This is a genomic window from Arcobacter defluvii (genome assembly GCF_013201725.1).
GTDB lineage: Bacteria > Campylobacterota > Campylobacteria > Campylobacterales > Arcobacteraceae > Aliarcobacter > Aliarcobacter defluvii.
In genome coordinates, this window is sequence record NZ_CP053835.1 from 1555593 (window position 1) to 1670935 (window position 115343).

The 115343-nt window shown below is 25.5% G+C and carries 116 protein-coding genes, 4 tRNA genes and 2 pseudogenes (2 of these 122 cut by a window edge); 64 read left to right on the forward strand and 58 right to left on the reverse strand.

All coding sequences use genetic code 11. The annotated features are described in order from the left end of the window. The 6 genes in view from bamA to ADFLV_RS07915 are tightly spaced (at most 59 nt apart) and all read left to right on the forward strand, a layout consistent with a single transcriptional unit that may run on beyond the window. Window positions 1-474, forward strand: the end of a protein-coding gene (bamA, locus tag ADFLV_RS07890; RefSeq protein WP_228712397.1) for an outer membrane protein assembly factor BamA. Its footprint begins 1812 nt before the window's first position; only the last 474 of its 2286 coding nucleotides appear in the window; its start codon lies beyond the left edge, outside the window; the stop codon is at window positions 472-474. Continuing rightward, window positions 474-1547, forward strand: a complete 1074-nt coding sequence (locus ADFLV_RS07895) for a dehypoxanthine futalosine cyclase (protein WP_014474249.1) — start codon at window positions 474-476, stop codon at window positions 1545-1547. Before bamA ends, ADFLV_RS07895 begins: the two co-directional genes overlap by 1 nt. A 59-nt stretch (window positions 1548-1606) precedes the next feature. Continuing rightward, window positions 1607-2845, forward strand: coding sequence for a M16 family metallopeptidase (locus tag ADFLV_RS07900; protein WP_014474250.1), 1239 nt, complete (start codon window positions 1607-1609; stop codon window positions 2843-2845). 2 nt (window positions 2846-2847) lie between these two features. Then, window positions 2848-4149 (forward strand): glutamate--tRNA ligase, encoded by a 1302-nt coding sequence (gltX, locus tag ADFLV_RS07905; RefSeq protein ID WP_014474251.1) that lies wholly within the window; start codon window positions 2848-2850, stop codon window positions 4147-4149. Next, the gene (locus tag ADFLV_RS07910) at window positions 4146-4418 is read left to right on the forward strand and encodes a YggT family protein (protein ID WP_014474252.1); all 273 of its coding nucleotides are present in this window, start codon (window positions 4146-4148) and stop codon (window positions 4416-4418) included. The genes gltX and ADFLV_RS07910 overlap by 4 nt, the downstream gene beginning before the upstream one ends. A gap of 9 nt (window positions 4419-4427) precedes the next feature. Further along, window positions 4428-6089 carry a lytic transglycosylase domain-containing protein gene (locus ADFLV_RS07915; RefSeq protein WP_129011619.1) on the forward strand — a complete coding sequence of 554 codons (1662 nt, stop codon included), beginning with the start codon at window positions 4428-4430 and terminating at the stop codon, window positions 6087-6089. Here the strand turns inward: ADFLV_RS07915 and ADFLV_RS07920 are convergent. Then, entirely contained in the window at window positions 6058-6537 is a 480-nt protein-coding gene (locus ADFLV_RS07920; protein WP_129011620.1) for a hypothetical protein, read from the reverse strand. The two genes, ADFLV_RS07915 and ADFLV_RS07920, sit on opposite strands and share 32 nt — an antisense overlap. 142 nt (window positions 6538-6679) lie before the next feature. On the opposite strand from ADFLV_RS07920, the gene ADFLV_RS07925 reads away from it, so the two are divergent. From ADFLV_RS07925 to ADFLV_RS07950, 6 genes are read left to right on the forward strand one after another with little or no spacing between them, the layout of a single operon-like run. Next, the gene (locus tag ADFLV_RS07925; RefSeq protein WP_129011621.1) at window positions 6680-7066 is read left to right on the forward strand and encodes a PLDc N-terminal domain-containing protein; all 387 of its coding nucleotides are present in this window, start codon (window positions 6680-6682) and stop codon (window positions 7064-7066) included. Between the two features lie 40 nt (window positions 7067-7106). Continuing rightward, entirely contained in the window at window positions 7107-7604 is a 498-nt protein-coding gene (mobB, locus tag ADFLV_RS07930) for a molybdopterin-guanine dinucleotide biosynthesis protein B (protein ID WP_014474256.1), read from the forward strand. Between the two features lie 2 nt (window positions 7605-7606). Beyond that, a complete protein-coding gene (locus ADFLV_RS07935; protein WP_014474257.1) occupies window positions 7607-8449 on the forward strand; it encodes a class 1 fructose-bisphosphatase in 843 nt (280 codons plus the stop codon). Beyond that, window positions 8442-8648: a hypothetical protein gene (locus tag ADFLV_RS07940; protein ID WP_129011622.1), complete on the forward strand. Its 207-nt coding sequence runs from the start codon at window positions 8442-8444 to the stop codon at window positions 8646-8648. Before ADFLV_RS07935 ends, ADFLV_RS07940 begins: the two co-directional genes overlap by 8 nt. 14 nt (window positions 8649-8662) lie before the next feature. Further along, complete coding sequence (gene metG / locus ADFLV_RS07945; protein ID WP_129011623.1) at window positions 8663-10621, forward strand: methionine--tRNA ligase; 1959 nt, start codon at window positions 8663-8665, stop codon at window positions 10619-10621. Beyond that, the gene (locus tag ADFLV_RS07950) at window positions 10621-11619 is read left to right on the forward strand and encodes a peptidoglycan synthetase (RefSeq protein ID WP_129011624.1); all 999 of its coding nucleotides are present in this window, start codon (window positions 10621-10623) and stop codon (window positions 11617-11619) included. Before metG ends, ADFLV_RS07950 begins: the two co-directional genes overlap by 1 nt. A gap of 4 nt (window positions 11620-11623) precedes the next feature. On the opposite strand, the gene ADFLV_RS07955 is transcribed toward ADFLV_RS07950, so the two are convergent. Then, window positions 11624-12280, reverse strand: coding sequence for a S24 family peptidase (locus ADFLV_RS07955; RefSeq protein ID WP_014474261.1), 657 nt, complete (start codon window positions 12278-12280; stop codon window positions 11624-11626). Between the two features lie 329 nt (window positions 12281-12609). Here ADFLV_RS07955 and ADFLV_RS07960 point away from each other — a divergent pair, with 329 nt between their 5' ends. The 5 genes from ADFLV_RS07960 to ADFLV_RS07980 all read left to right on the forward strand — a co-directional run bounded on the left by ADFLV_RS07960 (window position 12610) and on the right by ADFLV_RS07980 (window position 18197). Beyond that, entirely contained in the window at window positions 12610-12855 is a 246-nt protein-coding gene (locus ADFLV_RS07960; protein WP_014474262.1) for an OadG family protein, read from the forward strand. Window positions 12856-12860: 5 nt separating this feature from the next. Further along, complete coding sequence (locus ADFLV_RS07965; RefSeq protein ID WP_172658773.1) at window positions 12861-14669, forward strand: biotin/lipoyl-containing protein; 1809 nt, start codon at window positions 12861-12863, stop codon at window positions 14667-14669. A gap of 14 nt (window positions 14670-14683) precedes the next feature. Further along, window positions 14684-16009: a sodium ion-translocating decarboxylase subunit beta gene (locus ADFLV_RS07970; RefSeq protein WP_014473004.1), complete on the forward strand. Its 1326-nt coding sequence runs from the start codon at window positions 14684-14686 to the stop codon at window positions 16007-16009. A 29-nt stretch (window positions 16010-16038) separates the two neighbouring features. Then, a complete protein-coding gene (pckA, locus tag ADFLV_RS07975; protein WP_014474263.1) occupies window positions 16039-17619 on the forward strand; it encodes a phosphoenolpyruvate carboxykinase (ATP) in 1581 nt (526 codons plus the stop codon). An 83-nt stretch (window positions 17620-17702) separates the two neighbouring features. Beyond that, window positions 17703-18197 carry a hypothetical protein gene (locus tag ADFLV_RS07980; protein WP_129010761.1) on the forward strand — a complete coding sequence of 165 codons (495 nt, stop codon included), beginning with the start codon at window positions 17703-17705 and terminating at the stop codon, window positions 18195-18197. A 13-nt stretch (window positions 18198-18210) separates the two neighbouring features. Here the strand turns inward: ADFLV_RS07980 and ADFLV_RS07985 are convergent, their stop codons facing one another. Further along, window positions 18211-19242, reverse strand: a complete 1032-nt coding sequence (locus ADFLV_RS07985) for a bifunctional 3,4-dihydroxy-2-butanone 4-phosphate synthase/GTP cyclohydrolase II (protein ID WP_014474265.1) — start codon at window positions 19240-19242, stop codon at window positions 18211-18213. Between the two features lie 120 nt (window positions 19243-19362). On the opposite strand from ADFLV_RS07985, the gene ADFLV_RS07990 reads away from it, so the two are divergent. Both ADFLV_RS07990 and ADFLV_RS07995 read left to right on the forward strand, forming a co-directional pair. Beyond that, window positions 19363-19437, forward strand: a tRNA-Gln gene (locus ADFLV_RS07990). A gap of 15 nt (window positions 19438-19452) precedes the next feature. Further along, a tRNA-Met gene (locus ADFLV_RS07995) sits at window positions 19453-19529 on the forward strand. 209 nt (window positions 19530-19738) lie between these two features. On the opposite strand, the gene ADFLV_RS08000 is transcribed toward ADFLV_RS07995, so the two are convergent. The 5 genes from ADFLV_RS08000 to ADFLV_RS08020 all read right to left on the reverse strand — a co-directional run bounded on the left by ADFLV_RS08000 (window position 19739) and on the right by ADFLV_RS08020 (window position 23486). Next, window positions 19739-20995, reverse strand: coding sequence for an FtsK/SpoIIIE domain-containing protein (locus ADFLV_RS08000; RefSeq protein ID WP_129010759.1), 1257 nt, complete (start codon window positions 20993-20995; stop codon window positions 19739-19741). Between the two features lies 1 nt (window position 20996). Next, on the reverse strand, window positions 20997-21260 hold the full coding sequence (locus tag ADFLV_RS08005) for a hypothetical protein (RefSeq protein WP_129010758.1): 264 nt from the start codon (window positions 21258-21260) through the stop codon (window positions 20997-20999). A gap of 16 nt (window positions 21261-21276) precedes the next feature. Further along, complete coding sequence (locus ADFLV_RS08010) at window positions 21277-22407, reverse strand: replication endonuclease (protein WP_129010756.1); 1131 nt, start codon at window positions 22405-22407, stop codon at window positions 21277-21279. Between the two features lie 82 nt (window positions 22408-22489). Next, complete coding sequence (locus ADFLV_RS08015; protein WP_129010754.1) at window positions 22490-22948, reverse strand: hypothetical protein; 459 nt, start codon at window positions 22946-22948, stop codon at window positions 22490-22492. Between the two features lie 10 nt (window positions 22949-22958). Next, a complete protein-coding gene (locus tag ADFLV_RS08020; protein WP_129010752.1) occupies window positions 22959-23486 on the reverse strand; it encodes an outer membrane beta-barrel protein in 528 nt (175 codons plus the stop codon). Window positions 23487-23586: 100 nt separating this feature from the next. Between ADFLV_RS08020 and ADFLV_RS08025 the strand changes: the two genes are divergently transcribed. After that, on the forward strand, window positions 23587-23838 hold the full coding sequence (locus ADFLV_RS08025) for a helix-turn-helix transcriptional regulator (RefSeq protein WP_129010750.1): 252 nt from the start codon (window positions 23587-23589) through the stop codon (window positions 23836-23838). Between the two features lie 18 nt (window positions 23839-23856). On the opposite strand, the gene ADFLV_RS08030 is transcribed toward ADFLV_RS08025, so the two are convergent. Beyond that, window positions 23857-25035 (reverse strand): tyrosine-type recombinase/integrase, encoded by a 1179-nt coding sequence (locus tag ADFLV_RS08030; protein ID WP_129010748.1) that lies wholly within the window; start codon window positions 25033-25035, stop codon window positions 23857-23859. A 351-nt stretch (window positions 25036-25386) separates the two neighbouring features. Between ADFLV_RS08030 and ADFLV_RS08035 the strand changes: the two genes are divergently transcribed. The 7 genes and pseudogenes from ADFLV_RS08035 to ADFLV_RS08060 all read left to right on the forward strand — a co-directional run bounded on the left by ADFLV_RS08035 (window position 25387) and on the right by ADFLV_RS08060 (window position 29733). Beyond that, a complete protein-coding gene (locus tag ADFLV_RS08035; protein ID WP_014474266.1) occupies window positions 25387-25767 on the forward strand; it encodes a TonB C-terminal domain-containing protein in 381 nt (126 codons plus the stop codon). 148 nt (window positions 25768-25915) lie between these two features. Beyond that, window positions 25916-25992: transfer RNA gene (locus ADFLV_RS08040), tRNA-Met, on the forward strand. A 112-nt stretch (window positions 25993-26104) separates the two neighbouring features. Next, window positions 26105-26257: pseudogene (locus ADFLV_RS15290) on the forward strand (DUF6538 domain-containing protein); the annotation flags it as partial. 33 nt (window positions 26258-26290) lie between these two features. Beyond that, window positions 26291-27604 carry a tyrosine-type recombinase/integrase gene (locus tag ADFLV_RS08045; protein WP_164968488.1) on the forward strand — a complete coding sequence of 438 codons (1314 nt, stop codon included), beginning with the start codon at window positions 26291-26293 and terminating at the stop codon, window positions 27602-27604. Between the two features lie 93 nt (window positions 27605-27697). After that, complete coding sequence (locus tag ADFLV_RS08050; protein ID WP_129010744.1) at window positions 27698-28897, forward strand: PDDEXK-like family protein; 1200 nt, start codon at window positions 27698-27700, stop codon at window positions 28895-28897. 12 nt (window positions 28898-28909) lie between these two features. Then, on the forward strand, window positions 28910-29302 hold the full coding sequence (locus ADFLV_RS08055) for a hypothetical protein (RefSeq protein ID WP_129010742.1): 393 nt from the start codon (window positions 28910-28912) through the stop codon (window positions 29300-29302). Between the two features lie 8 nt (window positions 29303-29310). After that, window positions 29311-29733, forward strand: a complete 423-nt coding sequence (locus ADFLV_RS08060; RefSeq protein WP_129010740.1) for a hypothetical protein — start codon at window positions 29311-29313, stop codon at window positions 29731-29733. A 17-nt stretch (window positions 29734-29750) separates the two neighbouring features. On the opposite strand, the gene ADFLV_RS08065 is transcribed toward ADFLV_RS08060, so the two are convergent. The 5 genes from ADFLV_RS08065 to ADFLV_RS08085 all read right to left on the reverse strand — a co-directional run bounded on the left by ADFLV_RS08065 (window position 29751) and on the right by ADFLV_RS08085 (window position 33279). Further along, window positions 29751-30065 (reverse strand): hypothetical protein, encoded by a 315-nt coding sequence (locus ADFLV_RS08065; RefSeq protein WP_129010738.1) that lies wholly within the window; start codon window positions 30063-30065, stop codon window positions 29751-29753. Continuing rightward, the gene (locus tag ADFLV_RS08070) at window positions 30055-30273 is read right to left on the reverse strand and encodes a hypothetical protein (RefSeq protein WP_129010736.1); all 219 of its coding nucleotides are present in this window, start codon (window positions 30271-30273) and stop codon (window positions 30055-30057) included. The genes ADFLV_RS08065 and ADFLV_RS08070 overlap by 11 nt, the downstream gene beginning before the upstream one ends. Before the next feature lie 13 nt (window positions 30274-30286). After that, entirely contained in the window at window positions 30287-30703 is a 417-nt protein-coding gene (locus tag ADFLV_RS08075; protein WP_129010734.1) for a hypothetical protein, read from the reverse strand. A 436-nt stretch (window positions 30704-31139) separates the two neighbouring features. Beyond that, a complete protein-coding gene (locus tag ADFLV_RS08080) occupies window positions 31140-32558 on the reverse strand; it encodes a transcriptional regulator (RefSeq protein WP_129010732.1) in 1419 nt (472 codons plus the stop codon). Continuing rightward, a complete protein-coding gene (locus ADFLV_RS08085) occupies window positions 32551-33279 on the reverse strand; it encodes a hypothetical protein (protein WP_129010730.1) in 729 nt (242 codons plus the stop codon). The genes ADFLV_RS08080 and ADFLV_RS08085 overlap by 8 nt, the downstream gene beginning before the upstream one ends. Before the next feature lie 624 nt (window positions 33280-33903). Here ADFLV_RS08085 and ADFLV_RS08090 point away from each other — a divergent pair. Both ADFLV_RS08090 and ADFLV_RS08095 read left to right on the forward strand, forming a co-directional pair. After that, window positions 33904-33980 (forward strand) — tRNA-Thr (locus ADFLV_RS08090). A 251-nt stretch (window positions 33981-34231) separates the two neighbouring features. Next, on the forward strand, window positions 34232-35233 hold the full coding sequence (locus ADFLV_RS08095; RefSeq protein WP_129010728.1) for an LLM class flavin-dependent oxidoreductase: 1002 nt from the start codon (window positions 34232-34234) through the stop codon (window positions 35231-35233). Window positions 35234-35267: 34 nt separating this feature from the next. Here the strand turns inward: ADFLV_RS08095 and glyS are convergent, their stop codons facing one another. Genes glyS through ribA form a run of 7 tightly spaced genes read right to left on the reverse strand, consistent with a single transcriptional unit; the run spans window position 35268 to window position 39579 of the window. After that, window positions 35268-37283, reverse strand: coding sequence for a glycine--tRNA ligase subunit beta (gene glyS, locus ADFLV_RS08100; protein ID WP_129010726.1), 2016 nt, complete (start codon window positions 37281-37283; stop codon window positions 35268-35270). Continuing rightward, window positions 37276-37434, reverse strand: a complete 159-nt coding sequence (locus tag ADFLV_RS08105; RefSeq protein ID WP_014474269.1) for a hypothetical protein — start codon at window positions 37432-37434, stop codon at window positions 37276-37278. Before ADFLV_RS08105 ends, glyS begins: the two co-directional genes overlap by 8 nt. A gap of 48 nt (window positions 37435-37482) precedes the next feature. After that, complete coding sequence (locus ADFLV_RS08110) at window positions 37483-37824, reverse strand: hypothetical protein (RefSeq protein ID WP_129010724.1); 342 nt, start codon at window positions 37822-37824, stop codon at window positions 37483-37485. A gap of 2 nt (window positions 37825-37826) precedes the next feature. Then, window positions 37827-38198, reverse strand: coding sequence for a hypothetical protein (locus tag ADFLV_RS08115; RefSeq protein ID WP_129010722.1), 372 nt, complete (start codon window positions 38196-38198; stop codon window positions 37827-37829). Window positions 38199-38207: 9 nt separating this feature from the next. After that, the gene (locus ADFLV_RS08120) at window positions 38208-38423 is read right to left on the reverse strand and encodes a PP0621 family protein (protein ID WP_129010720.1); all 216 of its coding nucleotides are present in this window, start codon (window positions 38421-38423) and stop codon (window positions 38208-38210) included. A gap of 2 nt (window positions 38424-38425) precedes the next feature. Continuing rightward, complete coding sequence (gene rsmG / locus ADFLV_RS08125; RefSeq protein WP_129010718.1) at window positions 38426-39004, reverse strand: 16S rRNA (guanine(527)-N(7))-methyltransferase RsmG; 579 nt, start codon at window positions 39002-39004, stop codon at window positions 38426-38428. Next, window positions 39004-39579, reverse strand: coding sequence for a GTP cyclohydrolase II (gene ribA, locus ADFLV_RS08130; protein WP_129010716.1), 576 nt, complete (start codon window positions 39577-39579; stop codon window positions 39004-39006). The genes rsmG and ribA overlap by 1 nt, the downstream gene beginning before the upstream one ends. 59 nt (window positions 39580-39638) lie before the next feature. Here ribA and hemB point away from each other — a divergent pair, with 59 nt between their 5' ends. From hemB to ADFLV_RS08145, 3 genes are read left to right on the forward strand one after another with little or no spacing between them, the layout of a single operon-like run. After that, a complete protein-coding gene (gene hemB, locus ADFLV_RS08135; RefSeq protein ID WP_014474275.1) occupies window positions 39639-40613 on the forward strand; it encodes a porphobilinogen synthase in 975 nt (324 codons plus the stop codon). 2 nt (window positions 40614-40615) lie between these two features. After that, window positions 40616-41830 carry a PAS domain-containing sensor histidine kinase gene (locus tag ADFLV_RS08140; RefSeq protein WP_129010714.1) on the forward strand — a complete coding sequence of 405 codons (1215 nt, stop codon included), beginning with the start codon at window positions 40616-40618 and terminating at the stop codon, window positions 41828-41830. 2 nt (window positions 41831-41832) lie between these two features. Then, window positions 41833-42510 (forward strand): response regulator transcription factor, encoded by a 678-nt coding sequence (locus ADFLV_RS08145; protein WP_129010712.1) that lies wholly within the window; start codon window positions 41833-41835, stop codon window positions 42508-42510. On the opposite strand, the gene ADFLV_RS08150 is transcribed toward ADFLV_RS08145, so the two are convergent. From ADFLV_RS08150 to ADFLV_RS08160, 3 genes are read right to left on the reverse strand one after another with little or no spacing between them, the layout of a single operon-like run. Beyond that, window positions 42487-43191 (reverse strand): anaerobic ribonucleoside-triphosphate reductase activating protein, encoded by a 705-nt coding sequence (locus ADFLV_RS08150; RefSeq protein WP_268812258.1) that lies wholly within the window; start codon window positions 43189-43191, stop codon window positions 42487-42489. The genes ADFLV_RS08145 and ADFLV_RS08150 overlap by 24 nt on opposite strands. After that, a complete protein-coding gene (gene nrdD / locus ADFLV_RS15235) occupies window positions 43142-43306 on the reverse strand; it encodes an anaerobic ribonucleoside-triphosphate reductase (RefSeq protein ID WP_129010710.1) in 165 nt (54 codons plus the stop codon). The genes ADFLV_RS08150 and nrdD overlap by 50 nt, the downstream gene beginning before the upstream one ends. Next, window positions 43284-45422, reverse strand: a complete 2139-nt coding sequence (locus tag ADFLV_RS08160; RefSeq protein ID WP_129010708.1) for a ribonucleoside triphosphate reductase — start codon at window positions 45420-45422, stop codon at window positions 43284-43286. Before ADFLV_RS08160 ends, nrdD begins: the two co-directional genes overlap by 23 nt. Before the next feature lie 211 nt (window positions 45423-45633). Here ADFLV_RS08160 and argF point away from each other — a divergent pair, with 211 nt between their 5' ends. Next, window positions 45634-46563: an ornithine carbamoyltransferase gene (gene argF, locus ADFLV_RS08165; protein ID WP_014474281.1), complete on the forward strand. Its 930-nt coding sequence runs from the start codon at window positions 45634-45636 to the stop codon at window positions 46561-46563. Further along, entirely contained in the window at window positions 46563-47930 is a 1368-nt protein-coding gene (hemN, locus tag ADFLV_RS08170) for an oxygen-independent coproporphyrinogen III oxidase (RefSeq protein WP_129010706.1), read from the forward strand. The genes argF and hemN overlap by 1 nt, the downstream gene beginning before the upstream one ends. Before the next feature lie 16 nt (window positions 47931-47946). Here the strand turns inward: hemN and ADFLV_RS08175 are convergent, their stop codons facing one another. The 8 genes from ADFLV_RS08175 to ADFLV_RS08210 are packed head-to-tail and all read right to left on the reverse strand — an operon-like array spanning window position 47947 to window position 52470. Continuing rightward, window positions 47947-48147, reverse strand: coding sequence for a PLDc N-terminal domain-containing protein (locus tag ADFLV_RS08175; RefSeq protein ID WP_129010704.1), 201 nt, complete (start codon window positions 48145-48147; stop codon window positions 47947-47949). A 2-nt stretch (window positions 48148-48149) separates the two neighbouring features. Next, the gene (locus ADFLV_RS08180) at window positions 48150-49103 is read right to left on the reverse strand and encodes a tetraacyldisaccharide 4'-kinase (RefSeq protein ID WP_129010702.1); all 954 of its coding nucleotides are present in this window, start codon (window positions 49101-49103) and stop codon (window positions 48150-48152) included. 6 nt (window positions 49104-49109) lie between these two features. After that, window positions 49110-50249 carry a DegT/DnrJ/EryC1/StrS family aminotransferase gene (locus tag ADFLV_RS08185; RefSeq protein WP_014474285.1) on the reverse strand — a complete coding sequence of 380 codons (1140 nt, stop codon included), beginning with the start codon at window positions 50247-50249 and terminating at the stop codon, window positions 49110-49112. A gap of 3 nt (window positions 50250-50252) precedes the next feature. Further along, on the reverse strand, window positions 50253-51014 hold the full coding sequence (locus ADFLV_RS08190) for an NAD+ synthase (RefSeq protein WP_014474286.1): 762 nt from the start codon (window positions 51012-51014) through the stop codon (window positions 50253-50255). 21 nt (window positions 51015-51035) lie between these two features. Then, complete coding sequence (locus ADFLV_RS08195; RefSeq protein ID WP_014474287.1) at window positions 51036-51248, reverse strand: hypothetical protein; 213 nt, start codon at window positions 51246-51248, stop codon at window positions 51036-51038. Window positions 51249-51250: 2 nt separating this feature from the next. Beyond that, complete coding sequence (locus ADFLV_RS08200) at window positions 51251-51481, reverse strand: (2Fe-2S)-binding protein (protein ID WP_129010700.1); 231 nt, start codon at window positions 51479-51481, stop codon at window positions 51251-51253. After that, a complete protein-coding gene (locus tag ADFLV_RS08205) occupies window positions 51481-51711 on the reverse strand; it encodes a (2Fe-2S)-binding protein (protein WP_014474289.1) in 231 nt (76 codons plus the stop codon). The genes ADFLV_RS08200 and ADFLV_RS08205 overlap by 1 nt, the downstream gene beginning before the upstream one ends. Before the next feature lie 3 nt (window positions 51712-51714). Then, window positions 51715-52470 carry a TerB family tellurite resistance protein gene (locus tag ADFLV_RS08210; protein WP_129010698.1) on the reverse strand — a complete coding sequence of 252 codons (756 nt, stop codon included), beginning with the start codon at window positions 52468-52470 and terminating at the stop codon, window positions 51715-51717. Between the two features lie 90 nt (window positions 52471-52560). Here ADFLV_RS08210 and tatB point away from each other — a divergent pair, with 90 nt between their 5' ends. From tatB to ADFLV_RS08230, 4 genes are read left to right on the forward strand one after another with little or no spacing between them, the layout of a single operon-like run. Further along, on the forward strand, window positions 52561-52941 hold the full coding sequence (gene tatB / locus ADFLV_RS08215) for a Sec-independent protein translocase protein TatB (RefSeq protein WP_129010696.1): 381 nt from the start codon (window positions 52561-52563) through the stop codon (window positions 52939-52941). Next, complete coding sequence (gene tatC / locus ADFLV_RS08220) at window positions 52941-53669, forward strand: twin-arginine translocase subunit TatC (protein ID WP_129010694.1); 729 nt, start codon at window positions 52941-52943, stop codon at window positions 53667-53669. The genes tatB and tatC overlap by 1 nt, the downstream gene beginning before the upstream one ends. Window positions 53670-53671: 2 nt before the next feature. Beyond that, window positions 53672-54694: a tRNA preQ1(34) S-adenosylmethionine ribosyltransferase-isomerase QueA gene (gene queA, locus ADFLV_RS08225; protein WP_129010692.1), complete on the forward strand. Its 1023-nt coding sequence runs from the start codon at window positions 53672-53674 to the stop codon at window positions 54692-54694. Window positions 54695-54703: 9 nt separating this feature from the next. Then, entirely contained in the window at window positions 54704-55444 is a 741-nt protein-coding gene (locus ADFLV_RS08230; protein ID WP_129010690.1) for a 3'-5' exonuclease, read from the forward strand. On the opposite strand, the gene ADFLV_RS08235 is transcribed toward ADFLV_RS08230, so the two are convergent. Continuing rightward, on the reverse strand, window positions 55433-56653 hold the full coding sequence (locus ADFLV_RS08235; RefSeq protein ID WP_129010764.1) for a ComEC/Rec2 family competence protein: 1221 nt from the start codon (window positions 56651-56653) through the stop codon (window positions 55433-55435). The two genes, ADFLV_RS08230 and ADFLV_RS08235, sit on opposite strands and share 12 nt — an antisense overlap. A 56-nt stretch (window positions 56654-56709) precedes the next feature. On the opposite strand from ADFLV_RS08235, the gene ADFLV_RS08240 reads away from it, so the two are divergent. Then, window positions 56710-57282, forward strand: coding sequence for a hypothetical protein (locus tag ADFLV_RS08240; protein WP_129010688.1), 573 nt, complete (start codon window positions 56710-56712; stop codon window positions 57280-57282). 4 nt (window positions 57283-57286) lie between these two features. On the opposite strand, the gene ovoA is transcribed toward ADFLV_RS08240, so the two are convergent. The 4 genes from ovoA to rraA are packed head-to-tail and all read right to left on the reverse strand — an operon-like array spanning window position 57287 to window position 62671. Continuing rightward, a complete protein-coding gene (gene ovoA, locus ADFLV_RS08245; RefSeq protein ID WP_129010686.1) occupies window positions 57287-59377 on the reverse strand; it encodes a 5-histidylcysteine sulfoxide synthase in 2091 nt (696 codons plus the stop codon). A 22-nt stretch (window positions 59378-59399) separates the two neighbouring features. After that, the gene (locus ADFLV_RS08250; RefSeq protein ID WP_129010684.1) at window positions 59400-61622 is read right to left on the reverse strand and encodes a tetratricopeptide repeat protein; all 2223 of its coding nucleotides are present in this window, start codon (window positions 61620-61622) and stop codon (window positions 59400-59402) included. Then, window positions 61623-62189, reverse strand: coding sequence for a gamma-glutamylcyclotransferase (locus ADFLV_RS08255; RefSeq protein WP_129010682.1), 567 nt, complete (start codon window positions 62187-62189; stop codon window positions 61623-61625). Window positions 62190-62191: 2 nt separating this feature from the next. Then, on the reverse strand, window positions 62192-62671 hold the full coding sequence (gene rraA, locus ADFLV_RS08260; protein ID WP_129010680.1) for a ribonuclease E activity regulator RraA: 480 nt from the start codon (window positions 62669-62671) through the stop codon (window positions 62192-62194). A 134-nt stretch (window positions 62672-62805) separates the two neighbouring features. Here rraA and ADFLV_RS08265 point away from each other — a divergent pair, with 134 nt between their 5' ends. The 3 genes from ADFLV_RS08265 to lgt all read left to right on the forward strand — a co-directional run bounded on the left by ADFLV_RS08265 (window position 62806) and on the right by lgt (window position 66021). Beyond that, on the forward strand, window positions 62806-63804 hold the full coding sequence (locus tag ADFLV_RS08265; protein WP_129010678.1) for a hypothetical protein: 999 nt from the start codon (window positions 62806-62808) through the stop codon (window positions 63802-63804). A gap of 102 nt (window positions 63805-63906) precedes the next feature. Then, window positions 63907-65205, forward strand: coding sequence for a (Fe-S)-binding protein (locus ADFLV_RS08270; RefSeq protein WP_129010676.1), 1299 nt, complete (start codon window positions 63907-63909; stop codon window positions 65203-65205). A 3-nt stretch (window positions 65206-65208) separates the two neighbouring features. Beyond that, on the forward strand, window positions 65209-66021 hold the full coding sequence (gene lgt, locus ADFLV_RS08275) for a prolipoprotein diacylglyceryl transferase (protein ID WP_014474303.1): 813 nt from the start codon (window positions 65209-65211) through the stop codon (window positions 66019-66021). A gap of 2 nt (window positions 66022-66023) precedes the next feature. Here lgt and ADFLV_RS08280 read toward each other — a convergent pair whose 3' ends face one another. The 4 genes from ADFLV_RS08280 to polA form a co-directional block, all read right to left on the reverse strand. After that, complete coding sequence (locus tag ADFLV_RS08280) at window positions 66024-66212, reverse strand: hypothetical protein (RefSeq protein ID WP_014474304.1); 189 nt, start codon at window positions 66210-66212, stop codon at window positions 66024-66026. A gap of 83 nt (window positions 66213-66295) precedes the next feature. Further along, the gene (locus tag ADFLV_RS08285) at window positions 66296-66490 is read right to left on the reverse strand and encodes a hypothetical protein (RefSeq protein WP_014474305.1); all 195 of its coding nucleotides are present in this window, start codon (window positions 66488-66490) and stop codon (window positions 66296-66298) included. 39 nt (window positions 66491-66529) lie between these two features. Beyond that, window positions 66530-67234 (reverse strand): response regulator transcription factor, encoded by a 705-nt coding sequence (locus tag ADFLV_RS08290; protein ID WP_014474306.1) that lies wholly within the window; start codon window positions 67232-67234, stop codon window positions 66530-66532. A 93-nt stretch (window positions 67235-67327) separates the two neighbouring features. Then, window positions 67328-70012 carry a DNA polymerase I gene (polA, locus tag ADFLV_RS08295; RefSeq protein ID WP_129010674.1) on the reverse strand — a complete coding sequence of 895 codons (2685 nt, stop codon included), beginning with the start codon at window positions 70010-70012 and terminating at the stop codon, window positions 67328-67330. 84 nt (window positions 70013-70096) lie between these two features. Between polA and kdsB the strand changes: the two genes are divergently transcribed. The 3 genes from kdsB (at window position 70097) to ADFLV_RS08310 (ending at window position 74211) form a co-directional block, all read left to right on the forward strand. Continuing rightward, complete coding sequence (kdsB, locus tag ADFLV_RS08300; RefSeq protein WP_129010672.1) at window positions 70097-70822, forward strand: 3-deoxy-manno-octulosonate cytidylyltransferase; 726 nt, start codon at window positions 70097-70099, stop codon at window positions 70820-70822. A 96-nt stretch (window positions 70823-70918) separates the two neighbouring features. Further along, window positions 70919-72895 carry an EAL domain-containing protein gene (locus ADFLV_RS08305; RefSeq protein ID WP_129010670.1) on the forward strand — a complete coding sequence of 659 codons (1977 nt, stop codon included), beginning with the start codon at window positions 70919-70921 and terminating at the stop codon, window positions 72893-72895. After that, window positions 72895-74211: a GGDEF domain-containing response regulator gene (locus ADFLV_RS08310; protein WP_129010668.1), complete on the forward strand. Its 1317-nt coding sequence runs from the start codon at window positions 72895-72897 to the stop codon at window positions 74209-74211. Before ADFLV_RS08305 ends, ADFLV_RS08310 begins: the two co-directional genes overlap by 1 nt. 13 nt (window positions 74212-74224) lie before the next feature. Here the strand turns inward: ADFLV_RS08310 and lptB are convergent, their stop codons facing one another. The 4 genes from lptB to ADFLV_RS08330 are packed head-to-tail and all read right to left on the reverse strand — an operon-like array spanning window position 74225 to window position 76596. After that, window positions 74225-74947: an LPS export ABC transporter ATP-binding protein gene (gene lptB, locus ADFLV_RS08315; RefSeq protein WP_014474311.1), complete on the reverse strand. Its 723-nt coding sequence runs from the start codon at window positions 74945-74947 to the stop codon at window positions 74225-74227. Next, window positions 74940-75356, reverse strand: coding sequence for a tRNA (adenosine(37)-N6)-threonylcarbamoyltransferase complex ATPase subunit type 1 TsaE (gene tsaE / locus ADFLV_RS08320; protein ID WP_129010666.1), 417 nt, complete (start codon window positions 75354-75356; stop codon window positions 74940-74942). The genes lptB and tsaE overlap by 8 nt, the downstream gene beginning before the upstream one ends. A 7-nt stretch (window positions 75357-75363) precedes the next feature. Continuing rightward, window positions 75364-76347 (reverse strand): anthranilate phosphoribosyltransferase, encoded by a 984-nt coding sequence (gene trpD, locus ADFLV_RS08325; protein WP_014474313.1) that lies wholly within the window; start codon window positions 76345-76347, stop codon window positions 75364-75366. Beyond that, on the reverse strand, window positions 76348-76596 hold the full coding sequence (locus ADFLV_RS08330; RefSeq protein WP_014474314.1) for a S4 domain-containing protein: 249 nt from the start codon (window positions 76594-76596) through the stop codon (window positions 76348-76350). Between the two features lie 199 nt (window positions 76597-76795). Here ADFLV_RS08330 and ADFLV_RS08335 point away from each other — a divergent pair, with 199 nt between their 5' ends. From ADFLV_RS08335 to ADFLV_RS08360, 6 genes are all read left to right on the forward strand, one after another. Continuing rightward, window positions 76796-78037 carry an argininosuccinate synthase gene (locus ADFLV_RS08335; RefSeq protein ID WP_129010664.1) on the forward strand — a complete coding sequence of 414 codons (1242 nt, stop codon included), beginning with the start codon at window positions 76796-76798 and terminating at the stop codon, window positions 78035-78037. 134 nt (window positions 78038-78171) lie between these two features. Beyond that, window positions 78172-79266 carry a M20 family metallopeptidase gene (locus tag ADFLV_RS08340; RefSeq protein WP_129010662.1) on the forward strand — a complete coding sequence of 365 codons (1095 nt, stop codon included), beginning with the start codon at window positions 78172-78174 and terminating at the stop codon, window positions 79264-79266. An 11-nt stretch (window positions 79267-79277) separates the two neighbouring features. Then, window positions 79278-80207: an ATP-grasp domain-containing protein gene (locus ADFLV_RS08345; RefSeq protein ID WP_014474317.1), complete on the forward strand. Its 930-nt coding sequence runs from the start codon at window positions 79278-79280 to the stop codon at window positions 80205-80207. Continuing rightward, the gene (locus ADFLV_RS08350; protein WP_014474318.1) at window positions 80204-81700 is read left to right on the forward strand and encodes a helix-hairpin-helix domain-containing protein; all 1497 of its coding nucleotides are present in this window, start codon (window positions 80204-80206) and stop codon (window positions 81698-81700) included. The genes ADFLV_RS08345 and ADFLV_RS08350 overlap by 4 nt, the downstream gene beginning before the upstream one ends. A gap of 3 nt (window positions 81701-81703) precedes the next feature. Further along, window positions 81704-84289 carry a M14 family zinc carboxypeptidase gene (locus ADFLV_RS08355; protein ID WP_129010660.1) on the forward strand — a complete coding sequence of 862 codons (2586 nt, stop codon included), beginning with the start codon at window positions 81704-81706 and terminating at the stop codon, window positions 84287-84289. A 48-nt stretch (window positions 84290-84337) separates the two neighbouring features. After that, entirely contained in the window at window positions 84338-84838 is a 501-nt protein-coding gene (locus ADFLV_RS08360) for a gamma carbonic anhydrase family protein (protein WP_129010658.1), read from the forward strand. 25 nt (window positions 84839-84863) lie between these two features. Here ADFLV_RS08360 and ADFLV_RS08365 read toward each other — a convergent pair whose 3' ends face one another. From ADFLV_RS08365 to recR, 8 genes are all read right to left on the reverse strand, one after another. Continuing rightward, window positions 84864-85514: a potassium channel family protein gene (locus ADFLV_RS08365; protein WP_129010655.1), complete on the reverse strand. Its 651-nt coding sequence runs from the start codon at window positions 85512-85514 to the stop codon at window positions 84864-84866. Beyond that, window positions 85511-86836: a TrkH family potassium uptake protein gene (locus tag ADFLV_RS08370; protein WP_172658774.1), complete on the reverse strand. Its 1326-nt coding sequence runs from the start codon at window positions 86834-86836 to the stop codon at window positions 85511-85513. Before ADFLV_RS08370 ends, ADFLV_RS08365 begins: the two co-directional genes overlap by 4 nt. 12 nt (window positions 86837-86848) lie before the next feature. Then, window positions 86849-87532 (reverse strand): response regulator, encoded by a 684-nt coding sequence (locus ADFLV_RS08375; protein WP_129010651.1) that lies wholly within the window; start codon window positions 87530-87532, stop codon window positions 86849-86851. Next, a complete protein-coding gene (locus ADFLV_RS08380) occupies window positions 87529-88560 on the reverse strand; it encodes a sensor histidine kinase (protein ID WP_041654794.1) in 1032 nt (343 codons plus the stop codon). The genes ADFLV_RS08375 and ADFLV_RS08380 overlap by 4 nt, the downstream gene beginning before the upstream one ends. Before the next feature lie 182 nt (window positions 88561-88742). Then, complete coding sequence (locus ADFLV_RS08385; protein WP_014474325.1) at window positions 88743-89669, reverse strand: dUTP diphosphatase; 927 nt, start codon at window positions 89667-89669, stop codon at window positions 88743-88745. 9 nt (window positions 89670-89678) lie between these two features. After that, a complete protein-coding gene (locus tag ADFLV_RS08390; RefSeq protein ID WP_129010649.1) occupies window positions 89679-91160 on the reverse strand; it encodes a sensor histidine kinase in 1482 nt (493 codons plus the stop codon). 8 nt (window positions 91161-91168) lie between these two features. Next, window positions 91169-91345 carry a hypothetical protein gene (locus ADFLV_RS08395; RefSeq protein WP_014474327.1) on the reverse strand — a complete coding sequence of 59 codons (177 nt, stop codon included), beginning with the start codon at window positions 91343-91345 and terminating at the stop codon, window positions 91169-91171. An 11-nt stretch (window positions 91346-91356) separates the two neighbouring features. Then, on the reverse strand, window positions 91357-91929 hold the full coding sequence (recR, locus tag ADFLV_RS08400; protein WP_129010647.1) for a recombination mediator RecR: 573 nt from the start codon (window positions 91927-91929) through the stop codon (window positions 91357-91359). Window positions 91930-92059: 130 nt separating this feature from the next. On the opposite strand from recR, the gene ADFLV_RS08405 reads away from it, so the two are divergent. The 4 genes from ADFLV_RS08405 to ADFLV_RS08420 are packed head-to-tail and all read left to right on the forward strand — an operon-like array spanning window position 92060 to window position 96429. Then, the gene (locus ADFLV_RS08405) at window positions 92060-93394 is read left to right on the forward strand and encodes an MATE family efflux transporter (RefSeq protein ID WP_014474329.1); all 1335 of its coding nucleotides are present in this window, start codon (window positions 92060-92062) and stop codon (window positions 93392-93394) included. 52 nt (window positions 93395-93446) lie between these two features. After that, window positions 93447-94565, forward strand: coding sequence for a molecular chaperone DnaJ (dnaJ, locus tag ADFLV_RS08410; protein WP_129010645.1), 1119 nt, complete (start codon window positions 93447-93449; stop codon window positions 94563-94565). A gap of 31 nt (window positions 94566-94596) precedes the next feature. Further along, entirely contained in the window at window positions 94597-95814 is a 1218-nt protein-coding gene (trpB, locus tag ADFLV_RS08415; protein WP_129010643.1) for a tryptophan synthase subunit beta, read from the forward strand. Between the two features lie 21 nt (window positions 95815-95835). Next, window positions 95836-96429, forward strand: coding sequence for a hypothetical protein (locus ADFLV_RS08420; RefSeq protein WP_014474332.1), 594 nt, complete (start codon window positions 95836-95838; stop codon window positions 96427-96429). Here ADFLV_RS08420 and ADFLV_RS08425 read toward each other — a convergent pair. Both ADFLV_RS08425 and ADFLV_RS08430 read right to left on the reverse strand, forming a co-directional pair. Continuing rightward, window positions 96426-97097 (reverse strand): hypothetical protein, encoded by a 672-nt coding sequence (locus ADFLV_RS08425; protein ID WP_129010642.1) that lies wholly within the window; start codon window positions 97095-97097, stop codon window positions 96426-96428. The genes ADFLV_RS08420 and ADFLV_RS08425 overlap by 4 nt on opposite strands. After that, on the reverse strand, window positions 97094-97915 hold the full coding sequence (locus ADFLV_RS08430) for a ferritin-like domain-containing protein (RefSeq protein WP_129010641.1): 822 nt from the start codon (window positions 97913-97915) through the stop codon (window positions 97094-97096). The genes ADFLV_RS08425 and ADFLV_RS08430 overlap by 4 nt, the downstream gene beginning before the upstream one ends. Before the next feature lie 53 nt (window positions 97916-97968). Between ADFLV_RS08430 and ADFLV_RS08435 the strand changes: the two genes are divergently transcribed. The 3 genes from ADFLV_RS08435 to ADFLV_RS08445 are packed head-to-tail and all read left to right on the forward strand — an operon-like array spanning window position 97969 to window position 100461. Beyond that, entirely contained in the window at window positions 97969-98562 is a 594-nt protein-coding gene (locus ADFLV_RS08435) for an MBL fold metallo-hydrolase (protein ID WP_014474335.1), read from the forward strand. A gap of 13 nt (window positions 98563-98575) precedes the next feature. Then, window positions 98576-99478 carry a GGDEF domain-containing protein gene (locus ADFLV_RS08440; RefSeq protein WP_014474336.1) on the forward strand — a complete coding sequence of 301 codons (903 nt, stop codon included), beginning with the start codon at window positions 98576-98578 and terminating at the stop codon, window positions 99476-99478. 8 nt (window positions 99479-99486) lie between these two features. Further along, a complete protein-coding gene (locus ADFLV_RS08445; protein ID WP_014474337.1) occupies window positions 99487-100461 on the forward strand; it encodes a GGDEF domain-containing protein in 975 nt (324 codons plus the stop codon). Between the two features lie 22 nt (window positions 100462-100483). Here the strand turns inward: ADFLV_RS08445 and cmoB are convergent, their stop codons facing one another. After that, the gene (cmoB, locus tag ADFLV_RS08450) at window positions 100484-101398 is read right to left on the reverse strand and encodes a tRNA 5-methoxyuridine(34)/uridine 5-oxyacetic acid(34) synthase CmoB (protein ID WP_014474338.1); all 915 of its coding nucleotides are present in this window, start codon (window positions 101396-101398) and stop codon (window positions 100484-100486) included. A gap of 132 nt (window positions 101399-101530) precedes the next feature. Between cmoB and ccsA the strand changes: the two genes are divergently transcribed. From ccsA to ADFLV_RS08470, 4 genes are all read left to right on the forward strand, one after another. Further along, on the forward strand, window positions 101531-104272 hold the full coding sequence (gene ccsA, locus ADFLV_RS08455) for a cytochrome c biogenesis protein CcsA (RefSeq protein WP_129010640.1): 2742 nt from the start codon (window positions 101531-101533) through the stop codon (window positions 104270-104272). A 128-nt stretch (window positions 104273-104400) separates the two neighbouring features. Further along, window positions 104401-105123 carry a response regulator transcription factor gene (locus tag ADFLV_RS08460; RefSeq protein ID WP_014474340.1) on the forward strand — a complete coding sequence of 241 codons (723 nt, stop codon included), beginning with the start codon at window positions 104401-104403 and terminating at the stop codon, window positions 105121-105123. After that, on the forward strand, window positions 105120-107933 hold the full coding sequence (locus ADFLV_RS08465; RefSeq protein ID WP_129010639.1) for a transporter substrate-binding domain-containing protein: 2814 nt from the start codon (window positions 105120-105122) through the stop codon (window positions 107931-107933). The genes ADFLV_RS08460 and ADFLV_RS08465 overlap by 4 nt, the downstream gene beginning before the upstream one ends. A 37-nt stretch (window positions 107934-107970) precedes the next feature. Further along, window positions 107971-109263, forward strand: coding sequence for a zinc-binding metallopeptidase family protein (locus ADFLV_RS08470; RefSeq protein ID WP_129010638.1), 1293 nt, complete (start codon window positions 107971-107973; stop codon window positions 109261-109263). A gap of 8 nt (window positions 109264-109271) precedes the next feature. Here ADFLV_RS08470 and ADFLV_RS08475 read toward each other — a convergent pair whose 3' ends face one another. Further along, entirely contained in the window at window positions 109272-109613 is a 342-nt protein-coding gene (locus ADFLV_RS08475; protein ID WP_014474343.1) for a hypothetical protein, read from the reverse strand. Window positions 109614-109626: 13 nt separating this feature from the next. After that, window positions 109627-110343 (reverse strand): annotated as a pseudogene (locus tag ADFLV_RS15295) (methyl-accepting chemotaxis protein); the annotation flags it as partial. Window positions 110344-111808: 1465 nt separating this feature from the next. On the opposite strand from ADFLV_RS15295, the gene ligA reads away from it, so the two are divergent. Both ligA and ADFLV_RS08490 read left to right on the forward strand, forming a co-directional pair. After that, window positions 111809-113758 (forward strand): NAD-dependent DNA ligase LigA, encoded by a 1950-nt coding sequence (gene ligA, locus ADFLV_RS08485; protein ID WP_129010636.1) that lies wholly within the window; start codon window positions 111809-111811, stop codon window positions 113756-113758. A gap of 12 nt (window positions 113759-113770) precedes the next feature. After that, on the forward strand, window positions 113771-115343 hold the 5' portion of the coding sequence (locus ADFLV_RS08490; protein ID WP_129010635.1) for a sensor histidine kinase. Its footprint extends 953 nt past the window's final position; 1573 of the gene's 2526 nt are visible here — the first part of the coding sequence; its start codon is at window positions 113771-113773; the stop codon falls past the right edge of the window.

Consider the following 115343-nt stretch of genomic DNA (forward strand, 5'->3'; position numbering starts at 1 on the left):
TATATAAAACCTAGTGCATATTTAAAATATTTCTATTCACTTGAAGATTTAACAGAACTTGATTGGGTTTTAAGATTAAAAACTCAAATGAAAATATTAATTGACAATGGGCAAATTAATCAAGGTGATTCTTTATATTTAGGAGGACCTAAAACATTAAGAGGATATAAATCTTATGCCTTTCCATCAAATGAGAAAGGATATAAAACTGAACCATATAAAAATATGTGGGCAAGTTCAGCAGAAATGAGTTTTCCATTAATTCCAAGTGCAAAAATGAGATGGGGGGTATTCTATGACTACGGTATGATAGGTCAAGATACTTTTAATGACGTAGAAAGATCAGGTGCAGGATTATTATTAGAATGGATTTCTCCAATGGGTCCATTACAGTTAATCTTTGCAAGAGCACTTGATGATGAACCAGGTGATGATACATCTTCATTTGAATTCTCATTGGGAGCAAGTTTCTAATGGTAAAAAAAATAGAAGTTGATTTAAAAAAACGACTTACAAATGAAGAAGCACTTGATTTAATAAGAAATGCTTCACTTTTAGAATTAGGAGAAATGGCAAGTAGCAAAAAAGCTGAATTGCATCCTGAAAAATTAACAACATTTATAGTTGATAGAAATATTAACTATACAAATGTTTGTTGGGTAGATTGTAAATTTTGTGCCTTTTTTAGACACGGAAAAGATGAAGATTCTTATGTTTTAAAATTTGAAGAGATTGATGAAAAAATAGAAGAGTTATTAGCTATTGGTGGAACGCAAATCCTTTTCCAAGGTGGTGTTCATCCAAAACTAAAAATCGATTATTATGAAGAGTTAGTAAATCATATTCATTCAAAATATCCACAAATCACAATTCATGGATTTTCTGCTATTGAGATTGATTTTATAGCAAGAATTTCAAAAATTTCAAAACTCGAAGTTCTAAAAAGACTACAAGCAAAAGGTTTAAGTTCAATTCCAGGAGCTGGTGCTGAAATTTTATCTGATAGAGTAAGAGATATAATTGCACCAAAAAAAATGGATACACAAGAGTGGTTAGAAGTTCATAGACTTGCCCATTCAATTGGTATGAAAACAACTGCAACTATGATGTTTGGTACAGTTGAAACTGATGAAGAGATAATCGAGCATTGGGAACATTTACGAAAACTTCAAGATGAAACAGGTGGTTTTAGAGCATTTATCATGTGGTCATTTCAAGGTCAGAATACTAAATTATTAGAAGAACACCCAGAAATCAAACCTCAATCTTCAAATAGATATTTAAGATTATTAGCTGTTTCAAGATTATATTTAGACAATTTTAGAAATATGCAAAGTTCTTGGGTAACACAAGGCTCTTATATTGGTCAGTTAGCACTTAAATTTGGTGCAAATGATTTAGGAAGTACAATGATGGAAGAAAACGTTGTAAAAGCAGCTGGTGCAGCAAATAGAATGAATCAAGATGAAATGATTAGATTGATAAAAGATATTGGTGAAAATCCAGCAAAAAGAAATACAGCTTACGAGATTTTAGAAAGGTTCTAAATCTAATGAAAATAAAATACTATTTTTTATTTATACTAGTAATTTTACAAGGAAGTTTAATGAGTGCTACAATTAAGCATATTAATATAAAAGGTGTTGAAATACCAGTAATTTTTGAAGAACAAAAAAGTTTACCAATTCTAAATCTACAACTTGTTTTTAAAAATTCTGGTTATATTCAAGATAAAAATAAAAGTGGTTTAGCTAATCTTTCTTCAAAGCTTTTAAATGAAGGAACAAAAGAGTTAGGTGCAACAAAATTTGCACAAGAACTTGATGAAAATGCAATTAGTTTAAACACTTCAAATGGGTTTGAAACATTTGTTATGGAATTATCAAGTTTAAAAGAAGAAGCATCAAAAGCCATTTTACTTTTAAATGATTTATTAAAATCACCAAATTTTACAGATGATACATTGACAAAGTTAAAAACTATTCAAGTTGGAAGTTTAAAAAGAAAAGAAAATGATTTTGATTATGTTGCACAAAATCAATTAAAATCAATTCTTTTTAAAAATACAGCTTTACAAAATCCTTCTTCTGGAACAATAGAGTCTATTTCTAAAATAGAATTAAAAGATATAGAAAATTTTTTAGATAAAACTTTATGTTTAGAGAATCTAATTATAGTTGCTGGAGGAGATTTTAGTTTAAATGAATTTGAAAATTTAATAAAACCTATTTTAGAAACTTTAAAAGTTGGAACAACTCAAGAAGCAAAAAAAGTTGATTTTATATCTAAAAAAGAGGAAAAAACTCTAATAAAAGATACAGAACAAGCTTATATTTATTTTGGAAGTTCATTTAATGTAGATTCTAAAGATGAAGAAAACTACAAAGCCAAAGTTGCATCATTTATATTAGGTGGTTCAGGTTTTGGTTCAAGATTAATGGAAGAAATTAGAGTAAAAAGAGGTTTAGCCTATAGTGCATATGGTTCAATCTCTATAAATAAATCGCACACATATTTTAATGGTTATTTACAAACTAAAAATGAAAGTGCAAACGAAGCACAAAAATTAGTTTCTCAAATTATTGCTGATTTCGTTGAAAAAGGTGTAACAAAAGAGGAATTAGAAGCGGCTAAAAACTTTTTAACAGGAAGTGAACCACTAAGAAGTGAAACTTTATCTCAAAGATTAAATAGAGCTTTTACTTTATATTATAGAGGTTTAGAGCCTGATTATTCAAAAAAAGAGCTAGAAAAAATTCAAACTTTAGAGCTAGCTGATTTAAATAAATATATAAAATCTCATAATGAGATAAATAATTTAACATTTTCAATTGTAAGGAAATAATTTTGTTAAGATTTGCCCCAAGTCCAACAGGAGATATGCATATTGGTAACCTTAGAGTTGCTATTTTTAATTATATTGTATCAAAACAATTAAATGAAGATTTAATTATTAGAATTGAAGATACAGACCTTGAGCGAAATATAGAAGGTAAAGATAAAGAAATTTTAGAAATATTAGGTCTTTTTTCTATTGAATATAAATCACTTTTTTATCAAAGTGCAAATTTAAAATATCATCAAAAAATGGCTTTACAACTAATGACTCAAAAAAAGGCATTTGCATGTTTTTGTAGTGATGATAAGCTTGATGAACTAAGAGAAGAAGCAAAAAAAGAAGGAAAACCTTTCAGATATGATGGTTTTTGTGAAAATTTATCTGATGAAACAGTTTTAAATACAAATGCTCCTTTTACAGTAAGAATTAAAAAACCAGAGCACAATATCAAATTTACAGACCTTTTAAAAGGTGATTTTGATTATGCACCATTTGATATTGATTCATTCATTATTTTAAGACAAGATAAAACTCCAACATACAACTATGCTTGTGCTGTTGATGATATGTTAATGGATATTTCTGTTGTAATTCGTGGTGAAGACCATGTTTCAAATACTCCAAAACAAATTCATGTAAGAAACTCTTTAGGATATGAAAAAGAGATAAAATATGTTCATTTACCAATTATTTTAAATGCTCAAACTGGTAAAAAAATGAGTAAAAGAGATGATGCAAGTAGCGTTAAATGGTTAATTGAACAAGGTTTTTTACCAAGTGCAATTGCTAATTATTTAGTTTTAATGGGGAATAAAACTCCAACTGAGATTTTTACACTAGAAGAAGCAATAGAATGGTTTAAAATTGAAAATGTATCAAAAAGTTCTGCAAAATTTGATATTGATAAATTAAGATTTATTAATAGAAAACATATTGAACTACTTGATGAAATGAGATTATCAAAAATTTTAGGTTTTGCTGATGCAGATATAGGAAAACTAGGAAAAATTTTCTTAGAAGAAGCTAGTACAATAAAAGAGATAAAAGAAAAAATTGAACCTATTTTTACACCTAAAAACTCTTGTGAAGGTTTTGAAGAAGAATTTTCAAAATTAAAAGAGTGTTTACAAAAAGCACCATTTTTTGAAGACTATGAAGAGTTAAAAAAATATGTGATGGAACAAACAGGATTAAAAGGTAAAAATCTATTTAAACCATTAAGATATATTTTAACAGGTGTTGATAATGGTCCAAATATTTCGGATATTTATCCTTTAGTTAAAAATTATTTAGGAGAAATCATAAAATGATTGATGCCTTATTAAACTCTATTTTTACAGTAGTTTTAACTATTATATTTTTATATAAATGGATTATCATTATTTCAGCTATCTTAAGTTGGATACGACCAGATCCTTATAATCCAATTGTTCAAATGCTTTATAGATTAACAGAACCTGCTTATGCATTTGTAAGAAGATATATCCCAACTGTAGTTGGTGGAATGGATTTAGCTCCACTTATTTTAATTTTTGCATTAATTTTTTTAGAGACATTTTTAAAAAGTTTAGCTTTTTAATACATAATTATGAAAAAACAACTTTTTAGCTTAACTGCTACTATATTATTAAATTTATCTATTAGTGCTAATGAAATTAGCACTACGGATTTCTTACAAAAAGATTTTAAAGTTACTTTAGATTGGCTTGAACAAAAACCTAAATCTTATGCAAAAGATTTTTTTATTTTACAATATCTAAATCAAGACAATTTATCTTTTGAAAATGCGAAAATTGCTTATGAAATGGGCAATGGAACAAATGCTACACTAAAAAAAGTTTTTAATGATAAATATAAAAAAACAGCTCCAATAGATTTAAAATGTTATAGAGCAACTATAGAAGAACTAAAAGATGAAGATTCAAAGTGTATAGCACTTGGTTTATCTTTGAAAGAAGCTTTACAATTATCTAAAAAAGATTTAGAATTTTTTATTAATAAACTTGACCCTTATCCTACTTTAAAATATGATTTAAAAATTATCGCATCAGATGATATTTACACTAATTTAATAAATAGTGATATAAAAAGATTTTCAAGATTCTTTTTTGACTTAGGTAGTAATTTTAGAATAAAAGTTTTAAATAAAAAGTTACCTCCTGAGTTAATAAATAAATTATCTAAAGAAAAAGATTTTGAAAGATTTTTAAGATATGTTGTTTATGATAAAAATCTTAATAATCTTCAAAAATCACTTTTTATTTTAAAAGATGATAAGAGTTTGACATCAAGTACAAATTTTTTACTTGGAATTAATGCAGTAAACAATAATGATGCAAAAATTGCATATAACTTCTTTTTTAATTCATTTAATAAAGCATACTTAAGAATTGATAAAGACAAAGCTTTATTCTGGTTATATTTAGTAACACAAAACAACTCTTTTTTACAAGAATTATCAAAAAGTTGGGATAATAATATTTATACTTTATACGCAAAAGAATTATTAGATATAAAACCAGATAACTTAATCTATACTGTTGATTTAAAAAATACAAAAAGTTCTTTTGATATTTATGATGCTTTTAAATGGATGGAAGTAGTTGAAGATACTAAAAAAAATTTAGATGATACTAAACTACAAAAATATTATGATATTTTCACAGATGAAGATACCCTCCCCCATTTAACTTTTGTTTTAGAAAGATATAATAAATATAAAACTCAATATTATATAACTCCATTTAGAAATATTATAAAAAATTATGATGTATATAAACAAGTTATGATTTATTCAATAGCAAGACAAGAGAGCCATTTCATTCCATCTTCTATATCTTTTTCTTCAGCTCAAGGAGTAATGCAGATTATGCCTTTTTTATCACTTGATATTTCAAAAAAATTAAATGAAAATTATAATATCTATGAACAATTTATTCCAAATAAAAATATTCAATATGGAAGCTTTCATTTAGATACTTTAATGAAACAATTTGACAATAATCCTTTATTTATTGCTTATGCTTATAATGGTGGAGCTGGTTATACAAGAAGCCAATTAAAAAAAGGACTTTTTAAAGAAAAAGGCAAATTTGAGCCATTTTTAAGTATGGAAATGATTTCATTTAATGAGACAAGAGAATATGGAAAAAAAGTTTTAGCTAATTATTATATTTATAATAATTATTTAAATAGTGAAAATAAAATTTCACTATCTACTATTTTTGAAAGTCTAGTATCCCCTTACTAGATTTTTCATTAGTCAATACCAATTTTAAATTATTTCCATCTATTAAATCAAATTTTACTAAATAATAATTACCCCAATTGTTTTTTAGCATTAAATCTTTAAAGTTTTCATTTTCTTTTTCAACTTTCTCTATAAAAATAGGTTCTTTACCATTTAATAAAAATTTATAACTATTATCTTTTATACTTTGTGTTTCAGCATTTGAAAAATATGTAAATACTAAAAATATTTCATTTTTTGTATCAGATAGTTTTTTATCAACTTTATTTAAATAAGTTGCCATAAAAATAACAGATACTTCTTCATCTTTTAATAAATCAGTTTTTTTTGTAAACTGAACTCCTCTTGTTTCTATATCTTTTTTTTCAAAATATCTAAATGCACTATTTTTAGGACCACATGAAATAAAAAAAAGTGAAATAAATAAAAGAAATAACATCTTATACATAACTTCTCCAAACTTTAATTGTTCACATTTTACTGTAGAAAGGCTTTAAAAAATATTTTTATTATTTTAAAGAAAAAATTTAATAAAAAATGTTATCATAAACATAAATAATAATTTTAAGTATAAAATAAAAGAATTGAAAATGAATAAAATTATAAATAAAAAAATTAAGTTAAATGGCAAGTTAAGAAGCAGTTTAAGAAAAAAATCTCCCGAAGTTACTTATTCAAATATAATAAATTCTGGATATATAGAAGTAAAAGAAAAATATAAACCCAAAATTTTATTTATTCAAATTATTTTAAATTCTTTATTATTAGCTGTTGCATTATATTTTGAAATATTATTATTTATTATTATTTTCGCGTTAAATTATATAATCATTTGGTTATATTCATTTATTTCTATAATGAAAGATACATTTAAAAAAAGAAGCAACAAATTATTTTGGATAACGCTCTTGTTATTTGTACCTTTTAGTGCTTTTGTTTATCCTGATTTTAAAAAAGTACAAATTGTTAAAGAGTAACTAAATTTAATTTAACAATCATTTAGATAAAATCCGACTTATGAATAAAAAAAGATTAGTAGTAGCCTTTTCAGGACCATCAAATAGTGGTAAAACAACAGCCATTGTAAAAGTTGCAAGTATCCTTCAAGATCAGGGTTTTAAAGTATGTATTGTAAAACACGATCCAAAAGATAAAGCAATGTTTGATAGAGAAGGAAAAGATTCCTTTAAATTTTCTCAAACAGGTGCTGATGTTGCTGTTATTAGTCCAAATAAAACAACTTTATTTAAAAAATCTACATCTACAATTGATGAATTAATAGAACTTTTTGAAGATTTTGATTATTTATTAGTTGAAGGATTAAAAACTTTAGAACTTCCTAGAATTTCAATTTTTAGAGATAGATTAGATGAGAGTTATTTTAATGTTACTGATGCAATTGCATGTGATGAAACTATTGATGAAAATGATATTCCAAACAATATTGAAAAATTAGATTTAAATAATCCAGAAGATTTAATCTCTTGGATAAATAAAAATGCAAAAAGAGTGTAAAAATGCAAGAAATAATTAAAGCAATTGAAGAATCAGCTATAAAAATAAAATATTTAATTGAAACTGGTGATACAGGGAAAAGTGAATCTGAAAATTCAACTGGTGATACTCAATTAAAACTTGATATTGAAAGTGATGAGATTATTGAAGATATTTTCAAAAAAATTCCAAGTATTAAAGCAATAGTTAGTGAAGAGCAAGAAGCAATAGTTAATTTACATGAAAATGGTAAGTATTTAATTGCTTATGATCCACTTGATGGTTCATCTTTAGTTGACGTAAATCTTTCAGTTGGTTCAATTTTTGGTATTTATGAAAATGAATTTAATGCAAAAAATATAGTTGCTTCTGTTTATGTTGTATTTGGTCCAAGAGTTGAAATGGTTGTAACTACAACTGATGTAAAAATGTATAGACTATTAAATGGTGAATTTAAATTTATTCAAAATATTAAACTAAATGAAAAAGGTAAATTAAATGCTCCTGGATCTACTCAAAACTGTTGGGCACCATTTCATAAACAATTAATTGATGATATTTTCAATGATGGTTATAGATTAAGATATTCTGGGGGTATGGTTCCAGATCTTCATCAAATATTACTAAAAGGTGGAGGATTATTCTCATATCCAGGAACAAGTGATAGACCCAAAGGGAAATTAAGACAATTATTTGAAGTTTTCCCATTTGCATTAGCTTATGAAAAAGCTGGTGGGCAAGCTGTAGATGGATTTAAAAGAGTTTTAGAAGTGCAAACTTCACATATTCATGACACAACTCCATGTTTTTTTGGTTCAAATACTGAAATAAAAAGAGTTTTAGAAGTTTATAGTAAAAATGTCTGATCACGAAGAAATTATAATTGACGAATGGGATTTAAAACTAGATAAAATGCTAGTTGAATTAAAAAATTGTCAAGAATCAAATAGTTTAAAATCTTGTACTCCTTGTAGTCAATTTTTTGAATGTGAATTAAGAAAAAGATATGTTATTGCTGTTTATGAATCGATGAATAAAGGTTCTGGCGGTGGATTTGAATTTTAAAAAAAGAGGTAAGAATGCAAGAATCTTGTAAAAATGTTTATATAACAACACCAATTTATTATGTAAATGATGTAGCGCACATTGGTCATGCATATACGACAATTATCGCTGATATGTTAGCTAGATATTCAAGACTTATGGGTAATGAGACATTTTTTCTAACAGGAACTGATGAACATGGTCAAAAAATAGCACAAAGTGCAGAAGCTAGAGGTAAAACTCCAAAAGAGTATGCAGATGAAATATCTGGTAAATTTAAAACATTATGGGATGATTTTGATATAACATATGATAAATTTATTAGAACAACAGATCTTGAACATAAAGCTGGTGTTCAAAAAGCATTTGAAACAATGTTTAATAAAGGGGATATTTACAAAGGTGAATATGAAGGTTTTTACTGTGTATCTTGTGAGACATTTTTTACTGAAAAACAATTAGTAGATGAGCAATTCTGTCCTGATTGTGGAAGACCAACTTCAATAGTAAAAGAAGAGAGTTATTTCTTTAAATTATCAAAATATGAAGAAAAACTTCTTAAATGGTATGAAGAAAATGAAGATTGTATTTTACCTAGAAGCAAAAAAAATGAAATAGTAAACTTTGTAAAAGGTGGATTAAAAGATTTATCAATTTCAAGAACTTCTTTTGATTGGGGAGTAAAACTACCTGAATCAATGAATGAACCAAAACATGTTATGTATGTTTGGTTAGATGCATTAATGAACTATATCACAGCTTTAGGATATGGAACTGACAATAAAAATATGGATTTCTGGCCTGCAAATGTTCAACTTGTAGGAAAAGATATTTTAAGATTCCATGCTATTTATTGGCCAGCATTTTTAATGTCTTTAGAATTATCTCTTCCAAAACATATTGCAGCTCATGGTTGGTGGACAAGAGATGGTGAAAAAATGTCTAAATCAAAAGGTAATGTTGTAAATCCTAAAGAAGTAGCTGATGCTTATGGACTTGATGCGTTTAGATATTTTATGTTAAGAGAAGTTCCATTTGGGCAAGATGGAGATTTTTCACAAAAAGCATTAATAGATAGAATTAACTCTGATTTAGGAAATGATTTAGGAAACTTATTAAATAGAATTTCTGGAATGAGTGGAAAATATTTTGATTATAAAGTTAGTTCAGTTGATGTTATAAAATTCCATGCAAAAGAACTTGAAGAAGTTCATTCTATTTTAGGAAGTGTTGAAAACTACTTATTTAATATGCAAATAAACAAATATCTTGAAGAAATTTGGAAAGTTTTAACAATTGCAAATAAAGCAATCAATGATTATGAACCTTGGAATTTAATGAAAGATGGAAAAACTGCTGAAGCTATGGCTTTAGTTGCACTAATCACAAACATTATGGCTAAAGTTGCCCTACTTTTAGATTCTGTAATGCCTGAAAAAATAAAATTAATTGCACAATCTTTAGGTATGAATATTAACACTGAAACTTTTAATAAACTAATAAAAAATCAAGAATTATTAGCTGATACAGTTATAACAAAAGTTGATCAACTATTCCCAAGAATTGAAGAAATTCTTTTAGAACAACCTCCTGTATCAGATGAAACAAAAGCTGAATGTGAAATAAAAAAAGTTGCAAAAGTTGAAGAAAAAAAAGAAGAAGATGATAATTTAATCACTATAGACCAATTTTTTCAAACTACTTTAAAAATTGGAACAATTGTTGAGGCAGTTGAAGTTCCAAAATCTGCAAAACTTCTAAAATTACAAGTAGATTTAGGAGAAGGAAGAAATAGACAAATTCTTGCAGGTATTAAAGAATATTATAAAGCTGAAGAATTAGTAGGAACTCAAGCATGTGTTGTTGCAAACTTAAAACCTGCAAAACTTATGGGAATGATTAGTGAAGGTATGTTAATGGCTGCTAAAGATGAAAATGGTTTATCATTATTAAGACCAGAAGCTCCTAAAAAATCTGGAACAAAAATTAGCTAGTGCAAATATCAGCTATTTTAGACATTGTTGATGGAAGTTTATTAAACTCTCCATCAATCTCTTTTATATATTCAATCAAAACAAACGTAAATAAAGTTAAAGAAGGTGATTTATTTATCACCAAAAATTTGAACGAAATTGAATTTGCTATAAAAAATGGTGCATTTGCCATAATTATTGAAGAATATCATCCTATTTTAGATAATGAAATAGCATGGATAAAGGTAAAAAATATAGATTTAAGTATTATAAAATTAATTAGATTTAAACTTGCAGTTAAAAATTTGGAAGCTTATTCTTGTGAAAAAGCAACTTATGATTTGTTAAAAATTTATTCTAATAATTTTGGTGAAAATATAAAATTAGTTCCAAATAAATTGGAAAATTTTTTCAGATATATTGATGATATAGAAGATAATGATATCATAATTTCTTCAGATAAATTAATTTTAGATAAAATTTATCCAAATAATAACCATTTTGATGAAAATAAAACTTTAGATAAAATTGATAATCTGATTGAACACTCTTTATTTGAAACCTCTTTTTCTTATAAAAACATATATTTTTCGAGACTCAAAATTTCTAGTTTATATCTAAAAAATTTTATTAAAGTTTTTAATTTTTTTGAACAAAATATTGATTTTTCAAAATTAAAATCATTTTATCATATAAAACCTCTTTTTCTTGACAGAAATCTAAATTTAATAGAATTTGGGAAAAGTGATAAATTTATCATTTGTCAAAATGAAAAAGATTTATATAAAAATGAAATATTTTATTTAAAAGAAAAATATAAATATGCAAAAACTATTTTTATTTCAACTTTTAAATTAGATTTATTAAAAGATGAAGAACAAATTATTATAAATAATTTAGAAGAATTAAAACCTATATTAAGAGAAATAAAATTTAATGCAATTTATATAATAGGTTTTAATTATAAAGATATTTATGAATATCTTTTAAAATCTGAAAAGTTTTCAACACTCTTTTAAAAGATTAATATACTAAACCAAAAGAACTGATAACTTTTCCTAAAATTTCTAAATCATTTTTATTTAAAATTTGAGAAGGATAATCTTTATTGTCAGATATAATATCAAGCTTTCCATCAACTCGTCTTTGAATTCTTTTTACAAACAATCCATGAGTAGTCGTAAAAGCATATATTCCATCTCTTGAAACATCTTTTTTTGTTTTATCAATAAATATAATATTATCACTATTTAATGTTGGTTCCATTGAATCCCCTACTACATTTATGGCATCAACATTTTTAAGATTTTCTTTCCCTCCTAACATATTTACAAAATATGTAGGTAATTCCAATGATTCATAATTATCTTCTGCTTCGTAAGCTCCACCTCCTGCACTAACAGCAACAGCTGGATAATATTTAATCCAATATTTATCAGTTGTATCAACCAATGAACCAGGATTTTGATTATATAAAAGCCAATTAATTGAGATTTTCTTTTTAGCACAAAAATTTAAAATATTTGAAAACGGTATCTTCCCTCTATTTTTCATAGTTGCGAAATTTGCTTGGCTTAAGTCAAGAGATTCTGCCACATCTTTGTCAAACACTTTTCCATTTTTACCATCTGCACTGATAATATCTTTTAATTTTTCAATAATTTCATCTACTATCAACATTAATAACTCCTTTTAACTATATATTTCAAATTATATTACAAAATGAAATATTTTTCAAGTATTTTTTTATTTTAATATAAAATTTGCAATATTTAATTAATAAGGATAAATTATGGCAAGAAAAATAAGTAAAACTAAGAATAATGTTATAAAAATTCTAAAAAAGATTGATACTTTAATATATGAATTTGGTGAAAAAATTTTATAAATATAAAAATAAAATAAAATTTACAAATTTAATAAAAATCTATTAAAAATCTAAATATTACTAAAGCAACTTTTATATATTATTACGTTGATATTAACAAGTGGTAACCATGGAGAGTAATATGGAAGTAAACTTAATCGCAGAATCAGTAAAGTTTATGTTTTTAGGGATGGGAGTAGTATTTGCATTCCTAATAATCATGATATTAGTACTAAAAGCACAAGGGATAATATTAACAAGATTTTTTCCACAAGAAGAGAAGAAAGTTGTAAATACAACACCAATAAAAAATAGTACAAATACAGAGACTGCAAAAATAGCTGCAATAGTAGCAGCTGTACAACATCATAAAAATCTAAAGGGTTAAAATATATGTCTAAAAAATATATAGATATCATGGATACAACTTTTAGAGATGGATTTCAATCTGTCTTTGGAGGAAGAGTCCTAATGAATGATTTCTTTCCGGCTGTAGAAGCTGCAAAAGAAGCAGGTATAACTCACTTTGAGTTTGGTGGAGGAGCAAGGTTCCAATCTTTATTCTTCTATCTACAAGAAAACGCATTTGAAATGATGGATAAATTTAGAGAAATCGTTGGACCAGATGCAAACTTACAAACTTTAGCAAGAGGTATCAACACAGTAATGCTAGATACTGGTTCTAGAGAATTAATCGACTTACATGCAAAAATGTTCGCAAAACATGGAACAACAACAATCAGAAACTTTGATGCATTAAATGATGTTCAAAACCTTGAATATAGTGCTGAATGTATTAAAAAATATGGATTAAATCATGAAGTAGTTGTTACACTTATGGATTTACCTCCAGGTTGTACTGGTGCTCATGATGTAGCTTTTTATGAAAAAACTTTAAGACAAATTCTAGATAGTGGCTTGCCATTTGATTCTTTATGCTTTAAAGATGCATCAGGGACAAGCTCACCTCAAAAAATTTATGAAACAATCCAAATGGCAAGAAGATTAGTGGGTAATGATACTCATATTAGACTTCATACTCATGAAACAGCAGGTGTTTCAGTTGCCTGTTATCTTGCAGCACTTGAAGCTGGAGCTGATGGTATTGATTTAGCTGCAAGTCCAGTAAGTGGGGGAACAAGCCAACCTGATATTCTTACAATGCTTCATGCAGTAAAAGGCAAGAATTATGATTTAGGTGGTTTAGAAATTGATAAAATTCTAAAATACCAAGATGTATTGGCTAATTGCTTAAAAGACTACTTTATTCCTCCTGAAGCTACTCAAGTTTCTCCTTTAATCCCATTCTCTCCAATGCCAGGTGGTGCATTAACTGCAAATACTCAAATGATGAGAGATAATGGTACTTTAGATAAATTCTCAGAAGTTATTAAAGCTATGAGAGAAGTTGTTGAAAAAGGTGGATATGGAACATCTGTAACTCCTGTTTCTCAGTTTTATTGGCAACAAGCATACGCAAATGTAATGTTTGGTCCCTGGAAACAAATTGCTCCTGGATATGGAAAAATGGTTTTAGGTTACTTTGGTAAAACACCAGTTGAGCCAGATGCAGAAGTTGTAAAACTTGCAGCTGAAAAACTAAAACTTGAACCAACAAAAGAAAATCCTTTAGATATAGCAGATAGAGATGAAAAGAAAAAAATCTCTGTTTGGAAACAAAGATTAGAAATTGAAGGAATTGAAGCAACTGAAGAAAATATCTTTATTGCTGCTGCTTGTGATGAAAAAGGAATTGCATTCTTAAAAGGTGAATCACCTTTAAATGTAAGAAAAATTGATTCAGTTTGTGAAGATAATAAAGATTGTAAATTAGGAGAGAATAAAATGGCAAATGCAAATGGAAACTATACAGTTGTAGTTGATGGTCAAAAGTTTAATGTAACAATTGCTGAAGGTAATGCAGATATTCAAGTAACTCCTGTTTCAAATACAGTAAGTTCAGCACCTGCACCAGTTTCTTCAAATGGTGGAACAGAAGTACCAGCCGCAGTAAATGGAGCAGTATGGAAAATTTTAGTAAAAGAAGGTGATAGAGTTGAAAAAGATCAACAAATCATGATTCTTGAAGCTATGAAAATGGAAATAGATATAACTGCACCAGTTTCTGGAGTTATTACTAAAATTTTAGTTGAAAATACGCAAGCTGTTGATGAAGGTCAAACATTAGCCATTATTGGTTAATGAGGAATAATTTGATGAGAAAAAATATACTTATAGCTTTTTTTCTTCTGTTTAGTGCATTTGCATTAAATAGTTTTGCTTCAACACCTAGTGTTGAAACACCAACTGAAGAGAAACAACCTTATCATTCAAAAACGATGAGTGAATTAGTTGATTCATTTTATGCAACAACTGGTATTAAAGCTTTGTTTGAACCGCAAGCTGGTGTACTAGATTCACATGGAAAAGAGATGACATTCTTTGCTCAAGGGTATGGAAGAATCATCATGATTTTCATCTGTTTCTTATTGTTCTATTTAGCAATTAAAAAAGGGTTTGAACCATTACTATTAATTCCAATTGGATTTGGTGGATTATTAGCAAATATACCAATTGCAAATATGGCAGGACATGATGGAATGCTAGGAATTATTTATAGTATGGGTATTACAAATCAATTTTTCCCATTATTAATCTTTATGGGTGTTGGAGCTATGACAGACTTTGGTCCATTATTAGCTAATCCAAAAACTGCCCTTCTAGGTGGTGCTGCACAATTTGGAATCTTTGGATCACTTGTTGGTGCAGTTTTATTATCTCAATTTGTTCCAGGGATTAACTTTTCATTAGAACAAGCTGCTGCTATTTCAATCATTGGTGGAGCTGATGGACCAACATCTATTTTCGTTGCTTCAAAACTAGCACCTGAATTACTTGGAGCTATTGCAGTTGCAGCATATTCATATATGGCATTAGTACCACTAATTCAGCCACCAATTATGAGAGCATTAACTACAGAAAAAGAGAGAAAAATAAAAATGTCTACACTTAGAAAAGTTTCTAAGTTAGAGAAAATTGTTTTTCCATTAGTAGTATTATCTTTAACATTATTAATTCTTCCAGATGCTGCACCATTAATTGGAGCATTATGCTTTGGTAATTTTGCAAGAGAATCAGGAGTTGTTGATAGACTTTCTGATACAATGCAAAACGCATTAATTAATATAGTAACAATATTTTTAGGATTAGGTGTTGGTTCAAAACTAGCATCAGAGCAATTCTTAGTAGCAGAGACTTTAGGAATTATGGCAATAGGTCTTTTAGCATTTTCTGCAGGGACTGCGATGGGTGTAATAATGGCTAAAATAATGAATTTAGTAAGTTCAAAAGAGAGTCAGATAAATCCTTTAATTGGAGCAGCTGGAGTATCTGCTGTGCCAATGGCAGCAAGGGTTGTTAGTAAAGAAGGTCAACTTTATGACAAATCGAACATTTTATTAATGCATGCGATGGGTCCTAATGTAGCTGGTGTTATTGGTTCAGCAGTTGCTGCTGGTGTCCTTTTATCGATATTTAAATAATAAAAATTAACAAGTAGGAAAGTTAAATTATGTCTGAAATTAAAGACTCATTAGGTTTAGAAAACGTTGGAATTATAAAAAGAAATTTGGATGTTGATTCATTGATTCAATTTGCTGTTGAAAATGAAGGTGCAAAAATATCTTCAACTGGTGCGTTAATGATTGATACTGGTATTTTTACAGGGAGAAGTCCTAAAGATAAATTTTTTGTAAATCAAGATCCATCAAATAAATACATTGCATGGGGAGATATTAACCACAAAGTTTCTAAAGAAGTTTATGAAGATTTATTAAAAAATTCAAAAAAACAACTAAGTAATAAAGATATTTTTGTAACAGATGTTTATTGTGGTTCATCACTTGATTCAAGAAAATCTGTTAGATTTATAACAGAAGTTGCATGGCAAGCACATTTTATTCAAAATATGTTTATTGTACCTCAAACTCAAGAAGAATTAGATAATTTTAAACCAGATTTTACAATTTATAATTCTTGTAAAACTGTTGATATGGCATATGCAAGTCATGGTTTACATTCGGAAGTTTATGTAATATTTAATGTAGAAGAAAATACAGCAATTATTGGTGGAACTTGGTATGCAGGTGAAATGAAAAAAGGTGTATTTTCAATGATGAATTATTGGCTTCCTCTAGAAGGAAAATTACCAATGCATTGTTCTGCAAATATCGGTAAAGATGGTGATACAGCTTTATTTTTTGGATTATCAGGAACAGGAAAAACAACACTTTCAACAGATCCTAATAGAGCTTTAATTGGTGATGATGAACATGGTTGGGATGATGAAGGTATCTTCAACTTTGAAGGTGGTTGTTATGCAAAAGTTATAAATCTTGATAAATCTAGTGAACCTGAAATTTTTAATGCAATTAAAAAAGGTGCTATTTTAGAAAATGTTGTAGCTGATGCAAATGGAGTTGTTGATTATACAGACGGTTCAAAAACTGAAAACACAAGAGTTTCTTATCCATTAGACCATATTCTTAATCATACTCCTGATATGAGAGGTGGTCATCCAAAAAATATAATTTTCTTATGTGCTGATGCATTTGGTGTTTTACCTCCTGTTGCAAAACTCGATAAACAACAAGCAATGTACTACTTTTTAAGTGGTTATACTGCAAAAGTTGCTGGAACAGAAAGAGGAATTACAGAACCAATTGCAACATTTTCTTCTTGTTTTGGAGAAGCATTCTTACCTTTAAATCCTACTGTTTATGCTGAACTTTTAGGTAAAAAAATAGATAAACACAATGTTAATGTATATTTAGTAAATACTGGATGGACAGGTGGTCCATATGGTGTAGGAAAAAGAATGAGTATTAAAAATACAAGAGCTTGTATTAATGCTATTTTAGATGGTTCAATTAATACTTCAGAATTTGAAACATTATCAGTATTTAACTTAGCTATTCCAAAAACATTAAAAGGAGTTGATACAGAAGTATTAAATCCTAGAAATACTTGGGAAGATAAAGTTTCTTATGATGAAACTAAAAAGAAATTAGCTTCAATGTATATAGCTAACTTTAAGAAATACTTAACTTTAGAAAGTGAATATGATTTCACAGCTGCAGGACCAGTTTTATAAGATATAATTCTCCCATAAAAAATTTTATTAGTTAAAGAGTGGTTTTTCCACTCTTTTTTTTAATATAAAAATAGGAGAATACTATGGAATTAACTGTTTTTTTAGAAAATATAAAAAAAAATCAAGAAGAAGTTGTTTATTTTTGTTGTAATCATGTTTTATCAAAAAAATTTGATATAGCTAAAGATAATTTAGATGAAATAACTCTTAAAAATTTATTTATTAATTATGAAAGCTTTACAAAATCATTAAATGATAGTGCTGGAATAATTTATAAAAAATATGAGGCAGAACTTGATGATGTCTACAAAGAGATTTGTAATCTTTTTAATGAAGATTTTGATAATGCTTATTTATTTAACTATCGGCTAACAAGAGTAAAAAATCAAGAAGCAAGACAATTTTTAGATATTGAAGATAAAGATACTCAAGAAACAGTTATTCAAAAATTTGAAGATAAAATAAATACTATTTTGGAATCAAAGTATTATAGAGAAAATAAAGAAAAATTATCAGAAAATTTAATTATTCCCCAAAAAACTTTAGAATTGATAAAATCAGTAGCAGGGATGTACTAAATAGAGTGTTTTTTTAACACTCTATTTGTATTTCTTCAATTATTTCTAAACCAAAACCTTGTAATCCAACAAAAGAGTGTTTTCCTCCACTCGTCATAAGTTTAATTTGTTTTATATTTAAAGAATTTAAAATCTGAGCCCCTATTCCATAATCTTTTTGTGATTCTTTTTTCTTCATTTCATCACTTAAAAAAATAAGAACTCCTCCTTTTGATTGTAAAAAGTTTATAGTTTTTAATATCGAGTGTAATTTTTCATCATTTAGAAATAAATTTATATCAGGTAAAATAGTATGAAATTTTATATGGCTTATTGATTTAATTTCACCAAATATTATTGCTGTATGAATATTCCCTAAATGGTCTTTAAATTCTTTTCTTATTACATTTGTTGAAAAAAAGTTTCTATTCTCACTAGAAATTTCTTCTACAAGTTTTTCATGAGATAATCTATATTCAACCAAATCTGAAATATAAATTTGTTTTAGATTATGTTTTAATGCAAAAATATCTAAATCATCTCGTCTTGCCATTGTTCCATCTTCTTTCATAATTTCACAAATAACAGCTTCACCATTTAAACCAGCTAATTTACATAAATCGATACTACCTTCTGTATGTCCTGTCCTAACTAAGACTCCTCCATCTTTTGCAATTAATGGGAAAATATGCCCTGGTCGAACTAATTCTAAAGGATTAGAAATAGGATTTGATAATATTTTTATAGTATCATCTCTTTCTTTAGCGCTAATGCCGGTGCTTGCATCTGCTGCATCTACTGAAACTGTAAATGCCGTTTCATAAGATGAAGTATTTGAGCTAACCATTGGATTTAATTGTAGTCTATTTGCTGTTTCTTTTGTAACAGATACACAAATCAAACCTTTTGCATGTGTTGCCATGAAGTTTACTTTTTCAGGAGTACTTAAAGGTGCAGCATAAACCAAATCACCTTCATTTTCTCTATCTTCATCATCTAACATAATTACCATATTACCTTTTTGAATCTCTTTTATAGCTTCTTGTACTCTTTGTATTGCATTCATATTTCTTCTTTATTAGTAAGTATTTTTTTATTAAATTATTATATCAAAAAATCCAAAATTTAATCTAAAAAGACTTGACAATAGAAGTATATTTAACTATAATTCGGACACTTAAAAGCTTGGGGTATCGCCAAGTGGTAAGGCAACGGTTTTTGGTACCGTCATTCGAAGGTTCGAATCCTTCTACCCCATCCACAAACACTATAATATCGCGGAATAGAGCAGCTAGGTAGCTCGTCGGGCTCATAACCCGAAGGTCACAGGTTCAAATCCTGTTTCCGCAACCAACCATTTTATAGGCTTTACACTCACTTTTTAACTACTTTAAGTTTTCTAAAAGATACAACAAAGATACAACAAATTTATTATAAATATAATCATTCTTTTATTTTTATACTCTTAACTAATATTTCTATATTTTTTTATTCCTGATACTTTTTATTAAATAAGATAAAAGGCAACAGAAAAATGGCAGAGCCATTTTCCCTTATGCCAACTATTTGTTAATCCAAGACCTAAAATATTTAATCATAGAATTTTGAATTTCTTGACTTAAATAAGGAGTTTGAAGTAATATCTTTTCACTTGTTAAACCATCTTTATATATTAAGCGTCCTTTTGGAAAATCAGCAACCCTTGTTCTTGTTATTTCTTCTATTTCCTCTTGTAATCCAATAGAATTATTTATGTTAAATTGACTGGAAGTTCTTAATAAAAAAGAGCCTTGTAAATTGGTTAACACATTTGTAGGTATATTTGTTGAATCTATCTTTTGACTAAATACTAATAATAAAACTTTGGAAGCTCTACCTTTTTGTCCTATTTCTATTAAATTGTTAAAAATATTTTCTTTTAATTTTTTATCATAATGGGTTGATATTGTTCCAATCTCATCAATTAAGCAAATTCTATATTTTCCACTATAAATTAAATCCCCTTTTTCTTTCATTTCAGAAAAACGCTTATTCATTTCATTTTTAAGCTCTTCAAGGAGTTTATCAACTTGTTCAAGCTTATCTGTAAAAGTTGTATTATTTAACTTATAACGGCTTAATTCTACGCCTTTAAGGTCTATAAAATCTAATTTATCTATGTAGTTGAAATTATGAACCAAAGAGAAGATAAGCATATTTAAGAAATTTGATTTTCCTGCTCCTGATTCTCCACAACAAATAGAAGAAGTTAAATCTGTTAAAGGTAAAAAATAAGCACCATTTTTTGAATGACCTAAATATAAATGTTTATCTTTTAATAGTTCTATATGCCAATTGAATTTTTTAGGAAGTTTAAATAATCTAATAGCTATCTCTTTTTTATTGTGGGCTTTAATTTCAAATTCAACTTCATTTTTATCTTCATATCCTAATAAATGAATTATCTTATCTTTTGAATCAAGATACATTTTTTTATCAATTGCTAATCTATTTTTAAAATAATAGGTATTTGTTTTTTTATCATATTTTTTAAATTTATCTAAAAATATTTTGCTCTCTTTTTGTTCATCTGCTACTCTATTGTATAAAGATAAAGAATAAGGAAGTAATATAAACCTATGATACTTTAAAAAGTATATTGTTCTCTCTATTAGAATAATTGAAGCCCCAATAATAAAATAGTATTGGTATTTTTCTATAAGTTCAGCATTAAGCACTGCTCCATTTTCAATAATATAGATTATTGAAAATAGACCCCAAATTAAAACAGCCCAAAATTTGATTATATCTTGGCTAAATAACTTGAATAAATGAAGCATTTCATTTTAACTCTTTATGAAATTTAATTTGATTAGCTTGTGAATAATATAAATTCCCATTTACTGAACTAATTAAAACAGGAATTGATACAACAGCGTCTTTTTCAAGTTTTGAAATATCACTTTCATTAGTAATTTTTACTTTTAATATTTCCATTCCTTTGCTTTCACTTTCCATTAAAAATTGAGCATATACTGTTTTCTTATTTTCATAAGATTTTTCTAATATTGATATAATTTTTCCATTAATTGTAATACTTGTCATAATTGTTTTCTCCTTTTTAATTTTGTAATTTGATAAATTTTTGTTTAGTATAAATTTCTTCATTTTTATAACTAATCCTTAAAGTTTTAATTTTGTAATACTTATCTTTTTTTTCACTTATAAGTTTTACTTTAAATATAGAACTTTTTTCTCCTACCCTTGTAATTTTTCTATCACTATTTTTTACAACAGTTTTTTCAATAGAAAAATTATCTTGAAAGAAAAGATATATTGGAAGCCCTAATTCTTGGACTTCTAAATCAATTTTTTCTTTCATTGAAACAATATTATCATCACTTTTAAAATTAATCTTATTTTTTTCAATAAATGAAACAGAATTATAAATTTTTTTATAAACCATAACATTTAAAGGTAATAATGAAGAAGTTAAAACTCTTATTTTATGAAATCTTTTCCAACCGTCTAAAACCCTTGCTTTAAATATATCACTCCCATTATTTAGGTCTTTAATAATATATTTTAATAGGTATTTTGAAGCATAATTAACATTATCTTTAAAAGCTACTTCTTCTAAATCAGTTCTATCTAATTTAAAATGTTCAACTACTCTTTTAAAAACTCCTTTTACACTATCTAAATATTCAAATGGAAAATATAAAACAAGGTGGAGGTGGGGAATCATTGTTGAATGATTTTCAACGGCTTTTATATAATATAAATCATTTTTAACATAGTTTTTAACCCTTTTATAAAAGGTTTGATAAATATTATTAAGTTCTTTATATCCATAGCTTACAGCTTCTTTTAAACTACCAAAAATAAAATCTTTGTTATCTTCAACATATAATCTACCTTTTTGAGTTGCTACACTTCTAAACGGGTGATATTTGCTTGGTAATGTTAAAGTTATAAAAACGCTACAAAACTCTTTTCTTTTTGCTAATTCTTGAATGGTTAAGGCTCTTTGTTCTGTAATTTTGGAATATTCCTTATATTTCTTTTCAAAATCATAATTTATTGATAAGGTTTCTTTTTTTGACAAGTTTATAAATTTATGATGTTCTAAATAAGATTTTTGTTTTTGCTCTTTTTCTATTGAATGTTGATAATAGAGTTTTATGTTTTCTTGAAGTTCTGCGTAGAGTTTTGAGTTGTTTTGTAGTTTTTTTGAATAGTAGCCTTTCATAATTTTCTCCTTGGTCTTTATAATATATAAGACCTTGGAGAAAAAATCGGACGGTTTTATTTTAAATTTATTAAAATTTTTATTAGTTATTACAATTCATACTTGTAGCAATCCAACCACGAGAAGTTTTAACTACTGGCATTTCACAAACACCACCATAAATTTCTAATACATAAATTAATTTTCCTTTATCTTCATAAGAATTTAGAATTTTAAATTTTTCACCAAGATATAAATTATGTGAAGGCATATAATAACTGGCAAGTTTTTCTATTGTGCTATTTGATGGTGTTATAAAAAAGTTATATATAAAATAACTAATTACTGATATTCCAATAATTGATAAACTTATCACCAAACTTTTATTAACTTTTGTTTTTTCAACTTTTGTATCTTCATTGTATGAAATTCCATCTATGTTGTTATTATCTATTTGAATTTTTTCTTCTTCTGTAAATAATTCAGGTTTACAATCTTTACAATAACCATCTTTCATAATTAAAGCACTATAAACTACACCACAACTTTTACACATTCCCATTATTTTTCCTTTATTTAAAATTGTATTTTATGCCAGAAGAAACTCTGTCATAATCATAATCACCATAATTTGAAGTCATTGAATAAGTTTTATATTCCAAATTTAAAGCAATATTATTTGTTATTCTATAATCAACTCCTGCTCCATATCCTAATCCTGCTCCGTCAATTCCTCCAATACTTTGATAAATACCTGAACCAATACCATATAATGCTAATTTATTATCAAATAACGCATAACCTAATTTAAAATCAGCACCTGCTGTATAAATGTTATCATTCTTATTTGTTGATTTATTATCAATTTTTATTTCAGAATTATCAAGTTTTCCACCAGAGAAATCAAAAGATACTCCCCAAAAAATACTATTATCAAGATATAAAGAAACACCATATCCAATTCCAATTTCTTTTGAATCAATATTTGCTGCTGTTGAACTTATACCTACTAAATGAATATCTGTTAATGTTTCTTTCGCAGATACATTACTTAATAATAATGTTGAAACACTAAAAGCAACTAATGCCAATTTTTTCATTTGCTTCCTTAAAAATAATTTTATCCCATAGGATAAAGACTTATGTATTCTATCTTAATAAGGTTTATATTTATTTTAACCCCATAGGATAAATGTAATAATGGAAATAGATTTTAGTAATAGCACAAAAGAAGAGATTGATAATTTTTATAAAGTAGTTTCAAATAATGTGAAAAATCATAGAATAGAAAAAGGATTTTCCCAAGAAAAATTAGCTCTTGATATTGGTATAAAATCTATCGCTTTTTATTCAAACTGTGAAAATAATAAATATGATAAACATTTTAATTTAGAACATTTATATAAAATTTCTAAATCTTTAAATGTTCCTCTTGAAGATTTAATTAAGTAATAATAAAAAAATCTTAAATTATTCATTATCATTATTTAGAATATGTTTATTTTTAGTTATTTCTATATAACTGATTGATTTATTCCTATTTTCTTGGTGGTTCCATAACTCTTTTACTTCATTAAGCCCATTATCAGGGGCAAATTTAGCATAACGCATTGTTGATTGTATAGTATGGTGATTTAGTAATTTTTTTACTAAATAGATACTAATGCCTTTTTGAACTAATAAAGAAGCAAAAGTATGTCTAAATGTATGAAAATATACTCTATCTAAATCAAGTGGTTCAAGATTGAAGTTAAAAAGTTCATCTAACACTCTTTTTAAAAGTCGTGGAACTTCTTGAAGTTTTTTCTTTGAATTTTCACTATATAAGATATAATCATTTTCATCATAAGAAGAACTTAATTCAGTTAATCTTTTTAATACTTCTGTATCAGCTATTAATCCTTGATAATATTCGTCATATTTAAAATCATATAATTTAACTTCGCCAGTTTTAAAATTTATATCTCTATATTTTATATTTAAAAGAGTTTCTTTTCTTGCTCCTGTATTTAAAGCTAATATTGTTAAAAGTAAAGAATTAGAATGTCCTTCAAGTTCTAATCTTGAAATAAGTTTTCCTATTTCTGTTTGGGTTAAAAATCGCGTTCTTTTATTATCATATTTTGGTAATTCTAAATGTGAGAACTCATTTCTTCCAAAATAATATCTATTTTTTAAACAATAATTTATTATTGCTCTACATAAAGCAAAAATTTTTTGAATACTTGCTGGGGCATATTCTTTTTCAATTAGTTCATATACCAGTTTATTAAGTTGCTTTTTTGTTATTTTTCTTGTTTCATTTTTAGCCCATTCTTGTATTTTTATATGTTTATCATAACGGCTAATTTCTTTTTGAATAGATTTTTTGCTTAATCCTTTATCTTCAAAATATTTATCTGCTAATTCATTAAGAGTTTTAGAAGATACTTCTATCTCACTTTCCTCTGATTTTCTTATTCTAATTTTTGTATCGTTTAATATAGCAACAGCTTTACTTTTTGTCATACCAGTAGATTTTCTACCAATAGTTTTTCTTACTGATTTACTTTTTTCATCTCTAAACGCTATGGCATAACTCTCATCACCATTCTGTAAAGATTTTACATATACACCACTATATTTTCCACCAAGAGGAACAAAACTCATAATTAAACCTTTTTTATAAAATACAACAAAAATACAACAAAATTATAAAATATTTTTTATAAGAGTAAAATTAAATAAATATTTTGTTGTTTCCTTGTATAAAATATACAGAATAAAAAAGCCTTAATATAGGCTAAAAAGGGATTTAATTGAATGAAAGTTGTATTTTTTGTTGTTTCTTTAATTCTTTAAGGTTAACCGCTTGTAGTACTCATAACCCGAAGGTCATAGGTTCAAATCCTATTTCCGCAACCAATCAAAAATTCTTTCTTTCTTTTTAATTAAACTTAAAATTTTTATTTATGGTATATAATTAGTTATAATTAAAAAATTAAAAGGATGCATTAAGTAATGAAAAAAGTTTTATTAATCATAATATGTATATATGTAGTTAGTAATTTATATGCAAGAGAAGAAAATATTAATATAAATGATCAAAGAATTTATAATAAGCTCATATCAGATCAATTATCTCAACTTAATATAAACTATAAATTATCAATTGATGTAAATATTACAATTGATGAAGATGGATATTTTTCCTATTCAATATTAAATACTTCTGATATTGAGGGTTTTAATGATAAATTAGAAAAATTTTTAGATGAACAAACAAGAAAAAAATTTCCTACTTTTAGAAATCAACCTTTTACAACAAAAATAACTTTTATTCCAGAAGACATAAATCTACCATCAAAGGATAAATTTCATAATAGATTTATAAAACAGTAAAATTTTTACTATTTTTAAGTATCTTTAAAGTTAGTATTCAATATAATTCCAAACATTGTTTTAAGGCATTAAAATTTATATTTTATTTTATAAATTTACTTCCTTTTTTCATACAACTTTAAAAATTTATTTTAGAATGATGTCTTATGTCAAGGTAGCTCAGCTGGCTAGAGCGCTGGTCTCATAAGCCGGAGGTCGAGGGTTCGAGTCCCTCTCTTGACACCATTTTAAAGCCATTTTGTAGGCTTTTCTTACTTATTAACAAATATAAATTTTCCAGTGATGTTATACTTTGTTATAGTTTTCAATTGTTCAAATTTTAATAAAAGTTTGAAGAATGAAAAATATTTATCTAAGAAATAATACTTTTTACTATCGCAAATCAATCCCAAAATCATTAAAAATCTTTTTTAAAAATAAATCCTTATATATACGAACATTAAGCACTAAATCAAGAGTTTTAGCTTTAAAATGTGCTAAACTATTAAATAATAAATTTAACGCAATTAAAGAGGTTTATTTTATGTCTTTTGATATTCATCTTATTAATAAATTAGTTGAAGAATTTCACAACACCCAATTAGAAATTACGGAGAGAGATTTATACAACACACCAAATCCAGAAGACACATTGTTTGCATTATGTTTAGAAGATACTATCGAACAACTTCAAAAAAATTATCATGATAATATTTTTGAAAAAGAAGAAATTAAACTTATTGCAAATAAGCTTAATTACAAGCCAAATAATGAAGAAATTCACGAAATAGGTAAAATACTACTAAATAGCAAAATAAATCATTTAAAAAATATAAATGATAATATAAACAAAGGTTATTACAACAAAGCAAAACCAATATTTAAAAAAGTTGTTGCTGAAATAGAAACAAAAAAAATACATAGAACTATTGAATCAACATTTGAAAAGTTTAAAAAATATCAATCAAAAATAGATAAATGGACTTTGGATACAACTCAATTAGTAGATAGAGCTTTTAATATTTTAAATTTGTATTTTAAAGATAAAGATTTGGTTGATATAAGTTTTGATGATTTAATAGATTTTAGAGATATATTGTTAGAAATACCAAATAAATTAACAATTTACAATTTTTTTAAAAATAAAGATTTAGATTTTATTCTCGAAAATAATGATGATTATGAAAAATTGGAAAATAGTACAATTAATAAATATATTATCAGAATCAATCAATACTTCAAATATATGCATAAGCTAAAATATATAACAAATGATGATTTTATTATTCCAAAATTTGATGAGAACCTAAATAAAAGAGTACCTTATACTAATGAAGAAATTGAGCTAATTAAACAACTTATTAAAAATGACACTTTAGAAAATCAATTTATTACATATATAGCTACTTATCAAGGAATGAGATTAAAGGAAATAACACAATTACAAAAAAAAGATATTATTAAAATTGGTGATATACTTTGTATTGATATAAATACAAATGAAGATAAAACAACTAAAACTAAGAAAAGTGCAAGAATAATACCTATTCATAATAAATTGTTAGAATTGGGATTTTTAGATTTTGTGAATTTAAAAGATGATAAATTATTTAATATATCAAATAAGGATTTTAGTACATATTTTAGAAAAACTTATAAAAATCAAATAAACGATGAAAAAACTTTTTATTGTTTAAGACATTCCTTCTTAGATACTTTAAAACAAAATGATTGCAAAATAGAACATTATCAATCTTTTGTTGGACATAGTCAAGGAAAAAATAGTGTTACAATGGATTATGGTAATCCATTTAATACAAAATTATTAAGTGGATTATTAGTGTTTATAGATTATTAAATAAAATATTTAAGAAAATAAAATTTTTTTGATTGACACAAGTTGGTCATTTACATATGATAAGATTTTATAAATAAAGAAGGAAATAGTGGAATGAATTATAAAAATATAGATTTTAGAAAACTAGAAAATGCTTTAATAAAGTTATATGGAAAAATAGAAATAATTGAAGAATTACAAAAACATAGAGGAGATAAGTTTAATATTTTTTCTATTTTAAAAATGGAAAGATTGGAAGTTAAAACTCATTCATCTTTTTTATATGAACTTATAAATCCAAAAGGTACACATTATCAAGATGATAAATATTTAAGAGTATTTGTATATGAAGTTTTAAAAATTGAAGATTTTGATTTTGTAAATGTAAAAGTTGGTAGAGAAACTTTAATAGATGCAAATAGAAGGATAGATTTTACTATTGAAAATGATGATTATTATGTTGCTATTGAAATGAAAATTGATGCAACAGATCAAGATAAACAATTAAGTGATTATTTTGAATATGCAAAAAAGCAAAATAAAAAGTTTCCTGAAATCTATTATTTAACTTTAGATGGTAGAAATTCCGATGAAAAAAGTGCAAAAGAAATTAAATATGAAAGAATTTCTTTTCAATCTAATATATTAAATTTTATAGAAAAATCCATAGAAAAAAGTGCGAATTTACCAATAATAAGAGAGAGTCTTATTCAATATAGAAATCTAATATTAAATATTACAAATCAAACAACACAGGAAATACAAATGGAAATAATCGAAATTATAGATACTCCAAAAATGGCGGAAGCAGCGACGAAAATGTCAAAAGGTTTAGCTTATGCTTGGGCTAAAAGAGAAGTTTTATTTTGGGAAAAATTAGAAAAAAAATTAAATGAGTATTCTAAAAGTTATAACTTAGATACAAAAGGTTGGATAGTTTCATTTTATGATGAAGATATAAAAGACAATAAATTAAATTACATTATAAATGCAAAGATAAAGAATATGTATTTTAATAAAGATGATTATTATTTTAAAATTTGTTCTTATTTTAATGATGATTTTGGATATCAAATGGAATTTGATGATAGTTCTAAAGATATAAATATTTTAGCTCAAAAAATTGGATTTAAGCCTACTACTAAATCAAGAAATTATAGTTGGATAAATTCAAATCTTAAATTAAATTTTTGTAAAGATTATGAAGAACCAACTTATGATATTTTTGATAATAATAAATTAGATGAAATTGTTGAAAATATTTTTAATGAAATAAAAAGCTATATGGATATCATTGTTAAAGAATTAAACTAAAGGTAAAACAAAATGGAAAATAAACTTGATAGTTGTATTAAAAATCTATTAGAAAATGTAGTTTCTCATAAAGATAGAAATAGTTATTTAGAAAATAGTTTAATATATAAAATTATGGAAAATCAAGAAATGTGTTCAAAAGAGAGTTTTTTTTCATATTTTGAAGAAGAGGGTGAAATTTTTGAACAAATAGTAGAAGAGATAAATTTTGAAGAGTTTCAAAATGTAAAAACTTTATTATTAAATTGTATTTCAAGTAGTGAAGAAGTATTAATTGATTTTTATGCTAATGGTTTTTTAGATGATTTGAATAAATTTAATAAAGAATCTAATATACATTTAGCAAATGTTGTTGTTAGAGATATAGATAAAATATTTTTCAATTTAATTTATCAAAAAAAATAAATCTTAATATGTTAAATGAACTTCAAATAGTAAATAATAGACTTAAAAAATTACAAGATAAACTTTTAAGTGAAGCAATTAAACTTGATAAAGAACTTTTAAAAAGAATATCAAATAAAAATGATTTTTTATTTGATTATGAAATTGAACTTACTATTTCATTTTATCTTAAAGAAGATGAGGAAAATGTTTTTTCAAGTATTGAAGAATATTTGAAAAACATATCTCTAAATAATGACCAACATATTTGGAGATGGAGTGAAAATCATAATGAATTTTTTGGTAGAAAAAATCACCCAATGAAAAATGAATATCATTGTTGGTGGTTTCATTGTTTATATGACCATAATAATTTAGAATTTGAAGATATATTAAAAATAGGAAAAATTTGGAGTGATATAAAAGTTTATTATCAATATCTTGAAGAATAATTTTTTAATAAATTTGATTAAAACTTCAACTCAAAATCAACCAAATTCATATTTTTTCTAAAGATAGATTTTTGATTTTCCAATAGTTCCAATTTCAGATCGATTTTTTCAATAAGATAAGAAGAAAGAAATTTATCTTTTTTGATAAATTTTTCTCTATCATTTTTTAGTTCATTTTGAACAATAACCAAAGCTTTAATTTCCTTTGATAGTTCATCAACAAGAGCATTATTTTTATCACATTGAATTAAATAGTCCTTTTGTAATCTAATAGCACTTAGTTGTTTACTAAGTATTATTAGATGTTTACATGGATTGATATTATATATCACTTTCTTTTTCTCTCAAAGAGTTTAAAAAATCTTGTTCCTGTAATCTTTTTTTATCCTCAAAAAATTGTAAAGTTTTTTCTAAATCTTCTAAAAATAATTGATGTTGATGTTCTTCTATTTTTTGCAAAGCTTTTAAAAATTTCTTGATATTAGTTTCATCAACTTTATAATCAAACTTTTGTAATAACTCTATAATAAGTAAAATCATTTATCTATCCTTTTTACTTGATATATAACGATTTTAAGATTTTATTAAAACCATTTGAAAAAGCTAATGTAATAAGGGTAGATATAACAATTTCTATATCTTCATTTAAAACATAATTTTCACCTAATTTTTGATTTTTCTTATAGGCTTCAAGATTTCTAATAATTAGATTTAAAGAGTATATATCATTTTTATTTTCAATATTTTCTCTTATACTTTTTACTAGGTTTATTAAAGCCAAAATTCTTTGTTTTTTGAAGAAGTCTTGATTTGAACTATCAAATATTACATTTGCTAAATGTAATAAAATTTGTTTTAATGTAGCTTTTTGTAAAGCTTCATTTAAAAAATCTTTTTTAATATAAATCATTGTTTTGTTGTTGCTTTTACAACAATATTCAATCCTATCAAGTGTTAATCTACTATCCATTTTTTAATCCTTATTTATAAATATTTGTATATAAAAAATTGTTTTTATATAGAATCTATTTTAAGTTAGATAATTGATTTAGTTCACTTTTTTTCATATTCAAAAATATTTTTGTCATACAATAAAATAGTTCATATAATTAGTTATAAATTATAATAAGTAAAATAAAATTAAAGATGTATTGATAGTTTCGCTTTCTTTCGCTTTCAAAAATAAAGTTCAATATTTTATTTAATTCATTTTTCAAACAAATTTTTAAGTCGTTATTTTTTTAGTGGTGGGTTGTCTTAGGCCCACTTCGCCATAAATGGCTAACTTAATAAATTAAGTTGTAGGTTTAGGGTTACACCCTAAAAACCCAAAGTTCGACAAACCCACAACTTTAAAAGATAACTTAATTAGGTTTACTATTTTAAAATGTGTTAATCCTTTTTAACTATCTTTCAATCTCATAAGTATTTTGTAAATTTAAATTTCTTGTATATATTTGATAATCTTTCTCAAGATTTTTATCTTTCAAATAGGATTTTAGAGTATAGTTTTCTTCTTCCAATATATCTTTTTTATCAATTAAATCTTTAATTTTTAGATTTAGCAAATCCAACTTTTTTAAATGTTCATTTAAAGATTGGTTATCCAATTTTGATTTTTCCAAATGTGATTTTAAAATAGAATTTTCATTTTTTAACTTTTCAAGTTTTTCTAATTTCAGATCAAGATTTGATACATTATAAAAATTATCAATTAGGGATTTATAAAAATCATTTATATTATTGATGTAATATTTATTATCCTTAGATTTTGAAGTGTTTTCTTTTAGATAGGTTTTGAAATAAGATTTTATTTCATTTGCATATTCTAAATCATCTTGAATAATTTCTTCTTCTTTTTGAACTTGATTTTTTAGTTCTTTGATTTTAGAATCTAATTGTCTAAATTCTTCTCTTTTACTTTGTTCTTCACTTGTAAGATTTTTGATGTTTAGAGATAACATTTTATAAATATTACTATCCTTTTCAAATTGCAATCTTAGTTCTTTTAGTTGATTTTTTTGTGAATTTAGCAAAGTATATAAATCTTTAATTTCTTGATTTTTTTGTAGCAGATCCTTTTGTAAAATCTTCAATTCTTGATTTTGTTTATTTAAAATAAAATCATTTCTTTTTTGATGTTTTAGTTTTGTTTGGAATTTTGATAATCCTCTTCTAAAATCTAATCCAACACTATTAAAAGATTTTTGTGCTAAGGTTTGTAATTGTCTATAATCCTTTTTTCTAAAATTAGAAAGGATTGCTTTCTTTTGTTCAAAGTTATAATTGTGAACAATGAAATGTGCATGGATATTGTGGTGAAGAATATTATCTTTATCAATATAGCCTTCATCTTTATGGATAGAAATTTGTAATGTATTCATTCCAAACTTAGCTTTTAAATCATTCATATATTGCTTAAAACCCTCATTTATATCAATTCCACTACTTATGTACTCTTTTGCCTTTTCTTCGCTTAAACCTACTTCAAATTCAATTAGGTGTTTTGTTTGATAATCTTTTCTATTTTCATTTTGTAATTGTTCCAATCTTAGATTTTCTAAAAAATCAAAGCTATCTTTTAAATCTTTATAATTATTAGATTTACTTTGTTTTGAATAGTAATTCTTTAAATTTTCTTCATAAGTTCCACTACTTACAATACTATATGCAAAAGTAATAGTTTCATTTCCTAAACAATTACTTTCATCAAGTAAATGGGGTAAATCTTCCCCATCTTTTTTTCTTTCAACATTGTGTTCATAACAAGAGCCTAAACTATTTTTTGAATGGCTTATTACATTTACTTGTACAAAATTACTCATTAATCAATCCTTCATTTTTTAGTTCTTTTAAGTAGATTGAAATTTGTGTATTTCCTAATTTTTCATTATTTTGTTCTAAAATGTTTTTTATAGTTTTGATAGTAATTTTTTCATTTTGTGCAACTAAATCTAAAGCATACTTTAAAACCAAAGTTTTTGAATCTTGATGTCTTTTTGCACCATTTATTTTATTAACTTCCTCTCTTGATTTTATACCTTTTTGCTCTTTATGGTCTTGGTAGTATTTTTGATTATAAGCCTTTTCAACTTTTTTTATTTGGCTCATTCTATTGTAATTTTTTTTGCACCATTTCAAAATCTTTGAAATGTATTTTTTTAGTAAATCATTACTTACTAAATTTTCATCATATAAACTAAATTCAAAATCATCAAATGATTTTTTCATTTTTTCAACATATAGTAAATATATCTCATTATTTAATTGTAAAGCCATTTTATTAATTAGTGCAAGTTCTAAAGCTATCCAATCTACTTTAGTATTTTTATACATATAAGCATAGTTTCTAATAGTTTGTTTTTGTTTTAAAGTTGGGTTTTCAATTTTAACTAATTCATCAATTTTTAATTTGAAATTATCTTTGATGATTTTGTTTTCTTTCACTTTATTTTTTATACTTATCATTGTATAAGTAGTAAGTTTTTTATATAGAAACTTTTTATGTTGAGAATATTCAACTTTTATAGTATTTAGTAAATCCATTTTTAAATCCTTTTTTTGATTAAGATACAAATAGATTTTAAGTTAAAGTTTTAGTTCAATTCGCTTTTAAACAAACTTTTTAGAGAAAGTTTTGAAATTTGTAGATGAAATTTTTAATAAGAGGAATTTCGTTTTTAAATTAAGGATATTAAAGGAAGTTAGATAACATTTACAATGTTATCGTTCTTAGTTAAATTAAAAAAATTTAATTCAACTAATCACATTTTTTTCTATTATAAGTTATATTTATCCATTTACAATAATATTCTTCAATTCATACCTTAACAAGTTTTATTTTACTTAATATAAATATTTGATAATAAGATAGATATATAAAAATATAGATACTAATGTTAAATATCCTTATTTTAAAAGCGAAAAAATAGATTTATTCATTAAAATAAAAAGAATTTGTGAATTTTTTGATGTGTTATAGTTTGTTATAGTTTTTTTTAAGTTTTACTTGCTATAATTCCACACGAATTTTTGAAAATTGTTTCAAAAGTCCTACTTTAAAGATTTCTTTAAAAGTGTTGTCCCAATGGCGTATGCTCTCATAAGCCGGAGGTCGAGAGTTCAAGTCTCTCTCTTGACACCATTTTAAAGTAAATCATACTTTTTTACGCTGGTGTAGCTCAGTTGGCTAGAGCAGCTGATTTGTAATCAGCAGGTCGGGGGTTCGACTCCCTTCACCAGCTCCATAATTCTAATTTTTTTTCTCACAATATAAGAAATCATTATAAGTTTAATTATAGATAGATTAATATGCGCGAGTATTAATTTATATAAATATTTGGAGTTTTATCTCCAAATATTTTATAAAATAGCAATTTTTTTATCAATAAAATAATTTCCTCCTCTTACTTACAAAAAGTAAAGTAATATTACTTTAAGAATGTATAAGTTAAAATTTCCTATAGAATCAAACAAAAAACTGAAGATGGAGAAAAAGATGATAGAAAAACAAATACCATTATCTGTATTAGATTTAGTTCCAATCGGTGAAGATTTTACAATAAATGAAGCTATAAAAAATAGCACTAAATTGGCTCAAGCTGTTGAAGAATTCAAATTTAATCGTTATTGGATTGCTGAACATCACAATATGAATGGAATTGCAAGTGCAGCAACATCTGTAATACTTAGTTATATTGGAGCAAATACTAAAAAAATTAGGATTGGTTCAGGTGGAATTATGTTACCAAATCATGCTCCTTTAGTTATTGCTGAACAATTTGGAACTTTAGAATCTTTATATCCAAATAGAATAGATTTGGGCTTAGGAAGAGCTCCTGGAACTGATAGAAAAACAATGTTAGTATTAAGAAAAGATATTTATAATGATGGTTCAGATTTTCCAATTATGCTAGATGAATTACAATTTTATTTATCAGATTATCAAAATAAAGATAGTATAAAAGCTGTTCCTGGATTTGGATTAGATATTCCTATTTGCTTGCTTGGATCTAGCACATTTAGTGCTCAATTAGCTGCACAAAAGGGATTGCCTTTTGCTTTTGCTTCACATTTTGCACCTGATTTAATGGAAGAAGCAATAAAAATTTATCGCTTAAATTTCAAACCTTCAAAACAATTAAAAGAGCCTTATATAATAGTTTGCATAAATGCAATTTGTGCAAATACTTTAGAAGAAGCAGAATTTCTAGCAACAACTGAACTTCAAAAATTTTTATATATTCAAAGAGGTGATAATAGATTATTACCAAAACCAACAAAAGATATGAGTAGTTTGTGGGAACCTTGGGAAGAAAGAACTATAAAAAATAAGATAAGAGAATCTATTTGGGGAACACCTGAAATTGTTAAAAATGGACTTGAAAAACTTATAAAGAGAACAAATGCAAATGAAATAATGATAAATTCATGGATTTATAATCCAGAAGATAGAATAAAGTCTTATAAACTTATTTCTGAAATTTGGGGATTAAATTAGAGATTAAAAAGTACCTAAAAAAGTACTTTTTAATTTATATTGTAATTTCTTTAATATCAGCAATTTTTCTAAATCCTTGATACACAAGACCAATTAAATTTTTTCTATTTGTTTTAATTTTTACATCTTCATGATTTACAAAAACATTATCAAAGAAATTATCAAGTTGTGGTTTTAAAGCAAATAAAGCTTCTAATTCTTCATCAAAAGTTGCATATTTTTTAAATTGAGCTTCATGGAATTTAGTATATAACTCTTTTTCTTCATTGTTTTCAAATAAATCTTCATCAATTACAAGTTTACTATTAACATCAATATCTTTAATAATATTTGCAACCCTTTTAAATGTAGCAACATACTCTTTGAAATTGTCACTTTGAACGATTGGATTTAAAGCACAAATTTTTTGAGAAATTTTGTAAATATCTGTTTCACCACCAGCAAGAACTGCTTTTAAAACAGTTGGATTAACTTCAAATATTTTAAATAATCTTTCATTAAAGAACTCTATTAAAACTTTTTTATCTAAATTTTTATAACTTGTTGATAATTCATCAATGATTTTTGATAAATCAATAGGAAGTTTATGCTCAATTGCAATTTTTACAATTCCAGCTGCTGCACGTCTAAGACCAAATGGATCTTTAGAACCTGTTGGAATTTTTCCAACACTAAATAAAGCCATTAAATTATCTAATTTATTTGATAAAGCAACAATTGATGAAAATACATTTGAAGGAAGTTCAGAATCTTCACCAGTTGGTAAATATTGCTCTTTTAAAGCAAGTGAAAGTAAGTCATTTTCATTTGCAATTTTTGCATAGTAATATCCCATAAGACCTTGAAGTTCTGTAAATTCATAAACCATCTCAGACATTAAGTCAGCTTTAGAAAGCATAACTGCTCTTTGAACTAACTCTTTTTCTTTTACATCTAAAATTTCTGCTAAATATGATGCAATTTTTGCTTCTCTTTCACATTTGTCATACATAGAACCAAGACCTTCAACAAACACAAGTTTTTTAAGACCTTCATTTGACAAACCATTTCTAATATCATTTTTATAAAAAAACATAGCATCAGCTAGTCTTGGTCTTAAAACTTTTTCATTTCCAGCAATAATATATCCAAAATCATCTGTTTTTGCATTTGATACAACAATAAAATTATTTGATAATTTTCCATCTTTATAAACTGCAAAATATCTTTGATTTTCTTTCATCGATGTTACAATTACTTCTTCTGGTAATTCTAAAAACTCAATATCAAATTTACCTATTAAAGCTGTTGGATATTCTGTAATTGCAACAACTTCTTCAAGTAATTCAGTATCAATTTCAATTTTTACATTGTGTCTTTGTTCAATATTTTTCATCTGTTCTAAGATGATTTTTCTTCTTTCATCTGGATATAAAATAACTCCATTTTTATCAAGTTTACAGAAATAATCCCCTGCAAAAGAGTAAGTAAATGGTTCATAAGAAACCATTCTATGTGCAAATGAGAAATTAGAAGACTTAACTCCAAAAAGTTCAGCATCAACTATTTCTTCCCCTAAAAGAATAGATAAACTTCTAATTGGTCTAATAAAACTATCTGTTCTACTTGCCCATCTCATAGATTTTCCAAAGTTTAAAGAAGCAACAAATTCATTTACCATTTCATTTAATAAAGTTTTTGATTCACTACCAACTACTTCTTGTTTAAAATAAAGAACTTCTCCTTTACCTAAATCAATTTTATCTAAAGCAGACACATCAACTCCACATTTTGTAGCAAAACTAATAGCAGCTCCTGTTGGAACTCCATCTTTATAAGCTATTTTAATAGGAGCTCCATATTGTTCAACAGTTGAATCTTCTTGTTTAACTTGAAATTCTCTATGCCATAATACTAATCTTCTTGGTGTATAAAAAAAGTCAAAATCACATAATAATCTATTTTTTTCTAATATATCACTCCATTTTTTTTCAATATTTGGTAATTCGTTTAAAAACGGAATTGCTGGTAATTCTTCAACACCAATCTCAATTAATAATGGTTTATTCATCTACGTTTTCCTTCTTAGAGTTATTGATTTTTTCGTTTTCTTCAATTTTATCTGTATGTTTTTTGATTTGTTGTCTATTAAAATTTATGATAAACAAAGCAACCATAATAACAAACATAATAAGTATTATTGTGTCTAATATATCTTTCACAGTTTTCCTAATTTATATCTAATAAAAGGCTAATATTCTAACTAATAATTACTTATTCTTTAGTAAATCAGCCAATGTTGAGCCTTCATTCATACCTGGCGTTTTAAAAATATCTTCTTTATTTATATGACATTTTTTACACGATGCCAAATTTTGATGTTCCATTCTATTTGATTGTATTAATTTATTTTGAGAATGACAAGCAAAACAATCTCCACCACATTCAACCATTGTAGTTGGCGTTTTTGTATGACAAGCTATACAAGAGGTTAAAATTTTATGGTGTTCTTCATTGATTGAGTTTTTTAAAGTTGCATGACAAGACATACAATCTCCACTACATGCGAATGAATGGAAATATAAAGTAAATATTAATATAAATATTTTCATGATTATAAAATCAAATCTTTATATATAACTCCATCAATTTCATTTTTTGCAATGTTTTCTAACTCATCATTTGATTTAATAATCGCTAAAATCTTAGAATCATACATATAGTTATCTGCTATTTTTTGTAGTTTTTTAGCTAACTTTTTTTCACATATTATATATTTTGCATTTAAACTATTGCAATAAATAGCCTCTTTTATACTTTTTACGACAACTGCACTTGATAATTCATTTTTAAAACAATATTTTAATAACTCTTCATTATAAAAAAATAACAAAGCTGAATTTGCTTTTGTATTTTTTATATCTTCTATAGAATTTATTAAATTCAATTCTTCAAATGGAATTAAATCATCTCCAATTATAATCATTTTAGTAACCTATTTATTTAATAAACACTCATTTGAGCAATAAAATTTACCATTACTTACAATTGCTTCTTTTTTAGAAACATATGTTTTACAAGTTGGGCACTCTACCATATCATCTGTAATCATTTCGTCTTTTTTATTTATCTCTTTTTCTCTAGTTTTTTTAAATAAAAAAACATAAACTAAAAAGGCTACTGCAATTACTAATATAACTTTTAAAACCATTATTAACCTTTTATATATAAATAGTTTCTATCTTTTCTATTTACTATTTTATAATTATTTACTTTAGCATTTTCAATCTCAACTTCTAGCATACTACCTTTGTAAAAAAGGTATGAACTATTCTCTTTTTTGATATTTTTTGTAATATCCAAAAGTAAAGAAGTATTTGTTACAGCTCTTGAAGTTATCAAATCAACTTTTAAATCTTTAACCTCTTCTACTCTATTACATAAAACAGTTAAATTATCAAGTTTTAAACTAGCTTTTACAAAGTTCAAAAAAGACACTCTTTTTATTCTTGGCTCGATTAAATAAGATTTTACATCTCTTAAAGCAATAGCAAGTATAAGTCCAGGATAACCTGCACCTGTTCCAATATCTGCAAAACTTTCATATTTATCTATAAAAGTTAAAGGATATAAAGAATCTAAAATATTTTCATTTATATCCTCTTTTGTTAATCTTCCGCTTAGATTATGAACACTTCCCCATTGCTGTAAAAGTTTTGTAAAAACTTCACAATCACTATAAAATTTTTCATCAAATTTTAAATTATTTGATTCAAGTAATTCTTTCAACATTAAAGTAAATGCCCCATTTTCTCTTTTTTTGTAGCTAAATACTCTTCATTGTATTTATTTGCTTCAATTATTGCAGGAATTCTTTCAACTATTTCTATTCCTAAGCTTTCAATATAACTTATTTTTTTAGGATTATTTGTAATCAATTTTAATTTTTTAACACCTAAATCTTCTAAAATATATCCAATAATAGAATAATCTCTTTCATCTTCTTTAAAACCTAATTCCAAATTAGCTTCTATTGTATTTCTTCCTTGGTCTTGTAAAGAATAAGCATTTACTTTGTTAAATAGACCAATATTTCTACCTTCTTGTTTGTGATAAATCACTAAACCACCATTTTTAGCTATAAAATCTAATGCTAAATTCAACTGTGCTTGACAGTCGCATTTTAGGCTTCCAAGAGCATCTCCTGTTAAACATTCTGAGTGAATTCTCACATATGGAATTTCAATTTTTTCAAAATCTTCACTCATAATGGCTAAATGTTCTTGAATATCATCTTTATATGCTTTTATTTTAAAATTTCCATGTTTTGTTGGTAATTTAGCAATATTTGACTTTTCAATATTCATTTGTATTTAAACCTTAAACTGTTAAAATCCGAAGATTATAACCAAAAGAGGTAAATAGAATGTTTAAACGATTTAGAAGATTAAGAATTAATGAAACACTAAGAAATTTAGTACAAGAAACAGTTTTAACACCTGATGATTTCATCTATCCATTATTTGTAAGAGAAGGTCAAAATATAAAAACTGAAGTTGCATCAATGCCTGGTGTTTATCAAATGAGTATTGATGAAATTTTAAAAGAGTGTGAGTATTTAGTAAGTATAAATTTAAAATCAATTATTCTTTTTGGTATTCCAGATACTAAAGATTCAGTTGGAAGTGAATGTTTATGTGGTGAAAGTATAATTGCAAGAACTATTAAAGCAATTAAAGCAAAATTCCCTCAAATGTTTATCGTAACTGATTTATGTTTTTGTGAATATACAGACCATGGACATTGTGGTATTTTAGACCCAAAAACTGGAAGTGTTGATAATGATAAAACATTAGAAATCTCTGCTCAACAAGCAGTAGTTCACGCTAAAGCTGGAGCTGATATGATTGCACCATCTGGAATGATGGATGGAATTATTACAACTTTAAGAAATGCACTTGATGAAAATGGATTTAAAAATCTTCCAATCATGGCATATTCAACAAAATTTGCAAGTGGTTATTATGGACCATTTAGAGATGTTGCTGAATCAACTCCAAGTTTTGGTGATAGAAGAACTTATCAAATGAATCCTGCTAATAGACTTGAAGCAATTGAAGAATCACTTGAAGATGAAAAAGAAGGTGCAGATATTTTGATGGTAAAACCAGCACTTGCATTTTTAGATATTGTTAGAGACATAAGAAACCAAACTAATCTTCCTTTATGTGTGTATAATGTAAGTGGTGAATATGCAATGCTTAAACATGCAGGAATTGCTGGATTAATCGACTATGAAAGAGTTATGATGGAAACAATGATTGCATTTAAAAGAGCGGGTGCAAATATAATCATCTCTTACCATGCAAAAGAGGTTTGCGAAATTTTAAGAAACAACTAAAAATGAGCACAACTTATCAAGAAGCAATTGAAAATTCAAATATTGTATCAAAAACTGATATAAATGGAATTATCACTTTTGTAAATGATGAGTTTTGCAAAATCTCTGGATACTCTTATGATGAATTAATAGGTCAAAACCATAACATCGTAAGACATCCAGAGGTACAAGCTTCAAGTTTTGAACTTTTATGGAAAACTATTTTAGATAAAAAGCCATATAAAGCAACTGTAAAAAATCTTACAAAAGATGGAAAAACTGTCTACTTAAATACTACAATAACTCCTATTTTAGATGAATTTGAAAATATTATTGAATTTATTGCTATAAGATATGATGTAACTTTTGAGGTTGAGCTCAAAAAAAGTTTAGAGCAAAAAGAAAAAGAGCTTGAAGAGTTAAATCAAAATCTAGAATTAAAAGTAAAAGAACAAACTAAACAATTAAAAGAGCTAAATAAAACTTTAGAAAAAAGAGTTCAAGAAGAGATAGCTAAAAATGATGAAAAACAAAAACTTCTTTTCTGGCAATCAAGAATGGCGAGTTTAGGACAAATGATAGGAAATATTGCCCATCAATGGAGACAACCTCTAACTGAGTTAAATCTTACTTTGTTTAATATGAAAAAATCCTCTTTAAAAAAAGATGAAAAAAAAGTTGAAGAGTTATATAAAGAGAGTAAAAATCTAATTTCAAGTATGTCAACAACTATTGAAGATTTTATGAACTTTTTTAATCCAAGAAAAGAGAAAAAAAGTTTTGAGATAAAAGATAGTATCAATGAAGCTTTAACTATTTTAAAAAAACTAATTCAACAAGAAAATATAAAAATCAAGGTTGATGTTCCTACAAACTACAAAGTTTTAGGTGTTTCAAATGAATTATCACAAGTTATAATAAATCTAATTCAAAATGCAAAAGATGCTTTTATAACAAATGATATAGAAGATAAAAATATTTTAATAACTCTAAAAGAGGATTTAGACAAAAAATATTTTTTACTTGAGATTGAAGATAATGCAGGTGGAATTAAAGAAGAAAATCAAGATTCTATCTTTGAGCCCTACTTTACAACAAAACATAAATCACAAGGCACTGGACTTGGATTGTTTATGTCAAAAATGATTGTAGAAAAGAGTTTAGAAGGTACTTTAAGCCATAAAAATAGTGAAAATGGTTCAATCTTTACAATAACAATTTTAAATGAGAAAGAGTAAAAATGCAAGATATATTAAAAACTCTAAAAATCTTAATAGTTGAAGATGAAAAAAGATTAGCTCAACTTTTAAAAGAGGCAATAAATGATTCATTTTATAAAGTAGTTATTGCAAAAGATGGAACTGAAGGGTTAAAAAAATACAAAAGTTTTAAACCTGATATTATAATCACTGATATTATGATGCCAAAACTTGATGGTTTGGATATGACTATAAAAATCAAAGAGATTGATTCTAATATTCCTATAATTGTGTTAAGTGCACACTCTGATAAAGAAAAACTTTTAAAAGCTATAGATGTTGGAATAAATAAATATTTTATCAAACCTTTTGACCCAGATGAAGTAATAGAACATATAAAGAAGCTCTCAATAAAAATAGAAAAACAAAAGATTTCAATACTAAAAGATGATTTTATTTTTGATAACAATAGCTTCTCTTTACATAAAAATGAACTATTAATAAATCTAACAAAAAGGGAAAAAGAGTTTATATATTTACTCTTAAAAAACAAAAACTCAATAGTTAAAACCCAAACTATAAAAACTTCTCTTTGGAATGAAGAGGTAAATGATGAAAGATTAAGAACCTTTATAAAACGATTACGTCTAAAAACTTCTAAAGATTTGATTGAAAATATTTCAGGACAAGGCTATTTAATTTCTGTATTGAATAACTAAATTTTTACTATCAATTAAACTTTTATCTATAAGCCTACTTTTTTTGATATTTCCTATATTTGATGAGGTTTCTATAAAGTTTTGTAAATAATAAATACCTTTATAATTTAAACAACTAATAGTTTTTATCATAGAATTTATATCTTTTTCATCTAAAAGCCTTGTATTTATTGTAGTTCTTAGTTCAAAATAAAAGCCTATTTTTATTAGATATTTTATAGTAACTATGACTTTTTCATAAAAATTAGTTGCTGTTATTTGAGAAAATTTATATTTTGGAGCTTTAAAATCAATAGCTATAAAATCAACCAATCCTTTTTTTGTTAAATTCTTTACTAAATTTAGATTTGTTCCATTTGTATCAAGTTTTATTTTAAAACCTAACTCTTTTATTTTTTTACAAAAAATTTCTAAGTCATATAAACTAGCTTCTCCACCACTTAAAACAACGGCATCAAGTAAACCAACTCTTGATTTTAGAAACTCTAAAATTTCTAAAAAACTATAATCTCCTTCTTTTGTATAAACTAAACTATTATTATAACAATACAAACATCTAAAATTACACTTTATAAACCAGATTATGCAAGATAAGTGTCCTACATAATCCGTTGTTGTAAATTTTGTAAAATCATAAATTAGTTTTTGATTCAGTAAATTTAACTCTTTGTTTGTGTTCACCTTTTTTTCCTATATTAAAGCTTTCAATTGGTCTATGATAACCCATAACTCTAGTATATATTATACATTTAGTTCTTTTTTTCATATTTTTCTCAAGCAATTCTTGATTTGTCATCTTTTAACTCCTTTTTTAAAATCTCTTCATCACATTTTGGGCAAAACTCATGCTCACCTTCAATATATCCATGAATTTCACAAATAGAAAATACAGGAGTTACAGTTATATAAGGTAATCTAAAATTTGAAATTACATTTTTTACAAATTTTCTACAAGCTTCAAGTGATGAAATTTTTTCTCTCATATAAAGATGAAGCACTGTTCCACCTGTATATTTGCATTGTAATTCATCTTGTAATTCCAAGGCTTCAAATGGGTCTTCTGTAAAATCAACTGGAAGTTGAGAAGAGTTGGTATAATAAATATTTTTATCAAAGCCAGCTTGAATAATATCTTTGTATCTTTTTTTATCCTCTTTTGCAAATCTATAAGTTGTTCCTTCTGCTGGTGTTGCTTCAAGGTTATATAGATTTCCAGTTTCTTCTTGAAATTTGACCATTTTATCTCTCATAAAATCTAATATTTCAATACAAAATTGATTTCCTATTTTTGTAGAAATATCAATATTTTCACCCTTGTGCTTGTCACTCTCTTTGAGAAAATAGTTTTTTAACATCTCATTCATACCATTTACTCCAATAGTCGAAAAATGGTTATTAAAACTCTTTAAATACCTTTTTGTATAAGGATAAAGTCCTTTTTCATACATACTATTTATAAATTTACGTTTTATTTCTAAACTCTCTTTTGCTAAATCCATTAACTCTTCTAATCTGTTTAATAAACCATTTATATCATTTTTATATAAGTATCCAAGTCTTGCCATATTGATTGTTACAACTCCAATACTTCCAGTCATTTCAGCACTACCGAACAAACCTCCACCTCGTTTTAGAAGTTCCCTTAAATCAAGTTGCAATCTACAACACATACTTCTTACATGTCCTGGTTTATAGGCTTGTTCGTTTTGTATTAAATTTCCCTTTTCATCTTTTTTATATTGACTTCCTATAAAATTTTGAAAATAAGAACTTCCTATTTTTGATGTGTTCTCAAAAAGTAAATCTGTATTTTCTCCATACCAATCAAAATCTTCTGTTATATTAACAGTTGGAATTGGAAAAGTAAAAGGTTGTCCTGTTTTATCACCCTTTGTCATTACTTCATAATAGGCTTTATTTATTAGGTTCATCTCTTTTTGAAAATCTTTATAAGTTAATTGTTCAAATGAACTTAAACCTTTTTTTTGAATCTCTAAAAAAAGCTCTTCATCATAAAAATCTTTAAATAGATGTTTTTGATTTCTTGTTGGAATTTGCTCTTTCAAATCACTTGGAACAGTCCAATCAATAGTAATATTTGTAAATGGACTTTGTCCCCAACGTGCAGGAACGTTAAGATTATAAATAAAACTTCTAATTGCTTTTTTTATCTCTTTATATTCAAGTTTATCTTTGAAAACATAAGGAGCAAGATATGTATCAAAAGAACTAAAAGCTTGAGCACCTGCCCATTCACTTTGAAGTATTCCTAAAAAATTTGCCATTTGCCCCAAAGCTTCTCTAAAATGATTTGGTGCATCACTTTCAACTCTTCCTCGCACTTTATTAAATCCCTCATCAAGTAAAATTCTTAAACTCCAACCAGCACAATACCCACTCAAACAATCCAAATCATGTATATGATAATCTCCATTTCTATGGGCATATCCTTGTTCTTTTGTATAAACTTTATCAAGCCAATAATTTGCTATGATTTTTCCAGCACTATTGTTTATAAGTCCAGCGTGAGAATATCCTGTATTTGAATTTGCTTTTATTCTCCAATCATTTCCAGATATATACTCTTCTATTGTTTGTGTTGAGTTTATATATGTTGTATCATCATTTATTTGTAAAATCTGTTCTCTTTGAATTTTATGAAGATGTCTATATAAAATAAATGATTTCATAACTTCAAAATATCTTGCTTTATAAAGCTCTTTTTCAATAATATCTTGAATATCTTCAACAGCAACTACTCTTTTACACTTTAATTCAAATAGAACATTAAAAAATACCGAAATATCATATTTGTTATTTACACTTTTAAAAGCCTTTTTTATAGCATCTTCTATTTTATAAGATTCAAATTTTTGTTTAGTTCCATCTCTTTTTAATATATCAACTATCATTATTTTTTCCTTTCAATAGATTTGTAATTCTAGATGAGTTGTTCTTAATAAGATATAAGCATTTTTGTCACAAAAGTGTCATTTTATGGGAGTCTTTTTAATAATAAATTTTAATTTGAATATTTTTTATCCTTAATTTTTCAAAATTTTAAGATATTCTAAAGTTAAATTAAATAGAATGTTTGTTTTTATTAATTACAGAGGAAATAAAATGAGACATTTCTTAACATTGGCTGATTATACTAAAGAAGAGATTTTAGAAATACTTGCTTTAGCTAAACAAATCAAAGAAGAGACTAAAAGAAGAGAATTTAAAGATTATATGCCTAAAAAAACATTAGGTATGATTTTTGAAAAAAGCTCTACAAGAACAAGAGTATCTTTTGAAACAGGTATTTATCAGTTAGGTGGTATTGGTTTATTTCTTTCATCAAATGATATCCAATTAGGTAGAGGTGAACCTATGAGTGATACATCTAGAGTAATTTCTAGAATGGTAGATATGGTGATGATTAGAACTTTTGAACAATCTAAAATCGAAGAATTTGCAAAATATTCAAAAGTTCCTGTAATAAATGGTTTAACAAATGAGTACCACCCTGTTCAACTTATGGCTGATTATATGACTATCCAAGAAGCTGGTCTTGATAAAGATTTAGTTGTGGCTTATGTTGGTGATGGTAATAATATGGCTCATTCATGGCTGAACTTATCAGCTAAATTAGGTTTTGAACTTAGAATTGCAACTCCTAAAGGTTATGAAGTAGATGCAACTATTTTGGCAAAATCTTTAGAAATGGCAAAATTAAGTGGTGCAAAAATCACTATCACAAATGATCCAAAAGAAGCAATAAAAGGCTCAACTGTAGTTACAACTGATACTTGGGTTTCTATGGGACAAGAAGAGCAAAAAGAGATAAGAGTAAAAGATTTTGCTGGATATATGGTAGATTCAAATATGATGAAATTAGCACAAGATAAAGCTATTTTCTTACATTGTTTACCTGCATATAGAGGTTATGAAGTTAGTGATGAAGTAATGGAAAGTTCTCAAAGTCTTATTTTTGAAGAAGCTGAAAATAGATTACATGCACAAAAAGGTGTAATGGTTTGGCTAGATAGAAAAAGAGACGAGAAATAATGATAGACTTCGCTAAGTTTGTAAAATATTCAAAACCAGGGCCTAGATATACTTCATATCCAACAGCCCCTGAGTTTAGTGAAACTTTCACACAAGAAGATTTAAAAGAGTATTACAAAAATCAAAGTGATGATAGAGCATTATCACTTTATATTCATATGCCATTTTGTAGAAGTGCATGTTATTTTTGTGGTTGTAATACAATTTTTACTTCAAAAGAAGATAAAAAAACTAGATATATTGAGTATTTAAAAAAAGAGTTAAATATCTTAAAAAATCATCTAAATACAAAAAGAGTTGTAACACAAATGCATTTTGGAGGAGGAACACCTACTTATTTCTCTCCTTCTCAACTTGAAGAAGTTATAACTGCAATTAAAGAGATTTTCCCAAACTTTAGTGCCGATGCAGAAATTTCTTGCGAAGTAGACCCAAGATATTTTACTGTTGAACATATGAATGTTTTAAAAGCTGGTGGTTGTAATCGTTTGAGTTTTGGAGTTCAAGATTTAGATGAAGAGGTTCAAAAAACTATTCATAGAATTCAACCATTTGAATTAACTCAAAATGTAATTAAAATAGCAAGAGAAGCTGGAATTCACTCTGTAAATACGGACTTAATTTATGGATTACCTTTTCAAACAAGAGAGAGTTTCAAAAAAACTTTAGAAAAAATGATTACACTTAATACTGATAGATTTGCAGTATTTAATTATGCTCATGTTCCTTGGCTTATGAAGACTATGAGAAAATTTGATGAAACAACTTTTCCAAAACCTCAAGTTAAACTAGAGATGTTAAAAGATACTATTGATTTCTTTACATCAAATGGTTATAAAATGGTTGGAATGGACCACTTTGCAAAACCAGAAGATGAATTATTTAAAGCTATAGAAAAAGGTGAATTACATAGAAATTTCCAAGGTTACACAACTAAAGGAGGTGCAGACTTAATAGGGATTGGTCTTACATCTATTGGAAATGGTGTTGATTATTATGCACAAAATTTCAAAGATTTAGAACCTTGGGAAAATGCAATTGATAATGGAGATTTACCAGTATTTAAAGGTTATAGATTAAGTGATGATGACCAATTAAGACAATTTGTAATCATGGAACTTATGAGTAACTTCTCTTTAAATATTACAAGAGTTGAAGAACAATTTAAAATAGACTTTAAAGATTATTTTAGTGATGCACTAGAAGCTTTAAAAGAGTTTGAAGATGCAGAACTTGTAAAAATAAGTGATGATAAAATTGAAGTTTCACAAACAGGAACTATGCTTATTAGAAATATTTGTATGCCTTTTGATGCATATTTAAATAAAATTCCTGAAGAAAAAAGAAGATTTTCTAAAACTATCTAATAAAGTGGCTTTTCAGCTACTTTATTCGTTGCCCTCTTCCAAAAACTAGATATAAAATTGCTCCAATAACGGGGAAAAAAATCAGTACTAAAATCCAAATAATTTTGTTATACCCAGTAAATTCGTGTTTTAAAATATCTATTAAAATGTAAATATATAAAACAAAAGTAAAAACTACAAATACCATCATAAAAGAAGACATTAAAATACCCATCATTTTTAAACTCCTTTTTTAAAACTCTCTATATATTCATTCATTAAAGAAAAATCAACATTTTCATCAATTTTTATCTCTAAATCCATTAAATAAAGATTTTTTATATTAAACTCTTTTAATTTTACCAAATCTTTTCCTGTAGTTAAAATAGCATAATCTTTATACTCTTTTTGAATTTGTGAAATTTCCTCTTTTGTAAAAGTATGATGATCTGGAAAACTTATCATTTTTATATCTTTTGGTAGATATTCCAATAATCTTTTAGGTTTTGAAATTGCCGTTATTAAAAGAGTATTATTTGGAAGTTCTTCAATATTTCCATCTTTTTTTATAGTAATAACTCTTTTAAAATCTTTTCCTTCAAGTAGTTCTATATCTGCTTGAGCATAAAAACCTTTTGGTTCTCTATATCCACCACTTGGTAAACAAAAAATATTTGTAGGTTCATCTTTTGGTCTTAAAAGAATATTGAATTTTGAAATATGATATTTTGAAAATCCATCATCTAAAAATATGATTTTGCAACCTAATTCTTTTGCTTTTAAAATTGCAGTTACCCTATTTTCACTTACAATTACAGTTGCTTTTGGTAAAGAGTTTGCTAAAAGCATAGCTTCATCACCACTTGTTTTTACATCAACTTCTATTTTTCCTCTTAAACTTACTATTTGTAAACCTTTTGAAGCTCTTCCATAACCTCTTAAAATTATACAAACATCTTCATACTTTGAAGCAAGATTTATTGTTACAGGAGTTTTTCCACTACCACCAACAATAATATTTCCAACAGAAATAATTGGTATTCCAAACTCTATTTGTTTTGCCATTGCCCTTTTTGTAAGAATAATTAGCATATAAATAAAAGTTAAAGGTAATAATAAAAAAGAGATAAGTTTTTGAAAGTTATTTGGAAAGAAGAGATACTCTTCAATCCATAAGTAAAATTTTTGTTTCAAACTAAATTAAACCCATTGTGATGCAACTTCAATTACTTGGTCACATACATAGTTTACATCTTCATCACTAAGCCCTGCATATATAGGAAGTGATAAAATTTGTTGATAGTTATTTAAAGCATTAGGAAATGCTGTAATTTTTATTGAATATTTTGTTTTGTAATAAGATAAAAGATGTAATGGAATATAATTAAGTCCAGTTGATACTCCTCTTTCTTTTAATGCTCTTGCAAAAGCATCTCTATTTCTAGAAATTTTGATGATAAATTGAGTAAAAATATGTTCATCTTTATGAGGTAAGATTGTGATATGTTTTACATTTGATAATCTTTTTTCATAAAGTTTAGCTATCTCTTTTCTTCTTTTTATAAATCTATCTGTTTTATTTAATTGTGCTAACGCATAAGCTGCATCAAGTTCAGATAAATCATATTTATGACCAATATCAACAACATCATATACGTAATCTAAGTTTCCATAACTATCATATGCAGTTGTAAGTGCGTGTGTTCTTAGAAGTTTTGCACGATTTGCTATCTCTTCATTATTTGTTACAATAACTCCAGATCTACTGATCGCATATTTTGAAGGAGATGGATTTGTTGAAAAAATTGTCATATCAGCTCTTAAATTTCCAACTTTTTTCCCTTTATAAGTTGCACCTAAAGATGCTCTACAATCTTCTATTAAAATAATTCCATATTTTTCTACAATATCATAAATTCTATCTAAATCAGGAGCTTGACCACCAATAAATGTAATAATAGCTCCTCTTAATTTTTTAGAATCATTATTTGCCAAGGCTTCTTCAAATTTATCAATATCAATATTCATATCTTCCATATTAATATCAATAAAAATTGGTTCCGCATCAAAATGTCTTACAACTTCAGGAAGATTTATAAAAGAGTTTACAGACATTAAAATCTTATCTCCTCTTTTAAGTTTAATAGCACTTAGTGCTAAATGAACAGCAGCTGTAGATGTAGCAGTTGCAATAGCATATTTTGCACCAATATATTTTTTTATTCCATCTTCAAATTCTAAAACTTTTGATAAGTCGTTTTTTGAATCCAAAACTGATTTAATTTGATTAAATTCATCATTATCAATTGTTGCTTTATATATTGCAATATTTTTTGCCATTTATCAATTCCACCTTATTTTAGCTATTGTTGGTAATTTACCTTTAAATGAGTTTGCTTTTACTCTATAATCTATTTTATCAATAAAAGGTTCATCAAAACCTAGTTTTATTAATTCATCTTTTGATTTATTCTCATCAATCATTGCTTTTAATAAATCATCCATTTCTTTATAAGTATGACCCAATTCTGATTCATCACTTTGACCTTCCCATAAATCTGCACTTGGTGCTTTTCCTAAAATAGATTCAGGAATTTTTAAATATTTTGCAAATTCAAACTCATCACTTTTATAAATCTCTCCTATTGGATTAATTGCACAAGCAATATCTCCAAAAATAGTTCCATAACCTAAAAGTAATTCACTTCTATTTGAAGTTCCAACAACAAGTGATTTTTCTCTTGAAGATACATCATATAAAACTGACATTCTCATTCTTGCAGAGAAATTTCCAATTCTAAGTTTATCTTCATCCATATTTTTTATAAATGCACTAACCATTGGTTCAATCGAGATAATTTCATATTTGATATTGAATTTCTCGCATACTTCAATTGCATGTTCTGTTGAACTTTTTGATGAAAATTGTGATGGCATTAATACGCAGTTTAAATTATCACCAAAAGCTTCTTTACATAAAATAGCAACAACAGCTGAGTCTAAACCTCCTGAAAGTCCTACAGTTACTTTTTTAAGCCCTGTTTTAGCAACTTCATCTTTTAAAAATAAGATTAAATCTTGCTTAATTTTTTCCCAATTTATCATTTTTAATCCTTTATTAAGTAATTATATCTCATCTTTTTTTGTTTTTTCATAAATTTCATCTAAATAATTATTACTTATTTTAGATATGTTTTCTTTTCTTAATTCTAACTCTTTTTGAATATTCAAAAGTTCTTCTTCATCAAAGTATTCAAGGTATTTAGGATTTATTTCAATACTATCATTTGGATTTATTTTGATTAACTCTTTTATATTTTCTATTAATATTTCTTTCATAATTATTCTTTATTAAATTTATTTAAAATTTCTTCTAAATATAGTTCCATTTTTTCAACACCAATATCACTTTGTGAATTTTGACAAGATTTACAACAACTTCCAGCGTCTGTTAATTTAGATAAATCTTCAAGAGTTTTTGCACCTTTTTCTTTAATTGAATAAATGATTTCACCTAAAGTTACATGTTTACAATTACAAACCACAAAAGAGTGAGGGAAACTTCTAGCCATCAAATTCCTTCTTTTTCACTATTTAAAATATCTTTACAATATATCTTTTTCTTAATTTTTCCAAAATCAGCCTCTTCAAATATACAAAATCTACAATCAGTTCCAGCAGTTGTAATATCTTGAATATCTCTAAGAGTTTTTGCATTTTGAGTGATTATTGCATCTTCAATTTGTGCAATTGTAACTTTTTTACAGTTACATACTTCATAAGTTTTAGGAAAATTTAGCAATTTTTATAAACCTTTATCTTTTTTGATGATTTCATATGCTTCATTTATCTCTTGAAGTTTTTTTGTAGCTTCATCAATAATATTTTGACTAGCTCCTTGTCCTGCTATAATATCTGGATGATGTTTTTTTACTAAATTTCTATAATTTTTCTTTAATGTTACTGCATCGTCATTTGGTGTTGACTGTAAAATTTCATAAGCTTTTTCTAAACTTGTAGCTTTATTTGAAGCTTGTTGAGCATAAAAAGCTTCGAACGTTGAAACTAATCTATCAAAATCTTCTTTTTTGATTTTTAATGCATTTGAAATATCTTCTGTTATCATCTTTTCCGTATTTGAAAACTCTTTATCAATAAATGCTAAATTTATTAGATATTCCATGATTTTTAAACGTTTATTATAATCATTTCTTGTTAAAGCATATAATTTTTCGCTAATTACAATAAGATTATCAAAACTTTGTTTCTCTGTTTCATATAAATTCTTTAATTTAGTTCTCACTTCTTCAAAATTTTCAAAATGACTTGAGATATCATTAAATGTATGTTTTAAAAGTTCAGCTTCAAGTTCACTAACTTTTCCATCGGCTTTTGCAACTTTTGCCATTAAAGCTACTAAAAGTCCTGCTTCGTGGTGTAATAAATCACCTTCAAATATCTCTTTTCTTTTTAAATTTATATTTTTAAACTCTTCTGTTTTATAGTTTTTTCCTATAAAAAATAAAATTGCAATTACAACTGCTAAAACTACTAATTCCATATTTTCCCTTATATTCTAGTTTTAATTTTTGGTTGATTTTAACAAATTTTAGGTAAAATCTCTCCCTTTAAATAGACAATGGAGTTACAAATGTTTGGAATGGGCTTTATGGAAATCTTACTAATTGCAATAATTGCAGTTATCGCACTAGGACCTGACAAATTGCCTGAAGCAATGGTTCAAATTGCAAAATTTATCAATAAATTTAAAACAGGTCTTGCAGATGCTAAATCTACATTAGATAACGAATTAAATATTTCAGAAATGAAATCAGAAGCAAATAAATTTAAATCTCAAATAGAAGAGACTAAAGCTTCATTATCTCTTGATTCTAAAATTGATTTAGGATTAAATGAAATTTTAAAAGATGATTTAAAAGATGATTCAATAAAAGGAAAAACAGAAAAAGTTTCATTTAAAAAAGAGAATAAATCAAAAGAAAAATTAGATAATAAAGAGGAAAATGCCTAATGTTTGAAGATTTAAAACCACATATTGCAGATTTAAGAAAAAGGCTTGTAATATCTACTTTAACTATTGTTGCAATGTTTTTTGTATGTTTTTCTTTTTATGAACCAATATTAAACTGGATGATGGTTCCTGTTGAAGCCGTACTTCCTAAAAATTCACATATGGTTGCAGTTGAACTTCAAGAAACATTTTTCACTGCATTAAAAGTTGCTTTTTTTACAGGATTTGTTTTTTCACTACCTGTAATTTTTTGGCAAATGTGGTTGTTCTTAGCTCCTGGACTTTATGATCATGAAAAAAAACTTGTTATTCCATTTGTATTTTTTGCAACATTAATGTTTACAATTGGAGGATCATTTGCTTATTATATTGTTGTTCCTTTTGGATTTGAATTTTTAGTAAATTTTGGTTCTGCTGTTGTTACTGTACTACCAAGTATTGGTGCATATGTAAGTTTTTTTACTAAATTATTAATTGGATTTGGGATTGCTTTTGAATTACCAGTTATTACATTTTTCTTTGCAAAGATTGGACTTGTTGATGATAAAATGCTAAAAGATTTTTTTAGATATGCAGTTGTGCTTATATTTATAATTGCTGCACTTTTAACACCTCCTGATGTTTTAACTCAATTTTTAATGGCTGGTCCACTTATTTTATTATATGGAATTTCTATTTATGTAGCAAAAATATTTAATCCAGCTGTAAAAGAAGAAGAGGAAGAATAAAATTGTTAGACCCTCTTAAAACTTCAAGTTATGATTATGATTTACCAAAAGAATTAATTGCAACAAAACCAGTAAGTCCAGCAGATAGTGCTAGACTTTTGGTTTATAATAGAAAAGAAAATAAAATCACTCATACAACATTTAAAAATCTTATTGAAGTTTTACCTTCTGATTTATCTATTTTTTTAAATGACACAAAAGTTATAAAAGCTAGAATCTTTGGAGAAAAAGAATCAGGTGGTAAAATTGAACTTCTTTTAAATAAACCTCTTTTTATGGATAGATACCTTGTAATGATAAGAGGTAAAGTAAAAATTGGAACAAAACTATTTTTTGATAAAGATTTAATTGCAGAAGTAATTGAATTAAATGAAGATGGAACAAGAGTTGTTAAATTTTTTAAAGAAGACAAAAACCTAGATTTTTTAGAGCTTGTTGAAATCTTAAATAAGATTGGTCATCTTCCACTTCCTCCATATATGAATAGAGAAGATGAAAAAGAGGATGAAAAAGATTATCAAACTTTGTTTGCTAAAAATTATGGAGCAGTTGCAGCTCCTACAGCTTCACTTCATTTTACACCTGAACTATTGGAAAAAATTAATAATAAATATGATGTAAATTATCTTACACTTCATGTTGGTGCTGGAACTTTTAAACCAGTTGATGTGGATGAGATTTTAAATCATCCAATGCATAGTGAATATTTTGAAATAGGTATTGAAGCAAAAAAAGCTTTAGATAATGCAAAAAAAGTTTTAGCTGTAGGTACAACTGTTACAAGAACTATTGAATACTATGCAAGAACAAATAAAATTCAAGGTGAATGTGATTTGTTTTTAAATCCATCAAATCAGCCAATAAAAGTTGATTATTTACTTACAAATTTTCATTTACCAAAATCTACACTAATTATGCTTATTGCATCTTTTGTAGGATTAGAAAAAACACTTGAAATTTACCATGAAGCTATAAAAGAGAAATATAGATTTTACTCTTATGGTGATGGTATGTTAATAATTTAAAGGACAAAAATGGCATATTACGTACTATTTGATACAGAAACAACAGGAAACCAAGAAGAAGATAGAGTTATTCAATTTGGTGCTATGATTGTTGATCAAAAAGGAAAAGTTGAAGCTTTTGATGAATTTTGTTCAAGTGATGTTGAAATTAAACTTGAAGCGATGGAAGTTCATAATATAACTCCTAATTTGTTAATAGGAAAACCAAAAGCTACTGAAACGAGTTTTTATAAGAGATTAGAAGAATTAAATTCTAATGAAAATTTTTTAATAGCACATAATATCTCTTTTGATATGGGAATGATAAAAAAAGAGGGATTTGTAAATCAATATCAAATTATTGACACTTTAAGATGTGCAAAACATCTATTTCCTGAACTTCCTTATCATAGACTTCAATATATAAGATATGCACTTGAACTATATAAAGTAGAAGAAATTGAAGCATCAAAACATAATATCACTATAAAAGCTCATGATGCAATTGGTGATGTACTTGTAATGAAACTTTTTTTAACAAAACTTGTAGGAAGATGTAGAGAAATTTATCCTGATTATAATCCAATTGAAAAACTTGTGGATTTGACAAAAACTCCTGTTTTTATCAAAACTTTCAAATTTGGAAAATACAAAGGTAAAGATGTAGAAGAAGTTGCAAAGATAGATACAAATTATCTAAACTGGATGAGAACAAGTATGGAACTAGATGAAGATTTAAAATATACTTTAGATAAAGTTTTAAAATCTTAAATATAAAAATAGATTAAATACCATCATCAAAAAATTTAAAATATAAAACGCCTTTTTATTAAATATTGAAAGAAATGAGAAAATCAAATAAATAATAAAAAAATAAAAAGGTGTTTTGACTTCATAAACAAACATCTTAAAATCCAAAAAATATTTAATAAAGCCATCAAAATAAATAGCAAAATTAAAAATATGTGCAAAAATCTCAAAAGGATAAAAAAAGCTAAAAAAAATTGTAATTATTGGTGATAAAAACTGTATATATGACGTTTGAGGAAAATAATAATGAACTATTGGATTAAAAATCAAAAACATCCAAATATTAAATAAAAAAAGATGGATCAATCTATTTTTAAAACTAAAATATTGAAGATATAAAAAGATATAAAAAACAGCAATAATTGAAAACCAAAATCCTAAAGAAAAAAGATATTTAGGAAATAAAGATATTACAATTAAAGCTGTAAAAAAGAGAGTTTCAAAAGATAAAATTTTTATATTTGAGCGAAGTAAAAAAATACCTAAACAAAACATCACAAAAGCTCTTAAAAGTGAAGGAACTATTCCAGTTAAAAGTAAATAACAAAAAAGAAACAAAATTGTAATCAAAAGTAAATCATATTTTTTATTTCTATATAAAAAATACTTTTTATGTAAAAAAGAATAAGGAAAATATAATAACCAATAAATAACAAAAGATAAAACCACAAGATGAAAACCACTTAATGCAATTAAGTGACTTATACTGTAATTTGTACAAATATCCCTTAAATCTTTTGAAATTAGAATTGCTAAAAACAAAGCTTGGAATAGTTCCTTTATCATCTCATTTTGATGATTTGAATCTATTTTTTGCACAATTTTATCCCTAAATAAAGGAGATTTTTCTAAGATATCAAAAGAAATAGTTTTTGTATAAAAACCTTTTAGATAATCTAAAAAACTAATATTTTTTGAAATAAAAATAATATTTAATAAATCAGATTTTTTTACATCTTCTTTTTTATCAATATTTGTAAAAAAATCATAATTATCTGCCTTTAATCTCAAAATATTAAATTCTTCTTTATTATAAATATTTAGAACTTCAACTTTTGTTTCATAAATTTCTTCATCAACTAAATCTAAATATTTACTATATTCAATAGAAATATTTAATAAAAATAGTGAAAATAAGAATAAAATTGTTACAATTTGTTTATTTTTCATTTTATTAATAATCATAAAGATTATTATACATAAAAAATCATCTGAAAGGCTTTTTCATGCAAATAACAAACTCTACTTCATTATTCAATACAACATCAAAAGATACACTTTTATCAAAAGATAAAGATGAAATTTTAAATAATTCTTTTGAATCTTTAATTGAAGAAAAAAACGAAGATAAACAAAAAAATATAAAAATAAAAAATGATGAAAAAGAAGAAAGAGAGGCTTTAGTTAAAGATTTATTATCCTTATTAAAAACAGGATTTACAGAAAGTGAATTAGAAAGAATCAAAGAACTTCTAGAAAAATTAGAAACACTAAAAAAAAGAAAGTCATCTGATGGAAATTTAACATTAAGTCAAATAGAATCAACACTAAAAGATTTAAAAACAACTTTGATTGAAGCACAAGAAAAAGCAACAGGAAGATCAGTTAAAAATATTGATGAAGATTCAAATAGTTTTTTACCACTTCAAAAAGAAATTGAAGAAAAAATAAATGGATTAAAAAATAATTTTACACTTAATGAAAATGGTACTTCTTTAAAAGAGAACCCGTTATTAAGTATTAGCTCAAGTGAACAATTAAAACTTCTAGAACAACTAAAACAAAAAAATAGAGTATAAAACTCTATTTTTTCTTCCAAATTGACATCTGTGAAATTGTATGTTGATATTTTCTATTTGTCTCTTTTATTACAAAAGGAACATCTAAAGTATCAAGTAATTCAAACTCTAAAGATAAGTTTTCTCTTAAAGTTTCAAATGTAGTTACTTCTTTATTATCTTTTATAAATCCACCTAACCAATTCTCTTTTGGTGTATAATCTTCAAGCCAAGTATAAGGACTCAAAAGAACAAGTAACCCATCTTTATTTACCCGTGATGGAATATCATCTAAAAATCTTTGAGGATAATATAATCTATCTATTAAATTTGAACAAAATACTAAATCATAGCCTGTATAAATATCCTTTAAATTACAAGCATCACCTTGCATAAAAGTTACTTTATTTTTAATATTTTCTAAATTTAACTCTTTTAAAGAGATAGATTTTTCTTCAAATAATTCACCCTCTTTTTTAATTTTATAAATCAAAGAATCATAAAGTTTTAGTTTAACACCGACATTTATAAAGTTTGCACTAAAATCAATCCCTAATACTTCATCATAAAGTTTTGCTAGCTCAAAAGAAGCTCGCCCTACTGAACAACCTAAATCAAGTGCTTTAGATGTTTTTAAACCATTTACATACGGTTTTAATAATTCAACAGAATTTACACAAAAGTTTTTAACTCCAAAATTTCCATCAGCATAATGAAATTCACAATATTGAGAAATTAATTCATCTGTTTCATAAACATTATTATTCAGTTTTGTTCTATATTCATTAGAAGATTTTACATATCTAAATCCAGCATGCTGAAAAAAGTGTTTTCTAAAAGCATATCTTGCTTCTTTTAATGTTTCATTTCCTAAACTTATAAATGAACCACCTTTCATTAAAGCATGTCTATCATCAAAAGTTGGAGTTGTAAAATCGTCATAAATAGGATGTGTGATAAAATCATCAAAAGGATAAGTTGGAGTTAAACTCCATTGCCAAACATTACCAACAACATCATAAAACTCATCAAATTTATATTTATCAACTCTACTTTGATTAAACTGTTTAAGTCCAATATTTGCATCTTTATTCTGAGCATCTACAAAATCATAAAGTCTATAATATTCATCTTCACTTGGAAGTCTAACTTCAAATCCTAGTTTTGAAGATTTATATTTACAAAAAGCTTCTGCTTCATATAAATTTACATCAACTGGATAATTAAGAGGAAGAGGAATTATTCTATTTATCTCTCTTAAGAAATAATTAGCATCTTTTTTTATCCAAAATATCGGATATTTTGCTTGTGTAAAATCTAACCATTCCCTTCCTTCTTTTGAAAAAAATTCAGGTTTATTATATCCACCCTCTTTTACAAACTCTAAGTATTCACCATTTGAAACAAGATATTTTGAAGCTTGGAAATCTTTTATAAATGCTTTATGATATGAAAATTCATTATCCCAACCATAAAAAATTGGATTTTTTCTATCTTTTTGTAAAATAACTGTATTACCTTTTACATCAATTAACTCATTTGTAGGATAATTTTGAGAAAATTCATTTGAATATTTAAATAATTCATCTTCTTTTAAATATTTTATATCTAATTCTCGAAGTAATACAGAACTAGTTTCAATATGAATATTTTCATGTTCAATTCCCATCAAAATAATCCACATAGGTGAATCCCAATTTATTGGCATTGTAAACTCTATATTTTCAATTAAATCTAAAATTATTTCTTTTACTTTTGCTCTATACTCTTTTATTTCCTCAAAAGTTGGCCATTTATAATTCCCAGAATTTAAATCATCCCAACTCATTTCATCAACACCAATAGCAAAAATTGATTCAAACTCTTTATTTACTCTATGTTTTAAAATATTTGCTAAAACTAATTTATTTATGAAAAAAGTTGCAGTATGTCCGTAATAAAAAATAAGTGGATGTCTTAATCTATTTGCTTGTTCATAAATAAATTTTTTTTCTTTCAATAAATCAAAAAGTTTTTCATCCAATTCATAAGTTTGTAAAAACTGCTTTTTAATTTCAACTCTTTTTTCTTCAATTGTGCCCGTACTTAAATTTACGCTATCTTTTATATAATTCATTCATTTCCTTTTATACTCTTATTCAAATTAATCTATCTAAAAATTCTAATTTTTTTATTTTATTGTTTTTTTCAAACTCTTTGTATATATTTAATAGTTGGTTCAACTCACTTTCTCCTAAAAATGAAATGTAATTTTCAAGTTTTAAAACTACATCATTTACTTCTATTTTTAAAAGAGTTTTTGAAATATAATTCTCTATTAAAACCATTCCTAATCTTTTTACTGATTTTGTTTGTTCAAGAATTTCTAAAGCATCATTTGTTGCATTTAAAACTTCATTACATAAATTCAATGAAAAAGAATTCAAAATTTTATATAACACATTTAATGCAAAATTATGTAAAACAATAGGCATTTCATCCCTATCTCCAACAGATTCTTTCAGAATCATTCCTAGTTTTCCATATTTGATTGATTTATCAATGATTTTTTCATCTTTTATTTCTTGTTCTATATATTTACATCTATAAGAAATAGCCATATTTACAAATGTTGCTCCATATTCAAAAGCTCCAAGAGTTGGTATTGATAAACATTTTTTATAGAAAACTATTGCTTCATCATAATTTTCTTCCCACTCTTTTAGATTTGCTTTTATATTGTAAAAATGCCATAACCATAATGGTTCATTATCTTCACTATGAGAAAATAGTAATGTTTCTAATTTATTTAAAGACTCTATTGCTTCTTCTTTTAAAGCTTCATTTCTTTGAGAGATTATTATCCATGCAGCTTTTCTTTGATAATATCTGATTTCAATATCTGTTGGTTTTGAACTTTTTCCTAAATTTAACTCTTTTGGTAAACTATCATAAGCTTGTTCAAATTTTCCCATTCTTTCATATAAAGAACAGATATTTAAAGCATATTTATTTGGATTAATTTCATATAAATATTGATTTAAAAGTATTGCTTGTTCAAAGTGCCCATTTCTCTCAAATAAAAATGCTAAATCATTTAAAGCATCTATTGAAATCTTTCTATAATAAGAGTTATTTGAACTTTCAAAAGTATTTACATCATTGAAATCAAACATATAACCAGCAATTTCAAACCAATAAAAATTTATTAATTCATATTGTTGTTTATTTTTGATTGAACTTATAAATTTTTCTAAAATTTTTATAGTTCTTCTTTTATCTAAAACTATATCTTTTACGTAATAATATAAAATCAAAAGAGATATAGGATTTTCAAATCTTTCAATACACTCTTCAATATGGTTTCTAAGATAATAAGCAAGACGTTTTTCCTCTTCACTTAAATCTTTAAAGATTACATTTTGTGTGAAAAAAACTTGTAAAGACTTTTCTTGAACTAAAAATTTAAAATCATCAAAACTTCTATTTATAAAATTTTGAAAACCAAAAATCAGTTGATTTTTTGAATCATTTTCTTCTTTTATGAAGTTCTTTCCACAATATTCAAAAAGCTCCAATGATATAAAAGTCTTTTTATCTCTTTGTTTTGCAATAACTGTTGAACATAGTTGCATTAAAGAATAAAGTTTTTGTTCTTTTGCGCTTAATAGAATTTCTACATCACATTTTTTAGGTATTTTTTCTGATTTTATTACTTCTAAATTTAATATTTCAAATTTATTTACTCTTTTTATAATTGTTTGTAATTTATCATTTCTGATATAAAAATTTATATTTGAAAATCTATTTACAACTCTACTTGTAAATATCTTCCAAATCCAATGTTCACTATCTTCTAAATCAAAATTATAAAGATGAATTTCCATCTTTTTATCAAAATTTGAAAGAGCCAATTCTAGTTTTCTTAATTTTCTAATATCTTTATTAAACCAAGATGAAATCAAAGTTTTAAATTCATTTCCTTCACCATCTAAAATTGATGGCATCATCAATAATCCTAAAAAGAAAACAAAAACAAAAATAAAAGATATATAATCATTAAATTCCCAAGCAGAAGGCATTTCAAATATCATCTTCTTTAAAAAATCTTCATAAATTGATACAGATAATAAAGCTATTAAAATCACAAGAACTGAAATAACTGAAATAAAAGTTGCTATAAATCTTTTTTTCAAAAAATATAAAAAAGAAGAAGTTCCAGCAAGTAAATTTATATCTGCTTCAAACTTATCTAAACTATCGTTTTCACAATATGTTACATATAAACTATTATTTTTCTTTGTGATACAACTATCTTCTTTTGTTTTTCTTTTTGAATTACAAAGTTTTGAAATATGAATAAAACAACTATTTTGCTTCATTTAACTTTTAGTTCCTTCACGTGCAGCTTTATTTTGAATTGGATCAGTAAAACTATAATTTCCATTTTTTAGAATAAAAGGATAATTTTCGAAAATTCTTTCAAAATCTTTATTAAAATCCACATCATAATTTTTTAATGCATCTTTTACTATTTGTGTGTATTTTTCTGGTATAAAAGAGTTTTTATCACCAGTTTTTGCTAATTTATCTTCTCTTGTAGTCATAAAAGCTATCAAATCAGCTTTTACATCTAAATTTAAAACATCTTCTTTTTTTATAGTTATACAACTATAATTTTTTTCTCTTAGCTTTAAAATTTCTAACTCTTCATCAGATATTTCAATCATTACACCATATAAAGTAGAGTTTTCACTTTTTTTAATATTTAAAAAAACTCCATTTATAGATTCATCTTCCCCTTCAAATTGTATAGATTCTACGGCATTCCAAATTCTCTCATAACCTTTAATTTTCACAGGAAGTAAATCTTTTTGAGATAAAACTCTTTTAAAAGATTTTTGAGCACTAGAAAGATTTATTAGTGAGCCAAAACCAAAAAGATACATAATTAAACCAATTTTTCTTTACAAATTACTATTCCATCAACATCAACATAAATATAATCACCTGGATAAATTTCCACATCATCAATAACTAAAGGAACACCAATTTGCCCATCTTGAACTGGAATATATTTTCTTGGACAAGTTCCTTTTGCAACAAGACCAAGTTCAAAATCTTTTGTATTGATTGTATCTCTTACATAACCATTTACAATTATTCCTTCATATTTATTATCTGCTGCAAATTTCATTAGATTATCTCCAACTACTGCAAAATATCTCATATTTACATCAACAACTACAACTTTTCCAGTTCCATCATTGTTTTTTAAAAATGTTGCTAAATCTTTATTATTTTTTTCTAGTTTTACAGTAATAACTTCACCCTTAAACTTTTTATTTCCACCATACGATTTAAAATCTGGTCCTAAAATTTGTACTTTTTCACTAAACTCATCGCATAAATCTGCTGTAAAAAATCCCATAAAACTATCCTTAACTATAATATTTATTAAATGATAATATTATCTCATTTTAGAATTAAATTATTCTTATTTAGTAATAATTACACATTATTTATACTAATAAGTTATAATTTTTTATTACAAAAAGGATTTTTATGAAAAATTTATTCCAAATTTTTTTATTAATATTTTTATCATATTTTTTAAGTGGCTGTAGTGCTAAAAAATTAACTGTAAGAACTTTACATCCTTCAAAAATTGAAAAAGAAAAAATAAATACAGTTCTTGTTGAAAGATTCAGAAATGATGATGTAAATCAAACAATAAGTTTAAAAAATAAAATAGCAAATAAAATTGTAGATAATCAAAGAGTTTTTACACTAAAAAATGATATTTTTGGAACTGATGCAATAATTACAGGAGAAGTTTTAAATTCTTCAGTTGCTTTTCAAACATATTATAGAAATGAAATAGATTATTCAAGATGTAGATTTTATAGATATGATGAAAAAAGTAAAACAAAGCATTGTATAGAATATGCTATTAGATATATCCCTTGTGAAAATAGAACATATAATGTTACAACAAATATTCAAGTTATAAAACCTATAAACAACAGTGTAATTTTTTCAAAAACTTATGATAAATCAAGTAATGAAACTGAATGTTATGATAGACCACCCTATTCATTTCCTTATTTTCCACATACAAGATTATCTTTTGATAAACATAGAATAAATTCTCAAATTGCAGATGAAATATCTAGCGATATTTTGGATGACATTTCTCCTCATTATGTCTATTTCAATATCAATATTATCGAAGAATTAGATGATGAGAATCCAATATATACAAAAGAACAAAGAAATAGATTTGAAAACATTGTAAATCTAATTGAAGATACTAGATTAGATATTGCAAAAGCCGAACTTGAAATTTTAGATAAAGAATTAAATCAAAAAAGTTTTGAAGTAATCTATAATCTAGCTTTAATCTATGAAGCTTATGGAAAACTTGAAATTGCAAATAATTTATATAATCAAGCAAAAACTCTCACTTCAAATATTGAATATTTAGATTTAATCAATTATGGGATTAATCGTACAAATATTAATTTAGAAGAAAAAATAAAAGCTAAGTCACAACTTCCATAAAATAGGGATAAATTCCCTATTTAAGAACTTTTAACCAATATTTTTGTATATTAAATTTTTATTATAAATATTATAAATTTTAAAATTATAAAGGGTCTATAAGTGGCTATAGAAAAATTTGACTATACGAAAATTTCTGATGATTGTGTAAAGTGTGGAAAATGTAAACCTGTTTGTACAATCTTTAATATAAATCAAGATGAAGCAACAAGTCCAAGGGGTTTTATTGATTTACTTGGAGCGTATAAAAGAGATGAATTAGAGCTTGATAAAACAGCAAAAGATATATTTGAATCATGTTTTTTATGTACAAATTGTGTTGAAGTTTGTCCAAATGATTTACCAACAGATATGATTATTGAGCAAGTAAGATCAGATATTGCTCAAAAATATGGTATTGCTTGGTATAAAAGATTATTCTTCTATCTTTTAAGACATAGAAAAACTATGGATTTTCTATCAAAAATGGGTTGGATGTTCCAAACTTGTGCTTTAAAAATTGACAATGCAAAACAATCAGCACTTCCACGATTTTCATTACCAATTGTAAAAAAAGATAGAGCATTACCATTTGCTGATAGTACAAGTTTTTTGAATAAATATCCTGCAAACATTCCAGCAATAAATAAAAAAGAAGAAGTTGGTAAAAAAAATAAAGTTGCAATTTTTATTGGTTGTATGAGTAACTATACATATACAAATACTGGAGATTCTTTAGTAAAAATTCTAAAAAAATTAGATTTAGATATCATGATTCCAAAAAAACAACTTTGTTGTGGAGCACCTGCATATTTTACTGGAGCTTTTGATACAGTTGATTATTTAGTTAAAGAAAATATCAAATATTTTGAAACTTGGATTGATGAAGTTGATGCAGTTATTATTCCAGAAGCAACATGTAGTGCAATGATAAATAAAGATTGGGAACACTATTTACATAATCAACCAGAATGGAAAGAAAGAGCAATAAAATTATCTAAAAAAATCTTTTTAGCTACGAAATGGTTAGAAAACAATACAGATTTAAAAGATTTACTTGCAACTAGTGGTAAAAAAATTGATACATTAGTAACTTATCATGACCCATGTCATGCTAAAAAAATGCAAAATGTTTGGCAAGAACCAAGAAATCTTTTAAAACAAAATTATGTTTTAACTGAAATGAGTGACTCAAATAGATGTTGTGGATTTGGTGGAGTAACTATGCAAACTGAAAAATATGATTTTGCAAAAGCTGCTGGTGCTCCAAAAGCTGCAATGATTAGAGATACAAAAGCACAAATTGTAAGTGCTGAATGTAGTGCATGTAGAATGCAAATTACAAACTCTTTATATCAAGCAAATGTTGATGTTCAATTTAAAAATCCAATTGAATTAATAGCTGAAGCATTGGAAGATTAAAATATGGAATTTTGGCAAAATATTTATTCAAATTTTAATCCCGTTGCTTTTAATTTAGGACCAGTAGCAGTTCACTGGTATGGATTAATGTATGCATTAGCATTAATTTCAGCTATTTTCGTAGCGAAATGGTTTATAAAACATGATAAATTACCTATTACAAATGAACTTTTTGATTCATATATTTGGTGGGCAGAAATTGGTGTAATATTAGGCGCAAGACTGGGTTATGTCTTATTCTATGATACACATACCATGTATTATTTAACACATCCTTGGCAAATATTTAACCCATATATAAATGGTGTATACGCAGGAATTTCAGGGATGAGTTATCATGGAGCTTTTTTTGGATTTATAATAGCTTCTTATTTATTTTGTAGAAAGAATAAAATATCTTTTTGGTTTATAACTGATATAGCTGTATTAGGAATTAGTGCAGCGTATATTTTTGGAAGAATTGGAAATTTTTTCAATCAAGAATTAGTTGGACGAATTACAGATGTTCCATGGGGAATATATGTAGGAGGGGTATTAAGACATCCTTCTCAAATTTATGAAGCAATACTTGAAGGTTTAGTCGTATTTATTATTTTAGCTTATTTTAGAAAAAGAAAAACATTTGATGGACAACTAGCACTTATGTATGGATTTTTATATTCATTAGCAAGAATAATTGCAGAATTTTTTAGACAACCAGATATTCAATTAGGGTTTTTATATAGTGATTGGCTAACTATGGGGATTTTACAATCTTTAATAATTTTAGTAATTTGTGTGATAATTTTTATAAATAGAAGAAAAATAAATAGTTAAAATTAACTATTTATTTTCATTTCTTTGGTATAACCTGATTCAGCTGCTAACTCAACAATCTTATTTTTTAATAAATCTAATCTCCAGCCATGTCTACTTGCAAAATTTTCTATTTCAGCATCTCTTTGTTCAGGTGTACAAAATACAAAAATTCTTTTTAAAAAAGGTTTTGGTACTTGTATAGCTATCAATTGAAAATAATTCTCTTTACAGCTCCTTGAACAAAAAGCCTTACTCATAGCAATCTTTTTTTTGCAAAATGGGCAATGCGACATTATTTATTACCTTTAATTATTAATTTGTAGAACTTAGCATTTGTAACATCTTGGAGAAACTTTGGATCTATATCATGCAAAGCTATTATATCAATAACTTTACCATCCATAACCCAACCTTTTCCAGTGTCATCTATCTTCTGTGTTTCAAACAATTGAATTAATTCTTCTTTGGAAACAATCAGTTCTTCCATATTATAACTTTTTTACTAAGATTTTGCAAACTATCATTATTAATTATTTTTAAGAATATCGATAGTATAACCTTTATTCGAATGATTTTTAATTATTTCATAATAAGTTTTTTGTCTAATTTTATTAACTATATTTCTCATTGTATAAATAGACATGTCTTTACCTTTCCATACTATATCTTTTATAGTATCATAATCAGTAATTTCATTTCTTTTAGTTATTAATAATTTTAAAAATGACTTTTCTAGTCTTGTAAAGTCAATTAATACTCCACCTGATTTGAAAAATTGGTCTCTATATTCATCAAAATAGATTCCATTTTCAAATTCAATTTTATCACCTCTTTTTGTTTGATTTAGACACATAATAACAGCTAGTTTTACATCTTTTGCTCTTAAAGGCTTAGATAAAAATGTATAAGCACCTGAATTAATAGCTGTTACGATATTTTCATTATCATCTGAACTAGAAATAACTATTTTTGGTAATGTTGGAGCTAATTGAGATAACTCTGAACATAACTCAGAAAATGAAACACCTTCAATATCTGCATCAATTATAGACATATCATAATTATTTGAACATGCTAGAGATAAAGCCTCTTCCATAGTAACTGCAATTTTCAATTCTTTGAAATAATCATCAAACTCATTTTCAATTGCTTGTTTTACTGCTTGATCATTACTTATAAAAAGTAGCTTTGCATTGTACAACTTTCTTATATTTCTTACTGTTTTTAACATATTATTACTCTTTAAATATTGGTTTAAGATATAATAATAACAAAAATTTCTTTATTTGTCAAAGAAAATTATATATTTAGACAATTTTTATCTTCATTTAAGTTCTTGCCAAGAATTTCCAATGGCAACTGATACTTTTAAAGGAACATTTAGAGTATAAATATTCTCCATTATTTCCTTAATATCACGTGTATATTCTTCAACAAACTCATCTTTTATTTCAAGAATCAATTCATCATGAATTTGTAAAAGTAATCTCATGCTATCATTATTTTTATATTTTTTATGAATTTGTATCATTGATAATTTTATTAAATCAGCTGCACTTCCTTGAAATAATGTATTTACAGCTTCTCTTAAATATGCAGCTTTTAACATTGCATTTGCAGAATTAAAATCAAATAACCTTTTTCTATTTAATAATGTTTTCACATAACCATTTGTATAAGCAAAATCTTCTATTGATTTTAAATAATTTTTTACACTTTTAAATGCTTCAAAATAAGAATCAATATAAAGTTTTGCCTCTTTTGATGGAATACCTAAAGTATCTCCTAATTTTTTACTTCCCATTCCATATAATAGTCCAAAATTTATTGATTTTGCAATTCCTCTTTTTTCTTTAGCTTTTTCTTCACCGAAAATTTTAACAGCAGTTTGATAATGAATATCTAGGTCATTTTTAAATGCTTCTACTAAAGCCTCATCGCAACTAAAATGAGCTAATAATCTTAATTCAATTTGAGAATAATCAATTCCTACTAATTTATATCCATTTTTAGGAATAAATGATTGTCTTATTTGCAAAAGAGAATCACTTCCCACTGGAATATTTTGTAAATTTGGATTTTTTGAGCTTAATCTTCCTGTAGCAGTTCCGGTATGTAAAAATGAAGTATGTATTCTATTATCTTCATTTTTTAAGCCAAGTTCTAATAAAGGTTCAATATATGTGGATTGTAATTTATAAGCTTCTCTATACTTTAAAAGTAGAGGTATTACATCATGTTCATTTACTAAACTACTTAAAACAGCTTCATCTGTACTATAACCTGTTTTTGTTTTTTTTGAAGTATTCAAACCTAAAGTTTCAAATAAAACTACTCCTAATTGTTTTGGAGAATTTATATTAAATTCAACTCCACTAACTTTATAAATTTTATTAGTTAATTCTTGAATATATTTATTAGATTTTTCTTTATACTCCTTTAAAAGATTAACATCGATTTTTATTCCATTATTTTCCATTTCAGCTAATACATAAATAAAATCAAATTCAACATCGAACGCAAGTTTTAAAAGTTCTTCATCATTTTTTTCTTTAAAAATTTCCAATTGTCTATTAAATAATTTTAGTGTCATTAAAGCATCTTCAGCAGCATATTCACAAGCTTTTGATATATCTACATTTGAAAAATTTTCACCTTTTTTTACAACATCAGAGAAACTAATCATTTTATGTTTAAATTGTTTATCAATTTGATAATCAAGTCCAACTTTTTCATTTGTATTTAAAAGCCAAGATAAAATCATTGTATCAGCATAAAGTTTTAATTCAATATTAAAATTATGTTTAATAATCTCATAATCATATTTAAAATTTTGAAGAACTAATTTATATCTATTTAATTGAAAGATTGCTTGAGAAGCTGCCTCTTTTGAAATTTGATTTCCAACACCTAAATATGAGTGTGCAATGGGAACATAATATGCTTTATTCTTTTCATATGCAAAAGAAAAACCAACAATTTTTGCACAAGTTACATCAATATCAGTTGTTTCAGTATCAAATGCAACTATAGAATCTCTTGGAATAGTATTTATGACTAAAGATAAACTATTTTCATTATCAAGTAAAATATATTCTATTTTTTCCTCTTTTTTTATCTCTTTTGGAATTTCAGTTTTGTAAGCCATTCCATTTTTACTTACTTTTTCTAAAATTTTTGTCATGTCATATTTAATTAAAATATCACTAATTTTTAAAATAGGATTTTCAGTAGGTAAAACAAATTCTTCTAAATTATCAATTACATGACAATCTTTTGATAAAGTTACAAGTTTCTTAGAGATAAATGCCATTTCTTTACCTTCAATTAGTAACTCTTTTGTTCTTTTTTTAGTTATATTTTCAAGATTTGCATAGATATTTTCTAAAGTCCCAAACTCTTTGATTAATGCTTCTGCTGTTTTTGCACCAATTCCTTTTACTCCTGGGATATTATCTGCACTATCACCTAAAAGTGATTGATAATCAGTAAATTGAGAAGGAAAAACTCCATATTTTTCAAAACATTTTTCTTCATTTATAACTACTTTTTTTGTAGGATCAAATAAATATATTGTATCATCCTCTATTAATTGGTATAAATCTTTATCATGAGAAACAATTCTAACTTCTAAACCTTTATTTTTTGCATCATGTGCTATTGAAGCAACTATATCATCAGCTTCAAATCCTGTTCTAATAGCAACTTTAAATCCCATTTGTTCAATCCATGAAATAGCAATTGGAAGTTGAGTTAATAAATCTTCTGGAACATCAGGTCTATGGGCTTTATATCCATCATAAAGTTCATTTCTAAAAGTATTTCCTTTTGCATCAAGTGCAAAAACTACATAATCTGTTTGAAAATCTTTTCCTATATTTGATATAAAATTTATAAATCCTGTTAATAAGCCTGTTGGAAATCCATCTCTTGAACGTAAAGGTGGAAGAGCAAAATAACTTCTAAATAAAAATCCAAATGTATCTATAACTGTAATTGTTTTTTTCATAAAATCTCTTTTCTTTGCTTGTTTAAAGATTTTATATTATAATAATGTCACTAAAAATAAGGTTTTATAACAAAAGGAAAGTAAATGATTATTATACCTGCAAGATTAAATTCTAGTAGATTTGCAAATAAAATTATGGTTGATATTTTAGGATTACCTATGGTAATAAGAACAGCTACTCAAGTAAGTAGTTTAGATAAAGTTGTAATTGCAACTGATTCACAAGAAGTAATAAATTTAGCTTCACAACATGGTTTTGATGCAGTTTTAACATCAACTTCTCACAATAGTGGAACAGATAGAATAAATGAAGCTGTAAATATTTTAAATTTAGATGAAAATGAGATTATAATAAATGTTCAAGCAGATGAACCATTTATAGAAACTCAAGTTGTACAAGCTGTTATAGATAGAGTAAAACAAATAAAAGAAAATAATGAAGATATTATGATTACTTCTTGTTATAAAGAAATTAGTCCAGAATTAGCAGATGATCCAAACCATGTAAAAGTAATTTTAGATGAACTTTCTAATGCTATATATTTCTCTCGAGCTAAAATTCCATATCATAGAGATCATCATGAAAGTGCATCATATTTTGGTCATTTAGGAATTTATGGTTTTACAAAAAAATCATTAAATAATTTTTGTCAATTAAACTCATCAAAATTAGAAAACATAGAAAAACTAGAACAATTAAGAGCAATTGATAACGGCCATAAAATTGCTATGGTTAAAGTTGCATCTAAATCTTTTGGTATAGATACACAACAGGATTTAGATAACGCAATAAAAATCTTCAAAAAATAATCATAAAAAGTGCTTTATTACTTTATTTAATAAGTAAAGTAATATTAAAGCACTTTTATGCAAAACTAAGAAATAAATAAAAACGAAGGTGAATTTATGCGTTATGATGTCTTCATCATAGATAATCTTATTAAATTTAATGATTTTAAAGATTATTCACAAAAGAAACTTAGAAATACAAATATCTCTTTATTTCCAAATGTTGAAGATATGATTTATGAAATAGAATTTGTAGATGTGCTTATTGTACATATTGATTCTATTGAATACTTTAAAATTATTGATAACTACCTAAAAAATGAACCTTACATCGTTTTTATAATCAAAGATAATTCAGATTTAGCAAAAATCCCAAACTCTAAAAAATGTGATATATTATACGAACCTTTGGATTTTAATAAATTGATTTTTAAAATAAATCTTTTCATAAATAATATAAACAATCATATTTCATTGAAAAAAGAAGAAGATTTTTCAAATTCAATTATCAATAATATTAATTATCCAATTTTTTCTACTGATTCAGAACATATAATATTTGCAAATAATCATTTTTATGAACTTACAAATTGTTTTTCACTTGAAGAATTAAATAAAAAATATAAAACAACAAATGATATTTTTGAAAACGAAGAAGGTTGTATTACAGATTTAGATTTACTTTCGATTGATAATACAAAAGAAAAAACATTAAAAGTTTGTATAAAAGATTTAGAGAATAAAAAAAGATTTTTTTCAATACAAAAAATTCATTTATCTCATAATGATACAAATATTATTATATTAAATGACATTAGCCATGAAGTAGAACATAAACATGAATTATATAAACTTTTATATACTGATAATTTAACAAAATTTCCTAATCGTGCAAAATTAATAGAAGATTTACAAAATAATGGTTTAAATTTACAAGCTGTTTCTTTACTAAATATCAATTCATTTAAAGAAGTAAATGACTTTTTTGGTCATAAAGTTGGTGATTCGATTTTAATTGATGTTGCAAAACTAATCTCAAAAAAAATAGAAAATTTTAAAAATTTAAAATTATACAAATTCCCATCAGATACATATTGTATTGTAAACACAGAAAATTCTCGTGATGAGTTTGTAAATTTAATAAATGAAATAATTGAAACCATTTATAAAAATGTTTTTATTTTTGAACATTATGAAATTGATATAAGAATGACAGCTGGAATTTCATTTTCAGATAAAAACAATAAATTAATTACAGCAGATATTGCTTTACAAACTGCAAAAAAAGACCATAAAGATTATTTAATTTTCTATGATGAATTGGATAAATTCCAAGAATATGAAAATAATATGTTTTGGACTAAAAAATTAAAATCTGCATTTATAAATGACCATATAGAAGTTTTTGTTCAACCCTTAGTAAACAATAAAACTTTAAATGTTGATAAATATGAATGTTTAGTAAGACTTATTGATGAAGATGGAAAAATCGTAAATCCATATTTCTTTTTAGACATATCAAAAAGGTCAAATCAATACACAAAATTAACAAAAATTGTTATTGAAAAATCATTTAAAAAATTTGATAATCTTCCTTTTGAATTTTCAGTAAATATCTCTTATGAAGATATAGAAAATAGTAATTTTTTAGATTTTATAAAAGAGATGTTAAAAAAATATAATGTTAAAAATAGAGTTGTTTTTGAAATATTAGAAGATGAAAATATAAAAAATTATAATCTTTTAATTTCATTTATTGATGAAATTAAAAGTTTAGGCTGTAAAGTTGCTATTGATGATTTTGGTAGTGGTTATTCAAATTTTGAACATTTATTAAAAATGAATGTTAATTATCTAAAAATTGATGCATCATTAATAAAAAATGTTGCAAAAAATGAAAATTCATATAAAATTACAAAAACTATAATAGAATTTGCTAAAAGTTTAAATTTGAAAACAATAGCAGAATATGTAGAAAATGAAGAAATTTTCAATATAATAAAAGAATTAGGTGCTGATTATTCACAAGGCTACTATTTTTCAGCACCAATTGCAGAGCCAATTATAAATGAATTTAAAGAAAAGATAGAATAATGAATAAAGAAGTTTTAAAAGATATTTCTGTTTTATATGTAGAAGATGAAAATGATGTTAGAGAATTTACTTCTAAACTGTTAAGTTCTTTGCTAAAAAAAGTTTATACTGCAAAAAATGGTTTAGAAGGATTAGAACTATTTAAAGAGAATCAAAATAATATAGATTTAATCATTTCAGATATAAATATGCCTAAAATGAACGGTTTAGATATGTGTGAGCAAATTAGAAAAATAAATAGTGAAATGCCTCTTGTAATAACAAGTGCACATAATGATACAAATTTTTTAAAAAAAGCTATCGAAGTTGGCGTAAATACTTATGCTATGAAACCAATTGATTTATATCAATTAATAGAAAGTATCATAAAAGCTATGGAGCCCATTTTATTAAAAAGAAAACTTATAGAATTAAACCTATCTTTAGAAAGCAAAATAGAACAAGAAATAAATAAAATAAAATCTATATTAGATGCTCAAGACAATATTATAATTGTTACAAATAAAGATGAAATAACAAATGTAAATAAAAAATTTTTAGATTTTTTTGAAATTATGAATTTTAATGAATTTATATCTACTAAAAAAAATATTTTTGATTTTTTCCAAGAAGAGTTTGGATTTATCACAAAAGAGAAAATAAATAGACAAATTTCTTGGGTAAAATATATAAAAGATTTACATGAAATAGATAGAATTGTTAAAATAAAAAATTCATTAAATGAAGAAAAAATTTTTGCTATAAATGTTGATTATTATGAAAACAAAGAAGATTATTATGTTTTTTCTTTAACTGATATTACAAAATTAAAAGAAAAATCAAACTTACTTGAATATCAAGCAAGTCATGATAAATTGACAGGTTTATTTAATAGAAATAGATTTGATGAAATTTATTCTAAAGAGATAAAAAGAGCAAAAAGATATAACAATGATTTATCAATAATACTTTTTGATATTGATAATTTTAAAAATGTAAATGATACTTATGGACATCAAATTGGTGATGAAGTATTAAAAGAAATTGCAAAATTACTTTTAAATAATGTTAGAGATCTTGATATTTGTGTAAGATGGGGAGGAGAAGAATTTTTGATTTTACTTCCTCAAACAAATTTAGATGGAGCAAAAACTGTCGCAGAAAAAATTCGAACAGCTATTATCAAAAATTCTTTAACAGATAAAAATCTTCAAATAACTGCAAGTTTTGGTGTACTTCAAATGATTGACTCTGATGATGAAAATTCATTAATATCAAAGGTAGATAAACTTCTTTATTTGGCAAAAAATAGTGGTAAAAATATAGTAGTAACTTAAATATTACTACTATTTAAAAGTTAAAATCTTCACCTAAATAATGTTCTCTAACCTTTTCATCATTTTTAATTTCTTCACTTGTTCCGCTAGAAAGAAGTCTTCCTGCTTTCATAACATAAGCTCTATCACATATCTGTAAAGTTTCTCTTACGTTATGGTCTGTTATCAAAACTCCAATATTTATTTTTGTTAATTGATGAATTATCTCTTGTATATCTTTAACTGCAATTGGATCAACTCCAGCAAATGGTTCATCTAAAAGTAAAAATTTAGGATGAGAAACTAAAGCTCTTGCTATTTCCGTTCTTCTTCTCTCACCTCCTGATAAAGAAACACCTTTTCTTTGTCTAATTGGCTCGATATTAAATAACTCAAGTAATTCTTCAACTCTTTTTTGTTGTTCATCTTTATCTTTACTAATAATTTCAGCTGCAAGCATCAAATTATCTTCAACTGACAAATCTTTAAAAATTGAAGACTCTTGTGGTAAATAACCTATTCCTTTTATTGCTCTTTTATGTAAAGGTAAAGCTGTTATATCTTTATCATCAAAATAAACATTTCCACTCGTTGGTTTTACTAATCCACAAACTGTATAAAAAGTTGTTGTTTTTCCTGCACCATTTGGACCTAATAATCCAACTATTTCTCCTGAATTTACTTCAAGAGAAATACCATGTAAAATTTGCGTTTTTTTAATAGTTTTTGTTATGTCTTTTATCTCTAATTTATGCATTTATTTTATACAGCCTTTTATTTTCTTTTTTTTCAATATTTATTAAAATAACTTTATATCCATAATCTTTTAATATTTCTTCAAGTTTTTCATCACCCCATTCTATAAAGTGAATACCCTCTTTTTCAAACTCCTCAAGCATTCCAAGAGAAATGAACTCACCTAAAGTTTTATTGTAAACATCATAATGAAAAATATTATCTGAATAAATAGCTTGCAATGAAAAAGTAGGAGAAGTCACTAAATCATTTAATCCTAATGCTTTAACATAATTTTTTACAAGTGTTGTTTTCCCACTTGCTAAATCTCCCCTTAATATAACAATAGTATCTTTATTTCCAATGATGTTTTTTAATTCATCAACTAAAATATTTAAATCTGTTAACTCTAATTCAAACTCTTTTTTCAAAATAATCCTAACTTAACTTTTTAGATACTTCAATAATTTGTTCTAATTTTTTTTGTGCTGCACCACTAATAATAGCCTCTTTTGCCATATCAATACCATCTTTAAAATCTCTAGCTTTTTCATCAACAATAAGTGCAGCAGCAGTATTTAGTAAAACAATATCAAGTTTTGCTCCAACAATTTTTTTAGATAAAATATCTCTTGTTAATCTTGCATTAAATTCTGGTCCTTCTCCTATAATATCTTCTTTTGAAGCCATTGGAATACCATAATTTTCTGGATTAATCTCGATATCAGTAATTTTTCCATTTATTAAAAGTGTTGCATAAGTTATATCAGATACAGAAATTTCATCCATTCCATCATTTGATGATAAGATCATTGCCCTTTTACTATCAAGCATATCAAGAGCAGCTGCTATTCTATTTATATAATCTTTATCAAATACCCCTATTACTTGTTTTGTAACTCCTGCTGGATTACATAAAGGTCCTAAAATATTCATAATTGTTCTATGTGGAATTGTTTTTCTTACAGGAGTAATATATTTCATACAAGGATGATGATTATTTGCAAACATAAAAGCAAAACCCGTTTCTTCAAGCATTTTTGCAGTGTTTTCTAGACTTAAATTTAAATTTATTCCTAAAGCTTCAAGCATATCTGCACTTCCACTTTTACTTGTAACACTTCTATTTCCATGTTTTGCTACATAAGAACCACAAGCTGCAAGTAAAATAGATACTGTACTTGAGATATTAAAACTATAACTTTTATCTCCACCTGTTCCAACTACATCAATAGCTTTTTCTTTTAAATCTTCATAAATTGGAAGAGGAATAAGATGATCTCTCATAGCACTAGCAGCTCCTGCTATTTCTGCAGCTGTTTCACCTCTTTCATAAAGTTCTAATAAATACTCTCTAACTTCTTCTTGTGATAATCTATTTTCAAAAATATCATCAAATTTTAATTTTGCTGCATTAAACATTTAGTTTATCCTTTGTACATATTCTTCAATTTTTGATTTTGGAGTTGATTTAGTAGTTGGGATTTGCAATACTTTAAACTTTTCACTTTTTTCAAGATATTTTATTTCTATAATATCTCCAACTTTTACCTCTTTTGCTTTTTTTACAGCTTGGTCATTTATAAAAACAACTTTATGCTCAAGCATATCTTCAGCAACTGCTCTTCGTTTAGTAATATTAACGGCATTTAAAAATTTATCTATTCTCATAACATAGATTATAACTAAAATAAGCTAAATAATATTTAGAATCATTTAAAAGAAATTTCATACTTTAATATCAAATCTTTCATTTAATATATTACATATAGATTACAATACTATTTATTCTATTTTATTTTTTAGTTGAATTACAACTTATTTTCGATAAAATAGCATCCTTAAAATAATGTAACCATAGGATAGATTTATGAGTAAAAAAGATGTTAAAAAAGTAGTTTTAGCTTATAGTGGAGGTCTTGATACTTCTATTATTTTAAAATGGCTTCAAGATGAATATAAAGCTGAAGTTGTTACTTTTACAGCTGATTTAGGACAAGGTGAAGAAGTTGAACCAGCAAGAGTTAAAGCAATTGCTTGTGGTATCAAACCTGAAAATGTTTATATTTTAGATATTAAAGAAGAATTTGTTAAAGATTACGTTTTCCCTATGTTTAGAGCAAATGCAATTTATGAAGGTGAATATTTATTAGGAACTTCAATAGCTCGTCCATTAATTGCAAAAAAATTAATTGATATTGCAAATGAAACTGGAGCTGATGCAGTTTCACATGGAGCAACTGGAAAAGGAAATGACCAAGTTAGATTTGAATTAGGGGCTTTAGCTCTTAGACCTGATATCAAAGTTATTGCTCCTTGGAGAGAATGGGATTTAAATTCAAGAGAAAGTTTACTTGAATATGCAAGAAAAAATGGAATTGAAATCTCTAAAAAACACGTTGATGAAAATGGAAATCCAAAAGCAAGTCCTTATTCTATGGATGCAAACTTATTACATATCTCTTATGAAGGTTTACATTTAGAAAATCCAGCAAATGAGCCAGAAGAATCTATGTGGTTATGGACAACTGCTCCTGAAAAAGCACCAGATGCACCTGAATATTTAACTATTTCTTATAAAAATGGTGATCCAGTTGCTATTGATGGTGTTGAAATGTCACCAGCTACATTACTTGCTAAATTAAATGAATTAGGAAATAAACACGGTATTGGAAGAGTTGATATCGTTGAAAATAGATATGTTGGTATGAAGGCACGTGGTTGTTATGAAACTCCAGGTGGAACTATTATGTTAAAAGCTCATAGAGCAATCGAATCTATTTGTTTAGATAGAGAAGCTGCTCACTTAAAAGATGAGTTAATGCCAAAATATGCTAAGTTAATTTACCAAGGATACTGGTTCTCACCAGAAAGAGAAATGCTTCAAGCAGCTATTGATGCAACTCAAAAAAATGTTGAAGGTACAGTTAGAATTAAACTTTATAAAGGAAATGTAACTGTTGTTGGAAGAGATTCAAAAATGTCTTTATATAACGATGCTTATTCAACTTTTGAAAAAGATGAAGTTTATAATCAAAAAGATGCAGAAGGATTTATTAGATTAAATGCTTTAAGATTTATCATCGCTGGAAGCAATCCAAACAGAAAATAAGCTAAAAGTGGAATTTCCACTTTAGCTAAACCTATTTCCCCACTTCTTTTTTCTCTTTTCATAACCATTTTGTAACTGTCACTCAACTGTAATTTTTCAACATTAGAATAATCCATCTTATCAGTGAGGAAAGTATGGATTACTTAAAAGATTTAGAAACAATCGTAAATATAAACTCTTACACAAAAAACAAATCAGGTGTTGATTTAGTTGGACAAAAAATGACAAGTTGGATTGAACCTCTTGGATTTAATACTTCTATTTTTACAAGAGAAAATATTGGTAATCACCTACTCTTTTCCTCCCAAAAAAAATCTGGCAATAAAATCTTACTTTTAGGACACAATGACACAGTTTTTCCTCCAAATAGTTTTGAAGGATTTAAAGAAGATAAATTTTGGGTTTATGGACCTGGAGTTTGTGATATGAAAGGTGGGAATATTGTTGCTTTACAAGCTCTTAGAAATATTTTCAATCAAAATGGTAAAGTATTCAACATTGACTTTCTTTTAGTTTCGGATGAAGAAACTGGAAGTGATGATTCAAAAGAATTAACTTCATCAATTGCAGCAAATTATGATTACTGTTTTGTTTTTGAAGCAGCTGGAATTAATCTTGAAGTTGTAACTCAAAGAAAAGGTGTAGGAACTTTTACTATTACTATTGAAGGTCTTGCTAGTCACGCTGGAAATCATTATGATAAAGGAATTGATGCAAACTTGGAAGCAAGTTTCAAACTTCAAGAACTTGTAAAACTAACAAACCTAGAACTTCAAACTACAGTTAATGTTGGAAAAATAAATGGAGGAATTGGTGCAAATACAATCTCTCCAAAATGTGAACTACTTTTAGAAATCAGATATACATCAAATGAAGAGAAACAAAGAGTTTTAAAATCATTGGAAAAAATAGTAAATACTTCTTATGTAAAAGGCTCAAAATCAACTCTTAGTGGAGGAATACAAAGAGATGTTATGTCTGAAAATGAAGAACAACTAAAATTTATAAAAGAGCTAGAAAATATCACTAATACAAAAATTTTTAAAGAAAAAAGAGGTGGAGTTAGTGATGCAAATATTGTTGCTAGTTGTGGTGTAACAACACTTGATGGTTTTGGTCCATTTGGTGATGGGGATCATACAATAAATGAAAGAGCATTAAAAAGTAGTTTTACTTCAAGAATAGAACTTATGACAAAAATATTAAATCATTTTCAAAAAAATCTATAAAAGGGGAAATTATGGCAAAAAGAAATATTGGTATGTGGCTTTATCAAAATAGTGGTGGAGATGTTATTCAAAAAAAGATGATTAAAAAGTTAAAAGAAAGAGATATTGATACTATAACAAATATCAATCTAAAAGATGCAATTGCTAAAAATGGTCATATCCTTTATGAAATGAAAAATAAAAATTTAAAACTTGATAAACTTGATTTGTTTTTCTCTTACAACGCAGGAGAACAAACTCCTTATCAAGTATATTTATATAAAGCCTTAAATAGAATCATTCCTATGATTAACTCTTATGAAGCTTTTGAAATAAGTGAAGATAAATTTCATACATCATTTTTTTTAAGAAAACATGGAATCAGAACTGCTGATTATAAACTTTGTAATAAAGATGAAACTTATAGACTAGAAACTATTATGAAAAAATGGAACAAAATGGTTTATAAACCAACTGATGGTTGGGGAGGAATTGGAGTTACTAAAATAGATAGCGTTGAAGCTTTAAATATGTTAATTCCTTTTTTAAATCAAATAAATCTTAAATATTTCTATGTGGAAAAATATGTGGATTACGATAATACTGATTATAGAATTGATATTGTTGATGGTAAATTTGTTGGTTGTTATGGAAGAAAAGCAGCCGTTGGACATTGGAAAACAAATATCACAAGTGGTGGAAGTGTATTTTTAAGAGAACCAAATGAAGAGATAATAAATCTAGCAATCAAAGCAACAGAAGTTTTGGGACTTGATATCGCAGGAGTTGATATTATTTATGATAGAAAAAAAGAGGAATACATAGTTTTAGAAGTAAATGGAATACCTGCTTTTGCTACACCTGAACAAGAAAAATTAGGTCTTAATTTCAATGATAAAAAAATTGATTTAATTGTTGATTTAATAGATAGGAAAGCATTAAACAAAGGAGAAATAAAATGAAAAAGCTACCGAAGATTGGACTTTTATATCTAGATTATGTTTTAAGATTCTTTGATAAATCAAACTTCAAAGGTTGGAGTGACAAAATTGAATCAGTTGTTTATCATTGGAAAAATGATAAAGAAAGATTTATAAAAGAAGTAAAGAAAAAAAAGATTGATATTTTAGTTGGAAATATTCCTGCAACTGCTTACGATACTTTTGTACAAATTGCAAAAGAATTGCCAAATGTTAGATTTGTTCCTTCAATTGAGAGCCAATTTCCAAATAAATCAAAAGAAAATGTAACGCTTTTTTGTAAAAAATATAATCTATCAATTCCAAAAACAAAAATCTTTTATAATATGGAAAAAGGTTTAGATTACTTAAAAAACAAAGCAAACTATCCACAAATTATAAAAAGAAGTTATGGACCATCAAATTATGGTGGATATTATGTACATAAAGCAAATAACTTTCAAGAAGCAAAAGAATTACTTGAATTAAAAAAATATAATCCAATCTATACACAAAATGCAATTAAACTAAAAGATTCAGGAGATATTAGAGTTATGTTAATTGGGCATAAACCAGTTTGTGCATTTTGGAGATATTCAGGAAAAAATCAATGGATTACAAATACTTCTCAAGGTGGTTCAATGTCATATAAAAATGTTCCAATGAATGCTTTAGAACTTGCAGTTAATGCTTCTAAAGCTTCTAAAGCTGAATATTTTGCTTGTGATATAGCTATTGATGAAAACACAAATAAAGCTTATATATTAGAGTGTGCTACGGCATTTGCTGCTTTTCCATATATTAGAGATTGGATTTGTCAATATTTAATGTGGGATTTTTCAAAAGGAAAATATCCAAAACCACATATTCCCCTATTTTCTTGGGAAGAGTTAGGAAAAATTGATTCATCACTTTTAAGAACTCTAAGAAACATCACTTTTGGTAAATACACACAAAGTTATGATGGAGAAAGATTTGTAAAAGATAAAAAAGATATTTTTGAAATGGAAATGACTGATGAATCAAAAGAATCTGATATGCCATTTACAAATGTAGAAGATTTAAATATACAAATAGATAAACAAAATCAAAATGAACAAGAATTTATGGTAAAAAAAATAGATTTTAACAAAGCTAGTTTAACAGATTTGATGACACTTTATGGAATGGAGGAGGATTTAGCAATTGAAATTAAAGAATATTTACAAGATAACATCATCACTGATTGCTCTGATTTACTTGAACTTGAATCAATAGATGAGCAAATGTTAAAATCTTGGGAAGAGCATATTGATGATATGAGAATTGATATTAATTGTGTTAATAAAGAAGATTTGAAAAAAATCAAAGGAATTGGAAATAAATTAGCAAAAATTATCTCTGATTATAGAGAAAAAATTGGGAAATTTGTAAGTATAGAGGATTTAAAAAATATTGAAGGAATTGGAAAAAATAAGTTTGCCCAATTAAAATCAAGATTAAAAGTTGGAGAATAAATTTTGAAAAGGTTATATCGATCATATAAAGATTCAACAGATATCTTTTTTGATTTGCAAAAAAAATATCCAAATAATCTAAAAATAGAATCTATTGGTCAAACTTGGGAAAAAAGAGAGATATATCTAATAACCATTTCGAAAAATATACAAACAGCCCATATAAAACCAGCACTTTTCTATACAGGAACTATTCATGCTCGAGAGTGGATTGGACATGAATTAGCTATAGAGTTTGTGACATATATTTTAAAAAATTTAGAAACAGATCCCATGCTACAAATTTATCTAAATGAAAGTACCGTTTATATAGTACCTTGTGCTAATCCTGATGGTTTTGAATACTCAAGAAATCACTTTTCATTTTGGAGAAAAAATAGAAGACAAAATGCAGACGGAACTTATGGAGTTGATTTAAATAGAAATTTTTCTATAGGCTTCAATAAAACAACTACTACAACTTCAAATGTTTATGGAGGTTGTGAAGCTTTTAGTGAACCAGAAACTAAGGCCTTACGAGATTTTGTTTTAGCCCATCCAAATATTACTATTGCACTTGATTATCATAGCCAAGGAAATGTATTTTTCCCAGCACACGATTTCAGACATGAAGATACTTTTGATACAACAGATATGAATACTTTATGTGCAAATATGGCAGAAGAGATAAGAAAAATATCTGCTCGTGAATATGGAATACATCAAGGGAAACCACCTGCAAAACTAATAGGTGGAAGTGGCAGGGAGTTTTATTACTCTTTAGGAATTATTGCAACTGTTGTTGAGGTAGGAACTAGAAATATCAGTGATTATATGCAAGATTTAAGTGAAAATATCAAAGAACATATTCCTGCACTTATTTATGCTTTAAAAGAGACTGATAACTATGCAAAAGATAGATTTGTAAAGAGAGTTGAAGAGTTTAATATTACTCATATTGGATCAAATCACGTGACTCTAAAATGGGAATATGAAGTAAATGAAAATATATATTTTGAAATATTTAGAAGTATAAAAGATAAACAATTCTGCAACTCTTCAAACCTAATAACAAAAACAAAAAGTTTAGAGTTCAATGATATAAATCTGACTTCTAATAAAAACTATTATTACAACATAAGAGCCGTAAATAAAAAAACAAATCAAAAATCGCCATTTTGTCCACAAATAAAGGTGCGAACTTTAGTTGAATATGATGAATTCAGTAGAACTTACTATGCAAATGCAAAAGGAACAGGTTATGTTGCTGAAAATCTAAACAACAATCCTAAACACTTTGGAGTAAACTCTTTATTTGTTGGAGTTGATGATGACAAAGGTATTTCCTATGCAATTATTTCAATAAATGTAAAATCTCTTCCAACAAATGCCATTATAAAATCAGCCTCTTTAAACCTTTATCCAATAAACAGAGTTTCAACAACTATTGAAAAATATGGGGAATGGAATGTTGGAATTGTAAATCAAGATACAATGGGCGATATAACAAATTTTGAAGATGTAGAAAATTTACAGATTTTACAATATATTGGTCAAGCTACTCAATCTTTTCAATTAACACAAGGTATTTGGAGAAGTTGGGAGTTATCAGGTTTAGAATGTATAACTTTAAAAAACTCTATTAGAAAAGATACTATTGTTTTAAGAGTTGAAGGACCAAAAGAGTTAAAAATTGGAAGAACAAAACAGATGATGCAATGGGATATTGGATATGGAAAATTTGGTTTTGGATTAAACTATCGTCCAAGACTAGAATTAACTTTTACAGTAGAACCAACTATCACTACTTTGTATCCAAAAGAGATTTTTACTCTAAGTAAAGCAGAAATAAAAAAAGATGAAATTAGTGCTGGATTTGATGAAAAAGGGAATAAAATATATTCTATTTTCGAATTTAATCTTTCTTCTTTACCACCATACAATGATACAATGATTACAAAAGCCTATTTTGAACTAAACTCTACAAAAATCTATTTAAAAGATGATATTAGATTTCATCTTGAATTTATTGATGAACATTTAGAAAAAAATTATGAATCAGTTATAAATAGAGAAGTTATCCAAAATATTGGTTATGATGTAAGTGCAAATGAATTAAAAAATAATCAAACTCAATATTTCATATTTGATTCATTTTCTGAAATCGTTTTAAATGAAAAACTAAAAAATAAATCAGATGTCGCATTTATTTTAAAACCAACATCTGCATTAAAAAGTTTAAAAAACAAAAAAGTTTCTTGGGAAACAAAAAGTGCGAACTTAGAGCCTAAACTAATAATTGAACATATTGTAAAAAGAAGATTTCCAGTTGAAAAAGTATCAAATGTATCTTTAATTATTGAAAATAATAAAATCAAATTATCTTGGACAAATCCTAAAAATGAAGATTTTATAGGTGTAAAAGTAATAAAAAATCCATTTAGAAAACCTCTTTCATCTCATGATGGACAAAAACTTTATGCAGGAGTTGATGAATATACGTTTGATGATTTTGGAGCAATTGATATATCAAAATATTATGCAATATTTACTTATGATAATGTTCCAAATTATAGTGAACCTATAATTTTAGAATATCTTCCAAAATAGCCTTTCCTTTGCTATAATGATTTCTAAATTTAAGCTAAGGAGAGAGCTGTGATTTTGAAATTTAAAGAATTTTACCCAGAAATTCATCCAAGTGCTTGGGTTGCACCAAGTGCAGATTTAATAGGAAATATTCAAATTGGTGAAGATTCATCAGTTTGGTTTGGTTGTGTAATTCGTTCTGATGTTAATGAAGTTAGAATTGGGAAAAACACAAATATTCAGGATTTATCATGTATTCACACCGACACAAATACAAAAACAATCATTGGAGACAATGTAACAATTGGTCATAAAGTTATGCTTCATGGATGTAAAATTGAAGATAATTGTTTGATTGGTATGAGTGCAACTATTTTGGATAATGCTGTAATTGGAGAAGGAAGTATAGTAGGAGCAAATTCACTTGTAACATCGGGAAAAGTATTTCCTCCAAGAAGTATGATTATGGGAAGTCCTGCAAAAGTGGTTAAACAATTAACTCAAGAAGATGTTGATAAATTAATAGCTCACGCTGGACATTATGTAGAATATAAAAATGAATATAGATAAAAATAAATAATAGGTTTTAAACCTATTATTTAACACTTAATAAAAAATCTTTTACATATTTTACTTCACAAATAAAAACCAATAAATCATCTTTTTTTATTTCATATGATGAATCAATATTTATAAACCAATTTCCAGAACTTTTATAAGAAACTATTTTTAAATTTTTAAACTCGTTTTCTATCTGAAAAATTTTTTTATTTATAAATTTTTCATTTGCAAATAATTTTATCATTTTTATTGAATTACTTATATCTATCTCTTCAACTGTTATTGTATCAACAAGTTTTTTAACAAGCATTCTTCCAGCTATTTTTTCAGGATAAACAACTTTATAAGCTCCTATTTTTGACAAAATTTCACCATGAGTTGAATTAATTGCTTTTGCAATAATTGTTTTATTATTTAAATCCTTTAAAGCCATTACAGTTAATATACTAGCTTCAATATTCTCTCCAATACTTACAATCACTGTATCAAGATTGTAAATACCAACTTCTTCTAAAGCTTGTTTATTTATACTATCAATAATATAAGCATCATCAATAAATTCACTTATTTCTTGAACTTTTTTTTCATCATTATCAACTGCAATTACTTTTACATCCAATCTTGATAAACTTTTTGCAACATAAAATCCAAACCTTCCTAAACCAATAACTGCTATTGTTTTCATATTATAATCCTTCCTTTTGGATATTTAAAATGTTTAGTTTTTGCTTTTCCTAATAAAATAATTCCAAAGGCAAAAACACCTAATCTTCCTGCTATCATCAAAATAATAATTAAACTTTTTCCAAAAGTATCAAATTGTTGAGAGAAACTTAATATATCTCCATTTCCAGTTGAAACACCAACTGTTCCAAAAGCAGAAACTACTTCAAATAAAATTTTTACAAAAGGCAGATTTTGAGTTTCAACTAATATCAAAGTGATACAAAGAACGAGAAAAGAAGAAAAAATAATAATTGCTAATGCTTTATTTATAACTTTTTGTTCAATAGTTCTTTTAAAAATACTTGGTTCTTGATTACTATCTTTTAGAATATAAATTACTGTAATTATTAAAATAGCAACTGTAGTGATTTTCATACCTCCGGCTGTACTTCCTTGCCCTCCTCCAATCATCATAAACAAAGTGGAGAAGAATAAAGATGAATCTTTTAAAGCTCCTATATCAATACTATTAAATCCACTTGTTCTAAAATTTATAGATAAAAAGAAAGCATTTAATATTTTTTCATAAAAAGATAGATTTCCAAAAGTTTTAGAATTATTCCATTCTATTGATAGAAATAAAACCATTCCAGAAACAATCAAAATAATTGTTCCATAAAGCATAATTCTTGTATGAATACTAAATCTTTTTGAGAACTTTCTGTTTTCATAAATTTCAATTAAAACAAAATATCCTAATCCTCCTAGAATTACTAAAAAACCTATTGTCAATAAAGAAATTGTATCACTTTGATATGACATTAAACTATCAGTAAAAAGAGAAAATCCCGCGTTATTAAAAGCACTTATACTATGGAATATTCCAAACCATAATGCATCTAAAAATTCGAATTTTTTAAGAAACTGTATTGTTAAAATAATTGCACCTACTAATTCTATAAATAAAACAAAAAGTAAAATCTTTTTTAAAAAACTTCTAACATGTAAAGTTGGTAAATCTAAAGATTGTTTCATTGCTCTTTTTTTATCAATATTCAAACTTTGTCTTATAAATAAAAAAAAGATTATTACTAAACTCATATAACCTATTCCACCTATTTGAATAAGTGTCAAAATTATAAATTCTCCTAAAAAAGTGAAATTCTCAGATGTACTCGTTACGATTAAACCTGTTACACAAGTTGCACTTGCAGATGTAAATAAAGCATCTATAAAAGCTAATTCTCCTATATGACAAATAGGCAAATATAAAAGTATTGCGCCAATAAGAATAAGAATAACATAACCTAAAAAAATTGATTTCACATATTTATGTTGCATGATTTTTTCTTATTAATTACAATTAAATCTATATCCAACACTTGGTTCGGTTATTATATATTTAGGTCTTGTTGAATTTTTTTCAATCTTTTTTCTCAAAGTATTAACATAAGTTCTTAAATATTGCATTTCATTTTGATAACCTGTACCCCAAACTTCTTGAAGTATTTGTTTATGGGTTAAAGTTTTATTTGGATGCAAGATAAAATATTTTAATAATTCATATTCTATTGGAGTTAATTTCAATTTGTCAGTATTCAAAAATATATCTCGTGAAGTTATATCTAACTTTAATTCATCACAAATAAATGTATTATTTATATCAACAATATTTAAGCTTCTTCTTAAATTTGCTCTAATTCTAGCAAGTAATTCATTTACTGAAAATGGTTTAGTTATATAATCATCAGCACCTGCATCAAGTGCTAAAATAATCTCTTTTTCATCATGTCGTGCTGTTAAAACAATGATTGGAATTTTTGAAATTTCTCTTATTTGTTTAATAAAATCTTTTCCATCTCCATCAGGTAAACCCAAATCAACTATCAATAAATCTGGATTATGACTTAAGAACATTGTTAAAGCATTTTTTTTATTTTCACTTGAAATAAAATCAAAATCAAACTCTTTAAAAGTTATCTCTAAAAGTTTTTTTACTGATTTATCATCTTCAATTATTTGTATTAAATTTTTCATTCTATATTTACTCTTTTTACTATTGGAAGTTCAACTTCAATTAAAATTCCTCTATCTTTAGCTATTGCTTTTATCTCACCATTATGTAGCTTTACGATACTTTTACAAATAGCTAATCCTATTCCACTTCCTGAAATATCATTTGTATCTTCAAATCTATAAAACTTATCAAAGATATTTTTTAACTTCTTTTTATCTATAAATTCTGTTTCATTAAATATTTTTATTTTGATAAAATTATTTAAATTTTCTATTTCTAAATCTATTTTTGTGTCACTCTTTGAATATTTAAAAGCATTATCAAGCAAATTTACAATTAACTGAGTTAAAAGTGTATTATCACCCCAAAAAAGTGATAATTCATCTATTTTTATATTTAGTTTTTCATCATTTTGTTTTTGAGAAAATTCATTTAGAGTAACTCCAATAATATCTTCAAAATCGCACCATTCTAATTTTAAATCAAAATTTTCATTTGATAACCTAGTACTATCTAAAAGATTTGTAATTAATCTTTTCATTCTAAGTGAAGCATAATTTATATCTTCTAAAAGACTATCTTGTTTTTTTGTATTAAGATTTTTATTTGATAAAATTAAATTAATACTTCCATGGATTGTAGATAATGGAGTTCTTAAATCATGAGAAATTATATGTAATAAACTCTCTCTTAATTGATTTTGTTTTGTTTGTCTAATTAAATTTTTTGCTTGCATTGTTATTATTAAACCAACTATTCCAAAAATCAAAAAACTCCAAAGATATAACTCATTATTAACATTGAAACTATATAAAGGTGGAATATATAAAAAATTTAGGCATAAAACACTTAAAAATGTCATAAAAAGAGTTGCTTTAATATTTCCATGAATTGCCACAACTACAACTGGAATTATATGAATTAAAGCAATATTTATAATATCTAAATAAAATTTGAATATATGACTAATTCCAGTAATTATTACTAAAATTATTAACGCTTTTAAAATATACATATGTTCTTTATACTTAATAAATACTCTTTTCATTTTAGGCTTTTGGTAATCTTAGCAATAAAATAAAAGTTAAAACACTTAAGATTGAAAGCATTAAAATATTTGAAGTTGACATAACAACCTCCTCTTGGATTTGTTATGTCAATTATATTTCATATCTTGTAAAGAGAGAATCAAAAAGAACCATAAAAATATAAAAATTTTATAAAGAAAAATTATCTATTTTTAGAATACTCTTCTTTTAATTTGTTATATAAGTCATCAAAACCTACATCTTCCATTTTTTTTAATAAATCAACCATTACAACATTGTCTTCATTACCATTCCAAACTTTTATGTAATGCCCTTCTTTATAACCATTATCTTGTCTAAATTGATTTAAACAATTTTTACCAATATATAGCTTTTGTAACCACATAAAAGATAATCCTGAGATTTTACAACATCTAAAGAATTGATCAATAAATCTTTCTATTCCACTAAATGAAGGCATATTACCTGTATCAATTGCTAAAGCAATATAAGATAATTTTTCAGCTTCTTTTACCATAAGTTTTACATCAATTTCTGTTGCTGCTTCATAGATACAATGAGTATTAGATAAAGAAACTGCTTTTGGAACATTTGTCTCTTGTAAAATATAAGACATTAAAAAGTGCCAAATATCTACAAGCTCAACATGAATATTGTTCATATCAGGATCTGCATTGATATTTTTCCAATGTTTCCATGGAGTTGATTCAATAAGTTCAGCCACTTCCATATGAATACATCTAAGCCAATTTATCTCTTTTCCAAATTTATTTACACCTAATTCCCAATTTTTACCATTTGTAGAATCATTTAATTTTTTTTGTAATAAAAACATCTCTTCAAGTTTATGAGGGAAAGAAGAAACTTCTTCAAGTAATGAAGCAAGAGGTAAACACTCTTCAATAACATTATCTAAAGCCCAATTTGTTGGTAATAATTCTTTTTCACCTTTTAAAAGATGTAAAATTAGTGAAACTAAATATGGAACTTCATTTTTTTCTTCCCAACTCAAAACATCATTTGATGTAACACCTGCATAAACCATAAAATCTTCAATACTTAAAAACCCTAATGTTTTTATACTCTCTTTAAAATCTTTATATAACAAACTTAACTCCTATTTTAATGGTAATTCAATTATAAATTTTGTTCCAATTTCAGTATTATATACATTTATTTTACCTAAACTATATTGTTCAATAATAGTTTTACTCATATATAATCCTAAACCTGTTCCATTTTTATTACTTTTTGTTGAAAAATAAGGATTAAATATTTTATTAATAACCTTATCACTTATTCCACCAGCATTATCTTCAAACTCAATATATAACTTTTTATTTTTTTCATAACTATAGATATCTATAACTCTATTTTCAACATTCTTTTCAATCATTGCATCACATGAATTTTTTGCTAGATTTATAAAAACTTGTACCATTTCATTTAAAAAAATATCTACTTTTGAAGTAGATTCATTTTTATAATTTACTTTTATCGAATTTATTTTAAATAAATATGATAAAAAATCCATAGATTTGTTTATAACATTTTCTATATAAACTTCTTCTTTTTTCTTATTTGGTTTAAAATAATCTCTAAAATCATCTATTGTTTTTGACATATAATCAAGTTGATTCGATACTTGAGAAACAACATCATTTAACATTTCATCAGATATTTCACCCTTTAATTCTTTTAGTAAAGGAAGTTTTTGAATCAAAATAGAAACTGCTTGTAAAGGCTGTCTCCATTGGTGTGCTATCATACTAATCATCTCGCCAAGTGCAGCTGATTTTGACTGTTCTACCAGTAAATCTTGTTGATTTTTTAACTCTTTTTGAAAACTAATATCTTCATTTATAGCATCATAACTTATAATATTTCCATCATTATCAAAATTTGGATGGATTGTAGTTTTTAACCAATAAAATCCTCCATTTTTTTTCAGATTTTTTATCTCACCTTGCCACATATTTCCAGATTGGATAGTTTTTTTTATCTCATTAAAAAATTCTGCTTTCATATCTGGATGTTTGAAAAATTCTTGAGTTTTTCCAATCATTTCATAAGATTCATATCCAGAAATTTTACAAAAAGCATTTGAAACACTAATAATTACACCATTAATATCTGTTCTTGACATAATTACATATTTATCAACTATATCAACTGATTTATTTAATGCATTTTCTATTTGAGCTATTGATTTTGAATAAATATCCAATAAAACAGAAAAAATCTTTTCAAAATAAAAATCTATCTCTTCTATTAATTTTGCTGTTTCAAGCTTTGATTTAAAAGCAAATTCTATTAAAGAATTTTTGAAAGTAGAAAAGAGCAAAAAAAGTTCATTTATTTTAATATTTTGTTTTCTTAAATATTTCAAAAAATCAATAACAGCAGAATTTTTTTCAGTTTTTTCATCTTTTTTTACAACTAAAATAAAATGTTCAATAAGAGCAAAAGCATATCTTCTAATAAATAAATTTTCATCAATTGAATTATTCTTTATTAAATCTAAAACAATAGGAAATGAAATCCAAGTTCGAATAATTGTAATTTTATTTTTTTCTATTTGTTCTAAAAAATTTTCCATTATTCCAACTATGTATTAAAATTTTTTTGAGTAAAAAATTTACAAGTTTCACCACTTGAATTTTTTACTGTCACAGATGGCATTAAAAGAGATTTAAATCCGTATGCTTTACAACCATGTGGTCTATTTGCTTCCCAAGTAACAAAATAATATATACATTTTTGACAAACTATTCTTTTTTCCATACTCTAATCTTTTATATTTCAACTTTACTTTGTATAGCTTTTGATAGTGATAAAATATCTACATTTTCTAAACTAACACCTGTTGGAACACCTTGAGCAATTTTTGTAAATTTCAAATCATAAGTTTTAAGTTTATCCTCAATAAATAGGATAAAAGCATCATTTGCAATAGAAGGAGTAATTGCAAATAGTATATTCTTAACACTATTATCTATTATAAACTTTTGCAAAGAATCCAATATATCTTGATCTAACTCTTCTATTACAAAATATCTTCCATCAAATTGATTTGAATCTTCAATAACAAAAATATCTTTTGCACTTTGAACAATACAAAGTTTTTCATTATCTCTACTCTCATCAAGACAAAATTCACAAATTTCATGTTCACTCATTGATCCACATCGTGAACATTTTGTGATATTTTTTAAAGCATTTTCAATACTATGAGCAATCTTAATCCCACAATAATTATCATTCATTACTATATGATATGCTAGACGTAGAGCTGATTTTTTACCAATAGTTGGTAAAGATTCAAAAGCTTCAACAAGTTCGTAAAATTTTTCTAATCCTTTATTCATGTCGCAGATTATATCTAAGATTTTTAATAAATTTTATTAAGATATACTTTATTTGAAAATCATACTTTAATACATTCTTTGGCATCATTTCAAAAATTATTATTTTTTCAAAAAATTTAAAAGACTTTTTATGTTAGATACTAAACCACTTATTTTATTTTTCAAATACGCTATTCCTTCTATTTTAAGCCTTTTAGCTATTTCATCTGCTAGTATTGTTGATGGATATTTTATAGGTAATTATGTAGGTTCTATTGGCTTGGCTGCAATTAATATTTCTCATCCAATGCTAACTATACTTTTTGGATTTGCTTTAATGTTTTCAGTAGGTAGTTCTGTAATAGTAGGAAAATTAATGGGAGAAAATAAAAAAGATGAAATTTCAAATATTTTTACAAAATCAATTATTTCAATTTCTATAATTGGTATTTTCCTTTGTTTATTAATATATTTTAATCTTGAAACTTTTTTTAACTTATTTAAAGTTGAAAATATTTTAAAAGAAGAAACATTATTATATCTTCCTATTATTCTGTTTTTTTTACCTTTTTTGATGACAGCAATAGTTTTAGACTATTTTGTAAGAGTTGATGAGAACCCTACTTTATCATTTTTAGCTCTATTTTTAAGTGCTTTAACAAACATAATTTTAGATTATTTATTTATTGTTAAATTTGATTTTGGCTTAAGTGGTGCAGCATATGCAACAGGAATATCTTATGTCATAATTATTGTTATTTTAATTCCTCATTTTTTTTCAAAAAAAACAAGTTTAAAACTAATAAAACCAAAAGGAAGCTGGTTTAATATTATTAATACATTAAAAAATGGTTTTTCAGAATTTATAAATGAATCATCAATAGGAATTACTGTTTTAGTTTTTAACTATATAATGCTCAAAAATTTTGGTACACAAGGAGTTGCTTCTTATACAATTATTGGTTATCTTATAATGATTAGTATTTTATTGAGTTTTGCTATTTCAGACTCTATGCAACCAATCTTTAGTAAAAATTATGGTGCACGAAATTTTAATAGAATGAAAAGTTTTTTTAAAATTGCTTCTATTTCAATTTTATTAATAGAATTATTAATGACTATTTTAATTCTAACAATACCTGAAATTTTAATAAACCTATTTTTAAAAGATTCAGAACAAGAAACAAGAAAAATTACTTTAGAATTTATTACTTATGCTTGGCCTGCTTTTCTATTTTCAGGTTTAAATATTTTGATAACTTCATATTTAACTTCAATTCAAAAAGCATCACTTTCAGCTTTTATTGCTATATTAAGAAGTCTTGTTTTACCAATTTCAGCAATTTTTATTTTATCTTCTATATTTGGGAATATTGGGATATTTATGGCACTTAGTGTTTCTGAATTTATTACTTTTTTAATTGCAATAAAAATTTTTATGAAAAATAACCCAAATCTAATTCATTTAAGATTTATTAACCTTTAGATAAAATCACGGCTTACATTAAATTTATTATATTTTTTAAGGGAGATAGAAATTGACTGAGATTGATTATTATGAATTACTAGAAGTTAGTAAAAGTTCTGATAAAAGCACAATCAAAAAAGCTTATAGACAAATGGCTATGAAATATCATCCTGACAAAAATCCAGGTGATAATGAAGCTGAAGAAAAATTCAAAGCTATAAATGAAGCTTATCAAGTATTAAGCGATGAAGAAAAAAGAGCTATTTATGATAGATATGGGAAAGCTGGGCTTGAAGGTCATGGGCAAAGAAGTAGTGGTTTTTCTGGTGGATTTGAAGATTTAAGTTCTGTTTTTGAAGAGATGTTTGGATTTGGTTCTAGTTCAAGAGGCAGAAAACAAAAAAAATCATATAACTACAATTTAGACGTTACTATTGAGGTTAAACTTGAGTTTAATGAAGCAGTATTTGGTTGTAAAAAAGATATAAGTTATAAATATAAAACTGCTTGTAAATCTTGTAAAGGAACAGGTGCAAAAGATGGTAAAATGTCTACTTGTTCTATGTGTAATGGACATGGGCAAGTACATTCAAGACAAGGATTTATGACTTTTGCTCAAACTTGTCCAAAATGTGGAGGAACAGGTCAAGCTGCATCAGATTCTTGTAAATCTTGTGGTGGAACAGGATATGATGAAGTAAAAGATACATTTAAAGTTGATATTCCAGAAGGTGTAAACGATGGAATGAGAATTAGAGTTTCAAATAAAGGAAATATTGCTCCTGATGGAAGTCGTGGTGATTTATATCTTCAAGTTAAAGTAAAAGAGGATTCTCATTTTGTTAGACATGATGATGATATTTATTTTGAAGCACCAATTTTCTTTACTCAAGTTGCACTAGGTGGAAAAATAACTGTTCCAGGCTTAAGAGGAAAATTAGAACTTGAAATTCCAAAAGGTGCTAAAGATAAACAACAATTCACTTTCAAAGGTGAAGGTGTAAAATCTGTTCAAGGATATGGAAAAGGTGATTTAGTAGTACAAATAAAAATCGAATATCCAAAAGCTTTAAATAGTGAACAAAAAGAGCTTTTAGAAAAACTTCAAGATAGTTTTGGAATAGAAAGTAAACCTCATGAATCAACATTTGAATCTATGTTTGACAAAGTTAAGAAATGGTTTTCATAAAAATTTTATAAAAATACTCAAGGGAAAATAAATGAATAAATCATATTTAGAAAGTATGCCTGATGCTAATGGTTTTTTTGGTAAATTTGGAGGTTCATTTATTCCTCCTGAATTAGAAAAACCTTTTGAAGAAATTAAAAAAGCTTATGAAGAGTTAAAAAATTCTCCTAAATTTATAGAAGAATTAAAATATGTAAGAAAACATTATCAAGGAAGACCTACTCCCGTATCTTTTGCAAAAAATTTAACTAACTTTTGTGGAGGAGCAAAAATCTATCTAAAAAGAGAAGATTTAAATCACACAGGAGCTCATAAATTAAACCACTGTATGGCTGAAGTTATACTTGCTAAACATCTTGGAAAGAAAAAAGTAATAGCTGAAACAGGTGCAGGACAACACGGTGTTGCATTGGCAACTGCTGCTGCTTATTTTGGTTTAGAGTGTGAAATTCATATGGGTGAAGTTGATATTGCAAAAGAACATCCAAATGTAGTTAGAATGAAAATTCTTGGAGCAAAAGTAATTCCAGCAACTCATGGACTAAAAACGTTAAAAGAAGCTGTTGATTCTGCTTTTGAAGCATATTTAGCTGATACTAAAAATTCTATTTATTGTATTGGTTCTGTTGTAGGTCCTCATCCATTTCCTATGATGGTTAGAGATTTCCAAAGTATAATTGGACTAGAATCACGTGAACAATTTTTAGAACATGAAGGAAAACTTCCAGATGCAGTTGCTGCTTGTATTGGTGGTGGAAGTAATGCTATGGGAATTTTTTCTGGATTTATTGATGATAAAGAAGTTGAACTTTATGGTGTTGAGCCTTTAGGGAAAGGTGAAAACATTGGAGAACACTCAGCATCTTTAACTTATGGAGAAGAAGGAGTTATGCACGGATTTAACTCTATAATGTTAAAAGACAAAGATGGAAATCCTGCGCCTGTTTACTCAATTGGAAGTGGGATTGATTATCCAAGTGTTGGACCTGAACATGCTTATTTAAAAGAATCAGGAAGAAGTAAAGTTGGACTTTGTGACGATAATGAAGCTGTTGAAGCATTTTACAAGTTATCTCAACTTGAAGGAATCATTCCAGCACTTGAATCAGCTCATGCTATTGGATTTGCGATGAAACTAGCAAAAACATTGGATAAAGAAAAAACTATTTTAGTAAGTCTTAGTGGTCGAGGGGATAAAGATATTGATTTTGTTATTAATAACTACCCTATTCCAAACTCAAAATTTTAATATAATACAAGGGGAAAGATAATGAAAGTTGAATATGCAGGTGCGAAACCTATTATAGATGAAAGGGGAATTTTCTTTAAAAATGGGAAAGAAGATAAATTTGTATATTTAACTTTTGCTATTGACATTTTAAATTCTATTAATCATCCATATGAAGATAAAAAAATATATTCTAATCAAATAAACCATAAAAATTTATCTTCAAATGAAGTATTAACTATTCTTCTAAAATTTCACCCAAATTTAGAAAAGACTATGAACAAAGAAATTTCTTCATACTTAATACATTTAGACAATGAAGAAAAAGAAGTAGAAAATAGAACTTCATTATCAGAAATTGAAAAATATGTATATATTTCAAATCTAAAATTAATGAGAAACTATAAAATACAAAGAGCAAAAAATAAAATATTTTATTTTCATTGTATTCAAACTATCGTTGAAATAATTATAGAACATAAAATAAAAAAACTTGAAATGCCATTTAATGAAAAATTTTGGCATATTTTACAAACTATTGAAGGTGAACTTTCTAAACATAGAATTGGTTCTAGTTTAAATGTTACAAATGAAAATGATCATTTAAAGCTTAATCTTACAATAAATATTTATTAAAATTGTTTGATTAAGTTTTTATTGTAATTTTCTAAATCTTGATATTTGTAAATTAATTCTTGATATTTTAAATTATAATCATTGTATAAAAATGAATAATCGTTTTTTTCATTTTTATACTTATCATAACCTTTTTTTGAACTACTTGATAAAGCACTCAAAAAATCAAATGAATTAACTTTTGTTAATATCTCATCTAATTTATCTTGTGATATTACATCAGTTGAATTTGTTTGAGTATTATTTATTTTATTTGTAATTGAACTTTCTAATAAATCAAATAATGAACCACTACTATTTGAACTTAAAAATATATTTTTGTCATTATATCTATCTGTTAAGAATGTATAACCTAAATTAAAAGGTTGTCCTAAAACTGTATTAAATAAAGCTTTTGATAGGTTTTCATCACTTGAAAAAAGTGTTGCTAGTCTTAAATTTCTTGCCATATTCTTATCATCTTCATTTTCAAATAGAGTATCTATTTCTTCTAAAGTTATACCATTTATATTTTCATAAGTTAAATCATTAGTTCTAACTATTGAATTTGTATTATTTGTTGAAGATGAAGAAACAAGCTTATTTAAAAAACTATCTACTTCTTGTTTTATTACTGCATCTGATTTTTGAATTGTTGAAAGTAAAATATCATAATTTGAGCTAATCATTCGTTGCAATCCTCTCTTTTTGATAAAATTTTTAGTTCATTACAAGAAAAACCTGCTTCTTTTCTTGCAGTGAAATTTAAGTCCATTTTTCTATTTGTACTTCCTGGAAAAACTTCTTCAATGATTTTTATATATGTAGATTCTGGTTCCAAATTTAGTCTTTCACACTCATATTTAAACCAAAAATCACCTTTTTTTACATGACTTACTTCTTCTTCTAAAATAACTCTTAATGCTTCAATAAATTTTATATTAAATTCATCTCTATTTGAGTTTAATTTTTCCATAATTTTGGGATTTTGATCAAGTCCATTTGCTTCGAGATATCTAGGAACTGCTGCCATTCTTCTTAAAAAATCAGGTGTTTGCTCCATTGCTTCAAAAAGATTTTTATGAACAGGAAAATCTCCATAAACTCCGCCAAGTTCATGCATTAACTCTTCAAGCATTAAAAAATGCCTTATTTCATCATCTGCAACTTCCAACCAATCTTTATAATATTCAACTGGCATATTTTTATATCTTAAAGCTGCATCTAAAGCTAAATCAATTGCAGAATATTCTATATGTAAAATTGTATGAACTAGATATTTTTTACCTTCTATAGATTTAAAATTTTTAATAGGAGGTAAAGCAGTTGGTTTAATAATCTCTAAAAAATCAGAATATGAAGGTTTATCTAAAATAGGAACTTCATAAGAATTATCAAAAGAAAGGGTATTATTTAAAAAATTTTCATAGAAACTTTTAAATTTCTCAATTTTAATTTTTGGCTCACATGTCAATAAAACTTTTTCAAGTGTATAAAAATAATCCATAAATAACCTCTTTTTTGATATAATCAAGCAATTTTAGCAAAGTAAGGTTTAAAATGGATATAAAAGTTCAACCAATGGGTGATTATCAAACAAATTGTTATATTGTAACAATAGATGGGAAAGATATTATTATAGATCCAGGGGTTAATGCGCTTTCATGGATAAAATCAAATGTAAAAAATCCAATTGCTGTTTTAAATACACATGGACATTTTGATCATATTTGGTCAAATCAAGCAGTAAAAGAAAACTATAATATAAAATTATATACTCCAAAAGATGATGAATTTATGCTAACTTTAGATCCATATGGAATGGGTATGCCACCATCTTATGCAGATATTTTAGTAAATCCTGATGAAGAAATAGAAATTCAAGGTATTAAAATAAAATTTCACCATTTTCCAGGTCATACACCAGGTTGTAGTGCTTTACAAATAGGTAAACATTTATTTACAGGTGATTTTATTTTTAAAGGAACTATTGGAAGATTTGATTTTCCTAACTCAAATGCTATGTTAATGAAACGAAGTTTAAATAAAATTTTACAATGGAATGAAGATTTTCATATTTATCCAGGTCATGGAGATAAAACAACATTAAAAAATGAAATTCAAACTCTAAAACAATGGGAAAGACATATATAAAAAGGCTTAGCTTATGAACCTATCTTGTGAGACGATAATAAATGAGAATGAAAAATTAAAACTTTCTGATTTAGAAAAAAGTTGTTTAAATATTTTTGATTATTTAAGATTACACCATAATATAAATTTTCTAACTATAAATATTAAAAAAAATGATTCAATTGATAATTTATTCAATTGTTCGAACTCTAATATAAACTATTTTGTAAACACATTAGAATTCAAACAAAATTGTGATACAGAAATTATTTTTAACTTTTTATCTGAAAATGAAGAAGAATATACTTCAATAAAAGAAAATCTTGGTTTCATAAAATTGTCTTTACAAATATTTTCTCAATCTTTATATAACAAATATATGGAAAAAACTTTAAATGAAATGTCTTTAGTTGACCATGTAACTGGCTCTTATAATCGTTGTTATTTAAATAATTATGTTGGAAATTTATTAAGTTTATCAAATAGAGAGCAGAAAAAAATTGCTTTTATTAAAATTGGTATTGATCAATTCAAAGCAGTAATTGATGAATTTGATTATGAAATTGGAGATAAAGTTCTAAAAGTTTTAGCACAAACTTTAAAAAATAGTGTTAGAGAATCTGATTTAGTTATTAAAATTTCTAATGATGAATTTCTAGTTATTTTATTAAATATAATTAATGAAAACAATGCTATACTCATTGCTGAAAAACTTATTAATAACTTTAGCAAAGAAAAAGTTGTGATAAATGAAGAGACTAAACAGACTTTAATGAAAACTATTTGTGGTGGAATTTCTATCTATCCTGATGATGCAACAACAATAGATGAAATAATAAAAAAATCTGATATTGCTCTATATGAAGCTAGAAATAGAGGGCGAGGACAAGTTTTTCTCTTTAATGAAGAAGATACAAATAAAATAGATTTTTTTTAGGTAGAAATATGAAAAATAAGATTCTTGAATTAATAAAATTATCTGCTACAAATGAAGATGCGTATAAATCTTTAGTTAGTATTTTTAGCCTACATGAACAACTTCAATATGCTACAAATATAAAACAGCTAGCAGAGGATATATTTTCTTGGTTAAACAAAGAATTTAATATAGATAATATGGTATTCTCACTTTTTGACATAAATAAAAATACAAAAGAAGAGATTTTAGTAAAAGGTGAAGAATTTTATCTAGATGATGATTTATCTCATTTTTTTATAATAAATACACATACAAGTTTAAATGCAACTGTCTCTTTTTGTGCAACTTCAAAAGTACATTTTAAAATTTTAGAAGAAAAATATTCAGTTATTGAAGCTGCTTTCTTTCAAATTTCACCTATGGTTCAAAGTGCAATTTTAAAGAAGAACTTTATAGATTCTTCATCTTTAGATTCAGTTACAAATGTTTACAATAGAAATTATTTAATCGAAAATTTAACAACGCATCTTAGACTTTCAAATAATAAACAAGATGAAATTTACTTTTTGATGATAGGAATTGACCATTTTAAAGCAGTAATTGATGAATTTGATTATGATGTTGCAGATAGAGTTTTAATCGAACTTGCAAAAGTAATTCACTCAAATATAAATGAATTTGATATGGTTGGAAGATTAAATGGAGATGAGTTTTTAGTTTCTATTTTAAATAATGCAAATGAATATCAAGCTTGTGAATTAGCAAAAAAAATAATATCAGATTTTGCACAAATTGATATTCTTGTTAATGAACAAACAAAACAAACATTAAAAAAGACTATATGTATCGGATTTGAAATCTACAAAATAAACTCTGATATTACAATAACAGATTGTATAAAAAATGCAGATATTGCTTTATACGAAGCAAAGAATAAAGGGAGAAGTCAACTATTTAAATTTAGTGATTTAAGTGCAGAAGATACTATTGATTTATTTTAATCTTTAGTATCTTTCATATTTTTTATAAAACTTTTTTAGCTTTTACATAAACTCTTTTGGGTGCTGGATATCCTTCAACAGTTTTTGTATTATCATTTTCATCTAAAAAATCTTCTAAACTTTGATCAAAAGACCATTCTGTTTTTCTCTGTTCTTCGGATGTTGTAACTGTTGTAGCAAGAATTTCGATATCTTCGAATCCTGCTCTTTCTAACCAATTTTTAAGTGCAGGAATTGTTGGAATAAAATAGATATTTGGAATTTTTGAATATCTTTTATTTGGTGTCAAACAAATCTCATCTTCGCCATCTATCATAAAAGTATCAATTAAAATTTCACCTTTACTATTTAATCCTCTTGCTAATGATTTTAAAGTTCCAACTGGGTCTGGTCTATGATATAAGACTCCAAGCATAAAAATAAAATCAAATTTATGATTATAAAATTCTAAATGCTCAACTCCTAGCATTTCATAGATTATTTCTGATTTCACAAAATGATTTATAAACTCAAATTGATGTAAAGTTAAAGGTGATGGATCAAAACCAATTAATCTTTTAGGTTTGTCTTCAAGCATTCTAAACATATAATAACCATTGTTACAACCAATGTCAGCAACAATTTTATCTTTTAGATTAAAAAAAGGACGTATAAGATTGTATTTAATATTACTTTGCCATTCACTATCTATTTCTAAACCAAAAACATTAAAAGGACCTTTTCTCCAAGGGATTAATTTTTTAGCTGTTTTAACTATAACTTCATATTCGTCATTTGTTAAATCTTCTCTTTTTCCTACACTAAACCAATCACCATAATCTATTTTCAAATCTGATTTTTTTATTTTACAAGCTTCTTGAAGCTGCAAATACCAAGGTTCAACATTTTTCCAAGTACGACATTCTTGTTTTTTATTTTGTAATATTTCTAAATTCATGGTGTAATTATAAATTTTTAAGATAAAATTCCATCTTAAATTAATAAGTATAACAGAAAATTGACATTTCATTAACGCTAAGTTAACCTCTTATTAATATAATCGACAAAACTAAAATTAAAAGGATATTTTTTGAAGCTTACAAATGTCTTATTCTCGTTTAAGACTACACTTATATTACTTGCTTTATTAGCAATTGGCGCAGGAGTTGCTACATTTATTGAAAATGATTTTGGTACTTCTTCAGCTAGAGTTTTGGTTTATAATAACCTTTGGTATGAAACAATTCTTGTATTAACTGCAATCAATTTAGTTGGAATAATTTTTAAATACAAAATGTGGAGAAATAAAGCTAGATTCATTTTTCACTCATCTTTTGTTATCATTTTAATTGGTGCTGGAATTACTAGATATATTGGATATGAGGGTATTATGCAAATACCAGAAGGTAAAACAGAGAATCAAATGCTTTCTCTTGAACCTTATTTACAAGTTACTATAAAAGATGGTGAAAAAATTTATTATCAAGAATATCAAAAAGAGTTTACATCTTTATTTCCTGAATTAAATAAATTTTCTCATGTTATTCATTTTGGAGATAAATCTTTAGAAGTAAACTATAAAGATTATATGTTTGTGAAAAAAAATGGTGCTAAAATGGGATTAACAACTGTAGAAGTTACTTATAATGGAGAAAAACAGGAATTAAGATTGCCAGGAATTAGAGGACAAGCTCCTATTCCAAGGGATATACAATTTGGTGATTTAAAAGTAACTTTAGGTTATGGTTCAAAAATTGTTGATTTACCTTTTTCTATTAAATTAAATGACTTTCAACTTGATAGATATCCAGGAAGTATGTCTCCTTCTTCATATGCATCTGAAGTTACAGTAATAAAAGAGGATGGAAAATCTTATGACTATAGAATTTTTATGAATAGAACTTTAAGTGAAGGAAATTTCTTATTTTTCCAAAGTTCATATTTCCCTGATGAAACAGGAACAGTTTTATCTGTAAATAATGACCCAGGAAAATGGCCAACTTATTTAGGATATTTTTTATTAACACTTGGATTACTTTTAAATTTCTTTGATAAAAAATCAAGATTTTGGAAATTAACTAAATTTGTAAGTAGTAAAAATATTGCTGCACTTGCAATTGCTATTGCATGTACATTTGCGACAAATTCTTTACAAGCAGCTGAAAATCAACCTGAAGTTGATAATTCAAAATTAACTGTTGATTATTTAAATAAATTAAAAGATGAATCTTTACAAACAGCTGATAAATTTGGTCATTTAGTTGTGCAAAGTAATGGTGGAAGAATGAAGCCATTAGCAACATTAGATAGAGAAATAATACAAAAATTAAGTGGAAGAGCTACTTTTTTAGGAATGACAGCTGATCAATTAGTAATTGGAATGTTATCTAAACCTGATGTTTGGAAAGATGTGAAAATAATTAAAATTCAAACTCCAAAACTTAAAAAGTTTTTAGGTGTTGATGTAAATGAAAAATATATTGCTTTTTCAGAGGTATTTAAAGATGGAGAATATTTATTAGCAGCAGAAGCTGAAAAAGCTCTACAAACAAAACCAATTGAAAGAGGAACTTACGAAAAGGATATTATAAAACTTGATGAAAAATTAAATATTATGTATTCTGTATTTAATGGTTCACTACTAAATATCTATCCTAAAGTAAAAGATACAAATAATCAAGATGATAATTTTAAATGGTATTCTCCATTAGAAGCAATGCAAAACTTCACAGGACAAAATCAAGCTGCTGTTGAAACAATAACAAGAGGATTGATAAATGCAATTGTTGAAAATAAATGGGAAGATGCTGATAATTTTATAAATATGATTTCTTTATATCAAGAAAGAGTTGGAGCTGATGTAATGCTTCCAAAATCAAAAATTGATGCTGAAATATTATTTAATAAGATAGATATTTTCTTTAAATTAACTTTAGCTTATATGCTTCTTGGTTTCGTAATGCTTGTTGTTGCACTTATGATTATATTTAAACCAGAATTTAAATTTGAAAAAATTACTAAATCATTTTTTGTTGTTTTAGCAATATTATTTGCATTACAAACATTTGGAATGGGTTATAGATGGGTTCTTTCAGGTCATGCACCTTGGTCAAATATTTACGAAACTTTAGTTTATATTTCTTGGTCTGCTGTATTTGCAGGAGTTATTTTCTTTAGAAAATCACTTTTAGCTTTAGGAGCAGCTGTTATTATCGCTGGGATTTTCATGTTTACAGCTCACTTAACAGATGTTGACCCACAAATCACAAACTTAGTTCCTGTATTAAAATCATACTGGTTAACTATTCACGTTTCTATTTTAACAGCTTCATACGGATTCTTTGGATTAGGAGCAATATTAGGTTTCTTAACTTTAGTTATGTTCATCTTTAGAAAAAGAAAACCTCACCTTGATCCAATAATCAAACATATTTCTGCAATTAATGAAATTGCTTTAATTATTGGTCTTGCTGCTGTTACAATTGGAAATTTCCTTGGTGGTGTTTGGGCAAATGAATCATGGGGAAGATATTGGGGATGGGATCCTAAAGAGACTTGGGCTTATGTATCAATTGTTGTTTATGCAATTGTACTTCATTTAAGATTTGTTAAATCATTAAATACACCTTATGCATTAGCTACAGCTTCACTTTTAGGATTTAGTTCAATAATTATGACTTATGTAGGAGTTAACTTCTATCTATCTGGAATGCACTCTTATGCAACAGGAGATCCTGTTCCAATTCCAGTTTGGGCTTATATAACTGTTTCTATTGCAATTATTACTATTATACTTGCATTCAGAAATAGAGATTTAAAAGAAACTATCTAAAAAATTTGAGGAGTTAAGTTATTTAACTCCTCAAAAAATTATTTTAATCTCATAAAACAAAATTTAACTTATTTAATATCAAACTTTTCATATAATATTCACCTTTTAAATTTAATCTTAGGAAAATAATGCATAGTGATAAATTAAAGAATATTATATCTTATACAAAAAACTTCAATGTATTATATATTGAAGATAATATTGATGTACAACAACAAACAACAAAAATGTTATCATCTTTCTTTAAAAAAATTGAACTTGCAAATAATGGAAAAGAAGCTCTTGAACTATTTAAAGAAGCTAGTTTTAATTTAATTATTACAGATATAAAAATGCCTTTAGTTGATGGTATTTCACTAATTGAATCAGTAAGAAGGATTGATAAAAAGATACCTATTATTGTTCTTTCAGCACACGATGATAAAGAATATTTTTTGAAGACTATAAATCAAGGAATTGACGGATATATCCTAAAACCATACACTTTAGAACAAATATTACAAACTTTATATAATTTAATTCAAAAATATGATTTAGAAAAGAAGTTTGATAATAAAGTCAAATTAAAATCAGGTTTTATTTGGGATAAAAATATAAATCAATTACAAAAAAACAATGAAATAATCAAATTATCAAAATATGAAAGAAAACTTTTTGAACTGTTTATTTCTACTAATTGTAACTCAAAAAGTTATGATGAAATAGAATATCATCTATTTAATAACTATGAAAATAATACTAAAAAATTAAGAAATTTAATCACAAGATTAAAACAAAAACTAAATTATGATTTATTTGAAACAGTTTATTCTCATGGCTATACATTGAAATATGAAGAAAATGAAGAATGAAATTTTCATTTTTCATTTTTTTTATCATAATTCTTAATATATCATTAAATGCAAATAATAATGAAATTGTATTAACAAAAGAAGAATATAAATTTCTAGTAGAAAATCAACCTTTAAAAATACAAAATGAACTAAACTGGCCTCCATATAATTTCAATGAAAATGGCATTCCAAAAGGTTTTGCGATTGATTATATGAATTTATTAGCAAAAAAATTAAATATCAAAATAAAATATATCACTGGTCCATCTTGGGATGAATTTATGGAAATGTTAAAAAAAGATGAAATCGATGCAATTATAAATATTTCAAAAAATAAAGAAAGAGAAAAATATTTTGATTTTTCAAATATCTATCATTTAGCTTCAAATGCAATTTATGTAAAAAAAGGAAATGAAACTCTAGATTCATTAGAAAAACTTGAAGGTAAAACTATCGTAATGCCAAAAGGTTTTTTTGCTCAAGAATATCTAGAAAAGAATTATCCAAATATACATCAAATTTTAGTAAAAGACTCTCTTGAAGCATTAAAATTGTTATCTTTAGGTAAAGCTGATGCAACTATTGATAAAAAAAATGTTTTAGATTATTTAATATCAACTAAAAATATTTCAGAAGTTATTCCTACAAACTATATAGATGAAGATAAATTAATAAGTCATATAAGAATAGCAACATCAAAAAACAAACCTTTACTAAACACTATTTTAATCAAAGCTCAAAATAGCGTTTCAGACGAAGAATTATTAAACTTAAAAAAGAAATGGTTTGGAACAACAGATATTAAAAATGAAAAGAATTTTTTAACAAATGATGAAAAAAATTATATTAATAAACACTCTATAAAAATCTGCCATATTATAGATTTAAAACCTATTGAATTTTTTGAAAATAATCAATTTCAAGGAATAAACATAGATTTATTAAATTTAATAGCAAAAAAATTAGCTATTAAATTTGAAGATATAAAAGTTAATGATTATCAAACAGCTATAAACTACTTAAAAAATGGAACTTGTGATATTTTACCAACAACAATTGAAAATACAAATTTAAAAAATATTGCACTTTTAACAACTCCTATTTTAAGTTATAAATTAGCAATCATAACTCAAAAAAACAAACCTGTTGTTCAAAATTTAGATGAAATTATAAACAAAACAATGTCAAAGAAATCAACTTCTGAAACCCTTAATCTTCTAAAATCAAAATATCCTAATATAAATATTTTTGAAACATCAAATGATTATGAAACCCTAGAAGCTGTAAATAACAATAAAGTATATTATGCAGTTGAACCTTTACCTGTAATAACTTATTATATGTCTAAATATGCTTTAAATGATATTTATATATCAAGATATACTGACATGACATTAAATGTAAAATTTGCAATATTAAAAGAAAATTATGTTTTATATGAGATTTTCAATAAAACAATAAGTCAAATAAAAGAGTATGAGTATACAACAATATCCAATAAATGGACAAACTCTTTTTTAAAAGATTCGTATGATTATTCTTTATTATGGAAAGTTTTATCTTTTATTTTTATTATTTTAAGTGTTTTAACTTATAGACAAGTAATTTTAAATAAACATAACAGACTTTTAAAACTTGCAAATAATGAAATTGCAGAAAAAACAAAATTAATTGAAAAACAAAAAGAACTTTTTGAAAAACTATATAATAAATCAGCAGATGGTGTTTTACTTATAAAAGATAATAAAATTATTGATTGTAATGAAGCAAGCTTAAAAATCCTTCAATATGAGAAAGATGAACTTCTAAATAAATTTTTACCTGATATTTCTCCTAAATATCAATTAAATATGAAAGAATCATCTATAAAAGCTCAAGAAAAAATAAATGAAGTTCTAAAAAACGGAATTTGTAGTTTTGAATGGATTCATCAAAATAAAGATTCTGAAAAACTTTGGATAGAAGTAGTTCTTACAGCAATTGAAATAGATAATATATCTGTTATTCATACAGTTATTAGAGATATTAATAAACGTAAAAAAATGGAAAAAGAACTTGAAAGTTTAACTTATAAATTAGAAGAGCGTATTGAAGAAGAAATCAAAAAAAATAAAGAAAAAACAAATCAATTAATTCAACAATCAAGACTGGCTCAAATGGGAGAAATGATTAGTATGATTGCACATCAATGGAGACAACCATTATCAGCTATTAGTGCAACAACTAATACTTTATTATTAAAACTTTTATTAGATGAAAAAATAGATAATGAACAACTAAAAAAAGAGTTAAATCTAATAATAGATTATTCACAACATCTATCTTTAACAATAGATGATTTCAGAAATTTCTTTAAAACTGATAAAATAAAAAGCGAAACTACTTTAGAAGAACTAATAGAAAAATCTGTAAATATTATAAAAACTTCTTTTGTATCAAAAAATATTGAACTAAAAATAAACAATAATTTCAATGAAAAAATCATTACATATACTACTGAATTACAACAAGTAATTCTAATTATTTTAAAAAATGCAGAAGATGCTTTTATTGAAAGAAGAATTAAAAATAAAAAAATCAGTATAAAAACTTATAAAGAAGCTGATTCTATAATAATTCAAATAAAAGATAATGCAGGTGGGATTTCACTTGATATTATTGATAAAGTATTTGATCCATATTTTTCAACAAAAAAAGAAAAAGAAGGAACAGGTATAGGACTTTATATGAGTAAAATTATAATTGATGATCATTGTAAAGGAAATCTAAGTGTAATAAATAGTGAAAATGGTGCTCTTTTTACTATCAAATTACCTCTTAGTTTATAATGATATAATACAAAAAAATTTAAAGGATTTTTAGAAAATGGACAATAATATAATTGATATTTTTAAAGAAATTACTGCAATTCCAAGATGTTCAGGAACTCATGAAGCATTTATAAATTATATGAAAAATTTATCAAAAGAATTAGGATATTTATGTTTAGTTGATGAATATAATAATATTTTATGTAAAAAAGAAAATTCAAATGCAAAATTAGCTTTTCAATCACACTATGACATAGTTTGTTTAAGTGATAATTGTGTTCCTAATATTGTACAAGATGGAGATTTATTAAAAGCTACTGATTCAACACTAGGAAGTGATAATGGAATTGGATGTTCATATATGATTGCTTTAATGTGTGAAAAATATGATGGAGAGTTTTTATTTACAAGTGATGAAGAAATTGGACTTATTGGAGCAAATAACTTAAGTTTACCATTAAATGCCTCTTATATGCTAAATCTTGATAGTGAAGAAGAAGGAGAGATTTGTATAGGTTGTGCAGGTGGAGTTGATATTTTTGGAACTAATTCAAATAAAAAAATTATTCCAAATACAGATAATCTTGATTTATATGAGATAACTATTTCTAAACTTCAAGGTGGGCACAGTGGTGTTGATATAGATAAAAATATTCCAAATGGAATAAAACTAATTGCAAAAACAATCAAAGAGTGTAATGGAAAACTTCTTGATATAAATGGAGGAGAGAGAATCAACTCAATTCCAGTTAATGTAAAAGCAATAATTGCTTCAAAATTGACTCCAATTGCTAGCCATGAATTTATGAAAATAGAAAAAATAGATACAAAAACTGAACATTTAAATGTTTATGATGATAAAATTATTGATTTTATATATGATTTTCAAAATGGTGTAAGAGCTATGAATGATGAATTAAAAGTTGTTCAAAACTCTATAAATCTCGCAATTATAAAAACTGGAATAAATGAAATAAAAATAGAACTAAGCGCTAGGTCTATGGATAATACTGAATTAAAAAATCTAAAAGATGAAACAATAAAAATGTTAGAAGATTATAACTTTATTGTTGAAACAAATGGAAAATATCCAGCTTGGAAACCAGATATAAATGAATTTACATCAAAAGTTTTAGAAATCTATAAAGAGGTTAATCCTAAAGCTTCACTTGAAGCTATTCATGCTGGACTTGAATGTGCAATATTTAAAGACAAATATCCTCATATAAAAGTAGCTTCAATAGGACCTACTATAAACTTTCCTCACTCTAAAAAAGAACAAGTTTCTATAAAATCAGTAGAAAATGTTTATAAAATTGTAAAAAAAATAACTCAAGAAATGAAATAGGATTTTTCCTATTTATTTCTAGCCTTTTCAATATCATAACTATATTTATATACCATATAGTCAAAAAGTTTTGCTTCTTCATTCTTTTGAAAAAATAAAAACATTTCTACAAGCCTAAAAGAAATTCTAAAAAAAGCTGTAAAAGGTACCATATAAGCTAAAACTGTAGCATATGTTCTATATGGATAATACTTATCTAATTCCTCTTTTAATTCTTTTAAAACTAAACTCTCTTCTTGTAATTTTGTTCTATCTTGATTAGAAATAACTCGTATTGCTATTAAAAAATTTAATACAAACATCAAAGCATTTAAATTCCAACCAATTATACAAATATCTAAATAACTCATAAATCACCTATTATTAAAAACTTTCCCACTCATCATCTTCTTTATTTTTTATTGCTTGTATTTTTTCAACTTTTTGATTAGAAATAGCTTTATTTGTTTTTGATATGTTTTCGTTTGATATTTCTTTTTCTATTCTAGTATCTTCTATCTTTATAGAATTTTTGCCTTCAAACTCCTTTTCATCTGCACTCTCAACTATTTTTTTTGCAATTTTTGAAGTTTTTTTTGCTATATCATTCGTCATATTTGCAACTAAAGCATTTTCTTGTGTTTGTTTATCCAAACTATTAATAGCATCATTTATTTGTTCTACACCTTTTTGCTGCTCTTTTGAAGATGTTGTTATTTCTGAAATTAAACTTATTGTTTGGTTTATATTTTCATTTAATAAACTATATCCTTTTATCATTTCATTTGAAATTTCTTTTCCTTCATCAGCTTTAACAGTTGCATCTTGTACTAAATTCTTTATTTCACGCGCTGCTTCTGCACTTCTACTAGCAAGATTTCTTACTTCAGCAGCAACAACAGCAAATCCTTTTCCAGCTTCTCCTGCAGTTGCTGCTTCTACTGCTGCATTAAGTGAAAGTATATTTGTTTGAAATGCTATTTGATCTATTACACTTATCGCTTCATTTATTGCTTCAACTTTTTGATTTATCTCTTCCATTGCATTAGTTGTTTTTGAAGCCAATTTTTCGCCTTGATTTGCAGAAGTTGTTACATTATTTGATATTTGTGCCATTTCTGAAATTTTTAAAGTTGAGTTTGAAATACTACTTGTAACTTCTTCTAAAGCAGCAGCTGTTTCTTCAAGCCTTGCAGCTGCATCATTTGAACTTTGATTTAATTTTGCTACATTAGATAAAAGAATGTTTGAAGATTCATTTAAAGTTAATCCATTTCTTTTATTTTCTTGAAGCATTAAGTTAATTGCACTTCTTAATTTATTTATATCAGTGATTAATAACTCAAAAACTCCACCTTTTTCAATATTATCTAATTTTAATTCATTTATATAATTATATTTTGCATACTCTTCTAAAGTTTCATTTATAGTAACAAAGTGCTGTTTTGTGGATTTAATCATATCATTAATACCATCTTTTAAAATAGCTAATGTTTTATTTGAAGTTTTTTCTTCAATTAATTGACTATACCAACCATGTTTAACTCTTGAAATTACAATAGATGCATCATCAATAAGTTTTTTATCTTCTTCTAAATTATTTTGAATATTTTTAACATTTTCATTAATCAAATTTGCCATTTGACCAAATTCATCAGAACTTTTAATATCAATAAGTTCAATATTTTCATTTTTTCTATTTAGAAAATCAAAAAAAGCATTTAGACCATGTTTAAACTTATTTAATGAACCTACAATATCTTTTGTTAAAATAAAAAGTGCAGAAATGATTATAAATAAAATAATAAATGATTCTATAAAAATAAAGTTTTTTAGACTTGTCATTTCTTCATGATAAGCTTTAGTTCTAATATTTAAACCATTATTTTTTGTTTTAATTATTATGTCAAATGCTTCTTTACTTAATTTCGATAAATTTTCTGTTTTTTCAAGATGCTGCTTGTACATCAAACTTAAAACTTCAGGAGTTTTATTTAAATCTTTTAAACTTTTTATGTCAACTAAAATTTGATTTAATAAAGCAAATGTTTTTTCTTTTGAATCTATTGTCTCTTTAAGTTTTTTATCTTGATTAAAAGTTCCTTTAAAACTTAAATACAACTCTTCAAAAAGTTTTTCTATATTTTCTTTATTTTTTAAAATATTTGCAAGATTTTCATCATAAGAATTTCCTAAAAAAATATTTTTTACAGAACTATCCATCAAATTTAACTCTTTTTCAATATCTAAAGCTAAAAATTTACCATTTACAGCTTTTTCTTTAAAAATATCAAAATTTTTATCTGCATTTAAAACTGTATTAAATTTAAAAACAGCCATTACTAAAATTATTACAAATACACCCACCCCAAAGATGAACATTTTTTTTGCAATACTAAATTTCAAAGCACTACTTTCCACTTTCTCTCCTACTTCACTTATCTTATATTCTAATAAGTATAACATAAAAATTTTTAATATTATTCTCTACTAAAAATGACATTTATCTAAACTACTAAATCAATTTAGTATAATTATTTCTTTTAAATTAATAAAATGAGACGTTATGACAAAAAATGAATATGATTTAAATATTGAAAAATTAATCTCTTGGGCTAAAGCCTATTATGTATTTGATAATCCAATAGCAACTGATGAAGAGTATGATAAACTATCTCGTGCTTGTTTAGCTTTTGAACAAAAAAATCCACAACTTTCACATCCAAATTCACCAAATAAAAGAGTTGGTGGATTTGTACTAGAAGGTTTTGAAAAAGCTTCTCATTTATCTCGTATGTGGTCACAAGAAGATGTTTTTAATACAGAAGAACTTGAGGATTGGATAAAAAGGGCTTCAAAAGTAGCAACAAATTTAGATTTTTATTGTCAACCAAAATTTGATGGAGCTTCACTAAATATCATCTATGAAAATGGTATTTTAAAACAAGCAATTACAAGAGGTGATGGAAGTATTGGAGAAGATGTAACAAACAATGTAAAAACAATCTTTTCTATTCCACTTCAAATAGAAGAAAAATCATTGATAGAAATCAGAGGTGAAATTGTTATAAAAAAAGCTGACTTTGAAAAAATAAATATTGAGCGAATAAAAAACAACGAACAAGTTTTTGCAAATCCAAGAAATGCAGCTGCTGGAAGTTTGCGACAACTTGACCCAAATATCACAGCAAAAAGAAAACTGTTTTTTAATGTTTGGGGAGTTGGTTTAAACTCACTTGGATACACAAAATACTCTGAAATGATGAATTATATCTACTCTTTAGGTTTTGTAAAACCACCTATGCAAACTTTAACTTCAAGTGTTGAAGGAATTGAAAAACTTTACCATGAGATTATTGCAGTAAGAGATAATATAGAAATGATGCTTGATGGAATGGTTATAAAAATAGATGACATCGAAACACAAGATGAATTAGGTTATACAGTTAAATTTCCACGATGGTCATGTGCTTATAAATTCCCTGCTTTAGAAAAAACAACAAAAATCAAAGATATTATCTTACAAGTTGGAAGAACAGGAGTTATTACTCCTGTTGCTGTTGTTGAACCAACAGATATTGAAGGAGTTATAGTAGAACGAGCAAGTTTGCATAACTTTGATGAAATTGCAAGAAAAGATATAAAAATCAATGATGAAGTAATAATCATACGAAGTGGTGATGTTATTCCAAAAATTACAAAAGTTTTTACTGAACGAAGAGATGGAACTCAATTTGATATTCCTCGCCCTACTTCTTGTCCTGATTGTTCTAGTGAACTTTTAGATGAAGGTGCACTTATAAAATGTCAAAATCTTGATTGTCCTTCAAGAGTTGTAAACTCTATCATCTATTTTGCAAGTAAAAATTGTATGAATATTGATGGACTTGGAAACAAAATAGTTGAACAACTTGTAAGGGAGAAAAAAATCTATGATATTTTAGATATTTACTCATTAAAATATAATGATTTACAAGACTTAGAAGGTTTTAAAGAAAAAAAAATAAATAATCTTCTAAATGCAATAGAAAATACAAAAGGAAGTGAACTTCATAGAATTATCAATGCTTTAGGAATTGAACATATTGGAGAAGTAGCTTCAAAACAAATCTGCTTAGAATTTGGATTAAATGTTATAAATTTAACTTTTGAAGAACTTATATCTTTGGACGGTATTGGCGAGCAAATGGCAAACTCATTTACTGAATTTATGAGAGTAAATAAAGAGTTAGTAGAAAAATTAATCTCTATAATAAATCCAAAAGTTGAAGAGAAAATTGAAGTAGAGGAAAATCCTTTTAAAGGAAAAACTGTTGTTATCACTGGAACAATGAGTATTAGCCGAGGTGAGATTAAAAAAACACTTGAATTATTAGGCGCAAAAGTAGCTTCAAGTGTCTCTAAAAAAACAGATTATGTGATTTTTGGAGAAGATGCAGGAAGTAAATATGATAAAGCAATTGAACTAAATGTTACAACAATAACAGAAGATGAAATGAACAAACTAATTTCTTAAAAGGAAATATAAATGGTAAAAAAGCAACGACTTGAAAAGTTTTTATCTAAACATTTTGTTAGATATTCTTTAATTCCTATTTTAGTTGTAGAAATTGCATTATTAGTAATGTACTTTTCAATCAATGCATATATTTCCTCAAAAAATATTAATTTATTACTTAATGAAGCCCAATCACATTCTCAAGCAATACTTGAGAATGAAGCTAATTTTATTAGTGAAAAATTAAATGAAGTTTCAAAAATAGCACTTCTTTTACAAAATGAACACCAAGCAATTTTTGAAAACCCAAATAGATTTGGTTTACCAAATAATGAACCAAAATTTGCAATTGCGCAAAATGGTGTCTTTTATAAAACAAATAAAATAGGAGCAAGTTTATATTATTCTTCTAAAACGCCTATATCACAAAAAGAAATAGATAAAGCAACATTTACTGAAGCTATGGATATATCTTTAAAAAGTATTGTAGATATAAATCCGGATATCGTTGCAGCATATTTTAACTCTTGGGATAATATGAATCGTTTATATCCTTTTATTCCAAAAGTTTATGAGCAATATGGTGAACACATAAATATGGAAGATTATAATTTTTACTATTTAGCCAATAAAAAACATAATCCAGATAAAAAACCTGTTTGGACGGGAGCTTATCTTGATCCAGCTGGAAATGGTTGGATGTTATCATGTATAGTTCCAATATACAAAAATGATTTTTTAGAAGGAGTTACAGGACTTGATATTACAATTGATAGATTTGTTAAAAATATTTTAAATAGAAAACTTCCATATGATGCAAATTTATTTATGGTTGATAAAGATGGTATGATTATTGCTATGCCTGAAAAAATAGAAGAATTATTGGGACTAAAAGAGTTAAAAGAGCATTTATATACAGATGCTATTTTAAAAACTATTTCTAAACCTGAAGAATTTAATCTATTAAAAAATAAAAGTCCATTTGCAGAACATTTTAAAGATTTGATAAAAAATAATAAAACTCTTTCAACACTAAAAATCGACAATAATGAATATCTAACACTACAACAAAATATAAATGAAACAAACTGGAAACTAATGATTTTGATTGATAAAAAGAACATATTTGCATCAATTGAATATTTAAAAAATTTATCAGATAAAATTGGTTATATTGCTATTGTTTTATTATTAGTGTTTTATATCATATTTTTCTATTTATTATTAAAAAAAATCAATAAATTTTCTTTTTCAATTACTCAACCTATTATTGATTTATCTGAGCAAACTTCACAAATAAAAGAGACAAGCAATAAGGTAAAAATTCTTGATACAAATATATTAGAAATTTCTCAATTAAATCAAAATTTTTCAGAAATGATTAATGAATTAAATCTAAAAAACAAAAAACTATATGATGCAAAAGTTTTTGCAGAAGAAGCAAATAGAGCAAAAGATGATTTTCTTGCAAATATGAGTCATGAATTAAAAACTCCATTAAATTCAATAAATGTAATCAGTGATATTATGCTTAAAAATAAATCTAATTCTTTAGATGAAACTCAATTAAAAAATATCAAAATTATAAATAAATGTGGTAAAG

Excerpts from the sequence above, each read along its gene's own strand:
- ADFLV_RS08015 (WP_129010754.1), bottom strand. The coding sequence starts at position 22,948 with ATGGGAATGTGTAAAAGTTGTGGTGTAGTTTATAGTGCTTTAATTATG.
- ADFLV_RS08335 (WP_129010664.1), top strand. The coding sequence starts at position 76,796 with ATGAGTAAAAAAGATGTTAAAAAAGTAGTTTTAGCTTATAGTGGAGGT.
- ADFLV_RS08195 (WP_014474287.1), bottom strand. The coding sequence starts at position 51,248 with ATGAAAGAAATATTAATAGAAAATATAAAAGAGTTAATCAAAATAAAT.
- ADFLV_RS08145 (WP_129010712.1), top strand. The coding sequence starts at position 41,833 with ATGCAAGATATATTAAAAACTCTAAAAATCTTAATAGTTGAAGATGAA.
- ADFLV_RS08435 (WP_014474335.1), top strand. The coding sequence starts at position 97,969 with ATGGATATAAAAGTTCAACCAATGGGTGATTATCAAACAAATTGTTAT.
- ligA (WP_129010636.1), top strand. The coding sequence starts at position 111,809 with ATGACAAAAAATGAATATGATTTAAATATTGAAAAATTAATCTCTTGG.
- ADFLV_RS07980 (WP_129010761.1), top strand. The coding sequence starts at position 17,703 with ATGGAATTAACTGTTTTTTTAGAAAATATAAAAAAAAATCAAGAAGAA.
- ADFLV_RS08200 (WP_129010700.1), bottom strand. The coding sequence starts at position 51,481 with ATGGCTAGAAGTTTCCCTCACTCTTTTGTGGTTTGTAATTGTAAACAT.
- trpD (WP_014474313.1), bottom strand. The coding sequence starts at position 76,347 with ATGTTTAATGCAGCAAAATTAAAATTTGATGATATTTTTGAAAATAGA.
- ADFLV_RS08240 (WP_129010688.1), top strand. The coding sequence starts at position 56,710 with ATGCAAATAACAAACTCTACTTCATTATTCAATACAACATCAAAAGAT.
- hemB (WP_014474275.1), top strand. The coding sequence starts at position 39,639 with ATGTTTAAACGATTTAGAAGATTAAGAATTAATGAAACACTAAGAAAT.
- ADFLV_RS08080 (WP_129010732.1), bottom strand. The coding sequence starts at position 32,558 with ATGAGTAATTTTGTACAAGTAAATGTAATAAGCCATTCAAAAAATAGT.
- ADFLV_RS08365 (WP_129010655.1), bottom strand. The coding sequence starts at position 85,514 with ATGAAAACAATAGCAGTTATTGGTTTAGGAAGGTTTGGATTTTATGTT.
- ADFLV_RS08120 (WP_129010720.1), bottom strand. The coding sequence starts at position 38,423 with ATGGTTTTAAAAGTTATATTAGTAATTGCAGTAGCCTTTTTAGTTTAT.
- ADFLV_RS08265 (WP_129010678.1), top strand. The coding sequence starts at position 62,806 with ATGAAAAATTTATTCCAAATTTTTTTATTAATATTTTTATCATATTTT.
- ADFLV_RS08190 (WP_014474286.1), bottom strand. The coding sequence starts at position 51,014 with ATGATAAATTGGGAAAAAATTAAGCAAGATTTAATCTTATTTTTAAAA.
- mobB (WP_014474256.1), top strand. The coding sequence starts at position 7,107 with ATGAATAAAAAAAGATTAGTAGTAGCCTTTTCAGGACCATCAAATAGT.
- ADFLV_RS07910 (WP_014474252.1), top strand. The coding sequence starts at position 4,146 with ATGATTGATGCCTTATTAAACTCTATTTTTACAGTAGTTTTAACTATT.
- ADFLV_RS08390 (WP_129010649.1), bottom strand. The coding sequence starts at position 91,160 with ATGGAAAATTTTTTAGAACAAATAGAAAAAAATAAAATTACAATTATT.
- ADFLV_RS08350 (WP_014474318.1), top strand. The coding sequence starts at position 80,204 with ATGAAAAAGCTACCGAAGATTGGACTTTTATATCTAGATTATGTTTTA.
- ADFLV_RS08395 (WP_014474327.1), bottom strand. The coding sequence starts at position 91,345 with ATGGAAAAAAGAATAGTTTGTCAAAAATGTATATATTATTTTGTTACT.
- ADFLV_RS08470 (WP_129010638.1), top strand. The coding sequence starts at position 107,971 with ATGGACAATAATATAATTGATATTTTTAAAGAAATTACTGCAATTCCA.
- ADFLV_RS07985 (WP_014474265.1), bottom strand. The coding sequence starts at position 19,242 with ATGAATGCAATACAAAGAGTACAAGAAGCTATAAAAGAGATTCAAAAA.
- ADFLV_RS08020 (WP_129010752.1), bottom strand. The coding sequence starts at position 23,486 with ATGAAAAAATTGGCATTAGTTGCTTTTAGTGTTTCAACATTATTATTA.
- ADFLV_RS08375 (WP_129010651.1), bottom strand. The coding sequence starts at position 87,532 with ATGAAAAATTTAATACAAATAATTGAAGATGATAAATCAGTAAAAAAA.
- glyS (WP_129010726.1), bottom strand. The coding sequence starts at position 37,283 with ATGAATAAACCATTATTAATTGAGATTGGTGTTGAAGAATTACCAGCA.
- ADFLV_RS08000 (WP_129010759.1), bottom strand. The coding sequence starts at position 20,995 with ATGCTTCATTTATTCAAGTTATTTAGCCAAGATATAATCAAATTTTGG.
- cmoB (WP_014474338.1), bottom strand. The coding sequence starts at position 101,398 with ATGAATTTAGAAATATTACAAAATAAAAAACAAGAATGTCGTACTTGG.
- lgt (WP_014474303.1), top strand. The coding sequence starts at position 65,209 with ATGGAATTTTGGCAAAATATTTATTCAAATTTTAATCCCGTTGCTTTT.
- ADFLV_RS07915 (WP_129011619.1), top strand. The coding sequence starts at position 4,428 with ATGAAAAAACAACTTTTTAGCTTAACTGCTACTATATTATTAAATTTA.
- ADFLV_RS08095 (WP_129010728.1), top strand. The coding sequence starts at position 34,232 with ATGATAGAAAAACAAATACCATTATCTGTATTAGATTTAGTTCCAATC.
- ADFLV_RS08115 (WP_129010722.1), bottom strand. The coding sequence starts at position 38,198 with ATGATTATAATTGGAGATGATTTAATTCCATTTGAAGAATTGAATTTA.
- ADFLV_RS07935 (WP_014474257.1), top strand. The coding sequence starts at position 7,607 with ATGCAAGAAATAATTAAAGCAATTGAAGAATCAGCTATAAAAATAAAA.
- ADFLV_RS08045 (WP_164968488.1), top strand. The coding sequence starts at position 26,291 with ATGTCTTTTGATATTCATCTTATTAATAAATTAGTTGAAGAATTTCAC.
- ADFLV_RS08160 (WP_129010708.1), bottom strand. The coding sequence starts at position 45,422 with ATGATAGTTGATATATTAAAAAGAGATGGAACTAAACAAAAATTTGAA.
- ADFLV_RS08035 (WP_014474266.1), top strand. The coding sequence starts at position 25,387 with ATGAAAAAAGTTTTATTAATCATAATATGTATATATGTAGTTAGTAAT.
- ADFLV_RS08055 (WP_129010742.1), top strand. The coding sequence starts at position 28,910 with ATGGAAAATAAACTTGATAGTTGTATTAAAAATCTATTAGAAAATGTA.
- ADFLV_RS07955 (WP_014474261.1), bottom strand. The coding sequence starts at position 12,280 with ATGTTGATAGTAGATGAAATTATTGAAAAATTAAAAGATATTATCAGT.
- ADFLV_RS07920 (WP_129011620.1), bottom strand. The coding sequence starts at position 6,537 with ATGTATAAGATGTTATTTCTTTTATTTATTTCACTTTTTTTTATTTCA.
- ADFLV_RS08405 (WP_014474329.1), top strand. The coding sequence starts at position 92,060 with ATGTTAGATACTAAACCACTTATTTTATTTTTCAAATACGCTATTCCT.
- ADFLV_RS07960 (WP_014474262.1), top strand. The coding sequence starts at position 12,610 with ATGGAAGTAAACTTAATCGCAGAATCAGTAAAGTTTATGTTTTTAGGG.
- ADFLV_RS08440 (WP_014474336.1), top strand. The coding sequence starts at position 98,576 with ATGAACCTATCTTGTGAGACGATAATAAATGAGAATGAAAAATTAAAA.
- ADFLV_RS08305 (WP_129010670.1), top strand. The coding sequence starts at position 70,919 with ATGCGTTATGATGTCTTCATCATAGATAATCTTATTAAATTTAATGAT.
- ADFLV_RS08210 (WP_129010698.1), bottom strand. The coding sequence starts at position 52,470 with ATGGAATTAGTAGTTTTAGCAGTTGTAATTGCAATTTTATTTTTTATA.
- ovoA (WP_129010686.1), bottom strand. The coding sequence starts at position 59,377 with ATGAATTATATAAAAGATAGCGTAAATTTAAGTACGGGCACAATTGAA.
- ADFLV_RS08050 (WP_129010744.1), top strand. The coding sequence starts at position 27,698 with ATGAATTATAAAAATATAGATTTTAGAAAACTAGAAAATGCTTTAATA.
- pckA (WP_014474263.1), top strand. The coding sequence starts at position 16,039 with ATGTCTGAAATTAAAGACTCATTAGGTTTAGAAAACGTTGGAATTATA.
- ADFLV_RS08060 (WP_129010740.1), top strand. The coding sequence starts at position 29,311 with ATGTTAAATGAACTTCAAATAGTAAATAATAGACTTAAAAAATTACAA.
- nrdD (WP_129010710.1), bottom strand. The coding sequence starts at position 43,306 with ATGACAAATCAAGAATTGCTTGAGAAAAATATGAAAAAAAGAACTAAA.
- ADFLV_RS08340 (WP_129010662.1), top strand. The coding sequence starts at position 78,172 with ATGGATTACTTAAAAGATTTAGAAACAATCGTAAATATAAACTCTTAC.
- metG (WP_129011623.1), top strand. The coding sequence starts at position 8,663 with ATGCAAGAATCTTGTAAAAATGTTTATATAACAACACCAATTTATTAT.
- ADFLV_RS08330 (WP_014474314.1), bottom strand. The coding sequence starts at position 76,596 with ATGAGAATAGATAAATTTTTAAATGCCGTTAATATTACTAAACGAAGA.
- recR (WP_129010647.1), bottom strand. The coding sequence starts at position 91,929 with ATGAATAAAGGATTAGAAAAATTTTACGAACTTGTTGAAGCTTTTGAA.
- kdsB (WP_129010672.1), top strand. The coding sequence starts at position 70,097 with ATGATTATTATACCTGCAAGATTAAATTCTAGTAGATTTGCAAATAAA.
- ADFLV_RS07970 (WP_014473004.1), top strand. The coding sequence starts at position 14,684 with ATGAGAAAAAATATACTTATAGCTTTTTTTCTTCTGTTTAGTGCATTT.
- tatC (WP_129010694.1), top strand. The coding sequence starts at position 52,941 with ATGTTTGAAGATTTAAAACCACATATTGCAGATTTAAGAAAAAGGCTT.
- ADFLV_RS08085 (WP_129010730.1), bottom strand. The coding sequence starts at position 33,279 with ATGGATTTACTAAATACTATAAAAGTTGAATATTCTCAACATAAAAAG.
- ADFLV_RS08025 (WP_129010750.1), top strand. The coding sequence starts at position 23,587 with ATGGAAATAGATTTTAGTAATAGCACAAAAGAAGAGATTGATAATTTT.
- ADFLV_RS08250 (WP_129010684.1), bottom strand. The coding sequence starts at position 61,622 with ATGAAGCAAAATAGTTGTTTTATTCATATTTCAAAACTTTGTAATTCA.
- rsmG (WP_129010718.1), bottom strand. The coding sequence starts at position 39,004 with ATGTTGAAAGAATTACTTGAATCAAATAATTTAAAATTTGATGAAAAA.
- ADFLV_RS08235 (WP_129010764.1), bottom strand. The coding sequence starts at position 56,653 with ATGAAAAATAAACAAATTGTAACAATTTTATTCTTATTTTCACTATTT.
- ADFLV_RS07895 (WP_014474249.1), top strand. The coding sequence starts at position 474 with ATGGTAAAAAAAATAGAAGTTGATTTAAAAAAACGACTTACAAATGAA.
- ADFLV_RS08175 (WP_129010704.1), bottom strand. The coding sequence starts at position 48,147 with ATGATGGGTATTTTAATGTCTTCTTTTATGATGGTATTTGTAGTTTTT.
- ADFLV_RS08310 (WP_129010668.1), top strand. The coding sequence starts at position 72,895 with ATGAATAAAGAAGTTTTAAAAGATATTTCTGTTTTATATGTAGAAGAT.
- ADFLV_RS08445 (WP_014474337.1), top strand. The coding sequence starts at position 99,487 with ATGAAAAATAAGATTCTTGAATTAATAAAATTATCTGCTACAAATGAA.
- argF (WP_014474281.1), top strand. The coding sequence starts at position 45,634 with ATGAGACATTTCTTAACATTGGCTGATTATACTAAAGAAGAGATTTTA.
- tatB (WP_129010696.1), top strand. The coding sequence starts at position 52,561 with ATGTTTGGAATGGGCTTTATGGAAATCTTACTAATTGCAATAATTGCA.
- ADFLV_RS08290 (WP_014474306.1), bottom strand. The coding sequence starts at position 67,234 with ATGTTAAAAACAGTAAGAAATATAAGAAAGTTGTACAATGCAAAGCTA.
- ADFLV_RS08345 (WP_014474317.1), top strand. The coding sequence starts at position 79,278 with ATGGCAAAAAGAAATATTGGTATGTGGCTTTATCAAAATAGTGGTGGA.
- ADFLV_RS08430 (WP_129010641.1), bottom strand. The coding sequence starts at position 97,915 with ATGGATTATTTTTATACACTTGAAAAAGTTTTATTGACATGTGAGCCA.
- ADFLV_RS08465 (WP_129010639.1), top strand. The coding sequence starts at position 105,120 with ATGAAATTTTCATTTTTCATTTTTTTTATCATAATTCTTAATATATCA.
- ADFLV_RS08255 (WP_129010682.1), bottom strand. The coding sequence starts at position 62,189 with ATGTATCTTTTTGGTTTTGGCTCACTAATAAATCTTTCTAGTGCTCAA.
- ADFLV_RS07900 (WP_014474250.1), top strand. The coding sequence starts at position 1,607 with ATGAGTGCTACAATTAAGCATATTAATATAAAAGGTGTTGAAATACCA.
- ADFLV_RS08425 (WP_129010642.1), bottom strand. The coding sequence starts at position 97,097 with ATGATTAGCTCAAATTATGATATTTTACTTTCAACAATTCAAAAATCA.
- ADFLV_RS07925 (WP_129011621.1), top strand. The coding sequence starts at position 6,680 with ATGAATAAAATTATAAATAAAAAAATTAAGTTAAATGGCAAGTTAAGA.
- ADFLV_RS08460 (WP_014474340.1), top strand. The coding sequence starts at position 104,401 with ATGCATAGTGATAAATTAAAGAATATTATATCTTATACAAAAAACTTC.
- hemN (WP_129010706.1), top strand. The coding sequence starts at position 46,563 with ATGATAGACTTCGCTAAGTTTGTAAAATATTCAAAACCAGGGCCTAGA.
- ADFLV_RS08075 (WP_129010734.1), bottom strand. The coding sequence starts at position 30,703 with ATGGATAGTAGATTAACACTTGATAGGATTGAATATTGTTGTAAAAGC.
- ADFLV_RS08185 (WP_014474285.1), bottom strand. The coding sequence starts at position 50,249 with ATGGCAAAAAATATTGCAATATATAAAGCAACAATTGATAATGATGAA.
- rraA (WP_129010680.1), bottom strand. The coding sequence starts at position 62,671 with ATGGGATTTTTTACAGCAGATTTATGCGATGAGTTTAGTGAAAAAGTA.
- trpB (WP_129010643.1), top strand. The coding sequence starts at position 94,597 with ATGAATAAATCATATTTAGAAAGTATGCCTGATGCTAATGGTTTTTTT.
- polA (WP_129010674.1), bottom strand. The coding sequence starts at position 70,012 with ATGAAAAAAACAATTACAGTTATAGATACATTTGGATTTTTATTTAGA.
- ADFLV_RS08070 (WP_129010736.1), bottom strand. The coding sequence starts at position 30,273 with ATGATTTTACTTATTATAGAGTTATTACAAAAGTTTGATTATAAAGTT.
- ADFLV_RS07965 (WP_172658773.1), top strand. The coding sequence starts at position 12,861 with ATGTCTAAAAAATATATAGATATCATGGATACAACTTTTAGAGATGGA.
- ADFLV_RS08110 (WP_129010724.1), bottom strand. The coding sequence starts at position 37,824 with ATGAAAATATTTATATTAATATTTACTTTATATTTCCATTCATTCGCA.
- ADFLV_RS07940 (WP_129011622.1), top strand. The coding sequence starts at position 8,442 with ATGTCTGATCACGAAGAAATTATAATTGACGAATGGGATTTAAAACTA.
- ADFLV_RS08005 (WP_129010758.1), bottom strand. The coding sequence starts at position 21,260 with ATGACAAGTATTACAATTAATGGAAAAATTATATCAATATTAGAAAAA.
- ADFLV_RS08380 (WP_041654794.1), bottom strand. The coding sequence starts at position 88,560 with ATGAAAAGAGTATTTATTAAGTATAAAGAACATATGTATATTTTAAAA.
- ADFLV_RS08230 (WP_129010690.1), top strand. The coding sequence starts at position 54,704 with ATGGCATATTACGTACTATTTGATACAGAAACAACAGGAAACCAAGAA.
- ADFLV_RS08030 (WP_129010748.1), bottom strand. The coding sequence starts at position 25,035 with ATGAGTTTTGTTCCTCTTGGTGGAAAATATAGTGGTGTATATGTAAAA.
- lptB (WP_014474311.1), bottom strand. The coding sequence starts at position 74,947 with ATGCATAAATTAGAGATAAAAGACATAACAAAAACTATTAAAAAAACG.
- ADFLV_RS08140 (WP_129010714.1), top strand. The coding sequence starts at position 40,616 with ATGAGCACAACTTATCAAGAAGCAATTGAAAATTCAAATATTGTATCA.
- ADFLV_RS08010 (WP_129010756.1), bottom strand. The coding sequence starts at position 22,407 with ATGAAAGGCTACTATTCAAAAAAACTACAAAACAACTCAAAACTCTAC.
- ribA (WP_129010716.1), bottom strand. The coding sequence starts at position 39,579 with ATGAATATTGAAAAGTCAAATATTGCTAAATTACCAACAAAACATGGA.
- ADFLV_RS08420 (WP_014474332.1), top strand. The coding sequence starts at position 95,836 with ATGAAAGTTGAATATGCAGGTGCGAAACCTATTATAGATGAAAGGGGA.
- ADFLV_RS08285 (WP_014474305.1), bottom strand. The coding sequence starts at position 66,490 with ATGGAAGAACTGATTGTTTCCAAAGAAGAATTAATTCAATTGTTTGAA.
- ADFLV_RS08475 (WP_014474343.1), bottom strand. The coding sequence starts at position 109,613 with ATGAGTTATTTAGATATTTGTATAATTGGTTGGAATTTAAATGCTTTG.
- ADFLV_RS08370 (WP_172658774.1), bottom strand. The coding sequence starts at position 86,836 with ATGCAACATAAATATGTGAAATCAATTTTTTTAGGTTATGTTATTCTT.